The sequence below is a fragment of the Streptomyces sp. NPDC002125 genome (genome assembly GCF_053593715.1).
The window spans coordinates 177,412-259,583 of record NZ_JBSFDD010000005.1; the positions used below are offsets into that span (position 1 = coordinate 177,412).

Genomic DNA, 82,172 nt, shown 5'->3' on the forward strand with positions numbered 1-82,172 from the left:
CCTTCACGGCGACCTCCACGACACGCCCATCTTCCAGCGTGACCGTACGAACGATCTGCGTGACCACGACAGTGTCCGCAGTCAGCCCGAGGGTCTCCTTCTCGGACGCCGTGGCGAGCCGACTGGTGACCTCTTCCAGGACCTCGTTCTGGGCTACGCCCAACCGTTCCGCCGCAAGCTCCCGCGAGGCACCAGTCGAGACCGGCTCCTGAAGCTCCGGGGTCACCGCGATGACGTACGCCGGGTAGTAACTGCTGCTCAAGTGCACCGGGACGTTGCCCCGACTCACGACCCGCCGCCGTACCTGCACGGGAGTGCCTGGGGGCACGTCCAGCCGATGAGCGACGAGGGCGTCCGCGCCGACAGTCCCCACTTCGAGGATTCGCGAGGACTCGCCATCCCCCATGGCGCTGCCGGTGCTGGCGTGCAGAGCTACCCGGGCGCCGATGCCGGTACTGGCCGGCGACGCCACGACCATCTTGGCGCCCGGCCTGGGAAGGATCAGTCCTTCCATCTTGAGGGTCCGATACGCGCGAGCCACGGTGGCGTGGGCCACCTGGTACTGCTCCTTGAGCTGGTTGTAGCTCGGTACCTCGTCGCCGGGCCGCAGGGTCCCGTCCTTCATCTGACGGCGTAGCTCCGCAGCGATCTCTGCGGACCCAGGCTTCTTCGGCATGTCGCCTCCTTCCGTTCGTCGTCCACTACGCACTCCGTTGTGAGTAGTCATCTGCTTCGGAGTCTAGTCCAAGGGAACATTTTTCGATACTAGTCTTGCATCACGTTGAGACTAGTCTATATTGGAGGTGTCGGAAACGGCGGCGGTCCAGAAACGCCAAAGGGCCCGGGTGTGCAACCACCCAGGCCCAGAGGGGACCCCGAAGAGTCCGGCGGACCGTGCCCCACCTGCTCAATCAGGAGGAGATCCGCGTGAATCAGCGTAGCCGCATCACCGGACACACCGCACCCACCACCCCGACCATGCCGACCCGGCTCCCCAGCAGCGAGTTCCTCACCGACCTCGCCCGCCGGCTGAACCAGCCCAGCCAGACCACCCGGGTCTTCACCCCCGAGACCCTCCACTTCACGTTCCTCATGTCCGCCCGCCTCACCCACCAGTGCGCGCAGTACAACGCCACCGCGTCCCGCGTCTGGAACGAGAACCGGAACAGCAACTACCACACGAAGGACGCCAACGACCTCGCGATCCGCGAGGCCAGCGACATGGCCGACTACGCGTGGGACGAGGCCACCCGTGACGCCGACCGGGCTTACGCCCTCCTGGTGGACACCACGGTGGAGGGAATGACGGGCGCGGACCTCCTGAACCGCATCGTTCGCCTGCTGGCCCCCGGCCCTGGCCGCCGCCTCCTCGCCACGGGCATCAAGCGCGGCAACGGCCCCCTCGTCATCCAGGCGGTGGCGGCATGAGCGCCAACGACCTGACACCCGCCCAGCAGCTCCTCGCCGCCATCCACAACCTGAACATGGCCGACTACCAGACGGACCCCACCGGCCAACCCGTCGTCCGCCTCACCATCCGCACCATGGACGGCGAGTTCGTCGGCGAAGTCCAGCTCGGACAGCGCGCCACCACAGAGACCACGAACGCCGTGTCCGTCGTCGCCGAGTACGCCCTCGCGAAGCCCTCCACCCCAGACCTCCACCCGAAGGCCGTCGCCGACCTCATCGACATGTTCGACAACCTCGACCTCGTCGACCTCACCAAGAGCGTCCTCAACGCGGTGACCCCCACCGGCCGCCTCGCGGCCACGCAGGCCATCGACGACATGTTCGGCCACATCCCCCACCCCGGCGCCGAAAACGGGGACCTGTGATGGCCGAGATCCACGACGCCCTGGACGACTTCGAAGGCATCGACTGGATCCCCGGCCTCACCAAGGTCCTCGACGGCATCCAGGACATGGCTGACGCCGCCCAGAACGGCCACTTCACCCTCGACGCCACCCAGACCACCCTCAGCCTCCTCGCCAACCCCCACGGCCCCGACCTCCCCCAACTCCTCGCCCTCCTCGCCACCCACCTCACGAACGCCGACACCAACCCCACCCTCACCGCCCTCGACCACACCACCCGCAAAACCGTCCAACTCGCAGGCGAACACCACGCCCACGACACCGCGGAGTACACCCCCCGTGACCACCCCAACCACGCCGCCGGCCTGATCGACGAAACCGTGAGGGGAGGTGCCATGACCCTCCTCGACGACGACCAGCGAAAGGAGCTCTCCAACAAGGTCCGCAAGGTCAACAAGCAGTCCGAGTCCCGCCCCCGCTGAACACCCGTGAAAGGACCCGTCATGCCGAAGCACCTGAAGTTCGGACCGGACCTCTCCCAGGAGCTCTATACGGCCATCGAGCGCGACAACAAGCGCGAGGAAGGCGGTATGCACGCCGACGACCGCACCACTTGCTGGCGGCACCAGTCATGGGCCGACGGCTGCAAGGACCAGCACACCCGCTGAACCACCCCTCCCCGCGGGGGTCCGGCCGAGCCGACAGACCGGACCCCCGCACCAACCCCGAAAGGACCCGCCATGGGCGAGACCGAGACGTTCGAGACCATCCGCTACACCGCCGACGTCATCGTCACCACGACCGACGGCCACGTCCTGCTCATCCAGCGCGGCTGGGACCCCCACAAGGGCATGTGGGCCCTCCCCGGCGGCCACGTCGACCCCGGCGAGACCAGCCGCGCCGCCGCCGCCCGCGAGCTCGCCGAGGAAGCCGGCGTGTACGTGGCGCCGGAAGAGCTGGACCAGATCGGCACGTTCGACGCCCCCGGCCGGGACCCGCGCGGCCGGTACATCACCGTCGCCTACCACCTGACCGTCATCCCCGGAACGGCCATCGAGGCCGGTGACGACGCGACCCGCGCCGAGTGGTGGCCGATCGATGGCCTGCCGCCGCTGGCGTTCGACCACGCCGACATCCTCCGCGCTGCCATCAGCCAGACGACCGCCGCCTGATCGCCGAAAGGGCCCGACATGGATACGTGGAAGGGCAAGCCCCTCGTCGACCGCAGCCCGGTCAGCGACATCGACCTCCACTACCGCATCTACAACGCCACCACCGGCCAGCTCCTCTCCTTCGGAACCAACGGTGGCCCCGGCTCCCTCAACGGAATCGTCCAGGACGCCCTCCGCATCCAGGCCGAGCATCCCGGGGTCCGGCTCTACGCCGAGCAGTTTGACGGCCCCGTCTACTGACCCGCCAACCCACACCATCCAACCCGCACTGGAAGGCCCGACCACATGACCACGAAGACCATCACCGCCGAGAGCCTGATCGCCGACTACGCCGCCGACATTGCGTTCGTCGCCGAGGAGGAGCCCGCCACCACCCTGGCGGTGTTCAACACGCAACTCGCCACCGCAGCCGACCGCCTCGGCAAGGAGTGGGCCGACATCGACGGCGCGGAGGAACTCCCGACCGCCGTCACCTACCTCGCCGACGCCGTCGACAGCACCGACGACACCGAACGCACCGTTCTCGTGAACCGTGCCGCCACATACCTCACCGACATCCACGACCTCGTCGAGGAGTACCGGGAAATGGCCGGCTGACCCGGCCCGCCCTGTCGCCCCCAGCCCCCGCGGCTGGTGGCGGCAGAGAGGCCCGGACCACACGGACCCCAACCACCGCCGCTCAACGACGAGAAAGGCACCCCGATGACCGCCACCGAATTCCTCCAGACCCACGGCGACCCCACCACCTGGACGACCGCCGACCACGAGACGTACGAGGTCCTCCGCACCAACGACGCCCACCTCGGCACCCCGCAGGCCACCGCCCAGCAGTCCGCCGACCGGCTCCGCAACCTCCTCGCACCCGCCGCCTGACCACCGCCACACCGACCCGAAAGGACCGAGCACCGATGACCAGCACCCCGGCCCTGCAGCCGACCACCAGCCCCACCCCGGGCCAGGCCCTGCCCACCGCCGGGGACAGCCTCGTCCGCAAGCTCACCAGCGGCCAGAAGTGGGTACTCGCCCTCGCGACCCTCCCGATGATCGCCGTCGGAATCGGCGGCGCCATCGGCACCTACGCCAACGCCACCGCCGAACTTCACCGCGCCGAAACTGCCCTCGGCGTCGTCGCCGCCGGCGAAGGAGCAACCCTCGTCGCCGCCATCGTCATGATCGGCGTCACCATGCTCGGCCAGGCCGCCCCCCTCGTCGTCCGCGCCGCCCTCTGGGCCCTCCCCGCCGCCGCCTCCACCATGGGCATCGTCATCGCCCCCACGGTCAAGGAAGCCGTCGTCTACGGCCTCACCCCCCTCGCCATGACCGCCTCCGCTGAAGGCATCAGCTTCCTCGCCCGCCGGATCGTCGCCCACACCAGCGGAGTCGACGTCGAAGCGCAGCGCCGCAACGCCGAGATCCTCCGCAAGATCGCCTTCCATGCCGCCCAGGCCGAACGGCACCCCGACGAGAAGGTCCAGAAGAAGTCGGCTCTCGAAGCGTGGAAGCTCATGCGCCAGATCGGCGACGGCGACTCACAGCTCGGCTCAGGGCTCATCGGCGTCCAGCGCACCCGGCTCACCCAGGGAGCCGACGCCGCTCTCGTATCCATGCTCACCGGCACCCCTGAGCCCGCCCCGGCTCACACCCTGATCCCGGCCATCGAAGCGGGTGAGCCGACCACTGAGCCGACCACTGAGCCGACCCGTGAGCTCACCCCCGGGCCTCTGAGCCTGAGCCAGAACAGTGAGCCGCTCGCAGAGTCGACCCCCCGCAACCTCACCGACCCCGCAACGATCAACCACCCGGCTGACCAGCAGATCTCCCGTGAGCCCGTCTTGAGCCGGGCTGAGCCGGTCATCAACCCGCCCCTTCAGACCGCCAATGAGCCGACCGCCGATGAGCCCGCTGAGCCGGAGGCTGGCTCAGACGAGAAGGAGCAGCAGATCGCCACCCTGGCTCACCGGCTCAAGGTCGGCGACCGGCTCACCAAGACCACCGCGGCTCAGATCCTCGGCGTGAGCCCGGCCACCGCCGGCCGACGGCTCAAGGACGCCCGCGACCGCATCAGCGACGGAACCGGCCTCTACATGTGAGCCGAGTCCTCAGCCCCGCCCACCCCCCTGAAGGAGCCCCCGATGAACCACACTCTGGCCCCGTCGCAGTTCACCAGCCCCGACATCCGCCCCAGCGGGTTTGACGCCCTGCCCCCGGAACCCGTCCCTGAGACCGCGGCGGAACCACCGCCCTGGTCCCACCGGCTCCTCCCGCCGTTCCTCCGCCGGGTCTTCGCCGACCTGGGGCTTTGGCAGGACCCGACCCCCCAGCCCCCGTCCGTACACCTCGAGCAGACCCTGGCCGTCCTCCGCCAGTACGGGTGGTGCCAGTCCGTCGACACCACCCCCACCGGCCGGCTCTGTATCCGCGGCGCCCAGAACGTCCTCGAGAAGACCGGCCATACCACCCCGGCCGGGCGTGAACGAGCCGTCGCCTACATGCAGCAGGCCCTCGCCCAGGCCGGTGTCCACATGCAGTTCTTCGCCTGGAACGACCTCCCCGACCAGCAGTTTCCCGCCGTCCAGCAGCTCCTCACGAGGGCCGCCGGCCTCGCCCGACAGAACGGAGAGTGACCCGCATGACCGCCGCCGACGACCGACACCGGTTCGACGAGATGATCAACAAGGAATACAGCGTGCCCCCCACCGAAAGCGCCCAGGAATCGCCCTACGGCCGCTACGCACAATCCATCAAGCCGGGCCTCACCAAGCGCGGAAAGGTCGCCCTGGCTATCGGTGCAGCGGTTATCGCCGGGGGTGGAATGCTCACCTGGCAGCACTACAACACCCAGGCGCAGGCCACGGAATTCCGGGCGCAGGAACTCCAGTACAAGAACAACGTTCTTGCCCTGGAGATGCAGAAGGAACTCAACAAGGCCCACGCCGCTGACCAGAAGGCCCAGGAGACCTTCAGCGCCTCCCAGCAGAAGCAGATCAATGCCTGCGTGGACGCCGACAAGGGTCTCATTGGGAAGCAGCTCGGTGTCACCTATCAGTCCGTTACCAAGGACTGCCGTGCCCAGTACGGGGTCAGCAACGACAGCAGCCCGGCTATGGCGGAGGCCGCCTCTACGACCGACGCGACCAGCGAGGGAGGGATCTCCCCGGCCGTTCTCCTGAGCATCGGAACAGGGGGAGCGGTCCTCATCGCAGCCGCAGCCAACCGCGGCAAGAAGAACCGCGCAGCGTAACCGATCAGGTTCATTCCTCACTCACTTCACCCCCGAAAGCCCCCGACATGGCCGCCCATGATCCGCCTGGTCGGGGTTCCGGACGGGGAAGTGAGTGAGGAATGAAGCTACAGAGAGTGAGGATTGATGGCGACCGACACGGTTCCCGCTGCAGCCCCCGGGCCGCCCGAACCTGCCGCCGGCACCACCGCTAACAACGAGCCAGCGAAGGGCTTCCTGGCGGCGATGCTGGCCCCCGTGGAACCCGCCCGCCCCACCTTCGACCTTTCCCCGACAACCAACAGCAACACCACCGACGGCCCCGACGAGGCCCTGGACCGCTCCGCCCCCGGCCTGTCTTCCGCATCCTTCCGCGACGCCGAAAACTCCGCAGCGAAGGACGCCACCGGGGCAAAGCAGAAAGCCCAGGGATCCGTCTGGAAGGCGTGGTGGCTAGCTGGTGCAACCCGCTGGGCAAAGGGCGGCGGCACGGCGAACAAGCGCGTTGACATGCAGAAAGCGAAAGCGCAGGCCCACCAGGTCAAGGAAAGCCGGACCACTAGCATCACGAACTCCGGGGGCCTTGCCGGGCGGAACTCTATCGGTGCCGGCGGCGCGCCCAAGGGAAATTCCGGTAAAGCGGGTGGCGATTCCCGTGGAAAAAGCTCGTCAAATTCTTCCGGAAATGGATCAAGTGGGGCTGGTCGGGGCGGATCCGGCGGTGGCCGCGGTACCAGCGGCAGTTCGGGTGGCACTGGCAGCGGGTCTGGGCCCGGGAGGGACAAGGAGACCGGCAACCACGGCGCCGGTTCGGGCTCCTACGGATCCGCTTCCAACGGGAAGGGCTCGGCGGGCGCGTCAGGGGCCAGCAACACCGGCACGTCAGGCAAAGGCACTGGCGACAAGGCGAAGAGCGACGGGAAGGACACCAGCCCCAAGCGGTCGGGCTCCACCGGAGCCGGACCCAACGGAAAGTCCGGGTCAGCGGGCAAGGACGGCAAGCCCGGCAAGCCCGGGGCATCCGGTGGCGGCAACGGCTCCGGGAAGCAGCCAGACACCCGTACCCCGCTCGAGAAGTCCCGCGAGATCGGCCACAAAGACGGCGGCGCCGTCCGCAACGTCATCGACCACGTCAAGGCGTACAAGGACGGCACGGTCGACGGCTACCGCGACAAGGCAGGCGAGAACGCCAAGGAACACGACCGCCTCGACAAGGCGCACACCACCCACAAGAAGAAGACCGAGAAGGCCGACCCCGCCAAGGGCGGCAAGCCCGCCGAGCAGGAGGACGACGGAGTGAGCACAGACGTCAAGCCGCTGACCATCAAGACCATCGACGCCAACACCTTGACCCTGGGTACCGACGGCGCCAAGGCCACCGTCAGCCGGAAAGAGCTGCGGAACTTCAAGCAGTACGAACGCAAGCTCGAAGCCAAGGAGACCGTCCTCCAGAACATCGCCACCGCGTGCAAGCAGCTTGAGAAGCAGGCGGAGGACGAGGCCAAGGACTGCCAGGATCTTGCAGAGCAGGCCAAGAGCGTCAAGGGCGGCGAGAAGCTCCTCGCCACACTGAGCCGTCTTGCCGAGACCGCGAAGAGCCAGGCCGTGGAAGCCGCCGAGCTTGCCCAGCGCTCCAGGCGGGCCGCCGAAATGTGCAAGGTCGTCCTCACCAACATCCAGACCCGGTACGCCCCCCTGTACAAGGCCGTCGTCGACAGCGATGAGACGAAGCCCGCAGAGCTGCGCTTCTACAACGACAAGAGCTCCTACGCCCCCGCCGCCTGACCAGACAGGAGAACCAGCACATGGCAACCGACATGACGTTCAAGACCCTGGTCCGCGCCGTACAGAACAAGGAGAACAAGCTGGCCCGCCACGCGGAAAGCGTGAAACGTGCCGCAGACAACATCACCGAGCACGCCGACGACACCGCCAAGGATTCCGACGCCCTCGGCGCGAAGTCCGTCGACCGCGACTCCATCTCCGAATGCCAGGAGCTCGCCAAAGTCATCCGCGGCGTGTCTGACGGTGCCATCAGCTACGCCGCGAAGGGCACCGACACCGCGAAGGCTGCCAAGGCGGCCGGCGACCAGGCCCGCGCCACACACGGCGGATTCCAGGAAGCGTTCGACCGCTCCGACGTCACCGGCCTGGAGAACGTCTCCCGCGACTGGTTCGAGCAGGAATAACCCCCCCACCCACCGGCTGGCCCAGCACACCCCCTGGGCCAGCCGACCGCGGGACCACCCGCACCCTAAGGAGAGCAGCCCTGTGTCCACCACCGCCCAGACCGTGCCGAACACCGAACCTGCCGAGCGCTTCGCAGCCATCGCGCAGATCCTTGCCCCACTCGGGGCAGGCGTCATGGCGCCCATGCTCGACCCGGCAGCCGCCAGCGCAGCCGGCATCGCATTCATGGCGGGTGCCACGTTCACCGGCGCCAACTACATGAACCGCCTGGGCCCGTGGGCGAACCAGCTCCCCGGCATCGACATCGCCCGCAGCCACCGCGACACCATGGGCATCTCCACCATCACCACCGGCATGGCACTTGGCCTGGGCATTCTCGGCGGACCGGAAGCCACAGACCTCCTCATCGGCGGCATCCTAAACCCCGTCTCCGTGCCTGGGATCCTGTCCCTGGGCTGGTGGGCCGCCATGGGCCTGACCGGCTTCAAGCTGCGGCGCATCTTCGGCCGCCACGCCGTGGACACCCAGGCTTCCCCCGGGGCCGCAACGAACGACAGCACACCCGCACCGGTCACCCTCGCAGGAAAGATCCTGGCCGCATGGGAGGAGCACATCTCCAACCCCGACGGAGGCCGCCACCGCCACCAGGTCCTTACCGACGTCACCGTCTACACCAACCGGTGGACCGGACGCATCCTCGCCCCCGCCGGCTCCGGAGTAACCGTCAGCAAGGAAGCCGTCTCCTCCGTCTACCAGACCAACGCAGCCTGGATCGACATCGAGCACGGCGACCACGCCGGAGAAGCCCACCTCAGCGTCTCCTACACCGCCCCCGCCGAACTGAACCCCGACACCCTGCAAGGAGCCTGGAAGAAGCGCGTCGCCTGCTCCGGCGGCACCATGCCGAAAACCCACCTCGAGGACGTCACCGACGACCCGAACACCGGAGGACAGGCCGCCTGGGTTGCCGCGGACGACGACATGAAGGGCGCCCTGAAAGCACCCGACCTCACCGACCTTGCCGGTGACCTGCGTAAATCCCCCCTGCTGATCTCCTACGAACCGAACCCCAACAACGTCCGCAAGGCCATCATCCGAGTCATGGACTCCAACCCCCTTGAGGCCGGACACGACTTCCAGGGACTCGACACCCTCAAGGCATCCGCCGGCGGCTGGTTCCCCATTGGCAAAATCATCTCCGGGCACCCCGCCCGCTATCAGATGTTCGATCCCCGGCTCGGCGCACTCCACATCGTCATTGCCGGCACCACCGGAAGCGGCAAGGGTGGAGCCGTCCAGGTCATCTGCCTCGGCTACCACGCCAACGGCGCCTCGATCATCTACGCCGACCCCAAGGGCGCGTCCAACCCCGCCATTCCGAAGATGGCCGCCTACTCCGGCCTCCAGCGTCACGGCGCCCTCGGAGCCCTGCGCCTCTCCTACCACGTCCTTCAGCACCGGGTCGCAGAGGCCGCCAAGTATGACCTGAAGAACTTCCAGGCATCCAAGATGCGCCCCTGGTGCCCCACCGTCCTCGACGAAGCCCCCCAGATGCTCGGCCCCAAGGTCCCCAACCGCGCCGAAGCCGTCCACATCGTGAAGGCCGGCGCCTCCCTCGGTCGCTCCATGGGAATGCCCTGGGCCCTCGTCACCCAGACCGTCAACCTCGACCAGATGGGCGGCGAACAAGCCATCCGAGCCAACCTCCTCGCCGGCGGCGCCTGGCTGATCCTGCGCACCGACTCCGACCAGGTCAACCTCGGCGACCTCCCCACCGGCTTCGAAGGCATCGACCCCTCCCAAATCCCCGCCGTCTGGCCCACCGAAGACGAATCCCTCATCTACGACCCCGACATCCCCGAAGACGACCCTCGCCGGACCTTCGGCCTCGGCTACCTCGCCGCACCCGGCGGACGCGCAGGCATGATGCGCATCGACACCCTCGAGGACGCCACCCCCCACATCCGCCCCGAGCTCGTCGCAGCCCCCGAAGACGTCCCTTGGTGGGGCGACGAAGACATCATGGAAGAGCTGGCCAACACACCCCTGCCCGGCTTCGAAGAGAAGGGCGACGGCGGAGATGGGGAAGACGAGGACGGTGCTAGCTCGGTCATCGCGGCCGGATTCAACTTCCAGAAGAAGGAACCCACCGCCGAGGAGAAGATCCTGGCCGCCCTCCGCGACGAAGCCGACCCCCTGCACCTCGACTACCTGGGCGGCGCCAACGACATCGACCCAAACGACTTCGACATCAGCTACATCGACCGGAGTGCACTCCTCGCGGCAACCAGCCTGAAGGAAGGAACCTTCGCCAACGCCCTCGGCAAGCTCGAGACCGCAGGGAAAATCCACCGGATCGCCGAAGGCAAGACCGTGCGCGTGGGCCTGGGGCGCAGCAGCGAACCGGAGAGCGACTGACCGTGACCAGCACCAACGTGGTGACCGCCCACCTCCCCGGCGGGCGGTTCCTCATCGCCATCCTCGACCCCACCGTCCCCGACCACCACAGCCCCCTACGCCACCACCTCCGCACCGAAGCACCCGCAGGCCGGCGGGGACCGAAGGGACTGGAAATTCAAGCTGCAGAATCCGACCACAGAAGCAGGAGAACCTCCTCATGCTGACCGCCCTCATCGCCGTTCTCGGCACCCTTGCCGGCGCCACCATTGCCCACCTCAGCCAACGATCCCAACGCCGCGCCGCCGACCACCGGGCCCAACGCGCCGAAGCGCTCACCGCCGTAGCCGCCTTAGCGACCGCGCTCGCAGACCACCGGCGAGCCATGTGGGTCCGTGAAGACCTCCGCCTGCGCGGCCAGAATTGGGACGAGGCCCGCGCAGCGTCCCACGCCACCCGATCCGCGATCACCGCACCACTGCTTCATGTCCAGCTCCTCCTCCCCGCCGTCGCCCCAGCAGCCCAGGACGCCGCCCGCGCGGCCTACGAACTCCGAGGGGCTGATACGGACACCACTCTCCGTGCAGCCCGCGAACACGCCATCGCCGCCACCGACGACTTCGTCACCGCCGCAGGCGTCGCACTCACTGCCTGACCAACCCGAGGGAAGGGCAGCCCGGACAAACCCCCGATCGTGCGTCACGCTAGACATGCACGGCCCGGACGACATGGTGTCCTTGACGTCCCCGCGCCCGGGTTACTGGAAGACCGGGCCGTGCCACAGACTCCCGCCCGTACGCGGGACAGCGGAAGGCCCCCACCCGAATCCCCCCGGGTGGGGGCCTCTTCCCGAACTGGCCTCGTTTCCCGAGGCCGTGTGCCAGGATGAAGACCTGCCCGCGAAAGCGGGCGGGTTGGCGCCACCCTTCTCCGCGCGAGCGGAGGTGAGCCGATACAGGCAGACGGGAAGGCGCCCACGTACCGCCCTCTCCGCGCGAGCGGAGGTTGAAGCGTCTCATCGCCCCACGGCGGTGGGGCGCTTCGTCATGCCCGGTCCGTGCGGCGGCCAGGGCGTCGGTCGGCGGCGACGGCACGGACCTCGTCGGCACGGAATCGTGCGATGTCGCGCCCGCTGTCGGGATGCTGGATCGAGTCGACGCGTTTCACGCCCCGACGGGAAAGCAGCCCCCGCGCACTTCCCTTCTGGATGCCGAGGTACTCGGCTGCGACGTCGATGGTCCACAGCTCGGGGGTAGTGTCGGGCATGGTGCGGGCTCCTTCCGTGCCAGTACGGCCCGCTACCGGATGCACCCCGGTAGCGGGCCGTCACTATGCGATTGTCAGTGGCGCTTCGAGTGCGCGGTCCAGGGGCGCATGGCCTGATCGTGCAGCTGCTTGGGGATGCTGTCCCCGACCATGGTTGCCAGGAGCGCGTCCAAGAAGTGATCCGAGATCTCGTAGAAGATCTCGGCCTGCGAGTACTTGAACTCCAGGGCTTCCTGGGCCGCATCGCAGGCTCGCTCCCAGCGCTGCTCCCAGACCTCAGCGTCGGGGGCCGCAGCCATGACCGCCACGTAGAGTTCCCATTCCCCCTCGTCCGCGTACTCATCGTGCGCCCCGTCGAACGTGCAGTACTGGTAGCCGTTCTCGATCTTCTCCGCCTCGTCCTGGGTGAGGGACACCGCCTGGCGGACGAGGGCGTACACCGCCCTCCAGTTCTCCCCGTACGCGGCCTGACGCTCCTCGTCGGTGCCGTTGTCCGGGTTGCTGCAAGACCGGTAGTCCATGACCCCGTCGACCCAATCTTCCCGCGAGTAGTAGTCGCTGACGTCCGGAAAGCTCATTGGAGGCTCCTTCTCCGCACCGTTGGGCGGGTGCCCTTGACGATGAACCTAACCTTGCATCGCGTGATGCAAGGTTGTCAAGGGGTGCAACGCCACCCCTCACCCAACCGGCTTCCACAACCCGCACCCGCGCGCCGTGAACTGACCATCCGAAGCCAGGACCGTCACCGTGATGTCCTGCGCCGACGTCGCAAAGCCGTTATCCAGGATCTCCCCAGACCGGGACGTGCGCTCCCAGTAACAGTCCTCCAACGCCCCCGACACCCGGTACGCCCCCGGGGCGATCTCCTCCGCGTCCGGGTCCGGCTTCGCCCTCACCACATACGTGCCGTCCGAATAGAACCGCACCCCGCTACCCAGCACCTTGCGCACCGTCTTCGACCACTCCGCACACAGGATCGGCACCCCCGCCTTCAGCACCGACGCATGATCCGCGTCCTCCTGGCGCAGCGTCAGCCACTCCACCGGATCCTCACCCAGCTCCTCCTGAGCCGTCAGCGTCTCGCAAATGTCCACCACATACGCCGACGTCGACTCGCCCGGCATCCACCCCTCAGCCGCGGCCAGCTCATCCACCCGGTCCTCCCGCGTCAACGGTGCCGGCGGCGGCTCAGGCGGAACAGACAGTGTCGGCGCTGCGGACACCGACGGGCTCGACGACGACTTCCCCCCACCCTCACCACCATCCCCGCCACCACACCCCGACAGCGCCACCACCGCGACCAAACCAGCCGCCCCAGACACCACCCCGCGCATACACCTCATGGGGCGCAGGATGACACCCACACCGGGCAGGGGGAAGAAAAACCCGGACATCGGGGATCATCGGTAACAGGCGCGGGGCCTGACCGGAACAACCACACAGCGGGAGCCCCACCGCCATGAACTCCAAAGCGGAGCAGGCCATCATCGACGAACGGCGCGCCGCCCTCATCCAGCTGCGCCGGGAGAAGCCCAAGAAGCGCTTCGACTCCCCAGAAGTCCTCGCCCTCGGCTACACCTCCAGCCAGGCCGCCAGCAAGGACTTCTACCGGGCCCTCGAAGCCCGACGCAAAGACCTCAACATCCAGGTCACCGAGTACCGCGAAGAGCAGAACGAGATCCTCGACAGCCTCCTCGAGAAGCACCTGCCCACCGCCCTCGAAGGAGACATCAAGGCCAGCGAACTCTGCCTCAAGCTCCTCGAACGCCAGGCCAAGCTCAACGGCTGGGAGCAGGCACTCAAGGCCGAGCTCTCAGGTCCCGGGGGAGGCCCCGTACCCCTCAGCTCCGTCGGTGTCGCAAAGCTCCGCGACCTGATCCAGATCGCCGGAGACCCCGACCCCGACGAGGACGACGAAGACCAGGGGGACGACGAGGAAGACACGGATGACGGCGACAACGCCTGAGGCCCCTTACCTCGACGAGGACACGGGCATCGCAGACGAAGCAGCCGAACTCCTCGAGCTGGTCGCCGCCTACCGGAAGCTGAACCGCGCCCAGCGCCGCCGCATCTCCCTCGGCGCCACTCCGGAGATCCGTACCGTCCTCGCCGGCGTCGAACGCGACATGGCCCTCAAGCGCAGCCCAGGGTCCATGTCCGCGATCCTCACCGACGGCAAGGAGATGCAGGCCAAACACCTCGACCTGATCGACCGTGTCTTCCGGGACATCGCCCGCGGGATCCCCCGCAAGGTCCTCATCACGATGCCCCCGCGCCATGGGAAGAGTCGGCGTGCCGCACGGTGGGCGCCTCTCTGGTACCTGTCGAGGCACCCCGACCACCGGGTGATGATCGCCTCTTACTCCGCTGACCTCGCCGACGACCACGGCCGGTGGATTCGCGACGCCATCAACGGATACGGCGACCAGGTCGGCCTCTACCTCCACGCCGGGTCGAAAGCCGCCAACCGGTTCGACCTTGCCGACCGAGACGGCAACCGACTCGACGGGGGCCTCGTCACCGCCGGTGTCGGCGGCGGACTTACTGGCAAGGGCGCGCACCTGGCAGTCGTGGACGATCCGATCAAAGACGATGCGGACGCCCAGTCACCCACCATGCGAAAGCGCCTGTGGGACTGGTGGACGTCCGTCCTCCTGACCCGCATCGAGCCCGGCGGCTCAGTGATCGTCATCCAGACCAGGTGGCACGAGGACGACCTCGCCGGCCGCATCCTCGCCGGAGAAGACGCCTCCGACTGGACCATCCTCGACCTCCCCGCCATCGCTGACTCCCCAGAAGACCCCCTCCGCCGGGACATCGGGCGCCCCCTGTGGCCCGTCCGCTACGGCCTCAAAGCCCTCGCGAAGATTCGGCGCAGCGTCGGAGAGCGCGTCTGGTGGTCCCTGTTCCAGCAGAAACCGCGCCCCATGTCCGGTGGCGTGTGGAAGCAGGAGTGGATCGACGACCACCGCCTCACTGCGGCGATCCTGCGCAGCATCGACCTGGACCGCATCGTCATTGCCGTCGACCCTGCCGGCGGGGACTCCTCTGTGAACGACGAAGTCGGCATCACCGCGGCCGGTTCCGCCTACGTCGAAGCCCTGGGTGCCCACCACGCCCACCCGGAGATGCGCGACGAGCTCTACATCCTCGACGACAAATCGGCCTCGCTCGGTGCCGAGGAGTGGGGCATCGTCGCCTGCCAGCTCGCCATCGACTGGCAGGCCGACGCCATCGTCGTCGAGTCGAACTTCGGCGGCGACATGACCGGGCAGGTCATCAAGCAGGCTTGGCAGGAGCTGACCCGTAAGGGCCTGACCAGGCACATGCTCATGCCCCGCCTCATCCCCGTGAACGCGAAGAAGGGCAAGAGGCTGCGGGCCGAGCCGATCGCCCAGCTGTACGGACAGGGCCGTGTCCACCACGTCGGGCAGTTCACGAAACTGGAGGGCCAGATGGTCACGTGGATGCCTGGGATGGACTCCCCGGACCGCATGGACTCCGCCGTCCACGCCCTCACAGAGCTCGCCGAAATTGACGGCCTCGAGACCACGATGGACACCTACGAGCGAGGAGATCCGCCCGGCCGCCGCTGACCGGGGGCAACGATCCCGGCCCCGCGCCCTACCCTGATCACAAGGCGCGGGGCCTGATCACGTCCAGAAGGGGCGACTGGTGGGCCTTGCCCGATTCATCGTCGACCGGTGGAGTGCGCTGAACTACAAGAGCGCCTTCGCCGACCCGGCGTACAAGCAGCCCAGCCGCGAAGTCTTCCCTCACGCGCGGCGCTCCTGGGTCCCGAAGGAAGACTGGCGGCGCCTCGCCTCGTACACCATGTTCGCGGCGTACGCGCACAACCAGGCGTGGGAGATCGCGTCCATCCAGGACCACACCGACGCCTCCGCCCGCCGCGAGTTCGGCGACCCAGCCATGCTCGTCGCCTCCATCACCTCGCACATGCTCGGCCGGCAGCAGACCATCACCGTCCCCGGGGCCGAAGACGCCGAGCCCTCCGACGGGACGACCGCCACCCCCGAAGCTGTACACGCCGCGGACGTGCAGGAGAAGCTCCGAGCCTGGGCGAAGGCCGAGCAGTTCACGCTCCGCCTGCAGCAGGCCGAACGCAAGGCCGTCCGCGAGGGCGACACCGTCTACCTCCTCGGCCTCGACGCCGTAAAGGGCCGCCCCCGCCTGTCCGTCATCGACCCGGGGTTCTACTTCCCCGACCTCCCCGACAATGCCGGCGACAGCGCGGACTACCCAGACCGCATCCACTTCGCCTGGGAAGTCGACGCCGACCCCCTCACCGGCACCAAAGCGAAACTGCGCCGCCTCACCTACGAGCTCGGGCCCATCGGCACTCGAACCGTGTCCGACAGCGACGGCCCCCGCCCCGTCCGGGTCCCCGCCTACGACATGGACGGCATCACCCCGCTCATGACCGGCGGCGACGTGTACAACCCCGAAGCAGAGACGATCAGCCGCCTCTACCCGTGGAACGACGAACCCTCCACCATCACCTGCTACCTCACCGACGCCGAGTGGGACCTCGACGACATCAAGGCCGACCAGGACGTCCACACCCTCGACTACCGGTACGCCACGTTCCTCACCCGCGGCGACGGAGAAGTCCTCGACCACCTGGACTTGCAGATCGACTTCATCCCCGCCATCCACGTCCCGAACACCATCCCGGAGGACGGCCACTGGGGAGAGTCGTCCCTGTCCCCGCTCCTGCAGCTCTTCGACGAGCTGCAAGGCACCGACACCGACTCCTCGCAAGCCTCCGCAACGACCGGGGCCCCGATCCTCGGCATCGTGAACCCCGACGGGAAAAGCAGCCGCCGCGGCGAGCAGAAGAAGATCCGCGTACAGCCCGGCATGGTCGTCGAAATGGCCCAGGGCGGGAACATTTTCGCCGTCGACACATCCCCTCAGCTTGCTGAGCTCCGCAACAAGACCGCCGAGCTCCAGGACCGCCTGTCGCTGAACGCCCGCATGCCCGCCGTCGCCCTCGGCAGCATCGACCCGACCAAGGCGCCGTCCGGATTCGCGATCGACCTGTCCTACGGGCCCATGGAACCCCTCCTGGACTCCATGCATCTGCCGCGGGACAGCAAGTACAGCCTTCTGTTCAAGATGGTCCAGAGGATGTTCAAGGCGTTCCAGCACCCCGACTGGACTGGCCCCGTCGTCGATGTCGAGCTCGCCTGGGGAACCTACAAGCCCACCGACAAGGCCGCCGTCCTCGAGCAGGTCAGTGCTGGCGTCAAGGGCGGTGTCATGTCTCTCGAGACCGCAGTCCGCCTCCTCGTCGAAGCCGGCTACCCCATCGACGACATCGGCGAAGAGGTCGAACGCATCCAGTCCCGCCAGTTCGAAGCAGCCCGCGCCCTCGCCGACGCCACCGGCTCCACCGAAGCAGTCGGCGACTACCTTGGCATCGACATCAACCCCGACCCCGAACCGCCCACCCTCATCCTCCCGCCCACCGGACAGCCTGATGACCAGGAAGAACAGGACGACGAACAGAGCAGGGGGAACGAATGACGCAACCCATGCTTTCCTTGATCTCAGGCGCGGGGCCTGGAACAAGTTCGGGAGGACTTGCGCTCATGCGTCGCCCCACGCAGCACCACAGCATCCCCGCCATCCACTCGGCGTGGCTGCACCCGTACACCGGTATCGCCAGCCTCGGCGTGTTCTACAACGACGGCGGCGACCCGCCCACCGGTGGTGCCCCGAACCCGCAGGACCCCCCGAAGCCAGGCCCGCCCACCATGCCGCGCACCTTCACCCAGGATGAGCTCACCGCCCTGGCCGCGAAGGAGAAGGCGCAGGGTGAGAGGGCCGGAGCGAGGGCCGCGCTCGAGAAGGTTGCCGCGGATCTCGGTTTCACGAACCTCGACGACGCCAAGGCGTTCATTGAGGAAGGCCGCAAGGCCAAGGAAGCCCAGCTGAGCGAGCAGGAGAAGCGGGAACGCGAGCTCGCCGAGCGTGAGGCGAAGGCAGAGGCACGCGAGAAGGCCGCCGAAGCCCGGGAGCGGACCGCGAACCGGCGTGCCGTCCTTGTTGGTCTCGGTGCCACCGGTGACGACCTCGATGACGCGTCCGCCCTCCTGCGGGTCGCGGACGACGCCGACGACACGGACATCCGGGAAGCCGCCGATGCACTCAAGCAGCGACGCCCGGAACTCTTCGGAGCCACCCGCCAGCCCGACCCCGCCGCTGTCCCCCCGGCCCCCACCGGGCTTCCCGCCGCGGGCGTCCCCCGCCCCGGCGCCAACCAGCCCAAGCCCGGTGAGCGAGGCCTCGCCATGCTCAAGCGCCGCGGGAAGATCCCCGCCGACGCCAACTGACCGCACCACCCGCACAACCTCGGGACCACGCCCCTCTCCTCGTGGACGCGCCACCCAAAGCGGCGCCGCCTGAAACGCACACACCCTGAGGAGAGGGCACGTGAACGACTTCCAGCCCATGCGCACGAGCGAGGAAGCCACCGCCGACCGGCCGTGGCTCGCCTCCCTCGTCGGCGTCCACGACGCCAACACCATCGCCCTGGACCTGACGAAGTTCGTCGCCGGGGTCCACTACGAGGCGGGTACCGCCTTCCAGCCGCGGAACGTCATCAAGTCCGGCCTCCCGCTCGGCAAGGTCACCGCGACCGGCCTGTATGCCCCCTACGCGGGGCCGACGTCCGAGGTCCAGACCGTCACCGTCACTGGCACCCCCACCGGCGGCACCTACACCCTGACGTTCTCCGGGCAGACCACCGCTGCGATCCCGTACAACGCGACCGCAGCCCAGGTGAAGACCGCTCTGGAGAACCTGTCGAACATCGCGGCCGGCGAGGTCACCGTCACCGGCGGCCCCCACCCGGGCACCGCCATGGCCGTCACGTTCGGCGGCCAGTTCATGGGCGACGACGTCGCAGCCATGACCGCCACCGCGTCCCTGACCGGCGGATCCACGCCCGGCGTCACCATCGGCACGTCCACTGCCGGCGGAGCAGGCACCGCCACGGACGGCACCGAGGTCTTCGCAGGGCTTCTCGCCACCGAGTCCCTGTTCGCACCCGGCTCCACCAAGACGTCCGGTGCGCTCCTGTGGCACGGCGAGGTCTTCGCCAACAAGCTGCCCATCCCCTTCGACCCGACCGACGTCGCCAGCGTCGCCCCCGGCGTCAGCATCCACTACCGGTAAGCAAGGAGACCATCCATGAGCACCCTCGACCGTCTCCTGCGCAACGTCACGCCGGAAGACATCAACGCCTACGTCAACGGACTCCCCGTCCCGAACCGGTACCAGCTCACGCAGAGCGTGGTCCCGGAGCGCAAGATCTACGGGCCGAAGTTCCGCATCGAGTCGAACAAGCGGCGCATCAACGCCGCGAAGTTCCGGGCCTTCGACACCCCGCACGCCCTCGCGAAGCGCCAGGCCGAGCGGGTCGTCAACGAGGGCATGCTGCCCCCGGTCGGCCAGACCCTGGAAATGGGCGAACTCTCCCTGATCCTGTTCAACGCCCGCCGCGGCGCAGACGACCAGGAATTCCTCGACCAGCTCTACGACGACCTCGAGCGGCACTTCACCTCCATCAAGATCGCCATGGAGATCGCGGCCGGTCAGCTCCTCACCACCGGCGTCGTCAAGCTCCCCGGCATCGGTGACAGTGGCGACTGGCTCGACGTTGACTGGAACGTCCCCGACGAGAACAAGCCCGTCGCGGCAACCCCGTGGGACCAGGAAGGCGCCACCCCGATCACCGACGAGCAGGCGTGGATCCGCTACCTCAAGTCCGTCGGCGCACCCCGCCCCGCCCGGGTCATCACCTCCGAGCGTGCCGCGTCCGTGCTGGCCTCCAACCTGGAGTACCGCACCGCCTTCTGGAACAGCAGCAGCCCGGAGACGACCCCGTCGGCCACCCTGTCGCCGCCGGACGTCAACGCGGTTCGCGCCCGCTGGAGCCTGCCGCCGATCGAGATCTACGACGAGCAGGTCTGGTCCGACGACGAGTACGTCCGCACCACCCCCGAGTCGCTGTGGGCCATGGTCCCCCCGAACCCGGAGCAGTGGGCGCAGACCCAGTACGGCGTGACCGCCGAGCAGGACAACCTCGACACTGGAGAGAACCCCGGCCTCGAGGCGTCCCGCGAGCCGGGCATCTACGTCTCGTACAACAAGCAGGAGAACCCCGTCCAGTTCTCCACCACGGCCAACGCCATCGCGATGCCGGTCCTGTACGTCAACAACTTCCACATCAGCGCCACGGTGCTGGCGGAGGACTGACCCATGGCCAAACTCGCACGGGCTGTGTTCGTGAGGGACCCGGCCAAGCACCAGGACATCCTCCTGCGCGCGGGAGAGACACCGGCACCGCAGTACGCGGTTCTGGTGAAGAACCCCGCGTGCTGGGAGGGCGGCAAGCTCCCCGCCGCCGTGAAGAAGCACCTCGCTGGCAACAGTGAGGACGACGGCAAGGGAAACGACGACGGCGCAGCCGCCCAGGACGACGCCAGTGGCGACGCCCAGGCCGGTTCTGCTGACGACCAGTCCGAGGACGACTCCGAGGACACCAAGCCGGCCGCCCGTAAGACGGCGGCCAAGAGGCCGGCCCGGGGCCGGACGACCGCCGCTGAGGGCACCGGCGGTCAGTAAGCGGCGTGTGGGCCCGGCCCCTGGTGGGGCGCCAAGAGCCGGGCCCACACCTGCACCCCTTCCCTCGCCCCTGACAGGAGGACTCGGTGGACGCCGCCGTAACCGCGTGGCTGCTCTCCCAGCTCGGCCGTGACACCGACCTGGTAGACGTCACAGCCCGCTACACCCGCCTCGGCACCGCCAGGGCCGTCGCCATTGAGGTCGTCCGCGAACGCCTTGCCGCGCTCCTCGCGGCCCCCGGGTCCGTGTCCGTGCCCGGCGTCGTATCCGTGAACTTCTCCGCGAACATCTCCGCTTACGAACGGCAACTCGCCGAGCTCCTGTCCGGCGAACCCCCGGCACCCGATGACCCTGCCGCACCGGACGACGAGGACACCGGCGGCTTCGGCCTCATCCAGCTCGTGGAACGGCCCCGCCGATGACGACCCCCACCCGGCGCCGCACCCTCCGCGCCCGCCTCCTCGACTTCATCAGAGACGCCACCAGCCGCCTCACCGCAGCGTGGAGGATCCTGACCGGCGCCCAGAACACGCTCCTCGACGCCCTCGCCCGCATCCGACCCGGCCGCAGTGCATCCGCAGCGATCCGGGCGGCGCAGACCACGTTCCAGCAGCGGCTGGCGGACTTCGACCGGGCTGTCGGGGCGTTCACCGAGCGGTGGGCGGCCACCGACCTGCCCCTCGCCTACCGCGAGGGCGCCTACGGGATGCTCGACCGCGCCGACCGGCCTCGCCGCTCCTGGTCGTGGACCACGCGCCACCAGAACGCGGTCACGGCCCTGTCCGCCCAGTACTACGCCCACCTCACCGGCCGCCTCCAGGAAGCCCTCCGCCGCGCCCGCGCGTTCATGCGCGCCGCCGTCGACGCAGCCCGCACCCGCATCACCCAGTTCGACGTCGGCACCTTCGACCCGGCCGCCCTTCGTGACGCGCACCCCCTGGGTACCGTCATCTACGTCAATGACGCCCGGCACCCCGTAGAGACGTGGGCGGCAGCCGCACTGTCCTGGCAAGCCGTCACCACCGCCAACGCCGGAGCCGTCACCACCGCCTACGAGCAGCTGGCCTGCACCCGGGTCAAGGTTCGCGATGGGGCCGACTGCGGATGGACGTCGCACCAGGACTCCGACCTCGCCGACGGCACCTACCGCAGCATCAACGACGCTCTCGCCCACCCAGTGGCCCACAGCCACTGCATCAGAGAATTCCTCCCGCACTTCGACCGCCCCAACATCCTCGGAGCCCTGTCATGACCATTCCTGCCGAGACCCTCCAGATGGCCGCCCAAGCCATGTACGAGGCAACCATGCGCCCCTTCCTGCACATCCAGGCAGGCCACCCTGTGGGTGAGCCGTGGGACCAGCTGACGGAGGGGGACCACAACAGCTATGCATGGAAGACGCGCAAGGCGCTCGAGTCGGAGACCTTCGCCGACTACTACGCCTGGATGACCCTTCCCGAACGGCAACTCGGACCTGACTCCGGGTTCGTTGCCGAGCGCGGGTGGCCGCCCTCCTCCGACGAAGACACTGAGCGCACCCGAGGCCACCGTGCCGAGTACTACCTCGTTCAGCACCTTCTCCGAGTCGATGATGGCGTGCTGCTGGCAGGTGAAGCCACATGACCGACCAGAAGATCGGTGAGCAGCTTGACAACCTCGGCCTCGTTATCGACATGGAGGACGGCGGTCGTGTCGCTGAAGCGGTCGTGACCGTCGTCACGCACTGGGGTAAAGACGGCCTCATGCACCACCAGCCGGTGCGCGTCCCCCCTCAGCTCAAGCCCGTTCCCTACCCCGTGCAGCGCCGCGTCATCACTGTCGTGGAGGCAGGTCAGCTACTCAGTGAGGGCCAGAAGCAACGCGTGCGTGCCTGGCTGGAGGCCAACGGCATCGACCCGAATTTTGTCTCCACCGGAGGCTCGATCACCGTGCACTCGCGGGCAGTGAACGGCAACGAGGGGGGCGACCGGATCAGGTACACGGAGTTCTGCAGGGGCGAGGACGGCCAGAGGTTCACGGACCCGGGCGCCGACGGAGCCCTGACGGTCGAGCGCTGGGTCCTGCAAGCCGTGCCTCTCGGTGAGGACCCGGAGGTCACGTTGTGACTGCCCCCGACGAGCCGACCGTGCACGGCGTACAGATCGACGCCCAGCCCGGAGAAGTCGCCATCCGTCTCAACGGGGAACTCCTGCCCCCAGGCCAGCTCACCGGCTACGTCCTCCAGCACGACGTCCATGGCGCTCTGCCCACCCTGATCCTCCACACCCGGCAGCCCGACAGCGTCCACTGGGCTGGCCTCGCCCGAGTCGCGGTCGCGGAACCCGAGCAGGACGCCGGCGACAGCATCGCCACGTTCCTCGCCAACATTGACCCCGCGGCACTTCAGCAGGCCGCCCTCAACCGGGACGACCTCGACGGCAGCCGGCACGAGCTCACCAAGGCGACGCTGCAGGCGCTCGCCGACATCGCACAGGGGCGGGGGAGTAGCTGATGGCCGGACTGGATGCGGCACTTGCCGGCGTCACACGGTGGATTGGTGCCACCCTCCTCATCGACACGGTGCGCATCACGCTGCCCGGTGACGGGGAGCCCGTCCTCAACATGGAGACTGGCCAGCTCGAGTACCCGCAAGGCGACACCCTGTACGAGGGGCCAGGTGCCGTCGTGCCCTCCAGTGGCACCACGGAGCGCTCCGCCGTGCCGGACGCCGGCCAGCCATGGACGCAGCAGCAGAAACTCGCCTACTTCCTCCTGACCCCGCTGACCGCGCCCATTCCTCGGGAGAACGCTGTCGTGTCCGTCGTCGCAGTCCACGACCCGACCCGCACGTCGCTCCTGGGGCGGACGTGGCAGTGCTCCGGCCCCGGCATGGCCAGCACCGTCGAGGTGGTCCGCAAGACCCCACTCGACCAGAACACGGTGCCGCCCGGTGCGGGGGGTGGGCTGTGACCCCGGACGAACTGGCCGACCGGCTCGATGCCGCAGCGGACCGGATCACTCCTGCAGTGCAGCGCCGGGTGGTGCATACCGCAGAGCTGGGGCGCGGCATGATCCGCGCCAATGCGACGGGGCGACCCGGGCCGAACGTCATCACTGGGCGGTACCGGTCGTCGTGGGAGGTCGTCGGCCGGGCCATCCCGTACGGGGCGCAGTGCACCATCGGCACGAAAGCCCCCCAGGGGCGTCGCCTCGAGTTCGGCTTCTTCGACATGACGGACAGCCTCGGCCGCCACTACTTCCAGCCCCCGTTCCCCCATGTCGGGCCAGCCATCCCGCGCATGGAGGCCGTGCTGCTGCAGCAGATGCGGGACGCCGTCGAGGAGGTCCTCGGATGATCGACCGCCTGCCTGTGACGATGGCCCTGTCCGCGCTCCTGGCTTCCGCGACAAGCCTGCCCGTCGGTCGGGGCAACAAGCCGGCCGGGGTGAACCCTCCGTACTACCTGCTGTACGCCATGCCTGCCGAAGTGTCCGGGGCGCCGTTCGCTGACCTGCATGAGGACGCTTCGTACGTGTACCAGGTGACGTCGGTGTCCGGGCCCGACCCGACGAAGCAGGACTCTCGCGGCGTCGCCGACCAGGCTGAGTGGATGGCCGACAAGGCGCGCACCGCGATCCTCGGCCGTAACCCGGCGACCGGACTGTGGGTGCGCACCCTCACCATTCCCGGCATGAAGGTCACCGGCCGGTCCCTCGACGTTGAAGCGGGGGGAACGAATGATCCAGCCGATGCCATCATGAGCTATGTGCAGAGGTTCAGGTTCGACCTGACCTCGACCTGACATCTGATCAGGCGCTTTACCGCACCGCGGCGGGACCCCACGCGGACGCCACCACGCAGGTGGCCGCACCCACACCACATGTGAGGACAGGGGTCCACCACCATGGCCAGGTTCAACCGCAAGGGCGTCACAAAGATCCTCTTCGCTGAGACGATCGCCGCTGCCGACTACACGCCGACGCTCGCCGAGATCACAGGCGCCACCGACTACACCAAGCAGATCGCCGCCGTCGAAGGCTTCTCCATCTCCAACCAGGAGATCGAGACCCCCGACATGGACTCCACGTTCGTGTCGAAGATCCCCGGCGACGACTCGGCCGAAGACTCCTCGCTGACGTTCTACGAGGACGACACCACCGACACGATCGAGACCGACCTCGCCAAGGGCACCACCGGGTTCGTTCTGATCGCCCGCAAGGGCAAGGCATCCGGCACCAAGGGCCTGGATGTGTACCCGGTGCGTGTCGCGTCGAACTCGAGCACGGTCACCGCCGACAACGAGGCCGCGAAGCTCACCGTCCGCTTCTCCATCACGGACCGCCCGCTGACGAACGCCACCGTTCCGGCCGCCTGACCCACCCCCCTCGCAGCTCCCGGCCGGGCCCGACAGTGTTCGGGAAGGGGCGCCGTATGGTGCCCGGCCGGGTCCCCTTCCCCTGACGGAGGACCCACCTCATGACCGCACGAAAGACCGCCGCACCCGTCCCGCCGGCCGCCGCCGTGGCGCAGGACGCGCACTGGGCCGCGACCCGGGAACGCCTTCGGGCCCGCACCCGCCCGGTGCTCAAGCTGACGATCTGCGACGACGACGCCGCCAAGCAAGCTGTCAACGCCGCCCGCGTCAACGAACAGCTGACCAAGGATGCGGTCGAACGCACCCCTGAGGACGGCGCCGCAAAGGCCGCCTGCCGGAAGGCCGCCACAGCACTTGCCGACGCTCAGGCGACTCTCGAAGCCGCGTCGATCGAGCTTCGCTTCCAGGCTCTGGACCGAAAGACGTACAAGGCGCTCCTCGCCGCGCACCCCCCGACGGAGGAGCAGGCCGAGGAGGGCTATGAATTCAACGTCGACACCCTCGGGCCTGTCCTCATCGCCGCTTCTTCCCTGGACGGGATCACCGAGGAAGATGCCGCCGGGTATCTCGACGACTGGGGCCCGGCCGAAGGAGAGAGGCTCCTCAACACCGCGTTCGGGGTGCAGCGCACGGAGCGCATGGACCTGGGAAAAGGCTGATTGCCGATGAAGTCTTCCGCAACGAGCTCGCCCTGTGCGACCGGTGGGGCATCCCCCACAGCAAATTCCGGGGCGCCGGGGACGGCACCTGGACGGCACGCGACCGGGCAAAGGCCCTCGCCTACCAGGCGTACCTCGCCACCGTCTGCCCCCAGTGCCAGACCCGGCACGACGACTGGGACCAAGGCGGCGACGGCGAGGACGCCTACGCGGTCACCGTCCAGCTCTGCGTCGGCTGCCAGGTCCTCGCCGACAAGCAGCAGGAGCTGGCCCGCGACCGCGGCGACAACGTGCACGGCGTGAAGGTCGCGCTGATCCCCGCAGCACACGCAGCGGCCCTCGAGGTCGAACGAGAAGAGCAAGCGAACCGCCGCCGGCGCGGCTGAGAACGAGACGAGAGGGAGGGCAGGCTGGTGGCCAACTGGAACCTGGATGTGTCACTGCGCGGTCAGGGCGCCAACCTGGCCCGCACCCTGCGCACCAGCGCCGGACATGCCCGGGACCTTGCCGACGCCGCCCGCGACGCTCAGCGGAACATCACTGGCCTCGACGGGGCCGCCCGCACCGCCCAGAACTCCGTCCGCGGCCTCGGCACCGCTTCCGGGCGTGCCCGCACCCAACTCGCCCAGACGGCCCGACAGGTCCGTGACGCCGCCGGAGAGTTCCGCAGCCTGGCATCAGCCGCGGCCCTTGCCGAGAGGCGCCTCCAGGGCGCCATCCGGGACGTACGCATCACCGCCCGACTCGACGACGACACAGCCACCGGCCGGGCCGCCCTTCGCGCGGCCCTCGCCGAAATCCAGGCCCTGTCCCCTGTCCGGATCCGCGTCGACTTCGACGGTGACACCGCCCAGCTCGCCGCGACAGCAGCGGCAATGCGAGACCTGCGCGACAACGCCGACCGGGCCGACGGAGCGCTCAGTTCCCTCACGGGAACCGCAGCCGGGGCGGCATCTGCCCTGCGGGCCACAGTGGACGCCGCCCGCAGCCTGTCCCGCGTCCTGCTGACACTCCGGGCTCGCGCCCTTGCCGCCGCATCCGCCTTGGACGAGCTCGGCGACCAGGCCCGCACGGCTGCCACCAACCTCGTCCTCCTGGGCGACGGCGCCCACGCGGCGACTGGGCGTCTGGCCACCCTGTCCGGACACACGCGTACCCTGCGCGGCGACCTCGGCGACCTGGACGGCACCCTCACCCGCGTCAACAGAAACCTGAACGGGCTCCGCGGCACGCTGGGCACCACTGGGGCGTCCGCGAACAGCGCCTCCGCCGGCACGAAGAACCTCATCCTGGCCGCAGTCGGCTTGGGAACCGCCCTCATCCCGATCGCAGCCGCCGCCGTCCCCATTGCAGCCGGCCTCGGTGCGGCAGGTGCAGCCGTTGGCGCTTTCGGGATTGCGATCGGCGGGCAGATCATGGCCCTCACCGAAGCGGCGGAGGCCGAGGAGAAGTACGACAAGGCCGTCCGCCAGCACGGGGCCGCGTCCGCCGAAGCGGCGAAGGCCGAGGTGGAGTACCAGCAGCTCCTTGCCGAAATGACCCCCGCGTCCCGCGAGTCCGCCGCAGCCCTGGCCGCACTCAAGGACGAGTACAAGGAGTGGTCGGACGCCCTTTCCGACGACACCATGCCCGTCGTCACAAAGTCGCTGCAGCTGTTCGCCGCGGGCCTGCCCTCTCTGAGGCCACTGGTAAAGGGCGCTTCGGCGGAGCTCGACCACTTCATGGACGTTGCCGCGGGCGGGATGCGCACCGACGACTTCGAGCGGTTCATGACGTCGTTCGCCCAGTTCGCGACCGAGTCCCTGGCCCACGGCACGAACCTCCTGGTTCGGTTCACGCAGGCCCTGGACACGGGCGAGATCGGCGGGGACCTGCGCGAATTCCTCGACTACGCGGAGGAGAACGCTCCGCTCGTCGGCGACACCCTCGGCAACCTGGCCACCTCGGTTACGCACCTGCTTGTCGCCATGTCCGACGTCGGCGTCAGCGTCTTGACCGTCGTCAATGCCTTCGCGCAGCTCGTCAACGCGATCCCGACCAGCCTGCTGTCGACGATGATCCAGCTCTACGCTGGCCTCAAGCTCATCACCCTCGGCGCAGCAGCCCTCAGTGCCGTCACCGGTGGTGCAGCGGTTGCCCGCCTTGGCGCGTACTTCGCCATCATGCGCGCCGCTGGAGTACCCACCACCCTCCGGGCGACCGCAGCATCCATGTCCACGGTGGCCAAAGCCTCCGTCGGCCTAGGAGTACTCGCCGTCGCGGCCGTCGGCATCAGCAAGCTTGCCGAGGAAGCCCGCGGCGCGCCCCCGGACGTTGACCGGCTCACCACCTCGCTGAAGGAACTCGCCGAGTCCGGGAAGTTCACGGGCGAGCTGAAGACCACGTTCGGCGACATCGACGGCGTCGTGCAGAAGATGGGGGAGCTCGGCGACGCCGCGAAGGAGTCCGAGGAGTACGTCAAATCGTTCGGGAACAGCGGCATTGGCCCCCTCGATGACCTGCGCCGCGGCGCCCACGACCTGTGGTCGGACCTCACCGACGGCGAGAAGTCCCTCAGCGCCCTGGAGGACGACTTCAAGGGCCTCGACGAGGCCATGGCCGGCATGGTCAGCAACGGCTACGGCGACCAAGCCGCGAGCGACTTCGCGCTGATCGAGAAGGCGGCGAAGAAGGCTGGCCACTCCACGAAGGAGATCGCCGAACTCTTTCCCCAGTACAACGACGCATTGGCTGCGGCGGCAGCAGAACAGCAGCTCGCGGCTTCGGGCATGGGCCTCTTCGGGGAGCAGGCCATCGCAACGAAGGAGAAGCTGGATGCCCAGAAGTCCTCTGCTGATGGGCTGCGCCAGGCGATCGTCGCCCTGAATGAGGTGAACCGTGCCGCATTGGGCGGCATGATCGGCTTCGAGCAGGCCATCGACGACACCGCGAAGGTCATCGCGAAGAACGCGGGCGCTCTCAAGGGCAGCGGCAACGAACTCGACCTGAACAAGCAGGGCGCCCGGGACGCTGCCGCAGCTCTTCAGGAACTCGCGGCAAAGACCGAGGAAGCTGCGACCGCCGCCCGCGATTCCGGAGCCTCATGGGAAACGGTCAACGGGATCTACGCCCGGGGCCACGATGAGCTGATCAAGGGCGCCATGGCCGCTGGCCGCACCAAAGAGCAGGCCCAGGCTCTCGTCGCGACGTACCTCACCATGCCGTCTGAGGTCACCACCGACATCAGCATGCGCAGCGAGGACGCCATCGCGGGCCTCGACCAGGTCATCGCCAAGATCAAGGAAACCCCGAACGCCAAATCGGTCACGGTCAACGCCCTGACCACCGAAGCGAAGCAGATGCTGAATTCGCTCGGCTACCAGACGGAGACGCTCCCGAACGGGCAGGTCGTTGTTACCGCCCGTACCGGCAGCGCCCTGTCCGGTCTGCAGGCGGTCAAGAGCGCCCGGGACAGTCTCAGCGACAAGACCATCACGATCACGACCCACTACCGGATCACGGGTTCGGGGGCAGCTCAGGAGGCCCGCCGCTCCGGGTCGCACGGCACGCAGCTCGCCCAGGCCAACGGTGGGGTCGTCGACTACTACGCCCGCGGAGGCATCCGCGGCGCCCATCACTTCGCGCAGGGTGGCAGCACCAGCCCCGACACGAAGAACGGGCACGTCGCCCACATCGCGAAGGCCGGCACGTGGCGGGTTTTCGCGGAGGACGAGACCGGCGGGGAGTCGTACGTGCCCCTCCACCCGTCGAAGCGCACCCGGTCCCGTGCCATCACCGAGGAGACAGTGCGGCGTCTCGGCGGCGACCCGTCGATGATCCAGTGGAACGCCGACGGGGGTGTCACCGACTGGCGATACGACCCGCAGTCCGGGTCCCTGTACTCCCCGAACGACGCCGGGGCCGCAGGCAACAAGACCAAGAAAGTGAAGGTCAAGGGCGGTAAGACGAAGGAGGTCAAGTACTTCGACCTCAAGGCCGTCGAGACGCAGCTGAAGAAGAACAGCAAGGCGACCACGGCGTGGAACAAGGACCTCGAGAAGGTCGCCGACCGGGTCGGCGGTGATGTCGCCGAAGCGCTCGCCGCGATGGGCAAGGACGGTGTCGCCCTCACCAAGAAGATGGCGAACGGCTCCACGAAGTACATCAACGAGATGGCGAAGGCCTTGCGCGGTCTGGCCGCGGAGGCGAAGGCATCGCTGACGGACTACACCCGGCAGCTCACCAAGGCCACTGCTGCGGATAGCACCTTCGCGAAGAACCTCGCGCTCCTCGCGGGCAAGGGCTACGGCGACCTCGCGAAGCAGCTCGCCGCGCAGGGCGATCAGGCGGCGATGGAGCTTGCCGCGGCGGCTGTCGGCGACAACAAGAAGGCGGGCGCGGCGAACACGGCTGCGCAGAAGGCGAACAACGCGCTGACGAACGAGCAGGTCGAACAGCTCGTCGCCGTCATCGCCGCGATCAAGACGAACAAGACCGGCATCCACGATGTTGCTGGCACCACTGGGCTGGGCGAGGACGAGATCATCGCCACCGCCAACAAGGCTCTCAACCAGATCAAGGGCAGTCTCGGGTCCCGGGCCACGAAGTTCATCACTGACCTGGCCCGCGCGAACAAGGGCATGTCGTACGCGAACGGCGGGATCCGGGAGGGCATCTACTCCACCACTGCCGGCGCCGTCACCTTCGCTGAGCCGTCTACCGGCGGGGAGGCCTTCATCCCCCTCGGGGCGAACAAGCGCCGGCAGGCCACGAACGTCCTGCGCGACGTCGCCAGCAGGTTCGGGGTCGGGCTCACCGACATGGCCGCCACCCGGCCCGTCTACATCGTCCGCGAGGGCGGCGACACCCACGTGTCCGTCACCGCCGTACGCACCGGGGCGTCCGCCTCCGACATCGGCACACAGGTCGGACGCAGCGTGCGCCGCGCCCGCAGGGGAGGGGTGAATGCCCGTGCCGCCGCTTGAGCTCACGGACTGGCAGTACGAACTCGGGGGCGTCCTCATGGGCGCCGGTACGCCCGTCCAGGTGCTGGAGACGACCGGCCTGGGCCGACCCCCGGTCCGCGACAACGACACCGACCAGCCCGGCATGGATGGAGTGTTCGCCGGCCCCGACTACTACGCCTCCCGGCAGGTCCAGTTCGATGCCGCGGTCCGGATTCCTGGCGACCCGGCCGCCTGCCATGACGTAGTCGACGCCTTGCAGGCCGCCGCCGACGACTCGGCAGTCCGCCTTGCCGGTGGAGTCACGATGCCGCTGCGGATGAAGCGACCCGGGCGCCCGATCAAGGTCCTCAACGGCCGGCTACGCAAGGTCGACCCGGAGTACGCGCAGGTCATCCACGGCTACGTACCCCTCGACCTCGAGTTCACCGCCACCGACCCGACCTTCTACGCCGACGAGGACACCACCACCGAGATCCCGCTCGGCTGGCTGACCGGCGGGGGGTTCGCGGCACCCGTCATCGCGCCGATCTACGTGCAGTCCGGGACGGTGGCCGCCGACCGACCCGGCTGGGCCACCAACGCCGGCACTGGGGACGCGTGGCCGGTCATCCGCATCACGGGCCCGGTCGCCACCGTCACCATCACCCACGCCGAGTCCGGCCGACAGCTCTCCTTCCCGACGCTGAATCTCACGGCCGGCCAGTGGATCGAAATCGACACCCGGCCCGGCTACCGCACCGTCACTCGGGAGAACGGCGGCAACGCCTCCACCCTCCTCGCCCCAGCCTCCCGCATCGACCTGTTCTCCCTGCCCCCCGGCCAATCCGAGATGCGATGGACCGGATTCGACAACACCAACACCGCCCGCATGCGCCTGACCTGGCGCGACGCCTACACCGCCCTCTGAAGGAGACGCCGCAATGGCACTGTTCCCCCGGCCGATCCTCACCGACGGCGCCACGCACCCCGCCCAGCAGTTCCGCATGCTCGTCCGCGACCTGGCCCGCGGCGCCGAGGGCATCACGCAAGGCACCGACCTGAAGGTCACCCAGCTCAGCACCCCCGGCACGAGCGTCCAGGTCGGTGACGGGTCGGGAGTCGTACGCGGTCGCGTCAACGCATTCCAGGGCACATACAGCGCTTGCAACATTGGCGCGGTCAGCGTTCCCATTGCTGCCACCGGCGGCGCGGGACGCTCCGACATGGTGATCCTGCGCGTCGAGGACCCTGAGTATGAGGGCAGCATCAGCCCCGTCACCGGTGAAGTCGCGTACTTCCAGGTCATCTCGAACGTCTCCTCGTCCGCTACGACGATCCCTGACGGGCGCACCGGGATTCCGCTGGCCCGGATCGACATTCCGGCGTCCACGTCCACGATCACCAACGCCATGATCAAGGACATCCGGACGATCGCGAACCCCCGCCGCGACCGCCAGCTTCTCACCCAGTTCCCGGCTTCTCAGGCCACCAGCATCACGAACAGCAACGGCGTGTGGCAAACATTCTCGACCGCCGCAGGTTGGAACATTGCCATCCCCACCTGGGCTTCAACCGCCCGCATCCGCATCGATATCGCCCAGATCAAATACACCACCGCCCAGTTCATCGGCGCCCTGCGGGCAACGTTCGGCGCTTCCCTGACGCTGCAGCAGGTCATCCTCGACGACAACCAAACCGCGATTCGCCGGCAGGTCGCCGTCGTCGCCGACACCCTCACCATCCCGGACGCCTACCGCGGCACCACCCAACTCCTGCGCCCACAGGCCACCGGCACCACCGGCAACACCGGCGCCGTCACGGTCGACGCCAGCAGCACCCTGATCGCCGACATCGAGTTCTTCGAGGCGCCGCGGTGACCGCCCCCGTCCCGGACCGGGTCCTCACCCAGCACGCCCTGACGGGGGAGTGGCTGTCCACGGCCCTGCCGCTCACCGACGTCGAGTACGGAGACGAGCTGAACGGGCCAGGGTCCCTCACCGGGAAACTCGCACCGCGCCTCCTATCGCAGAACCCCTCACTCCTGGACCCGGGCACCACGTGCATCTACGTGGAGTCCGCCGGCCAGCTGCGATGGGGCGGTCTCGTCTGGGACATCCGCTCCCAGGACAACACCCTCACCATCGAGGCCGCCGGCTGGTCGTCGTACCTGCAGAAGCGCCACGACATCGACGGGAACTACGGCGGGCGGGGCCCGTACACGTACGAGGACCGGTGCAAGGTCCTCCGCGACATCTGGGCCTACGCCCAGTCCGTCACCGACGGGAACCTCGGTGTGACCGTGGACGCCACCACGTCCACGTCCACCGTCGGAACCCCCGCCGAACCCCACAAGTCCCTGTGGTGGGAGCTCCCCGTGCTGGGTGACGCCGTCGACGACCTGGTGTCCGGGGACGCAACCCCCGACTACACGTGTGCCACGTCATGGAACGCCGCGAAGACCACCCCCGTGAAGCGCATCCGGCTCGGCTGGCCGCGCCTCGGCGCCCGCCGCACAGACATCAGCTTCGCGTCCGGGGAGAACATCATCGAGCCCCCCGAGGTCGAGCTCGCCGCCGACGAGTACGCCCAGGTCGTCATTGCGAACGGGGCCGGCGACGGGTCCGCGAAGCGCCGCAGTATCAACGCCGTGCGCAACGGGCGGCTGCGCCTGGAGCACACCCTGGACCTGCCCGACATCACCGGCACGGACATCCTCGCCACCCGGGCCGCCGCCGAGCGTGCCTGGCGGCAGACCCTTGGCACCGTCTCCCAGATCACCATCAGGAACACCTCGGCGGCCCCGTTCGGTTCGTGGCAGGTTGGCGACGACGTTTACACCCGCGTCCACAACGCCTGGACCTCGTACACCGGCTGGTGCCGTATCACCGGCTGGAATGTCCGCCCCCATGCCACCGGCGGCCCCCAGGCGGTTATCAGCCTCAAGCCGTCCGCGTCGTACCAGTACGGAGGCGTCACATGACCGACGTCGGCAAAGCCATTGCCCAGCTCCAGAAGGACGTGGAGCGGCTCAAGCGGGCATCGCGCCTGTCCTCCGCGTCCCTCGACGACACAGCGCTCGAGGTCCGTGACGGTAGCGGGTCCCTGCGCGGCATCCTGGGGCAGCAGGGTGACGGCACCACCGCCGTGAACATCGTCAACGGGGGGCCGCCGCCCGCGCCCGCCACGCCCTCAGTAGCCCCAGCCGTCGGCGGCATCGCGGCCGGGTGGGACGGGACGTTCGCCAACGGGGTGGTCATTCCCATGGACTGGGCGCGGGTCGAAGTTCACGCCTCGCCCACCGCCGCGTTCACCGCCACCGCTGACACCCTCAAGGCCACTATCGAGACAGCGCAGGGCGGCATCGTCTACATTCCCTCCGCCGTACCCCTGTACGTACAGCTCCTGGCCCGCAACACCTCCGGGTCTGCTTCCCTGGCCACGGCGGAGGTCGGCCCGTACGCCCCGAAGCCGGTGGCGGGGGAGATCGGCATCGGGGAGATCACCGAGACGATGATCGGCGACGGCGCCGTCACCACCCCGAAGGTGTACGCCAACGCCGTGACGACGGCGAAGCTCGCCGCCGGATCCGTGGACGCCACCGCCCTCAAGGCTGACGCGATCACCGGCAAGACGATCACCGGTGGTGACATTGTCGGTGCGACCGTCACCGGTAGCGAGATCCGCACCGGGACGAGCGGTGAACGCGTCGTCCTCACCCCTGACCCGCCGTCCCCTCTGGCCCACCGATCCTCGATCCTGCTGTACTCCGGTGCCGCATCAGAGCTCGGACCCGGCCTCCTGAACACGGGCGTCACCGGGGGCGTCCCGTCAACGATCATGGCGTCGCAGTCCACAGCAGTGGACTCCCTGGGGCGACAGATCCGTTCCACGCTCGGCCTCATCCCCCCGAACCCGGGCGTGACCGCAGGCCGCTTCGTCCTCGACGCACTCAACCCGTCCGGCAGCACAAGCATCGGCGACGTCTACATCGACGGCGCCACCGCCATCGACGCAGCCGGACAGTCCAAACTCACGCTCTTCGCCCAGGACGGGGCCACCACTCCCAAAAGCGCAGAGCTCAGCCTGGGTACCGGGCGTGCCACGTGCTACATCGAAGCCCTCGAGGTGCGATCCCCAGCGACCGCACTGTCCCCGATGTACGTCAACGCCTCAACCGGACACAGCGGGCCCCTCTTCCGGCTCCAACTGAATGCCGTCGACCGCCTCGCCGTGTCAGCAGCAGGAGACGTGACTGCGGCAGGAACCGTCAGCGCCGACCAGCTGGCCGTTGCCAATACGACGTTCACCAGCTACACGCCCACCGTCAACAACGGCGGCAGCGCCACCTACGCCACCCGCACCGGCCACTACTACAAGATCGGCAAGCTCGTATACGTCCACATCTACATCGCATGCTCCGCCGCCGGATCAGGCAACACCGGCATCACCGTCACCCTGCCCTCCACCCCCTACCGAGGGTCCGCCGACATCCGCCAATACCTGCCCCTGTACGCCGGAGGGATCGCCGCAGGCGGCAACGCGGCAACCGGCGGAACAGGCATCGCCAACATCAACCCCACTGGCAGCGGCAACGAAATTGACCAACTGCGAAGCGCCAGTGACATTCAGTACCGAGGCTCCAACCTGTCCAATACCAGCACCCTGACCATTCAGGGCTGGTACCGCGAAGTCTGACGGAAGCAACCCGCATGCCCATCTCCGATCCACCCCCCATCCAGGTTTCCTACAACGCCCCAGCCGTTATGAGCTGGCGAGTCAACGGTGCCGACACCTACCTCGCGCTGCCCCTGTCCATCGACATGTGCAACACGCTGGAAGACGAGGACGTCGCCGCGATCGGCGAGGCAGTCGAGGCGCGCCTCAAGGCCCTGTACCCGGCAGACAAGATCGCCCGAGCGCTGGCCTGGGAACCCAGCGGCCCGCTCGCCGAGGTACTGACCGTCGTCCAGGAAGCACAACCACAGGAACCAGCTGGCGACGGACCTTCCCCGCAGGACGACCCACCCGAAACTCCAGGCTCGGATGAGGCCGAGCAGGGGCAGCAACCCGAGCCCGACCCCATACCCTGAGATCAACGGGCGACCCTCCGCCCCTGCACCACCCCCGAGGGACTGCCACCCGGCCCCGGCCGGCACAGCAGATCAGCCATCAGCTCTGGGCGCGGGGAGTGCAGGAGCACGGGCGAGTGCCCACCGATCTCACGATCCGCACGTACGAGGTCAAGCCGACCCTCGGCCGGCACCAGGTCCTCGACCCGCGCAGCCTCGCCTACCGCAGGCCGTACGACGGGCAGCCGCTGCGTGCCACCGCGTGGGAACCCCGCATCCCCGTCCTCGACCAGACCGGGCTCATCGCCCAGGGCATCAGCACCGCTCAGGCATACGGCCTCGACGAGGACGTTGACGCCCTGGGTTCCTGCACCGGTAACGCTGCCACCACCCTCCTGTCCATCCTCCTCACCCCTGAACAGGCACTCGCCGCCGCCCTCAACCTGGCTGACGCCTCCCAGGCGCAGCATTTCGCGATCGGCCTGTACGCGGACGCGACTTCCTGCGACCAGTGGGACGAAGCGTCCTGGCCCACCCAGGACGTCGGCTCGTCCGGCCTCGGCGTCGCCAAGGCGATGCGCAACCGGGGTCTCATCGACCAGTACGGGCACGCCACCACCGGCGCCCAACTCTGCACCCTCCTCCAGACTGGTCCGGTCCTCATGGGGATGCCCTGGCACTCCGCCATGTCCGAGCCGAATGCGGACGGCTTCATCGACGCCGACCCCGCCTGGGCGGACTCCCCGCTCGAAGGCGGCCACGAGGTCTGCGTCACCGCGCTCGACGACATCGCCATGAACGACGGTGCCATCGACTACGAGCACACCATCCTGCGCTTTCGACAGTCATGGGGAAGCGCTTGGGGAGACCACGGCGACGGCCGGCTCCGCCTTTCCACCTATCTCGCGCTCCGCAGCGAGATCGACATCATTCAGCCCCGAAAAGACGGAGTCGTCCTGTGACCTCCTTCCACGTCGCGGTCGACCACATCGACCCCGACACCTCCGAGCCCACGACCACCTACTACGGGACCTGCGACCAGGCCCACGCCGATGAGGTCCGCGCCATCGCAGCCCTTGACGACTCCGAGCGTCACGTTCTCGAGCACCCCCGCCTCGCCGGGGTGTTCATGGTCCTGCGCGACGACGGCGACCTCGACGTGTACGTCCCCAAGGACGCCGCCGAGTACAGGGTGTTCGAGCCCGACGCTGACGCGAAGGAAGGCGTCCTCGAGAACCTGCCGCGCGGCGCGGCCGGGCCCGCCTACATCTCTGGCGCCACGAAGATGGGCGGCCAGGCGATCGGTGGCGCCATGGATACCCCGGGCAACCCGCCGCGGGTCACCTGGCACACCACGGAGTCCCCGGCCGGTGGCTCGTACCTGACGTCGATCTCCGCCTACCTGATCCGGGTGGGCGCCGAACCGCAGGTCGTCTACGACCCGGTCACCGACGGGCTCGTCCAGCTCGGCCCGCTCACCAAGTCCGGGCGCGCCCTGCGCAACGACGGCTCCCGCCGTACGAACCGCGAGGGCAAGGTCAACATTCAGGTCGAGGTCCTCGGCCGCGCCAGGTCGCCGTGGACGAAGAACTTCGACCCGGCGAAGAAACCGAACTACCGCAAGCTCATCGCCGCCATGCGCGCGCACGGAGTCCCCGACACCTGGCCGGCCGGAAAGCCCGCAGCGACCGCCGCCGCGGCAACCAACCGAAACCGCACCACGTGGCAGTCGAAGGGCGGCCACTACGGGCACTCCCAGGTCCCCGGAAACGATCACTGGGATCCGGGCGCGATCGACATCAGCATCGTTCCTGGCAAGGCGTCCGGCGGTTCGGACAGCGGTGGCGGCTCGTCGACCCCCGAGACACCGGTGAAGCCCACGGGCAAGGACGCGTTCCCCGGCGCCTCGAAGTTCGGTTCTGGGGCGAACAACGAGTACGTGACCCGCCTGGGTCAGATGCTCGTCAAGCGGGGCGGAAAGCGGTTCTACTCGGTCGGTCCCGGCCCGAAGTGGGGCAACGCCGACAAGGCTGCGACGAAGGCATTCCAGAAGGCGCAGGGCTGGTCCGGGTCCGACGCCGACGGCATCCCCGGCGCAACGACGTGGGAGTACCTCGTCAAGGGCACCGGCAAGGACATCCCGGCCGCGGTCACGTCCCAGCCTCTGGAGCCGTTCCCCGGCGCCTCGTTCTTCCACGGCGGCCGCCACAGCTCGGTCATCACCGCCATGGGGCGCCGCCTCGTCGCCGAAGGGTGCGGGAAGTACAAGTCGGGTCCCGGTCCGAACTGGACGAACGCCGACCGCGCTTCGTACAAGGCGTGGCAGCAGAAGCTCGGCTACACGGGCTCCGACGCCAATGGCATCCCTGGTGCGACGTCCTGGGCGAAGCTGCGCGTCCCCAACTCCTGACCACCGATCCACCCACCCCTGCAAGGAGAACCCTGTGAAGATCCTCGGAAGAGAGCCGGCCGCACTGCTCGGCCTTGTCGCGGTCATCGTCAAGCTCGTCGCCGCGTTCGGTGTCGACGTGTCCAGCGAGCAGCAGGCCGTCATCAACGCCGTCGCCGCTGCCGCGGTCGGCCTGGCCCTCGCCGTCATGGCGTCCGACGGTGTCGGCGCCGCCCTCGTCGGTTTCATACAGGCTGCGGTCGCCCTGGCCGTCGGCTTCGGTTTTGACTGGTCTGCGGAGCAGCAGGCCGTCGTCCTGTCCGTGGCTGCCGCGGTCGTCGCGATGTGGGACCGCACCCAGATCGTGGCACCCGTCCCGGCGTCCGCTGTCAAGGCAACCCTGCCGCGCTGAGTACCTGAGCGTGCGATTACCGAGAGGAGATGACCCGTGCCCTCTGAACTGATGGGGATCAACATCACCCAGGGGGGCGCCGTCGCTCTCCTCACCCTCGTCGTCCTCATGGTCCTGACCGGGAAGCTGGTGCCGCGACGGACCTATGACGACCTGCTGAAAGAGCGCGATACCTGGAGGGAGGCCCACACCGTGTCCGAAGCTGCGCGAACATCGGAGCGGGCCCAGACCCAGGAACTACTGGAGCTGTCCCGTACGTCAGCGCACGCGCTGCAGGCGCTGCCGCGTATGGGGCTTGAAGAGGATACGGAGGTGGACGCCCGGTGACCCTGAAATGGCTGAGCCGATTGCGCTGGCCGTCCACCTCACCTGACGGACAAGAGGCTGCCGAGTCCGCGCTGCGACGGGCGAAGGCAGACCGCCAAGAGGCCGAGGACCGGCAGCCCGCCGTGTCCGAGGCCGCCGGTGCGCTGAGGCGTATCCGGCAGGAGAACCATTTCGCAGCGCGGTTCCGCGCATCCATTGAGGGGAGATCGGCGTGAGCATCGCGCAGATCTTGAACCTGGCGGCCAGTGGTCTGGTCGCCCTCTTCGCGGCCGTGTTCATCGCTACGTACCACGTGCTCGCCCCGTGGCGGAGGACCGCCATGGGCTGGCATCTGATGCTGTTTACCGGGGCGATCGGGCTGCTCGGCTTGTACACGATCGTCGTCACGATCACCGGTCTGGACGGCGCCCCGGCCACAGTCCTGCGCTACGCCCGCACGGCTTTGCTCATGTTCGTCGCGGGACTTATTGCGCAGCGGACGTGGATGGTGTGGGCCGCCCAGCACCCCCGCAAGACGCAAGACGGCACCGACACGACATCCGCCAGTTCCGGCAGCAGGGGAGAGACGCCATGACGACGGTCACGGGCAAGCAGATTGGCGGCGCCCCGCAGCGTACCGAGGTGACCATCACCTTGGTTGACGTCACTGGGGTCCGGGCTGTCGGCTATGTGGCTGGGGACCAGGCCGAGATTGTGCGCCCTGTCCCCATTACCCCGCAGAATGACGGCACATGGTCTGCGGAGCTGACCCCGAACGCGGAGATCACAGCCGCCGCGGGGGACACGGTGTGGGCGGTCCAGGAGGGGCGGGCTCTCGACGGCACCCCCGTCATGACGTACATCCTGGTCCCGGAGACGCCCGGCCCGCACTGGATGGGCGACCTGCGCGTCGACCTGGGGGACGCCCCCACCGGCGGCAGCACCATCGTGTACGTGCCGGGCCCTGAAGGTCCGGCCGGGCCGCCTGGCGCGGAGGGACCGCAAGGCGACCCTGGCGTGCAGGGCGTCCCGGGAGCCGATGGAAGTGACGGAGCGGCGGGGCTGCAAGGGCCACAGGGATTGCCCGGCCCCCAGGGGGATCCCGGGCCCATCGGGGCGAGCGGAGCAACTGGCCCGGCCGGAGCCAAGGGCGACACCGGAAACATGGGACCTCAAGGCCCTGCAGGGCCGAAGGGCGACACCGGACCGCAGGGGCCAACGGGACCAACCGGCCTTACTGGAGAAGTGGGCCCCCAGGGCGCCACCGGCAGCACCGGCCCGGCGGGAACCAACCAGCCCCCACCCGACGTGCAGGTTTTCACCACGTCCGGCACGTGGACGAAGCCAGCCGGCGCCGGGACCGTACTCGTCCATCTAGTCGCTGGTGGTGGCGGTGGCGGCTCTGGGCGTCGCGGTGCAGCAGGCACCGTGCGCTGCGGCGGGGGAGGGGCAGGCGGCGGTGCCGCGTACCACGCCACCCTCCAAGCCGTTCTTCTCACTTCCACCGTTCCAGTCACCGTCGGAGGAGGAGGCGCCGGCGGCACCGCGATCACCACCGACGACACCAACGGCAGCGCTGGCGGGCCTGGAGGCCCGACTACTTTCGGCTCGTATGCCCGCGTTGGTACGACCACCGGAGGCGGCGGCGGCACAGCGTCCAATGGCACCGCAGGGTCGTCGGGAGCCGGCACAACGCTCGGCGCCACCGGCGGCGCGGCCTCCACGACCGGGGCGGCCGGCACGAACGGCAACCCCGGGGTTCTCGGCGCGGCGTCCGGCGGGTCCGGTGGTGGCATCACGGCAGGGAACGCCCCTGGCAACGGAGGCGCTGGTGGAACCAATGCGGCCGTGGTCTCTGGGGCGGGCGGAACCGTCGACAGTACGCCGCCGACCTCGCCTGCTGATGCTGTCGCCAACTCCGGGTTTCCTGGTGGCGGAGGGGGAGCTGGGGCCGCGTCGGTCACGACTGCGGCCCAGTCCGGGGCGGCCGGTTCTCGGTACGGCGGGGGTGGAGGCGGCGGGGGTGCTGCGCTGAACGGCAACACGTCCGGTGCGGGCGGATCAGGCGGCGGCGGGATCGCCGTCATCATCAGCTACTTCTAGGAGGACTTGTGGCAGAGCCCAAGGCGTATGTCGCGGTGAACGCGTCCGACCCGGCCGACATGGTCATCAAGCTGGGGCCGTTGTTGTGGGACGGGGAGACGGAGTATGACCCGGGCCCGCAGTACCGGTTGGTGCTGGAGGTGGACGCGTTGGCGCAGGGGTACATGTATCCGCCGCCGGAGGGTGGCGGTGATCCGGGGGAGCCTCCTACGGAGGGCTGACCAGGGGGTTTGTCCTATAGTTTTGCGACGTTAATAACGTGATCTTGCTCAGCCCTCCGACCGCGCCACACCCCCTCTGCGCTGACATCCTCGGGTCACCTCACCGGACAGGCGGCAGCGCGTAGGCTGACACGGCGGTGACCCGACCAACTGAGCCTTGGTCGGGTCACCGCACTGTGCGGCTACTGCTCGATGGCTGCACACCTACGGCACCGCGGCGTGCCCTCCGGCGCGTAGTCGTGTTCCGCGAAGGTCTGCTCGCCGCTTGGGCGGCAGTGATCCGTCAGCTCGGGGAGATCCTGCTTCGCTCCGCCGACGGGCGGCATGTACTCCATGGTCGCGGTCCTCACTGCTCGGTCTGGCGGTTCGCTTCGGCGATCACGGCGTTGATGAGCTGCCGCGCGTAGGTCTCGGTGAGCGCTCGGTCGAGGCGGGCCGGGCGGCACAGGTGGTCCATCAGGAGGTGGCGGGGGCTCTCGCCGTGGGCCAGGACCGTGTCCAGGTGCGGGTGGCCTCCCGGTCGGGATTCGGGCCGGTCGTTCATGGTCAGGCCTCCTTGGTCGGTTCGTTGGCGAGCACGTTGACGGCAGGGGCTTCGTCGGGGCGGATGTCCCACTGCACGTTGACGACGTCCCAGAAGTTCTCGTTGCCGTCGGGGGTTTCCACGAGGATGGACTCACCGATGCGGGGGACACCGGGGAAGGTGTAGCTGATGGCTTCCTGGTCGCCGAGGTACAGCCAGACCTGGACGCCGGTGAGGGGCTTGATGGCAGCGACGGGTCCGATGGCGGCGACGGGTCGTCCGTGTCGGGTGAGGCTGATGACTTGGCCGGTGGAGCGTGCATGGTCGGCGATGTCGCCGAGTTGGGCTCGTGCGGCTTCGATGCCGTAGGACTTCTCCATGACACAACCTTAAGGTCTGTAAGGTTCTAGCGCAAGCCCTCTCCCGGACCCGGGGCAGCAACTCGCCCCACCGGGCGCACCCTTGAACCATGAGCACCGAACGCGACCCCCGCTGGGAATGGATCGAGGTCGGGACGTACGGCAGTCCCGATCAGTGGATCAAGGGGGAGTGCAACCACCTCACCCCCGAGCCCGTACACGCCGAGCCGACCGGCGAGCTCGTCGCGCACCTCTGCCTGGACTGCAACGCCCAGCTCCCCGCCGAGTGGCAGCCATGAGCACCGACCCGGCTCCCCGCGAGGTCGAGGCGCCCAGCCCCGACCCGGACACCGCACGCCCCGGCGAACCACCCGACCCCGCTCCGCCGGAGCGCCCGCACGAACCGGGCGCCCGGCCGGCCCCGCTGTCCCGGCTGCTGTACCCGTGACGCCACCAGGGGGATGGCCGCGCCGGTTCGTGGCTACGCTCGGGAGTACGCCCACCAGGAGGTCGCGATGAGCCACCGTCCGTACCCGAACGCTGACCGCGCTCTGCGCCAGGTGACCCTCCGGCACGGCAGTGACTGCCCGCGCTGCAGTCACCGGGACCACGCCCACCCTCGGAGCGGAGGCCAGTACGTCTGCTCCCGCGAGTTGAACGGGGTGCCGTCCTGCCGCGAGTGCGCCGACCGGCTGCTCCGGCTGAAGGCTGGCCCGCTGGGCGGCATGGCCGAGAGCCTGTCGCGCATCAACGTGCAGATGCCGTCGTTCAACTTCGTAGCGGCTCGGTCCGTCATGCTTCCTGGGTACGAGGGGCCGGTGCCGAACGTGGCGATGGTGGTCACGCCGGGGCGTGCCGTGATCGACGGGGTCAGTGCCCCCGTGCACGACGCGACCACGGACGCCACGGAAGCGCACCACCGCGGCGTGGTCCGGATCTTCCCGTGATCGGTCGACGCCCTCGCGTACAGATTCGCTGTCAGGTCGACGACTGCACCAAGTCAACGCCTCGGCGCCTGGCCCCCGGGTGGTCGATGGACTCGAAGGGGCGCCCCTTCTGCCCCGACCATCCTGTCGAGAGCGCCTGTCGAATCTGTGGACGCGACAAGGGGCTGAACCGCGTCCTCTGTAGCCCCTGCATCCGCGCCTGACCATCCGTCGCGAAATCGGCCCGATCCTTAGGATCGTTCCTGACGAAGTTCCGGAGGCTTCCTCCGCATGGTCGCGGCGGAGGGATCGCCAGCTCTGGTTCTCGATAAGCTCACATGCATCTGATCAGAGCCTATGCAGGGGGACTTGTGGCTGACTCCACTCCGAGCGATCCCGTCCGCTTCACCGTGCCGCTGAAGCCCACGATCCACGACAAGATGAGCCGAGAGGACGTCATGGGATCGCCGATGCGCTGGCAGCTCGGTGACGACACGATGATGGAGGGCATCGTGGTCGGCTGGAAGGATGAGCCGGACGGCGGCGTGACGCTCACCGTGGAAGCTTCCTCGCCGGCCTAGGTGCGGCGGCACCAAGGCTTAGGATCGCGCTCACAGCAGAATCGCACTGTTCGAGTGGTGCCCCTGCCTGATGGTTGAGGCAGGGGCACCATCGCGTCTCGCTCCAGATAATGTTCCTTCTATGGAGCCATAGCGTGTGACTCCTGTGGCGGGTCACATGAGGCCCGCATGACGGATGAGGAGACCCTCATGAGCGTGCCGCCGATCGCCAAGGCCGAATGCGTGTTCTGCGACGTCGTCGCCGGAAAGGCGCCCGCAGAAGTGTTCCACGAGTGGAACGACGCGCTCGCGTTCGTTCCGTTGAACCCTGTCACCGAGGGACACCTGCTCGTCATCCCCAAGGTGCATGTCGCCGACGTGGGCCACGACCCCGCCATCAGCGCCGCCACGATGCAGCGCGCGGCTCAACTTGCCGCCTCCCAATGGTGCAACGTCATCACCTCCCGAGGCAGCGTGGCAACGCAGACCGTCTTCCATCTCCACTTCCACATCGTCCCCCGACGGGAGAACGACGGCCTGGCTCTGCCGTGGACAGGCGCGCACGCGTGAGCGAGCAGGACGACGTGGTGGACGGGGAGTTGGTCGAGGATGACCTGCTCCCCGCGATCCCCGAGGACCGGGCCCCGGCGGTTCCGCTGGCCGAGGAGGACCCCGACGCGTGGCTGCCGCCCGAGGCCGAGGCGGACGTGCGGGCGGGCATCCCCAGGGACACCAGCCGGGCGTACGAGGGTGACATGAAGCAGTTCGCCGCCTGGTGCGACAAGGTCGGCCGCCGGGTCCTGCCTGCTGCACCGCAGACCGTCACCGCCTATCTGTCGCACCTGAAGCGCACCCCCCGGGAGCGGACCGGGCGGCCGTACGGTCCGGCGACGATGGACCGGGTCATCGCGTCCATCCGCTCCTCGCATCGGGCCGCCGGGTTCGAGCCGCCGGACACCATGGGGGCCCGCAAGGTCGTCGCCGGGTACCGGCAGGAACTGTCCGAAGCCCAGGACCCCGCAGCCACCCCGAAGAAGGCCACAGCCGCCGACCGAACCGTCCTCTCCGAAGCCCTGGCCCACCTCGACCGGACCACACTCGTAGGGAAGCGCGACGCCGCCCTCATGCTCTTGGGGCACGCCATCGCCTCCCGTGGCAGCGAACTCGCCCCGCTGAACTGGCCGGGCAGCTTCACCGACCTGCCCGGCGGCGGGTTCACCGTGCGGGTGTACCGGAAGAAGCGGAAGAAGTGGCAGAACGTAGAAGTGCTGCCCGAGCCGGACCGGGATCTGTGTACCGTCACCGCTGTACGCGACCTGGTGGAAGCACTCGCGCGCGAGGGGCACACCAGCGGGCCGCTGTTCGTGCGGATCGACCAGTGGGGATACATAGGCGCCGAGCTGACCCGTAAAGGTGAGCCGATCGGGGACCCGGACGGCCGGATCAGCATCAACGGGGCCTCCGACGTCGTCAGTCGGTCGATCCACCGCACCGGCCTGCCGGGGAAGTGGACGTCGCACTCGCTGCGCCGCGGGCTGGTCAAGAGCGCGCGGGCTGCCGGGGCTGACATCGTCGACATCGGCCGGCACGGCGGGTGGGACGACAGGTCGAAGGCACTGATCGGGTACATCGATGAGGAGGACAGCACCGGGGACCGCAACCCGCTGTCCCGGATCGCGAAGAAGGCCGCCACTCCAGTCCAGGAGCCCACGTGACCCCAAAGAAGTACAGCGCCCCATCGGTACGCCAGCTCGCCGCGGTGGTCGACGCCATGGCGGGCTCGGTGTCCGAGGGCCGCATGCGGCAGCTGCGGATGGTCGTCGACATGTTCGGGCGGGCGGTCGGCCGGGACGAGATGCCGAAGCGTTCCTCCCGTACGGCGGAGCAGCTGTTTACGTGGGCTGCTTTGCGCCCGTTCTGGGCGATGGCGGTGGCCGGTGAGCTGCGGCATTGGGAGAAGGATGTGGGGAAGCCGCTGCCGTTGGCGACTCAGCGGGTGGTGCGGAGCTGCCTGGAGGACCTTGCCGCGCGGGTCCTGCCGCCAGGGGGAAAGCGTCTGCGGTTGCCGGAGCTGGACGTGCCGGAGCTGAAGCCGACAGTCGACGGTCGGGCGCTGGACTCCCTGTATCGGGGGATGGTGGATCTGGCCGCCCGGGGCCCGTTGGTGCGGGATGGGACGGCGTTGTCGGTGGAGGACCGGGCCCGGGTGCTGGCGATGGTTGCGGTGCTGTTGGATGCGGCACCGCGGTCGGGGGAGATGGCCGCACAGTCGTTGGCGGATTTGGCACCAGGTGAGGTGGCGGTGGGGGTTCGCCGGCGGTCGCAGCGCCGGGATGAGTACCGGGCGGGGGAGGTTGCGGCGATGACGGGGCTGCACCCGCGGACGGTGTCGATGATTCTGGCCGGCCAGGGTCATGACCGGTCGGAGGTGACGGAGGCCCGGGTGTTGGAGGCTGCGAATGCGTTGCCGCCGGTGCCGGAGGTGGAGTGGTTCGAGTTGCGTCCGGGGTCTCGGGTGGCGGTGCGGCGTTGGCTGGAGGTCCGGCAGCAGCTGGTGGACCAGGTGCCGTTGACAGGGCAGAGGACGGCGTTGTGGGTGTCGCTGGTGCCGTCGAAGGCGGGCCCGGCCGGGTTGCCGTTGAGGGCGCAGGGCCTGCGGCAGGGGTATGCGCGGGGGATCACGGCGTTGAACTGGGTGATGGCCGGCTCGTATGGGTGGGAGCCGTTGCCGACGACGATGGAGCAGATCCGCCGTTCCGTGGACGTTGTGCCGCTGCTGGAGCCACCGGTCTGAGTTCAGGTGCCGGGGAGCGGGTCCTGGTCGATGTCGCGGGCGGGTGCGGCTGCGGGTTGTCGGGTGGGGTCGCAGTGGTCGCCGTATCCGCGCAAGCGCGACTCCTGGGCGGTGAGGGGCCGGCCGCAGCGTCGGCAGTACCGGTGCCGGTAACCGGTGGTGGTCTCGTCGAGGTCGAGTTGCTGCTGGTTCCGGTCGGTGGCCATGGGTCCAGTGTCCTGGTTGTGGTGGCGGAGGTGATCAGGATTTTGTACAATCACCGTCATCTGACGGGTACGCCCGTAGGAAGGCCACTACCCAATCCGGGTAGTGGCCTTCAGTGTTCGTGGGGTTAGGCGTCGTAGTCACGGATCAGGGCGTCCGGGACGGTTGCAGCGACCACGGTGACGGTCTCCGCGTGTCCGACCTTCGCGGCCTCCTCGGTCGCGTAGCGCTGGCTGTACTCCTCGTCGTCGTCACCGAAGACCATGGTCTCGAAGGTGAGCGGGTCGCCGTAGCCGTAGTTGTGGTTGGAGCCCAGCCATACGGTGGAGACCTCGTGGCGGATGGTCGGGTCGTCGGTGGAGGTGATCTTAGTGCGGGCTACGACGGTGCGCTGGGGTGCGCCCTGCAGTGCGAGCCAGAGGCTCTCGTCGATCTCGCGGCCAGCCCGGTCGAAGTAGTTGTCGTGGGTGCGCATCCAGTCGGTCATGGTGCCCCTTTCAGGCTGCGAGGGTGGTCAAGTCACGCGTGACGGCGGTGCGGGGGAGGTAGTCGCGGCCGAGTTCGCGGGCGATGACCTGTGCGGCGCTACGGACCACGATGACGGCCCCGGCGGGGGTTGTTGCTGCCGGCCGGTCGAGGACGAACGCCATCCGGTGCAGGGTGTACGCCGTGATGCGGTGGAGGAAGAAGGAGCGGGCCTCGCCGCGGAGCCGGCACATTGCGCGGACCTGGATGCGGCCGGACTTGGTGGTGCGGATGTCGTGCGCCTCGATCGTGCGGACCGACTCGGTGCCGTCCTCGTCGAGGTAGGTGATGGTGACGGCCTGGGTGCGGTCGATGGCCCTGTACAGGTCGGTGAGGGTCTTGGTCGTCGTCTGCTGCGCCGTGTTCTTCATCGTGTCCCCCGCGTCGTCTTGGCGTTGGGAACACCATGCCATGCAACCTCTTGCTTATGCAATACGTTTACAGGTATTGTTCTGGGTGTCGGGACAGCCCCGGTGCAGATACCCATTAAGCGTGCGGGTGCCTGCAATACGATAGGAGGAACCTGGCGTGGCCAACGCCCCCAAGACGCGCCCGCCCAGCAACCGCACAAGCGGGCGTCCCCCGAGAGGACCCCGCCCCGTGCCCACCCGCCGCAACCTCCGTGCCGGCCTCACCGCCGCAGCCACCCGCCTCCGCGAAGTCAACTCCCCGGACCTCGCCGAACACGTCGACACCGTCCTTGCCCTGTCCATGTACGAACTCGGCTCCGCCCTGACCGCCGACGAGAACCTCGCCATCCGCATGCCCGTCACCGCACGGGACCGCATCGTCGCCGGTGCCGAGCAGGCCGGCCGTACGGTCACCGCCGACGTGAACGAGGGCTTCGCCGCCTACCTGGCGGGGGAGTTCACCCCCACTCCGCCGGTCCGTGCCCGCCGCGGTGCGACGGAGGAGAAGGTCAACCTCAACGTCCGCCCCGACGGTGCCCTGCGTCAGCAGGTCGAGGACACGGGCACTAAGGCAATGCACGTGGCTGCGGACTGGCTGATGCGCAGGTACGAGACCGGCCCGTACACCCCGGGGGCGGCCAACACGGTGCGCCCGGCCGGGTCCGTTCGTATCCCGCAGGTGCCGCGCCCCGTCCGGGACCTGATCCGGGCCCGGGTGACGGAGGCCGGGAAGAACGTGAACACGGAGATCGAGGAGGCGTTCACCCGGTTCCTGGCCGGCGAGTTCACCCCGGTCGCCCCGGCATGGCCGAAGGGCGCGGACATGGTCCCGTTCAAGGTCAGCCCGAACAACGACCTCTTCGACGAGGTCAAGGCCAAGGGCAAGGGCTTGATGCCGATGCAGGTCGCGATGGCGTACCTGCTGTCCGAGTACAACATCGCCCCGGACACCGCCGCCGAGTAGGCGCCCCGGCGGGTGTGGGGCCTGCAATGCCGACACAGGGCCCACACCCGCAGCACACCGCAACAACCTCATAGGAGACCTCGTGGCTACCACCACCGAGGCCCCCGCCAGCAGCACGGCGGAGGGCCCCACCACGCACACCCAAAACCAGGCCGCCAAGACCGGTGGCGCCCTCGCCATCCGCCCCGACCAGACCGCCTGGACCCCCGAACAGGGAGCCGTCCTCCGCCAGTCCGGCATCAAGGACCAGGTGACCCCCGCCGAACTGTCCGGCTTCCTCCACCTGTGCCAGCGCACCGGCCTCGACCCCTTCTCCCGGCAGATCTACCTCATCGGCCGGTTCAGCAAGAAGGACGGCCGCGAGGTCTACACCCCGCAGACCGGCATCGATGGGTACCGCGTGATCGCCCAGCGTGTGACCGCGCAGACGGGCGGCACGTACGGCTACGAGGACACAGTGTGGTGCGACCCGTCCGGGCGGTGGCATGACGTGTGGCTGGCCGTCGAGCCACCAGCCGCAGCGAAGGTCACTGTGATCCGGAACGGGCAGCGTTTCTCCGCTGTCGCAACGTTCCGCGAGTACGTCCAGACCTTCCCGGACGGCAACCCGAAGGGCCTGTGGGCGAAGATGCCTGCCGGGCAGATCGCCAAGTGCGCTGAAGCACTGGCGCTCCGCAAGGCGTTCCCGCATGACCTTGCGGGCGTCTACACGGCCGAGGAGATGGACCAGGCAGACAACGCAGCCCCGATGGCGCCTTCGCAGGACTTCATCGCCAAGGCCGAGAACGCCGAAACTGCGGCCATTGCCCGGGGCGTCTGGACGAACGCCAAGCACGCCGGCGCCACGGTTGACGTGCTGGACCAGATCGCCGCAATCGGTCAGGAAAAGGCCGCTGCCGAGCAGCAGCCCACCCCCGACTCTGACGCCGGAGACGACGAGGTCGTGGATGTCGAAGTCGTCTCCGAGGACGTCCCTGGCCAGGATCCGCCGAAGGACACGGGCGCGGCAAAGGACGCGCAGAAGGTGGTGCTGGACACCCTGTACGCGCAGGCGATCGAGCACCGGCACAACCGGGACGTACTCACCCAGGTACGTGGCGCCGCCGACGAGGAAGGCGTCATCGACTGGGAGGTGCCGGGTCCGCCGCCGGAGCGTCAGCCGATGTCGTTCCGGGACCTGCTGGAGATGTTGGAGTCCGCGCACGCGCAGAGGAGCGCCGCCTGATGGCCGTTGTAGTCAAGGAGAAGGGTCGCACCGCTACCCACCGGCCGGCCGTCAGGCAGCGTCGGTTCCGTCACGACGAGTACATCGCCGTTGACCTGTTCTCCGGCTTCGGAGGGCTCACCGAGGGCATCAAGCGGGCCGGGTTCACCACGATCATGGCGGCGAACCACAACGCCTACAAGGTCGAGGTTCACGAGGCGAACCACCCCGAGGCCGAGCACTGGATTGCCGACCTGATCAACCCCGAAGCAGCCGACTACCACTCCGCCCGGGACCTTCCCGCTGCGGACCTGTTGGTGGCGGGGGTCAGCTGCGTCAACCACTCGATGGCGAACACGACCAAGGCCTACGAGCAGGGCGGGACGCTGTTCGAGCTGGAGGACCCCGACTACGAGGCGCGGGTCACCAGATCGGAGCGGGACCGGGCGACCGCGAACTGCGTCCTGCACTACGCCGAGCGCCACCGGCCGCGCATGATTCTGGTCGAGTGCACCACCCAGCTGACGTCGTGGGGGCCAGCGCTGCCGGGCCGGCCGAAGGTCGGGGACGGTTCGACCTACCGGTGGTGGCTCAACGAGTTCAACCTGCTCGGCTACCACCCTGCGAAGGTCTTGTACCTGAACAGTCAGTTCTTCGGGGTACCGCAATCCCGGGACCGCGGCTACTGGGTCTTCGTCCACAAGTCCCTGCCGATGCCCGACCTGGAGCACCGCCCGGAGTCGCACTGCGGACACTGCGACAAGGCAGTCGAAGCGGTCTGGACGTGGAAGACGGGTATCCCGGCGACTGGCACGGTGATGTACGGCAAGCAGTACGAGTACCGGTGCCCGTCCTGCCGTCGCCCCGTCGTCCCGCCGATGACGCCGTCGCTGGCCGCGCTCGACCTCACCGACCTGGGTACGCGCATCGGTGACCGGCCGGTCAAGGCATTCAGCGACGGCCACCGCGGGCCTTTCGCCGCATCGACGACGGCCCGCATCGAACGGTGCCGTCAGAAGTTCGCCGACTTCCCGGCGATCCTCATGCCCGCCAAGGGTGTGCACGGTTCGGAGCGACTGCTCCTTCAGCCGCTGGCCACGCAGACCAGCCAGCAGGAGGCCGCGATCCTGTCGACCGGGCTGGCCCCGCAGGGCCTCTGGGACGAGGCGGCAATCGCGCTCGCCGTCGACAACTACCAGGGCGCCGCACGCGGGGCCGGTGACCCGCTGCCCACCCAGGTCGGTTCAGAGACGCTCGCCGTGGTCTCCTCTGGCGTCATCCCGTACCGGAAGAACACCATTCCCGCGGTGCACTCGGAGCCGATGTCGACGTTCACCTCCGACCAGATTCCCGGGCTGCTGACCGCGGCCGGCTGGTTCAAGCAGAACGGTTCCACCGGAACCGGCCCGGTGACGGACCCGCTGGGAGCGACCACAGCCGAATGGGGACTTGCGCTGTCGGAGCTTCCGTTCGAGGAGTGCTTCTACCGCATGATGGCGGCCCACGAGATCGGCCGCGGCTGCGGCTTCGATGTCGACTTCGGCACCTACAAGGGCACCTTCACCGTCTGGGGATCCGCACGGAACCAGGTGGATGGATTCGGGAACGCTGTCAGCCGCCAGGTCGGCACGTGGATCGGGGAACGGCTGCGAGCCGTCCTTCACGGCGCCCAGGACAGTGACCTGGCAGCAGCTGCGTAGTCGCTACCCGCCCCACCCGTACACCCGGCCGGTCCCGCCATGGGGCCGGCCGTTCCATTCCCCGCACCCTCAAGGGAGGCCGCCATGGTCGCCGTTCTGTCCGCTGTCGCCATGTGCCTGCTGGTCGCCTCCCCGTTCGGGGTGGCCCTGTACAGGCACCTGACCGGGCGTATGCCTGCCCCACCCGAGCCGTACGTCCGCCACCGGCACGCCCAGCACCCCGCGGTCGTCCTCGCGGAGCTGGAAGTCCGGCAGGCCTACCCGGACCTGGCCGCCCTGTACGAGGTCCCCACCCAGTCCGAGCCCGCCCGCCGATGACCCCCCATCCCACCCCACCGGCGCCCCGACATGGAGGAGGCGACACCGATGTACCTGATCCTGCTGGGCACCCTGGCTGCCCTGACTCTGACGGGCGCCGCTGTGTGGCAGCTGCGCCGTCTACAGCGCGTCATCCGCATGGAACGCGCCGCGGTCCGCCTGACGCGGGCTGCGGACCACCGCGACATGGCCGCGTTCAAGGCCCGCATCGGGCGCCTGGTCGCCGAGCAGCAGGCGGCCGAGGCAGCCGAGCACGTCCTGGCCGAGGCCGACCGGATCGTCACCGCGGAGCTGGCCCGCACACCGCACTACCCGCACCACCCGCACGAGGGGGACCCGACATGAGCACCGACAGCATTGCCGCCCGGCAGCGCCTGGTCGACGACCGGCACTACAAATACCGCGGGTGCGCCCCCGATTCGGAGTACCCGTGGATGTCGGCGGGGGACCCGGACGTGCCCGTGAACGCGTGGGGCCCGTACACGGACGACGGGGCCGAGCCGCAGCGGGACCGCCTGGCCCGGGAGAAGGCCGCCCTGACCATCTGTGGCCGCTGCCCGGTCATCGCCCTGTGCCGGGTGTACGCGAACACCACGACGGTCGACGAGGCGGGCGTGGAGACCCTCGTCGAACCGGAGGGAATCCTTGGCGGGGAACTGGCGCTGGCCCGGCACCGGGCGCTGATTGCCCGCCGGCACGCCGCCACGGTCGGCGACACCACGGCCACCGCCCCCGCGGCGCCGCCGGTACGAAACATCGACGACGCCCGAACCCCACAGAAGCTCGCCGTCCTGAACGCCCTGGCTGTCGAGCTGTACGACGAACGCGTCGCCCGCCGTGCCGGCATGGACGTGCGGACCTGCAACTGGCACCGGTCCGCCCTGTGCTCCCTGTTCGGCCTGGACCGGGAGACCGCGACCCGCGACGAGCTCCTCCTCGAAGCGCTCCGCCACGGACTCATCCCCGCATCGACCCGGGTTGTGTGGGACGGGCTGTGGCCGGTCGCTGCTGCACCCACGACGGACGGGGCCCGCCAGCGCCGGATAGCGCCCGGCATCCCCGTGGCGCTCCTCGCCCCGCAACCCCGCCCCCGGGCCCGGTCCCGACGGGCCAGCGTCCTGACCCGCCTGCTCTACCCCCGCGCCCTGTTCCCGGCCGCCGCCCTGGCCACCCCGACGCCTGTTCTGGAGCCCGCAGCATGACCACACAGCCCGCCGCCCCCGCGGCCGCCCCGGACATCAGCACCGTCGACCAGGCGCTCGCCAACCGGTGCCAGACCTCCGGGGACTACCTCGCCGGGATCCTCGCCGCCGGACACCTCGAAGCCGCCGGCACCGTCCGCAAGCTGCCCGCCGACCTGTTCCCCGACTGGGACCCGGTCATGGTGCAGGCGGTGTGGGATGCCGCGCTGCCCGTGGGGTTCCAGGCCGGGAAGCTGTCCGTGCGCCCTACGTGGACACCTGAGGCCCTGCACCGGCTCCGTACGGAGCTCGCCGCCGCCGGGTACGTGGCCATGGGCAAGCTGGCCGGCCGGTCCGCGAGCATCCACCCGCCCCGGCATCCCGCCGACACAGAAGCCCCCGCCGTCGGCAGCCAGGTCCGGGACGGGGGCCACCCGTGACCCAGCCCCCTTCCCGCCGGTCGTCGCGTGGCCGTGGACAGCCGCCCATCTTCGACGAACCGATGCGGGCCGCATACCTCGACCTGATCCGGCACGGCATGCACCTCGGCGACGCCGCCACCCAGTTGGGCATCAACCGTGTCACCCCGACCCGGCAGACCCGCATCGACCGGGAGTTCGCCGCCGCGCTCCGGGAGGCGCGGGTGGTGGGGCAGAAGGTCCGCCGGGAGGGGGTCCCGCACGACGAGTACCGGTACAACATGCTCGGCTGCCGCTGCCCGAAGTGCACCCGGGCTGCCACCGAAGGCCGGGCGAACCGGCGCGCCACGGAGGACCCGCCACCGGGTGAGGACGGGGGCCAAGTCCACCCCATCCGGCCCGTGGTGGCCGAGTCCGTACCTTCCTTTTTGCTGGCCAGGGCGTCTTGAGGGGTGCCAGGCCAGCCTTGCAAGATCACGTTATTACTGTCGCAAAACTATAGGACAAGCCCCGGAGCCCGCACGGGCGTGCGATGACCTGACGATCCGACAAGAAGACCCCCGCACAACACGATCAGCGAGGAGGCAGACAAGTGGAGAGCCGAAAGAGTAGGCTGTGCCTTGCACCAGACGACTACTCAGTTATCGGGTGCCGACAAGCAAATAGAACGGCTCCGCTCCCCTGGCTGGTAACCGGGATCGACGCGGAGCCGGTGCCGGCGACAGTCCCCAAAGACTTCACCGGCTGGCCAACACACAAGAGACAAGGTGTCGACATGCAGAAGAGTACCCGGGGCCGTGCCCCCGCAGACAGTAGGCCCAGCGTTTCCGGCGTGAACATCACACCGCCGATGCACGCGGCCCCTGTCACCACTACCCACACAGTCGCGTGACCGCCCAGGGCGAGGACATCCTCGCCTTCCTGGACTCCGCCATCACCGCCCGCGAAGAAGCAGCCCGCGCAGTCGGCTTCGACACGATTGAGACCGGCGACTACCTCTGGGGAACGAAGTACCTCATCCTCCGACAGGGCGACGAGAGCAAGGCCGCCCCGGAGATGGACGCAGGCCTCGCCAACCACATCGCCCTGAACGACCCCGCCTCGGTCCTGCGCCGCTGCGCCGCCGACCGGAAGCTCATCGTGGAGCACCAGCCGGACGGCATGGGCGGATGCGTCACCTGCGCACGCCCCGAGGAAGCGGAGGAGGACAGCGAGGGAAACTCGGTCTCCTTCCGCACCGTCATCCCGCACCCCTGCCCGACGCTGCGCCACGTTGCGGAGGGCTACGGCTGGACGGAGGGCGAGCGATGAGCGCCGGATACCTCACCAAGGCAGACCCGGACTTCGGCTGGGAATTCAAGGCAGAGGACTTCGTCTTCGTAGGTGGCGTGCAGGACGGACCCGACGGACCCACCTGGTGGTCCCGGGACATGCTGCGGATCGCTGAACACGGCGGCTTCCGCAACGACTTCCTGGCCAAGCAGGCGCAGGAGCAGACCTCACCCAGCAAGGGGGATCAGGTGACGTAGCGACTTCCTGAGCGGGAGGTCCTGGGCCCCTTGGCGGGGGCACTTCCTCTACCGCTGGCCGCTGATGTTGGCGCATCGTGCGCGGCCACTTCCTACGGCTCGGTTTGGCGACCGAGCTAAGGCCCGACTCTCAGATCCGGTTTGGCGACCGGGGCCGAGCAGGTCGAGCGACTTCAGGTTCTCTCCGAACCACCTCCGCAGTGAGAGCCCCTTTCGGCGTTCTCGCACAAACGAAAGCAGGTACATAGTGCCGTACGCGCACACCGCTTGTCAGCTTCCGCACGCCCAGAAGAGCGTTTCGCGGCAAAAGTCCCCCGCCGAACAGGGCACCCAGTGCCCCCCGGCCGCCCCGTGGACGCCCGTCCACGCCGACGACATGAACGTCGACACCACCGCCTCTCGGCACACCGGACCCCGCAACTGGCTCCGCAGTGTCGAGTGGCTCATCAACGCCGGCCTCCACCCGAAGGCCAACCAGACGACGCTCGCCGTCGCCCAGGACCTCGCCCGCCGCATGGACTACTCCACCGGGCACGTCCGCTACGACCTCGAAGGAACCGCCGACCGCCTCGGCATCCACCGCTCCAACGTCGCCCGCCACGTGAAGTACCTCCGACAGCTCGGCTCCCTCGCCTGGGCCCAGTACGGCACCCGCCGCAACGTCCGCCGCCTCCTCGGCCTCCCCGGATACGCCGCCACCGCCACCGTGTACGCCGCGACCATCCCCGCCACCTACGACCACGCCCTCGGCCACCAGATCATCGGCAACGGGTACGAGGCACGGGTCATCCGCGACTACCGGACGATGCCCGACACCAGGCCCTCAAGCACCCCCGTGGGGCCTGTGGACAACGCCTCTTCGGGCCCTGTGGACAACCCGGCTAAACGATCTCTTGCGACCCCTTCCCTTACCTCAGCTGATGTAGAGAAGAAGGTTCAGATGGTGGGGGGTGTAACTACTACCGCGGAGCGGCCGAACAAGACCGCCCCCACCCCCTCCCCGAAGATCCCGGCACAAGCAGGCAGCAACAACAAGCGGAGCACGATCCTCGGTGCGCACATCACCGCCGCCGGCATGCAGCTCGGCGAGAAGCTCGCCACCGCCATCCGCCGCGCCGTCCCGTGGACCCGCAACGCCACCCACGACCAGCTGCGATGGGTGTGCGCCGACATGGGCGAGCAGCAGTGGACCGTGGACCAGGCCGTGCGGTTCGCCGTCGAGACCGGTCACAAGCACGCCGCCGGGTTCGCCTGGCAGCCGGACCGCCCCCACCGCCTGATCGCTGCCGCGCTCCGTACTGCGGACCAGGACCAGCTCGAGAACACGGCGCCCGTCGAGGTCGACAGGGTGCACTCGGTGGCATGGGAGAACAGCACCGCCGGCCGGGAAGCTGCCCGTCTCGCAGGCCTTGCCGCACTCTTCGCCCCCGCGGCCCCCGCGGCCGCCGAGGCCGCACCGGAGCGCACCGACGAAGACCGGCTCCGCGCCCGCGCCGACTGGAACACCTGGCCCGAGGTCGCCCAGCACTACGCCGACGACCCCGACGACGCCCTCGACCTCTACGGCGTCCGCCTCTGCACCTACGCCATCCGCCAGGACAGCAAGACCCGTGACCGCCAGGAGGCGTGGGCATGACCGACAAGACCGCAGCCGGTGCCGACCTCGCCCGCCAAGCCCTCGCCGCCTACAAGGCCGGGGCGCAGAACGCACCGACCACCAAGCCCAGGCTCCGCCAGATCAAGCACGACCGCGGCCCCGGCCGTGACCCCGTCGGCCTCGGTGGTGTCCTCGGCAAGATCAGCACCGAACAGGGCTGGGACCTCGCCCGCGAAGGCGGCGGCATCCGCGACCAGTGGGCAACCCTGTGCCCCGAACTTGTCGGACTGGCAGAACCCGTCGCCTACGATGCTGAGAAGCGCCGCCTCGACGTACGGCCCGGCTCACCCGCATACGCCACGCATCTGCGGCTGTGTAACGGCGGACTCTGTGACCGCATCAACCAGAAGCTCGGCAAGGCCGTCGTCCGCACCATCCGAGTCCTGCCGGTCGGCCCTATGACGGGCGAGCCTTCGACCGCCCCCGCACCGGCGGTCACAGCCACCCCACGACCGGTGAAGACCCACGAGACCGCATGCGCCGGCTTCCAGGCCGCCCGAGCCGCCATCCGCAAGCCCGAGCCCCGCACCGTGGACCCGCGAGTCCTCAAGGCAATCACCCGCCAGAACCAGGACGCCGCCCGGGAACCCGAGACCGCGTTCGCCGCGACCGTCGCCGCCATGGAAGAGACCGTCCCCGCGGCCATACGGGACTCCGAGCGGGCACGACTGGCCGCCGTCGACCGGAAGTACGGGGCCGGCGACCAGACGGTGCGGACCGTGTTCGGGGCGGCGTGATTATCACGCCGTGATAATTGGCCCCCGGTTCTCGAGACGGCGATGACGCCCACCCGTGATTATCACGGCGTGATATTTCGGTGAGCCCGTACAGGTGAAACCGCATCAGAACTGACCAACCGGGTGACACCATCAACACCAAGGTCAGTAAGGTGACGTCATGGCCTCTCCCTACCCCGACGGCGACCGGGAAAAGGTGGCGTCCAAGCTGCCATCAGTCCTTCGCCAAGAGCTCAAGATCCGCGCAGCCGAACTCGGCCTCGACATCCAGGACGCCGTCACCACCGCAGTACAGGACTGGCGGCAACTTCCCCAACCCGGACCCGCGGTCGACACGGCAGGCGCCGAGTCGTACAGCACCTGGCTCCCCGCTGGTCTCTACGACGACTTCAAATCCACCTGCACCGACCGCGGAGTCTCCTACACCCAAGGCCTCGCCCAGTCCGTACGCCGCTGGCTCGACGCGAACCCCTCACCCGCTGGAACTCCCGCACCCACCGCCCCCGCACGCAAGATCGTGTGCAACCAGAAGGGCGGCGTCGGCAAGACCGCTGTATCAGCCGGCATCGCACAGGCCTGGGCCGAGGAAGGCAAACGCGTCCTCCTCGTCGACTACGACCCCCAAGGCCACCTCAGCGACCAACTCGGCATCGACAAGATCCCACCCGGCGACGACAGCCTCGTCTCCCACATGTGCGACGAAATCAACGGAGACCTCCGTGACCTCATCGTCGTCATAGACGACCCCAGGTTCGAGAAGCGCCTCCACCTCCTTCCCGCATGCTTCGACGGCTTCCTCCTCGACGCAAAGATCGCCATCCAGTCCATGGACCGCAGCAAGCGCGCCGTGCAGAAGGAAAGCGCCCTCGAGCGGTCACTACGCCAGCTCGAGAACGACTTCGACGTCATCGTCGTCGACTGCCCGCCCAGCCTCGGCATCGCCATGGACGCCGCCCTCTACTACGGGCGCCGCCGCCCAGGCGAACCCCAGGGCCAGTCCGGCGTCATCATCCCCGTCCTTGCCGAAGACTCCTCCGCCATCGCCTACAGCATGCTTGCCGGGCAGATCGAAGACATCCGCGAAGACTTCCAGCTCGACATCGACTACCTCGGCCTCGTCGTGAACCTGTACGACTCCCGCCGCGGTGTCGTCGCCACGTCCTCTCTCAAGCAGTGGCGCGACATCGGTGACCCCCGCGTCCTTGCCGTCATCGGCGACCTCAAGGAACAACGCGAAGCCGTCCGCATGCGCAAGCCGCTCCTGTCCTACGCCCCTCACAGCGACCAGGCCGAAGCCATGCGACAGATCGCCCGGGGTGCAGCGTGGTGACGAAGTCCGAACAGTTCGCTCAGTCCTCCGCCTTCAACCGAGCCGGCGGAGCCCGCAGCGCCCGCCGGGAACTCTTCGACGCCGCCACTGGGAAGAAACCCGCCCCCACCGAGCTGTCCATCCGGTCCATCTCGCAGAACCCCGACAACCCTCGGGACCATCTGCGAGACCTCACGGACATGACGCAGTCCGTCGAGCAAGTCGGTGTCGTCAATGCGATCACCGTCGCCACGATCTCCGCGTACCTGGAAGAACGCCCCGACAGGGCTGAAGCCCTGGACCCCGACACGACGTACATCGTCGTCGATGGGCACCGGCGCCTTGAGGCCGCGCGCCGCGCTGGCCTGGACACCATCAAGGTCACCGTCGACGACGCACTCGTGTCCACCGACGAGACGCTCCTCGAGGCCGCGTTCGTCGCGAACTACCACCGCGACAACATGACCGAGCTTGAGGAGGCACTGGCCCTCGAGAAGCTCGTCCAGTTCTACGGTACCCAGGCCAAGGCATCAAAGCGCCTCGGCATGGCCCAGGCCACGATCTCGTCAAAGCTGTCGTTCCTGAAACTGGCACCGGACCTGCAAGCCGACCTCGCGGAGGGTCGAAGGCCTGCCGAGCACGTCCGCAACCTTGGCAAGCTGTCTCCCGAGGAACAGCGCGCACGAGCCGACGAACGCGCAAGAGAAGCCCAGCAGCGCACCAAGCAGGCCGCGCCCCCTGCCTCTGCCAAGCGGACGCCAGCCGCGGAGAAGGACCCGGCGACCGATTATCACGCCGTGATAATCGAGACCCCCAAAGCGACGGACGACTCCGCTCAACAGGATGCCCCACTGCCAGAGCCTCGGCGCACGAAGCCAGCGGAGCCTCAAGCCACCGAAGTACCGAAAGCGAAGCCGCCGGGTGACGCCTGGGAGCTTCCGCCCGGAGGCTGGGAGCCCGTGCGCGACATACTCCTCGCCCAGATGGGAGAGTTCGACCGTCACATGCTGACGAGGAGCCTCGTCAAGGTGATGGACAGGGAGCTCGGCCGAACCCCGGCCGATACCACTGGGGCGTCTTAGCTGTCCTGACCCAGCATGCCTGCGGCCCCGCCCTTCCCGCCTGGGAGGTGCGGGGCCGCCTTTGTCGTAGGGGTCGGGATTCAGCCGGAAACGGCGACTTGCCGGGGTTTTTCGTTCACGCCTTCGAGTGATCCCCCACCCCGCCCCTTTCCCACCCACCACCTGCGGACTTGAGTAACAGTGCCGCCGCCTTGCACGGGACGGCGGCCCCGGGGGCAGAGGACACCCCTCCCAGGGATCGCAGCGCCTCTGCCCCCACCCCACACCCGCCACCACCGCATATCCGCGAACGCTGGCAGCCAGCCCACTTCCCGGCCTACAATCACCGTCATCTGACGGGTACGCCCGCGAGGTCTCGGGCCCCCGGATGGTCCGGTGGGCGGTTGTCGGCAAACTCCAGCCCCCGAACCCCGGGGGCTTCCTCATGCCCCCGGGAATGGCCGGGACGATACTCCCACCACGGTCACAGCGGTCTCAAAACTGTGGTCCGCCTTACCCACCCAGGGAAATCGGTGCCACAGTAGATCTCCCCCGGCAACGGAACTGGCAGCCGCCCCGGGGCCTGAAACCCGGGGAGGGAGCACCGGGGGACAGGAACCCTTCCCTACTGCCAGGGAGCGGACAGCGCCCTCATGCCCTCAGCAGCAGAGCCCGCACACCCCGAACCCACCATGGCCGGGCCCCCAGGTAAGGTCCTGCACTTCGCGCAGCGCACCCTCCGCGGCGGCCACGGCCGGCGCACCCCACAACCCCAGCCCTCCGAAGAACCCGCAGCGGTGCCCGACACCCCGCAGCAGCGCCTCGCCGAAACCGCCGAAGCATGGTTCCTCGCCCACCAGTCCACGCTCACCGACCCGGACGTCGCCGACACGTACCGGGCCACCCTCGACCTGGTGCGCCTCATGCTCGAAGGTTCACAAGCGGAATCCCTCATCGGCGACGAAGAGTTCCGTCACCTCGCCGGCATGGTCGAAGGGCTACGGAACGCACCTGACACTCTGTGAGGTAACGAATATGACCGGCGTAATTGCATGCCGACCTGCGACAAGGCACTTACCAGCACGCACGCTCTGTTGATCATCTAAAACTTTCCGTTCAACAACCGACGAGATCGTGGCACACTGGGGCGTCCGGAATAACCCGGAGTGACAACCTCCGGCCACCGGCGCACGCCACGGCTCACACACCGTCACCCGCTGCGCCCCTGGCCGGAATACGGGACGGGGACACCATGCTGGGAGACGACGACACCACCGCACGCAGGCTCCGCCTCCTCCAGGCGGAGTTCACCCAGCACCAGCAGCGCGGACCCGACCCCACCGGGCGCACCGCCACCCGGGCCGAAGCGCCCGCCCCCATCAACCTCGGCGTCGTCGACTACATGACGGCCGCCGTCACCGAGGTCGTCAAGCACACCCAGGCCCACGTACCCGACATTGCCCCGTACGCCGGCCCTCTCCCGGGCCTGTACGACTGGGCCCGCGAGCACACCGCGGACCTCGACGAGGAACGCCAGCAGGCCCGCGAAGCCATGATCTACAAACAGGGCCTCGAGCACGCCATCGCGATGGGCGACACCGCGGAAGTCTGCAAGCACCCCTGCCCCGCGTGCGGGTGTTGGGGCCTCCAGTGGGGGGAAGACGAGCAGAAAGCCGTGTGCACCAACCACTACTGCCAGGACAACAGCGGCCTCACGTACCGGTGGGAGCTGAAGCGTCTCGCCTACGAGCACGTCGCCGCCAAAAGTGCCATCCGATCCCGTGCAACCTGATCGCCCCCACAGCGGTCTACGTATCGTCAGCACCAACTCATCACATCACCAGCACAACCGGACCACCTGAGTCCGAGTCCCTGTTTCGGCCGCCGGAGCTGCGAACGACGGCCAAGCCGACACCGGGAGCACGCCCGTGGCTATCGAACCGCTCGTCCCGTACAGCCCGCCCAGCGACCTGATGCCCCTGAGGGAGATCCACGACCTCCTGCAGCGGACCGGGCACGCCGCCTCGCTGCGCGACATCAAGAACTGGATCCGTAAGGACGAGCTGGACACGGTTCGGTACCGAGGTGTGCCGCACGTCTCCTGGAGCGACATCCTCCTCGCGCACCGGGAAGCGGTACTCGCCGGCGACATCTGACCCCGGCCGACCCTTGACTGCCCCTCATCTTGGGCCCCCAGCCCGCAGGTGGGGGGCTTTCTCATGCCCGAATACCTCGCAACGTCTTGCCTATGCCATACGGTAAGGGTTACTGTGGTTGAGCCGACAACGGGACACCACAACCAGGTCCCGGAGTAACCACCCCAGGAGACCGCCATGGTTCCCGCCGTGATGACGCACGCCCCGACACAGCCCCGCGAGATCCACCCGCACCGCCTGTCGGCCCCCATCGCCAACCAGGTCAACGAACTCCTCGACCAGGCCGACCAGTACGCCGACAACCGCGAACTCGCCGCCAGCGCCCTCCTCCACCGCGAGGTCATCCGCCTCACTGGCATCCGCCCGCCCGCCTCCGGAGAACTCGCCCGCTGCACCTGCCAGGCCTGCTACTGCGCCGCCATCTTCGACGCCGCGAAGGCCCGCACCTACATGGACGGCACCGTCGAGTTCGTCCAGTGCGAGACCTGCGCCGACGAACACCGCCTCACCGGCGACGAGTAGCCCCCAGCTCCCGGTCCTGCCACTTGCGACGTGACAGGAACGGGCCCCGGCCCCGGGTGAGCACCACATCCACAGGATGCGCAGTAGCTCCCCAGGGCCGGGTGAAGACCCCTTCCGCACCACCACCACGGGAGACCGCCATGCCGCAGACCACCGCCGAAGCCCTCCGGAGGGCCGCCAACCTCATCCACACCGACGGCCTCCACACCGGCGAGTACTTCATGGACCGGACCACCGGTGCCATCGACGTCACCGCCGCGATCTACATCACGGCCGAGGGCGGCATCCCGGACGCCTTCTACACCGACGAGGCGCTCTCGCTCGCCATCATCAGCGCCAGCGCCCCGGCCATGGCCGCCATCCGCGCCCTGTCCGGCTCCCTCCCCACCGAGCCGTCGTACACGGAGATCGTCGACGGCCACCAGGTCCCGGAGTACATCGAGCACGTCTCCAACTGGGCCGCCACCACCCCCGTCTTCGGTCAGCACCCGCCGACCACCTCGGAGGTCATCGGCGCGCTCCTCCGGGCCGCACAGGTCGCCGAACTCGCGACCGTCCCCACCCAGCGCACCGCCGCCTGACCCGCCCCACGACACCGGAACAGGACCCCGCCATGAGCATCCTCACCATCGCCCTCGACACCCTCGACAACCCCAGCAACCCCGACCACGCCCACGGACGAGCCGTCGCCTACGACGCCCTCCACGACGGCGACACCCTCGACATCCTCGAAACCCGCCTGGAGTGGATGACCGACCCCACCGTCTCCGGCACCACGTACACCGCAGCGTTCCTCGCCGGGTACCGCGCCCAGATCGCCGACTGGCGCGCCTACGACTGGGCCCACCGCGTCGCCGTCACCAGCAACGCCTGGGAGACGGCCCGATGAGCCTGCCCACCCTCGTCGTCCTCCTCCTGCTCCTCATCCTCGGCGTCCGCATGGTCACCGCAGCCCTCGCCCCCAGCACCACCGACACAGACAGGAACGACCGATGACCGCTCAGATGACTCCGGACCGGCTGGCTGAGATCCGCGAACGGCTCGCCTCGACCCTGAAGCCGCAGAAGACCGAGATCAGCGAACTTCTGGACGAGATCGACGCGTTGCACGACGACGTGAACGGCACCTGCCTCGCCCGATGGGAGGAGGAACAGGAGAACGAGCAACTGCGCCTCAGCATTGCCGGGCTGCACGCCCGCATCACGGAGCTGGAGGCTGCGCAGGCCACGACCATCGCCGAGCGGGACGCTCAGATCATCGCGTGGCTGGAGAAGAAGGCCCGCGAGGAAGGCAGCAGTAACAAGGACCGCCGCAACAGGGCCGACGTCCTCTTCCGCATGGCCGACAAGCTCAGCCGAGGAGCCGTTCGCCCGCCGCTGTCCAGGGGGCCCGACCCACTGGTCGTGAACCGGTTCGACGTCGCCATGGAGCCCGCCCCCGAAGAGGAGCAAGTCCTCACCGTCGGCTGCATCGACGAGAACGGGAACCCTGTCGCCCTCCTCCTCGACATGGAAGCCCGGTCGAAGGTCGCCCGGTGGCTGGCCCCGGAACTCAACGACACCGGCAGGGCCACCACCACGTGACCTGGCCCACCGCACCCGAGCTCATCGCCGCCGTGCTGGGAGTCATCGCACTCGCCATGATCTGCGCCTCCCAGCACGGCCACGGCACCACCAGCACCGACCCGCACGACCCACCGGACGGAGACACCCCGTGAGCCGCACCAAAACCCGCACCCGCCGCACCACCCCCAAGCCCCCGCGCCACGCCGCCCTCCCCGCCCGTACCGCACCCGCCCCCGACTTCATCACCGACGGCCAGATACGCGCCCACTACGAAGCCCGCCTCGCAGGCCTCCCCCACACCCCCATAACCGCCTGGACCCCCCTCCCCGACGGAACCCACCAGATCCGCTTCCCGTCCGGCGCCCGCATCACCCACACCGCCGGCACCCCCGTGTTCACCGCCCACACCCCCTGCCCCCAAGGCGCCCACCACACCACCGACATCACCACCGGCCACCAGCTCCAGCAAGCCGAGCAGGCCGCAGCCCTCTGCACCGACCCCCACGGCCAGACCCGCATCCTCACCCTCCACCAGGCCGCCGCCACCACCGAAGACACCCAACAGTTGTCCCGCGACGACATCGACGCCGGCCTCACCAACCGCCACACCGCCACCACCGAGAAGCCCAAGGAGCACCCGGAGTCATGAGCACCGCCACCCGGCCCGACCAGACCTACCTCGTCATCCTCGGCGCCGCCGCGGCACAGGCCAGCGCAAATGCCCGCGTCCTCGCCCAGCACGGCGACAACCAGCTCGGCAGCCACTGGCCCGCACACCCCGGCCTCCGCGTCTGGAACGGCAACATCATGCGGATCGGCCACCACGACAAGGACACCTTCGTCACCGAGGTCAACACCGTCCTCCCCAGCCACATGTACGTCGACATGGCCCACTACGAGCACGCCCACCTCACCCCGCTCTACCCCCCGCCCGGCTACCCCCGCGGCAACGAGGACTGGAACCAGTGGGTGTACTGCGCGGCCGACGCCGACGGAGCCGTACCCCTCACCATCGCCATCACCCAGACCCGTGGCGACTGAGTACGAAGTGTCCTGCCTCGGCAAACGGGCCTTCCCCAGCCGGCGCACAGCTCGACGCCGAGCCCGACAGATACGCGGCGAAGGCGGACCCCGCTTCCACGCCTACCGGTGCCACTTCTGCCTCCGCACCCACCTAGGCCACGCCCCAGGACACGCCACCTACCTCCGCATGACACGCAACGGCCCCATATCAATCAAGGAGTACGCAGCATGAAGGCCCTCACCATTCGACAGCCCTGGGCAGGGGCGATCGTCCACCAGACGAAGCGCGTCGAGAACCGAACCTGGAAGCTCCCCTCCCGACACCACGGCGCCCGCATCCTCATCCACGCCGGAGCCGAACTCGACAAGAACGCCAAGATCTACGGTCCCAACCTCGGCGTATACGGCGCGATCATCGGCAGCGCCACCATCACCGGCTACCACTGGTCCGACGACGGCACCTGCTGCGGCCCCTGGGGCTTCGCCAGCGCCTACCACTGGGAACTGTCCGACGTCACCGCCCTCCCCGAGCCCGTTCCCGCCAAGGGAACCCTCGGCTTCTGGACCCCCACCACAGACGCCCTCGACGCCGTCCTCGCCCAGCAGGCGGAGACGACCCGATGACCACCACTCCCGTACGCCAGCACGTCTGGCGCATCGAGCTCCCCCTCAACACCCAGCTCATCAGCGCCAACGACACCCTCCACTTCCGCAAGAAGGCCGAGCTCGTCAAAGCCCTTCGCAACACCGCCTGGGCCACAGCGAGAAAGGCGAAGCTCCCCGCCCTCCAGCGCGCCCACATCTTCTACGTCCTCCACCCCGACACCAAGAAACGCCGACGAGACCCCGGCAACTGGTCACCCAGTGCCAAAGCCGCAGTCGACGGCCTCGTAGACGCCGGCGTCCTCCCCGACGACAACGAAGCCCACCTCCTCGGCCCCGACCCCCGAATCGGGACCCCCGTCAAGGGCGGCCAACTCGTCCTGATCATCACCGACCTCGACCAGATGCCCCCCGCGCACCTTGCCCTCCTCAACCCTCCTGGAGACCCGACATGACCGTTCAGACCCTTCCCGTCCGCCGTAGTACGACATCTGCCGTACAAAGCCGCGAGACCGTCGACTGGAAGACGCAGGCCGTATGCCGGAACCCGGAAGTCGACGCTGACCCGGAGGACTTCTTCACCACGACGAAGGCGGGTCAGGACCGGGCGCGTTCCCTGTGCGCGACCTGCCCGGTGATCGTCGAGTGCCTGCGGGACCAGCAGGCGAAGGATGAGGACATCTACCGCTGGGGGATTGGGGGCGGCCTGAGTGCCGCTCAGCGGCGTGCGCTCGGTGTCGAGGCCCGCCTGGGCCAGTACCCGGATCTGGAGTCGGCACGGCTGCTGATCTCGCCGCGGTGGTCGTACCGGCTGCGTCGCCTGATGTCGACGTGCTACTCGCTGGAGGGCATGGTGCGGTCCCTGGCCAAGGACGGCCTGAACGTCGACACGGTGACGGTGCGCGTCGCCGTGTGGTGGATGGGCGGTACGGGGTCGCGTATGACCCGGTTGGCGCCGTCCGACCCGCGGGGGTGGTCAGTGCAGTTGCGCGAGGACTACGCCGACATGGTGGTCCGGTTGGCGGAGATGAAGGTTCGGCACGCTGACATTGCCGCGTACCTGGGGATCTCGGGGTCGTGGGGTGCGAAGGCTGTGGGTGAGGTTGTCCGGGCGGAGAGGGCCGCTGCGGCGCAGCAGGTGGCGGCATGAGCAGGTCATTCCAGGAACGGGCAGCGCACGCCCGATGGGCGGGCCGGCGTCGGGAGCAGAAGCGGGCCGGTACGTGGCAGCCGTTCGTTCCGGCGGGCCCGGTCAGGGACCACGTGAGCAAGGTGCGCGCGGCTGGAATGCCGGTCCGCGCCACGGCCGTTCGGCTCGGCCTTTCGTACACGGCGTTCGAGTACCTGATGTGGGGCGACCAGAACAACCCGCCTGGCAAGCTGGTGCGCCGTGAGACCGCAGACCTGGTTCTCGCCTACTGGCCGACGCTGGCGGACTTCCCGGACAGTGCCCGTATTGACCCCATGGGGACCAGGCGCCGAGTCCAGGCCCTGGAGGTTCTGGGGTTCAGTCAGAAGTTTATGGCCGACCGAGTCAACACCCAGAACACAAACTTCGCCCGTGTGGTGACTGCGGAACGTGTGACTGCCCGGATGGCTCGGGCCGTGGCCCACGAGTACGACCAGCTGTGGAACCGACGGCCGGAAGAGTTCGGGGTGAAGCAGTGGGTGGCCGACCGGACGCGGCGCGCCGCATCCAGGAAGTGCTGGGTCGGACCGCTGGCGTGGGACGACGACACGATCGACGACCCGGCCGCGGTCCCTCAGCTCGACGCCCCGGAGGCCGGTTACACAGACGGCGACGACGTTGTTGCTCGGTGGCTGATGGGTGAGTCCGTGGTCCTTGACCGGGATGGGCGCCGCGAAGCGATTGCCCACCTCATGGAGTGGACGTCCAGCTCTGTGTCGGAGATAGCGGGGCGGATGGAGATGTCCGAGGACGCGGTGAAGCGGTCCTGGGAGCGGACGAAGAGGCAGGCCCTGGATGAGGGCCGCAAGGTGTGGCGGCGGGTGTACGTGCCGCTGCGCGACATGAATCTGACACGAGACGACATGAAGAGTGCAGCATGATCGGGCTGTCCGAATCACCTGAAAAACAGGCTCTGACCTGCGAAAATATAGGTACGGGGCCGCCGGTGTATCAGCACCAGCGCGGCCCCTGACCCTGCCGTCCGCATCACCGGAAGGAGGGCTGATCGTGGACTCTACCCAGCCACGCCCGCTCAAGATTGAGCGGGGGCCCAACAGACCATGCCAGATAGCTGGCTGCGATCGCACAGTCGGACTCAGGGGCGCTCGAGGGTGGTGCACTAAGCACTATCAGCGATGGCAAAACACCGGGTCGCCCACCGGATCCAGTCGGCCTCCCGCCGAACAGCGGTTCTTCTCCAAGATCCGCCAACAGGGTGACTGCTGGATATGGACCGCCTGCAGGGACGGGTCCGGCTACGGGATGTTCAGCAACTCGGCTGGCCGCGGTAAGAAGCGGACGGAGCGGGCTCACCGCTGGAGCTACGCCTACCTCCGATGCGAGATACCAGCAGGCCTGGAGATCGACCACCTGTGCCGGAACCGTGGCTGCGTCAATCCATGGCACCTGGAGCCCGTAACGCCCTTGGTGAACTGGGAGAGAGGAATCTCCCCCTGGCGCCTCAATGACCTCAAGGATCGGTGCCATCAGGGGCACCCCTTCACTCCGGACAACACGTACTACCACCCTGCGGGCAGCCGAGTCTGTCGACGGTGCAGGGCCATGCACCAACAAAGGTACGACGAGCGTCAGACCCAGAAGAGGAGAGCAGCCTGATGGCTGGAGAGTGCGTGATAACGATCGTCGGAAACTTGGTCGACGAGCCCGAACTGAGGTGGACCCCGTCCTCTGTGGCGGTCTGCAAGTTCCGTGTGGCATCTACCCCGCGGAAGCTGAACAGGGAGACGAACACGTGGGAGGACGACAAGGACGGGTCGTTGTTCCTCACCTGCTCCGTCTGGCGCCAGGCCGCAGAGAATGCGGCTTCGACGCTACAGAAGGGTATGCGGGTCATCGTGCAGGGCCGGCTGAAGCAGCGTTCCTACGAGGACCGTGAGGGCGTGAAGCGGACGGTGTTCGAGGTTGACGTTGAGGAGGTCGCTGTGAGCCTCCTGCGGGCCACGGCGAAGGTGACGAAGGTGAAGGGCGGCCAGGGGCAGCAGGCGTATCAGGCGGCGCGTCAGCAGCAGGGTGCGGTGTCGGTGGAGGATCCGTGGGCGTCTGGCACTCCGGGTGCGCGGCGGCCGGCGGGCGGGGGCTGGGGTCAGCAGGGTGGCCAGGGCGGGTACTCCGACGAGGCTCCCTTCTGAGCGATAGGCGTGGCGTGTAGGGCTCGACTCCTCTGGGGTCGGGCCCTTTGCGTTGCCCGGGGTTGCCCAATACCGCGTAACGTCTTGCCTATGCCATACCTTAACGGGTACTGTGGTGGGGCCGGCAACAGACTGCACACCGCAGAAGAGTTGCCATAAGGAACGAGGGAGACCGGCATGAACGCTCAGCAGCTCAAGGCCAAGCAGTCGGAAGCCATTGCCCGCGAGTCGCTGAGTCGCCAAACGAACGAGCGCCTCGCCGCGACGTGGATGCTCACCAACGAGCAGGCTCCGACGCGGGAGGTCACCATCCTCCGCGGTTGGCTGCTGGACGAGTTGGAGCGGCGCATGGAGAACGCCACCAACGTGTGGGAGGACCTGTTCCCCGCCGAGACGCCGCGCGACCGCTTCGACGAGTGGCTGACCGCTGACTCCGCCCCCGGCGGCAACTTCGTGAGCCCTCTGTCCTACCTCAGCTAAGGGAACACCTCCATGCTCTGCGACTGCGGCACCTGCTGCGACCAGTGCGGCCACGACGACAACTGCACGTCCCGCACCGCACCCCTGGTCGACCCGTCCGACGACTACACCGCCTGAGGAGCCCGCCATGAACCTGCCGGACATCACCGCACCGAACACGGTTGGCCCGGTCGTCTGGATCCTCTCCGAGGGCGAGATGCACGAGGGCGGCTCGATCGTCGGCGTCTACCTCGACAGGGAGCTGGCCCGGGGTGCGTTGACCGCACGGGCGCAGCATCTGCACGACCGGTTCACGATCAGCGACGCCCGCCAGGACGACGACGGATCTATCCACGTCGAAGGCGGCTGCGACTGGATCGCCCTCGAACCCCACCCGGTCGTTACGTCGCTCGAACTGGACGCCTGACCCTCGACTGCCACACCCGCCCCCGGGGTTGCGGCGAACCCGGCCGGTACCCCCCCACCGGCCGATGAGCCACCGGCCCGACGCCCACACCACGGTGAGCGCGGGCCGGTGGCCCCCACCCAGACCAGAGACCTCTGGAGCCCACCATGAGCCCCTTGCAGCGCCTCATCAACGAAGGCATCCCCGACGGCACGTACGGCCAGGCCGACCACGCCCCGTGGACGCCTGCCACGCAGTTCGCCCACCGGCTCGTCCTGGAGGAAGCCATCAGCGGCTGGACGTGGGTTGACGACCCGAAGAGTCACAGCCGGCGTGATGCCGCGTGACTGCCCTGACCCATCGACCGGAAGGACGCCCCGTGATTACCTCCGACGCCCGTGCCCGCCTCCACGCCATGTTCAACCTGTCCGAGGACAACGAGGCCGAGCTGAACGCCCGCATCGACGCCGTCATCGCCGAGGCTCAGCCCGATCCCACCCCCGAACTGGTTCTGCTGCGCGCCGAAAGCTCCGACCTTGACCACCTGCGCCGGTACGAGCTCCCCCGGATGCACCGCGAGATCGAGCACCACAAGGACGGCAAGGCCCGCTGGCGTGGGCGTGCCGAAGAAGCTGAAGCTCGGGTCGCCGAGTTGCAGACGGCAGCGACCGCCGCGCTCGCACCACACAGGAAGTCCCCGGACTCGCCCCACTGCTCCAGCGACGGAGACCAGTGGCCCTGCCACACCGTGTACGTGCTGGAGCCCACCATCGCATCCCGCGGCCTGCGTCCGGGCGCTGAGGCGGCCCGCCAGGTGAGTCGCTCCCGACAGGACGTCGAGGAGACCCCGTGACCCCAGAGCAGCGGGCCGCGGTCCGTGCGTTGCTCGTCGAGCGTCGCGCCCGCTTGTACGCCCAGGCCCGGTTCACCGCCTCCGGGCGCCGGGCCGCCTGGACCCTCATCCGCACCACCCGGAAGGACACCCGGTGAGCACCGGTACCCGCATCCGCCACCGCACCGCCCCGAGCCCGTACGGCTGCCGGTGGTGCGGTGAAGCCCGCCCCCACCACGGACGGTCCTGGGTGCGCTCCCGTGGCATCCACGTCTGGGAGCAGCCGACTACCGCGCAGATCCTCGCGAGGATGCGGGCCCGTCGCACCCGGCGCCTGACCGTGAGGCCCGTCTATCACGCCGCCACCCGGTGGGTGGCCTCCGGCAACCCGGAGGAAGGCGTCCCGCTCTGTGCCGACTGTTTCACCGAGGGGTGCGCGCCGTGGCGTCGGGTGCAGCGCCGACTGGACCGCATCAGGTGGGGCCTGGACCGTTCCGCACCGTCGAAGCCCGGCACGTGGGGCGCTGAGCCGTGGTGACCACCTGCCCTTCCCCTCGGCACCCGCCTCACCACCATCCGCCGCACCCTCACCAACAAGGAGAACTGACCATGCCCGACACCGTCACCCACCAGGGCCCCCATCCCGAATACGGCGGACTCGAAACCCACGTCGGCACCCGTGAGACTTGCTCCGGCCCCGACTGCGGCCCGCTTGACCCCGAGGACGAGATCCGCGACGCCGTCCTCGACCTCGAAGCCCTCTCCGAAGCCGCGCACGGCGACACCTGGCGCGTCGCCCGCGAAGAGGAGGACGTCTACGACGCCTCGTGCCCCGCCATCGGCATCGAGCCCACCGACCACGACGACCTCGTCTTCCAGGCCGAGAGCATCACCGAGGAAGACGCGGCCTACATCGCCGCCATGGGCCCTGAGACCGGGCGTCTCCTGGCCGACCTCCTCCACGAGATTGCTGAGGGCTGGGGCCCCGAGCTCGACAACCGCCAGGCGATCCAGGAGGCCGCCCGCAAGCTCGCCCACCAGATCAACAACCGTCCCTGACTGCTCCCGAAGGAGAACTGACTGTGGCCAACCTCGACCACGCCACCATCCGCGCCCTGCTCTCCGAGCACCGCCAGAACCAGGACAACGAGGTCGTGGCCCGCCCCGGAGGGGGCTGGCTCATCATCACCGCCAACCACGTCCTGCCCGACGGGCGGATGGACGAGGAGGCGGACACCCGGGACTGCCTCGCCATGTACACCAACGACCGCAAGGAGAACTGACCATGGCCCGCTACGCCATCGAGTTCGGTGCACTCGGCGACACCCGCCCCGTGCCCGACCTCACCGTCCAGGCCACCGACCTCGACACCCTCAACCGTGCCGTCGCCGAGCACGCCCGCCCGCACATCACCCCCGTCCTCACCGAGCTGGGCCGGCCCGAGCTCGCCGACTGCCTGTTCCGCATGAACCAGGACCGGACCATGGGCCAGTTCCTGCACCTCAACCTGGCAACCGGAATGGCCGCAGAGTTCCTGCCCGCCCGAATCACGACGACCCCGGAGCGGATCCAGCGGAAGCGAACCAAGGGCTGGTCCAAGGGGTCTGCGGTCATCGTGTCCCGCCCGTCCCGGTTCGGGAATCCGTTCCTGATCAAGGACGCCATCGAGGCTGAGATGGGGGAGCCGCGGAGCGCCTGCGCCGCCAACTACGGCGAGTGGCTGCGGGTCGGTACCGAGGGCGGCTGGTACGAGGAGACGTACCGGGTTGGCACCCAGGTCTTCGACCGTCGGCGCGTCCTCGCCGACCTCCACACGCTGCGCGGCAAGGACCTCGCGTGCACCTGCCCGCTCCCCGCACCTGGCCAGCCCGACCACTGCCACGCCGCCGTCCTGCTCACCCTCGCCAACGCTCCGAAGGAGAAGTGACCATGTCCGACATGATCACCCCCGACCAGTGGGACACCATCAACCAGCTCGTCGACTGGATCGACCGCAGCAACGGGCGCACCCCGCACGAGGTCGCCATGCGCATCCTCAAGGTCACTGAGGAAGCCGGCGAAGCCGCGTCCGCGTACATCGGGATGACGGGGCAGAACCCGCGGAAGGGTGTCACGCACACCCGGGAGGACGTGTCCGATGAGCTGTGTGACGTGATCCTCGCGGCGGCTGTCGCGCTCGTCTCCGTGGCGGACGGCAAGGCGGAGGGGATCTTGTCCGAGAAGCTCGCCAAGGTCGCTGCGCGGGCCGCGAAGGTGGAGGCCGCTCCGTGACCGCCCCCGTCCGTGTGGGCCCGTCGCCTTCGGGTGGCGGGCCCACGGTCTTCCCGGACCTCGAAGAACTCGTCGCCGACATCGGGGACCGGATTCGTGCCGAACGGCAGCACCGCGGCTGGACTCAAGCCGAGCTCAGCACCCGGGCCGGCGTCCCCGAGAAATGCGTCGGCCTCACCGAACGCGGCATCGGCACCCTCCCCATCGTCCGGCTTGCGCAGCTGTGCGCCGGACTCGGGGTGTCCCTAGGCCACCTGCTGTCTGACGACTGGCAGATGCCTGACCGGAAGGTGAAGCGGTCGCTGCTGACACCACGGCAAGCGCAGGTGTTGGTGGAGTCCCGGTCGGGGCTGCCGTTGTCCGGGATCGGGAAGCGGGTGGGAATCCCGACGCAGGCAGTCGGCGCCCGGTTGTCGGAGGCGTACCGGTTGCTGGGGGTGTCGCATCTGCCGCACGGCCGGCGCAGGGAGGCTGCGATCCGGGCTGCGGTGGAGCAGGGCTTGTTGCCGCCCACGCTCATGGACGACGCAGCGTGACCGTTTTGGGGTGTGGGTCTCCGGATTCCCGGGCCGAGACCCGCACCATCCCCATCTTCGTAACCCACCGTCACATCACGCCTTGGAGGCGCCCCATGCTCCGCCGGCACCTGAACGACATCGTCTACCTGACCCTCCTCCTCGCCTTCGCCATCCCGTACGGGGTGTTCGTCGGGGCGATCCAGGCCCCGCTATGGCTGCACTTGGTCATGACCGGGGTGGCCTGCCTCGTCATAGCCGTCGCGGTTGACCCGCTGTCCCGGGTGAACCTGCGCCAGCTTGAGGACCGTGCCCGGGTGCGCCACGGGCAGGGAGGGGCGTCGTGAAGCGCCGAAAGGGCCGGTGCCGGTACTGCAAGCGCCGCGTAGCCCTGACCCGCCGCCAGTTCCTCTGGGCCCACGGCCCGCAACCCGACGGCTGCCCCGGTACCGGGTCCCGTCCACTCGACGAGCCGGCCCGGTACTGGCCGTCCATGCACTACGGGCACCGGGTGGTCACCATCCCCGGACCCGACACCTGGAACCCCAAGGAGAACGCAGCATGAACATTCAGCCCGGACAGATCTACCGCAGCCTCACGAACCGTCACGCTCACGGGGGCGGTGCAATCAGGATCAAGGTCGTGGGTGAGCCGAACACCATCCCGGGTGGATGGAACTTCGGCAAGGTCGACGTGGTCACCCTCACCGAAACCGGCAGGGAAATTCGCCGCCGCAGCATCGAGGTGACCCAGCTCCACGACAGTGCCATTACCAAGGACGGGAAGCCGCGCCGCACGGGCTACGTCCTGGAACAGTCCGCAGGGGGCGCAGCATGACCGAGCAGGAGACGCACGAGGGACCTGGTGTCTACGGAGGGTGGGAAACCCATCGCGGCAACCGGCACGCGTGCCCGGCCCCGGACTGCGGGCCGCAGGGCATCAGCATCACCCCGAACCCTGACGGCGGGGACAGCGTTCTCATTCACTTCCCGGAGGTGGACTACGTCGACACCCAGGTCTGGTCGGTCGACGTGGGGATTGACACGGACACGCTCCGGGAACTTCGGGACGCCATCGATAAGCACCTCACCAAGGAGACGACAGCATGACCACAGCAGCAGTACGAGCAACGGCCGTGTACGCGGCGCTGACGGCCGCGCACGAGGTAGGCGATTACTGGGTGCAGGTCGACCGGGACGCAGTCGCGAAGGGCGGTCACGGGCACGAGGGCAGGGCGGCGTGCGCACGGCATGTTGCCTCGTACACGGCCACGCAGGCGGTCGCCCTGCTGGCCGCGGACCGGGCGCTGCGCCTCGGCCTGGACTGGCGGCGCGCTGCTGCCGGCCTGGCTGTGTCCGCGGTGACGCACTATGTCGCCGACCGGTCTGGTGGCCGGTGGCGTGAGGAAGGCCCGTCGACCCGGCTGGTGCGGTTCGCCCGGAAGACTGGGCACACAGGCTGGTTGGAGCGGGACCCGGGGGCTGGCCCGCTGCTGGACCAGGCGTGGCACAAGGGGTGGATCGCCGTGGCGGCCGTCGTCGCGGGTGGTGGGCGGTGACAGAGGAGACCGTCGAGGACCGGGAGCGCCGGTACCTGGTGCCTGTGGCCCGCCTGAACCTGGCCGGCCAGCCCGATCTGATCCACCTGTCCGTGTACCAGTGGCTGCCCGCGTTCCAGGCCAGGGCGACGGGGATGGCGATCTGCGGGTACTCCACCCAGCAGGGTGCGCTGCCGAAAGCGAAGGTGACGTGTCCGGAGTGTCTGGCGTACCGGCCGCGGTATGAGCGGATGCTGGCCCCCGGGTATCGGCCGGAGGACGACGACCCGGACGTGCTGCGGAAGCGAGCGGAGAGGGCGGAGCGGCAGGTGGAGCAGGCCAAGGCTCTGGCCGCGAAGTGGCATGAGGCTGCGCGCCGAAAGGACAGTGCCGTGATCCTGGCCGGGGTTGCTGGCGATGTTCTGATGGCTGCCCTGAACGGGGTGGAGTAGCGGTACGGTGCCTGTGAGGGTGCCGCCCCTGCTTGTGGCCCACTGTCCCCCAGGGGATGGTGGGCCACTTTTCGTGTGCCCTGGGGGGTTGTCGTAGGTTGCCGCTGTACCGGTCGTACGCTGGGCGTATGAGTACCCAGACCGGGCCGTGTGCCTCCTGCCGTCAGCCGACCCAGCGGTATGGGCTGGGTGGGAACCCGCTGTGCGCCCCGTGCCGGGCGAAGCTGCCGCCGAGGCCTGTCCGTGTCTGAGCAGGACCGTGAGCCGACTCCGCTGGAGAAGAACCGGGCCCTGGCGGAGTGGCTGGAGTTCCAGTTGCGGCAGGTGCGGGGTCGCATCCGGGAGCTCGAGGTCCAGGAGCAGCAGGAGCGGCAGCGCCGTGAGGCTGCGCATGCCGCGTTGCGGTGGAAGATCCAGCCGCAGCGGTCGAACGCGCAGGCTCTGCTGCACCGCGGGGACTGCTCGCTGTATGCAATGGATGGCGGGTTCATCAACCGCGAGGACGCGATGATCGCCCTGGCGGAGCCGGACATTCATCCGTGCGAGATCTGCCGGCCGGAGACTGGGCTCACATCGTAAGGGCCGTTTGAGCTGGGATTTCTGATTTGGTGTCACTCTTCTGGGTGACCCCTCTTGCCTGGAGTCGTATCGTTCGATACATTACTCATGTACCGATCGAAACGAGGGGGACTTGATGGCCGCCATCACCACCACCGAAGCCGCCACCCAGGCCGACGTCACCGTCGCCACCATCCGCACCTGGGCCCGCCGCGGTGTCGTCACCGCCGCGAAGCAGGCCGGCCGGTGGGCCATCGACAGCATCTCCCTCGCCCGTCGCATCGCCATCGGCGCCCGCCGCGCCAGGAAGCAGGCCCCCGTGACGCTCGACCTGACCGCCAGCATCACCCTGCCGCCCGCGTACAAGGGCGACACCTCAGAGACGTACACCCCCATCGTCAAGCGGCGCATCGACAAGCGGACCGGCGCGAACATGATCACGGTCCGGAACTGGTTCCCGCTGGTCGCCGACAAGCTGGCCGGCATCCCCGACGAGGGCACCCGCATCCACTGCATGAACATCCTCAAGACAACGGTCATCGTCATCACCGACACCCCGGACCCCGAGTGGGCCGGCGACCCGCAGGCCCGCGAGGACGGCCAGCTCCGCACCTCCTACCGCGGCGGCGTTCCCCAGGTCACCATCGCTGACGTCCTCGACCTTGCCGCGCAGCTCCGCACCCAGCTCGCCAGCTGACACCCGACCACCCAGAGCAGGAGCAGCACATGGACATCACGACCAGCCCGCGCGACACCGGGATCTACGCCATCCGTCAGGTAGGCATGCAGCGCTGGCCCGCCGGCGATTCGACGTGGCAGGCGCCGGGCGTCCGGGTCACGCTGATGGACGGACGCAAGCAGCTCGCCGACATCAAGCTGGAGGTGGCGGCGAGCAAGGCCGAGGACGTCGCGCAGGATGTAGCGGACGGCATCGAGCCGTGGGTCAAGACGCTCCGCTCTCTGGTCATCGTCGCCGGTCTGCGCGCCGAGCTGGAATCGGTGAACGCCTTGACTCTGGTCATCGAGGACCAGCACTGGGGGCCCGATGACGAAACGCAGAGCGAGCTTGCCTACATGGCCCAGCGCCTCAATCTGGATGGCCCTCTCGGGGCCAGCACCTGCCAGCAGGCTGCCGAGTACCTCGGCCAGCAGATCGCGCGCGGCCAGCGCCTCGCTTTGGCCTACGCCCCCGATACGGCCACGGCCACGATCCACCCAGCGTGGGAGCTTCCGCCGGTGCTGCTGGAGCGGCCGGGTGACAGCTTGGCCTCCGCGGTGGCTGGGGAGCTTCTTGCCGGATGGGCGTCGGTGCGCGACCAGCGGGACCCGCTGATCACGTGGGCGGTGCGGGACGCAGAAACCAGCCGCAGCGACGTGCAGCGCATCACCGGCGTGTCCCGCAGCACCATCAACCGGCTCCTCCCCGAAGCCTGACCCCCTGCCCAGCTGCGCCCCCGCTTGGCCTAACGGTCGGGCGGGGGCGCTGTCGTGCGTGGGGTCAGGCATCCTCGGTGACGGGATGCAGCACGAGGCTTTCTCCATCTCCGGGTTCCCACCGGTACAACTTGCCGAAAAGTCGCACGATGACGCACGGTGCGGTCACCTTCTCGGTCCAGACCTCGTTCGGTCGGTCCGGGTCGATCTGGCGGCGGCCCTCCGGCGTCAGTACGAAGCGGTGGTAGTGGATGGTGCGCTGCCCGTCAGGCTCGGTGACGACGGTCAGGTCGGTACTGGTGGGTACGTTGCGGGGGTCGATGTCGTTGGCGAGCAGCCAGGCCCGGACAGCGATGATCTGGGTGGCTTCGATGTCCGGGGTCGAGTCGCCGGGGCGGTAGACAACTGTGGTGATGCTGGTCCCGGGCTGCTCAGGCATTGGCCCCCTCCTCCGGCTCTGCGGCCCGGGGCAGCACCTTGGACCGGTGGAGCGGGGTGGTGGCAATGTCGCCGGCTGCTTGCTGCTCGGACAGCAGGTAGTACGTCTTCCCGCCGTCGGTGGAGAACGCCTCCGAGTGCCGGCGGGACTGCCACAGCGGGGACTGGGTCAGACCTTCGGCGTGCCGGTCGATCCACTCGGCAGGGTCGTCGGTCAGTTCAGAGAGCGGCTCCCACTTGAGCAGCTTCTCCAGGTAGGCGATGGCGTACGGGGCGCTCCCGCCGCTGTGTCCCATGCGGGCGAAAGCGTGGACGACGTTGCAGAGGCCGCGGATGGTGTCGGGGTCCTCGCCGAGGAGGCGGAGTTCGCGGCGGGCGTGGGTGACGAGGTTCGACTCTTCGGTTCGGGCCTTGGGGAGGGTGCCGCTCGAGGTTGTGGCTGCTGACTCGAGGGCGCCGGGGATAGCGGGGGCTTCGCTGCTGCTCCGGGAAGGGCTCATGTCTCCATGCTGTGCCCGCTGGCCGGGTTTGTTGCCCCCGCCCGGGTGCGGCCGGTGCGGAGGCGGTGAGGGGTCAGGCGTGCCAGGTGCCGCGGATGACTGCGGTGTTGAACCCTGGCCCGTAGGCGACCAGGAGGCCGTGGGCGCCGTCGTGCGGGGGGTCGTCGTGGGTGCGTTCGAGGACGCGGAGGACGGACGGCCCGCCAAGGTTGCCTTCGTCGATCAACGTGTCGGTGCTGTGGCGGGTGTCGTGGTCGTCGAGGCCGAGGGCGCGGGCGGTGTCGGTGATGATGCGCGGGCTGCCGGGGTGGATGGCTGCCCAGTCGACGAGGGTGTGGGGGCCGAGCCAGTCGAGGAGGGCGGGCAGGACGTCGTCCGCGGCGGTCAACGCTTCCTTCGTGGAGTCGAAGTGGAACCCGGTGTGGTCGGCGCGGCCGGCGTAGCGGGGGAGGCTGTTCGGGAGGACGTGTTCGTACGTGTCCTGGGGGCCGCCGATGCGGATGCTGGGGCCTAGGGGTTGGTCGGTGACGATCGTGGCGGCTGCGGAGTCTCCGAACAGGGCTTTGTAGATCATGTGCTCGACCTGGTTGTCGGCGTGGTTGTAGACGGCGGAGATGACTTCGGCGGCGACGACGAGGGTGCGGGTGCCGGGTCGTGCCGCGGTCATGTCGACGGCGCGGATGAGGGCTTGGACGCCGCCGGCGCAGGCCATGGTCGTCAATGCGATACGCCGGGTGTGGGGGCGCAGGCCGAGGCGTTCCATGAGGTGGATGTCGAGGTTGGGGACGGAGAACCCGGTGGAGTGGGTGGTGATGATGGTGTCGATGTCGCCGGGCTCGAGCTGGTGGGTGGCGAGGAGTTGGCGGCAGGCCTGCTCGGCAAGGTCGAGGGCGTCCCCGAACGCTGCGGTGGACCGGTCTCCGATGCCCGCGGTGCCGGCCACGGTCGGCGACTCGAGCGGTCGGGTGAAGTACCGGGTTTGCACGCCCATGTTGGCGAGGATGCGGGGCAGGGACCGGAGCCTGGGGTGGTCTGGGTGGTGGTGACGGATGTCGTCGATGATCTCGGCGGTGGTGACTTTGTGGGCCGGGAACACCGTCACGGGGCGGGCTATGTAGGCGGGCACGGCATCCTCCGGCAGGTCCATGTGCGACGGCAGGGTGGGGCGTGTCCACACGCTACGGGACAGGGGGCGGATCATTCCCCCTGTCCCGGTAACAGCATGCGTGGTCGGTTTGTGCTGGCCAGGGGTTTACCGGGAGCGGAGGACCGGTGTCCGTTCGTGAGCGCGCTGCTCACCGGGGTGGAAAATCAGCGTGATGTGGCGTGCCCCTGGGGCGGTCAGCGGCTGTGCTGCGCACATGGTGACCCAGCCGGGCCCATCAGCTGAGTGCAGGATGGGCCGTTCGTCGCCGTCGGGGTGGATGTAGGCGCCGCCAGCCTTGTAGATGGGGGCGCAGTCCGGGTCGGCGAGGATGTCCCGCTCCAGGCGCTGGAGGGTGTTGTCGTCGGGCCGTGCGGCAAGGGCGGCTTGGAGCTGGGGGAGGACGAGGGGTGCCCAGGCGGTGTGCCAGTCGGTGAGCATGCGGCGCCCGTCACGGTCGAGCATCATCCACCGCATGACGTTCCACGGGATGCGCCCTTCGGGGAAGAGGCGGGCGAAGGGTTTGTTGTAGGCGATGAGGTCCCAGGATGCGTCGGTGACGTAGGCGGGGTGGCCTTGGTCGTCGACGACTTCCTGCCATACGCCGGGGACTTCTTTCCCGGAGGCGGGGGTGAGGGGGCCGGGGGGGTCGCCGATCCCGGCGTACCGGCAGGCGGCGATCCATTCCTGCTCGTTGAGGCAGAGAAGGGTGGCGACGCGGCGCAGAAGGTGGACGTCCGCGGCAGTGGTCCCGGATTCGAGGTTGCGGTAGGCGCCAAGGGACACGTTGCACAGGTCGGCGACCTGTTGCTGGGTGAGGCCGGGGCGGCGGCCCGGTCCGGGGACGTACCGGGGGAGGTTGTGCGCGGTGGGGTCGATCAGTGCGCGGCGTTCCTCGAGGAGCTTCTTCAGTGCTGCTTTGCGGGTGCTGTGCATGTTCGGTGAATTCCCCCCGTGTGGTTGTCATGGTGTGTGCCACGGATCGGCGGCTGCCTTTATGTGCATGGTTGATGACGATAAATCGCAGGACTGACTTTACGTGGTGTCAGGGCGGCATGATGGGGGGCGTGGGGCAACCCCTGCTGGTCTACCGGCTGGTAGGGGCGTTGTGCCACGCGACGGGGTTCCTGGCCAAACCTTTACCGTGTGTTCGGGTGTGGTCTCTCGCAGCGGAATCCCGTTACAGATTCGGAACAGTGGTGGGGATACCGGAACGCGTACGGCCCGAATTCTGCCATTCAGGGGCGGAGTGTTTCGCAGCACGGGTCTAGGCCTCTGGTATTCCCGCCACCATTCCGGCATTTCTGTCCCGAATACTGCCCCGTGCCGGCTCACCCCCAGCCTGGCACGGGGCTTTCGCATGCCCGCCCGGGGTGTGGGGTCCCCGGGCGGCCGGGGGTCAGGTGGTCTTGCTGTCGCGGTAGAGCTCGGCGCGCTCCGGGTGGACGCCCTTCATCCGGCGGCCGGTCGTGCCGTAGCAGGCCGCCCCGGGGGCGCTGCCGCACTCGGGGCAGGTGACCATCAGCTCGGGCCTGTGAATGGTGGGTTCGCGTCGGGGCATTCGGGTCTCCGTGGGTCAGGCGGTGGTGGTGCGGGCGGTCACGCACTTCGGGTAGGGGCAGTCCGTCACCGGTGCCGTGTGGTGGAGGTCGCACATGCGGCGGGTGTGGGTGCACTGCCCGGCGGTGAGACGGGTGACCTCGGCCTCCAGCTCGGTGACGCGCGGCTTGTGACGGCAGTGGGCGAGACCGTCCCGGAGCGCGACGTTCTCAGCGCGGAGCTGGTCGCGCTCCTGAACGGCTTCGCAGGTGCGGTTGTTGTGCTCGCGCGCTTCGGCGAGTTCCCCGGCGGCGTCGTCCAGGTGCTGCTCCAGCTCGGCGACGAGCCCCGCCAGGGCTTCGGCTTCGGCGGGGAGGAGTACGCCGCGTCGCAGCCGGTCGAGGAGGTGGTGGAGGCGGGGCTGCTCGCTCATCGGGTCGGCTCCTCGGCGGCGGCAGGCGCGTAGTCGATGTGCGGGATGCCTGCCATGACCATGGCGCCGCAGTAGTCGCAGTGGTACTGACCGAGCGGTGCGCCAACCAGTTGCTGCGGCTCCCACGGCCACGGGCAGCGTTCGCCGTTCTCGTTCAGCGGTGCGGTGATGGTTAGGTCCGTTGCCAGGTCAATCTCGGTAGCGTCTGCGGGCTCGATGTCCGTCCAGGCGCGCAGCTGCTGCTTGGTCATGTCGGTTCTCCTTCGGTGGTGTGGCGTCCTGTGTTCCCGTCTCCGGGCCCGTGCCGCCTGCGGTGTCCGTGGTGGAGCAGGAGGGCGGCGGCGGCGCCCAGGGAGGCGCACAGGGCGGCGTGCAGGGCGGCTTGGGGCAGAGTCACGGGGCGGGGTGGTAGCGGCGGCAGGTGCACCCGTCGTGCAGGCAGGCCCCGTAGCGGAGGTGGCTGTCCAGCACGTGCTGGCAGTCGTCGCAGCGGGCGGCAAGCAGCGCGGCCGTGGGCGAGACGGGCACCTCGGCCACGTCAGGGGTGGGCTGCTGCGCCTCGGCGGCCATGCGGCGGAGCACGGCGGTGGCCCAGCGGGCGCCGTTGTCGAACATGTCGATGTAGTCGTCGGGCAGGTCGGTGGCGTCCACCCGGTCGGCGGCCTCGTTCAGGACCGTGGCCCGGTCGGCTCGGAGCTCTGCCAGTTCGTTGTCCGCGACAGCCATGACGGCGTCGAGCATGTGCTGTCCGTCGTCGAGGACCCAGCCGTCGGTGTCGCGGATCGCTGCCGCGTACCGGGCGCGGCGGTCGACGGTGGTCGCGGTCTCCGGTTGCCCGGTGGTGGTGCCGAGCACCTGCCGGGCCACCGCGAGAGCAGTGGCCGTCTCGCACGGCCACACGGCGGCCTGGCCGT

The 82,172-nt window shown here is 68.7% G+C and carries 121 protein-coding genes (1 of these 121 running past the window's edge); 103 read left to right on the forward strand and 18 right to left on the reverse strand.

Annotated elements, in window-relative coordinates:
• Window positions 1-676: the 5' portion of a GntR family transcriptional regulator gene (locus ACWCQM_RS11205; RefSeq protein ID WP_450915022.1), read on the reverse strand. The gene continues 71 nt to the left of window position 1, outside the view; 676 of the gene's 747 nt are visible here — the first part of the coding sequence; its start codon is at window positions 674-676; its stop codon lies off the left edge, out of view.
• A 251-nt stretch (window positions 677-927) separates the two neighbouring features.
• Here ACWCQM_RS11205 and ACWCQM_RS11210 point away from each other — a divergent pair, with 251 nt between their 5' ends.
• From ACWCQM_RS11210 to ACWCQM_RS11280, 15 genes are all read left to right on the forward strand, one after another.
• On the forward strand, window positions 928-1,428 hold the full coding sequence (locus ACWCQM_RS11210; RefSeq protein ID WP_450915023.1) for a hypothetical protein: 501 nt from the start codon (window positions 928-930) through the stop codon (window positions 1,426-1,428).
• Window positions 1,425-1,835 (forward strand): hypothetical protein, encoded by a 411-nt coding sequence (locus tag ACWCQM_RS11215; protein WP_450915024.1) that lies wholly within the window; start codon window positions 1,425-1,427, stop codon window positions 1,833-1,835. Before ACWCQM_RS11210 ends, ACWCQM_RS11215 begins: the two co-directional genes overlap by 4 nt.
• A complete protein-coding gene (locus ACWCQM_RS11220) occupies window positions 1,835-2,296 on the forward strand; it encodes a hypothetical protein (protein WP_450915025.1) in 462 nt (153 codons plus the stop codon). The genes ACWCQM_RS11215 and ACWCQM_RS11220 overlap by 1 nt, the downstream gene beginning before the upstream one ends.
• 21 nt (window positions 2,297-2,317) lie before the next feature.
• Window positions 2,318-2,482 (forward strand): hypothetical protein, encoded by a 165-nt coding sequence (locus tag ACWCQM_RS11225; RefSeq protein WP_450915026.1) that lies wholly within the window; start codon window positions 2,318-2,320, stop codon window positions 2,480-2,482.
• A gap of 72 nt (window positions 2,483-2,554) precedes the next feature.
• Entirely contained in the window at window positions 2,555-2,986 is a 432-nt protein-coding gene (locus tag ACWCQM_RS11230) for an NUDIX domain-containing protein (protein WP_450915027.1), read from the forward strand.
• A gap of 18 nt (window positions 2,987-3,004) precedes the next feature.
• Window positions 3,005-3,226 (forward strand): hypothetical protein, encoded by a 222-nt coding sequence (locus ACWCQM_RS11235; RefSeq protein ID WP_450915028.1) that lies wholly within the window; start codon window positions 3,005-3,007, stop codon window positions 3,224-3,226.
• 45 nt (window positions 3,227-3,271) lie between these two features.
• Complete coding sequence (locus ACWCQM_RS11240; protein WP_450915029.1) at window positions 3,272-3,583, forward strand: hypothetical protein; 312 nt, start codon at window positions 3,272-3,274, stop codon at window positions 3,581-3,583.
• A 105-nt stretch (window positions 3,584-3,688) separates the two neighbouring features.
• Window positions 3,689-3,859: a hypothetical protein gene (locus ACWCQM_RS11245; protein ID WP_450915030.1), complete on the forward strand. Its 171-nt coding sequence runs from the start codon at window positions 3,689-3,691 to the stop codon at window positions 3,857-3,859.
• Between the two features lie 35 nt (window positions 3,860-3,894).
• Window positions 3,895-5,076 (forward strand): hypothetical protein, encoded by a 1,182-nt coding sequence (locus ACWCQM_RS11250; protein WP_450915031.1) that lies wholly within the window; start codon window positions 3,895-3,897, stop codon window positions 5,074-5,076.
• A gap of 42 nt (window positions 5,077-5,118) precedes the next feature.
• Entirely contained in the window at window positions 5,119-5,610 is a 492-nt protein-coding gene (locus ACWCQM_RS11255) for a DUF6197 family protein (protein WP_450915032.1), read from the forward strand.
• Window positions 5,611-5,615: 5 nt separating this feature from the next.
• Complete coding sequence (locus ACWCQM_RS11260) at window positions 5,616-6,227, forward strand: hypothetical protein (RefSeq protein ID WP_450915033.1); 612 nt, start codon at window positions 5,616-5,618, stop codon at window positions 6,225-6,227.
• A 126-nt stretch (window positions 6,228-6,353) separates the two neighbouring features.
• Window positions 6,354-7,991 carry a hypothetical protein gene (locus ACWCQM_RS11265; RefSeq protein ID WP_450915034.1) on the forward strand — a complete coding sequence of 546 codons (1,638 nt, stop codon included), beginning with the start codon at window positions 6,354-6,356 and terminating at the stop codon, window positions 7,989-7,991.
• Between the two features lie 20 nt (window positions 7,992-8,011).
• Window positions 8,012-8,395, forward strand: coding sequence for a hypothetical protein (locus ACWCQM_RS11270; RefSeq protein ID WP_450915035.1), 384 nt, complete (start codon window positions 8,012-8,014; stop codon window positions 8,393-8,395).
• Between the two features lie 82 nt (window positions 8,396-8,477).
• On the forward strand, window positions 8,478-10,814 hold the full coding sequence (locus tag ACWCQM_RS11275; protein WP_450915036.1) for a type IV secretory system conjugative DNA transfer family protein: 2,337 nt from the start codon (window positions 8,478-8,480) through the stop codon (window positions 10,812-10,814).
• Between the two features lie 199 nt (window positions 10,815-11,013).
• Window positions 11,014-11,448, forward strand: a complete 435-nt coding sequence (locus tag ACWCQM_RS11280) for a protein kilB (RefSeq protein WP_450915037.1) — start codon at window positions 11,014-11,016, stop codon at window positions 11,446-11,448.
• A gap of 389 nt (window positions 11,449-11,837) precedes the next feature.
• Here the strand turns inward: ACWCQM_RS11280 and ACWCQM_RS11285 are convergent, their stop codons facing one another.
• The 3 genes from ACWCQM_RS11285 to ACWCQM_RS11295 all read right to left on the reverse strand — a co-directional run bounded on the left by ACWCQM_RS11285 (window position 11,838) and on the right by ACWCQM_RS11295 (window position 13,213).
• A complete protein-coding gene (locus ACWCQM_RS11285; protein WP_450915038.1) occupies window positions 11,838-12,059 on the reverse strand; it encodes a hypothetical protein in 222 nt (73 codons plus the stop codon).
• Between the two features lie 74 nt (window positions 12,060-12,133).
• Window positions 12,134-12,637 (reverse strand): hypothetical protein, encoded by a 504-nt coding sequence (locus tag ACWCQM_RS11290; protein ID WP_450915039.1) that lies wholly within the window; start codon window positions 12,635-12,637, stop codon window positions 12,134-12,136.
• Between the two features lie 99 nt (window positions 12,638-12,736).
• Window positions 12,737-13,213 carry a hypothetical protein gene (locus ACWCQM_RS11295; protein WP_450915040.1) on the reverse strand — a complete coding sequence of 159 codons (477 nt, stop codon included), beginning with the start codon at window positions 13,211-13,213 and terminating at the stop codon, window positions 12,737-12,739.
• Window positions 13,214-13,518: 305 nt separating this feature from the next.
• On the opposite strand from ACWCQM_RS11295, the gene ACWCQM_RS11300 reads away from it, so the two are divergent.
• From ACWCQM_RS11300 to ACWCQM_RS11450, 31 genes are all read left to right on the forward strand, one after another.
• Window positions 13,519-14,025: a hypothetical protein gene (locus ACWCQM_RS11300; protein ID WP_450915041.1), complete on the forward strand. Its 507-nt coding sequence runs from the start codon at window positions 13,519-13,521 to the stop codon at window positions 14,023-14,025.
• Window positions 14,006-15,655 carry a terminase large subunit domain-containing protein gene (locus tag ACWCQM_RS11305; protein WP_450915042.1) on the forward strand — a complete coding sequence of 550 codons (1,650 nt, stop codon included), beginning with the start codon at window positions 14,006-14,008 and terminating at the stop codon, window positions 15,653-15,655. The genes ACWCQM_RS11300 and ACWCQM_RS11305 overlap by 20 nt, the downstream gene beginning before the upstream one ends.
• A gap of 79 nt (window positions 15,656-15,734) precedes the next feature.
• A complete protein-coding gene (locus ACWCQM_RS11310; protein WP_450915043.1) occupies window positions 15,735-17,609 on the forward strand; it encodes a hypothetical protein in 1,875 nt (624 codons plus the stop codon).
• Window positions 17,610-17,674: 65 nt separating this feature from the next.
• The gene (locus ACWCQM_RS11315) at window positions 17,675-18,418 is read left to right on the forward strand and encodes a hypothetical protein (protein ID WP_450915044.1); all 744 of its coding nucleotides are present in this window, start codon (window positions 17,675-17,677) and stop codon (window positions 18,416-18,418) included.
• A gap of 100 nt (window positions 18,419-18,518) precedes the next feature.
• Window positions 18,519-19,262: a hypothetical protein gene (locus tag ACWCQM_RS11320; protein WP_450915045.1), complete on the forward strand. Its 744-nt coding sequence runs from the start codon at window positions 18,519-18,521 to the stop codon at window positions 19,260-19,262.
• A 15-nt stretch (window positions 19,263-19,277) separates the two neighbouring features.
• Window positions 19,278-20,345, forward strand: coding sequence for a major capsid protein (locus ACWCQM_RS11325; protein WP_450915046.1), 1,068 nt, complete (start codon window positions 19,278-19,280; stop codon window positions 20,343-20,345).
• Between the two features lie 3 nt (window positions 20,346-20,348).
• Window positions 20,349-20,714 (forward strand): hypothetical protein, encoded by a 366-nt coding sequence (locus tag ACWCQM_RS11330; protein ID WP_450915047.1) that lies wholly within the window; start codon window positions 20,349-20,351, stop codon window positions 20,712-20,714.
• Window positions 20,715-20,800: 86 nt separating this feature from the next.
• Window positions 20,801-21,136 carry a hypothetical protein gene (locus ACWCQM_RS11335; protein WP_450915048.1) on the forward strand — a complete coding sequence of 112 codons (336 nt, stop codon included), beginning with the start codon at window positions 20,801-20,803 and terminating at the stop codon, window positions 21,134-21,136.
• Complete coding sequence (locus ACWCQM_RS11340; protein ID WP_450915049.1) at window positions 21,133-21,966, forward strand: hypothetical protein; 834 nt, start codon at window positions 21,133-21,135, stop codon at window positions 21,964-21,966. Before ACWCQM_RS11335 ends, ACWCQM_RS11340 begins: the two co-directional genes overlap by 4 nt.
• A complete protein-coding gene (locus ACWCQM_RS11345) occupies window positions 21,963-22,337 on the forward strand; it encodes a hypothetical protein (RefSeq protein WP_450915050.1) in 375 nt (124 codons plus the stop codon). The genes ACWCQM_RS11340 and ACWCQM_RS11345 overlap by 4 nt, the downstream gene beginning before the upstream one ends.
• Entirely contained in the window at window positions 22,334-22,819 is a 486-nt protein-coding gene (locus ACWCQM_RS11350) for a hypothetical protein (RefSeq protein WP_450915051.1), read from the forward strand. Before ACWCQM_RS11345 ends, ACWCQM_RS11350 begins: the two co-directional genes overlap by 4 nt.
• Entirely contained in the window at window positions 22,816-23,205 is a 390-nt protein-coding gene (locus tag ACWCQM_RS11355) for a hypothetical protein (RefSeq protein ID WP_450915052.1), read from the forward strand. The genes ACWCQM_RS11350 and ACWCQM_RS11355 overlap by 4 nt, the downstream gene beginning before the upstream one ends.
• Entirely contained in the window at window positions 23,205-23,663 is a 459-nt protein-coding gene (locus ACWCQM_RS11360; protein WP_450915053.1) for a DUF6093 family protein, read from the forward strand. Before ACWCQM_RS11355 ends, ACWCQM_RS11360 begins: the two co-directional genes overlap by 1 nt.
• The gene (locus ACWCQM_RS11365; RefSeq protein WP_450915054.1) at window positions 23,660-24,049 is read left to right on the forward strand and encodes an HK97 gp10 family phage protein; all 390 of its coding nucleotides are present in this window, start codon (window positions 23,660-23,662) and stop codon (window positions 24,047-24,049) included. The genes ACWCQM_RS11360 and ACWCQM_RS11365 overlap by 4 nt, the downstream gene beginning before the upstream one ends.
• Window positions 24,046-24,495, forward strand: coding sequence for a hypothetical protein (locus tag ACWCQM_RS11370; protein WP_450915055.1), 450 nt, complete (start codon window positions 24,046-24,048; stop codon window positions 24,493-24,495). The genes ACWCQM_RS11365 and ACWCQM_RS11370 overlap by 4 nt, the downstream gene beginning before the upstream one ends.
• Window positions 24,496-24,597: 102 nt before the next feature.
• Entirely contained in the window at window positions 24,598-25,068 is a 471-nt protein-coding gene (locus tag ACWCQM_RS11375) for a phage tail tube protein (RefSeq protein ID WP_450915056.1), read from the forward strand.
• A gap of 101 nt (window positions 25,069-25,169) precedes the next feature.
• Window positions 25,170-25,727, forward strand: a complete 558-nt coding sequence (locus tag ACWCQM_RS11380; protein WP_450915057.1) for a hypothetical protein — start codon at window positions 25,170-25,172, stop codon at window positions 25,725-25,727.
• A 413-nt stretch (window positions 25,728-26,140) separates the two neighbouring features.
• Complete coding sequence (locus ACWCQM_RS11385; protein ID WP_450915058.1) at window positions 26,141-30,691, forward strand: hypothetical protein; 4,551 nt, start codon at window positions 26,141-26,143, stop codon at window positions 30,689-30,691.
• Window positions 30,672-31,580, forward strand: coding sequence for a hypothetical protein (locus tag ACWCQM_RS11390; protein WP_450915059.1), 909 nt, complete (start codon window positions 30,672-30,674; stop codon window positions 31,578-31,580). Before ACWCQM_RS11385 ends, ACWCQM_RS11390 begins: the two co-directional genes overlap by 20 nt.
• Before the next feature lie 13 nt (window positions 31,581-31,593).
• Window positions 31,594-32,529: a hypothetical protein gene (locus ACWCQM_RS11395; protein WP_450915060.1), complete on the forward strand. Its 936-nt coding sequence runs from the start codon at window positions 31,594-31,596 to the stop codon at window positions 32,527-32,529.
• On the forward strand, window positions 32,526-33,632 hold the full coding sequence (locus ACWCQM_RS11400) for a hypothetical protein (RefSeq protein WP_450915061.1): 1,107 nt from the start codon (window positions 32,526-32,528) through the stop codon (window positions 33,630-33,632). Before ACWCQM_RS11395 ends, ACWCQM_RS11400 begins: the two co-directional genes overlap by 4 nt.
• A complete protein-coding gene (locus ACWCQM_RS11405; RefSeq protein ID WP_450915062.1) occupies window positions 33,629-35,347 on the forward strand; it encodes a hypothetical protein in 1,719 nt (572 codons plus the stop codon). Before ACWCQM_RS11400 ends, ACWCQM_RS11405 begins: the two co-directional genes overlap by 4 nt.
• A 68-nt stretch (window positions 35,348-35,415) precedes the next feature.
• A complete protein-coding gene (locus ACWCQM_RS11410) occupies window positions 35,416-35,742 on the forward strand; it encodes a hypothetical protein (RefSeq protein WP_450915063.1) in 327 nt (108 codons plus the stop codon).
• A 116-nt stretch (window positions 35,743-35,858) separates the two neighbouring features.
• On the forward strand, window positions 35,859-36,683 hold the full coding sequence (locus tag ACWCQM_RS11415) for a hypothetical protein (protein WP_450915064.1): 825 nt from the start codon (window positions 35,859-35,861) through the stop codon (window positions 36,681-36,683).
• Entirely contained in the window at window positions 36,680-38,131 is a 1,452-nt protein-coding gene (locus tag ACWCQM_RS11420) for a peptidoglycan-binding protein (RefSeq protein WP_450915065.1), read from the forward strand. The genes ACWCQM_RS11415 and ACWCQM_RS11420 overlap by 4 nt, the downstream gene beginning before the upstream one ends.
• Before the next feature lie 34 nt (window positions 38,132-38,165).
• Window positions 38,166-38,522 (forward strand): hypothetical protein, encoded by a 357-nt coding sequence (locus tag ACWCQM_RS11425; protein ID WP_450915066.1) that lies wholly within the window; start codon window positions 38,166-38,168, stop codon window positions 38,520-38,522.
• Between the two features lie 36 nt (window positions 38,523-38,558).
• Complete coding sequence (locus ACWCQM_RS11430; RefSeq protein ID WP_450915067.1) at window positions 38,559-38,849, forward strand: hypothetical protein; 291 nt, start codon at window positions 38,559-38,561, stop codon at window positions 38,847-38,849.
• Window positions 38,846-39,064, forward strand: coding sequence for a DUF7620 family protein (locus ACWCQM_RS11435; RefSeq protein ID WP_450915068.1), 219 nt, complete (start codon window positions 38,846-38,848; stop codon window positions 39,062-39,064). Before ACWCQM_RS11430 ends, ACWCQM_RS11435 begins: the two co-directional genes overlap by 4 nt.
• Window positions 39,061-39,423 carry a putative phage holin gene (locus ACWCQM_RS11440; protein WP_450915069.1) on the forward strand — a complete coding sequence of 121 codons (363 nt, stop codon included), beginning with the start codon at window positions 39,061-39,063 and terminating at the stop codon, window positions 39,421-39,423. The genes ACWCQM_RS11435 and ACWCQM_RS11440 overlap by 4 nt, the downstream gene beginning before the upstream one ends.
• Before the next feature lie 569 nt (window positions 39,424-39,992).
• Window positions 39,993-40,931 carry a glycine-rich domain-containing protein gene (locus ACWCQM_RS11445; protein WP_450915267.1) on the forward strand — a complete coding sequence of 313 codons (939 nt, stop codon included), beginning with the start codon at window positions 39,993-39,995 and terminating at the stop codon, window positions 40,929-40,931.
• An 8-nt stretch (window positions 40,932-40,939) separates the two neighbouring features.
• The gene (locus ACWCQM_RS11450) at window positions 40,940-41,152 is read left to right on the forward strand and encodes a hypothetical protein (protein ID WP_450915070.1); all 213 of its coding nucleotides are present in this window, start codon (window positions 40,940-40,942) and stop codon (window positions 41,150-41,152) included.
• A 346-nt stretch (window positions 41,153-41,498) separates the two neighbouring features.
• Here the strand turns inward: ACWCQM_RS11450 and ACWCQM_RS11455 are convergent, their stop codons facing one another.
• Entirely contained in the window at window positions 41,499-41,696 is a 198-nt protein-coding gene (locus ACWCQM_RS11455; protein ID WP_450915071.1) for a hypothetical protein, read from the reverse strand.
• A gap of 2 nt (window positions 41,697-41,698) precedes the next feature.
• Window positions 41,699-42,055, reverse strand: a complete 357-nt coding sequence (locus ACWCQM_RS11460) for a type II toxin-antitoxin system Phd/YefM family antitoxin (RefSeq protein WP_450915072.1) — start codon at window positions 42,053-42,055, stop codon at window positions 41,699-41,701.
• A gap of 89 nt (window positions 42,056-42,144) precedes the next feature.
• On the opposite strand from ACWCQM_RS11460, the gene ACWCQM_RS11465 reads away from it, so the two are divergent.
• The 7 genes from ACWCQM_RS11465 (at window position 42,145) to ACWCQM_RS11495 (ending at window position 46,314) form a co-directional block, all read left to right on the forward strand.
• Window positions 42,145-42,333, forward strand: a complete 189-nt coding sequence (locus ACWCQM_RS11465) for a hypothetical protein (RefSeq protein ID WP_450915073.1) — start codon at window positions 42,145-42,147, stop codon at window positions 42,331-42,333.
• Window positions 42,330-42,482 carry a hypothetical protein gene (locus ACWCQM_RS11470; RefSeq protein WP_450915074.1) on the forward strand — a complete coding sequence of 51 codons (153 nt, stop codon included), beginning with the start codon at window positions 42,330-42,332 and terminating at the stop codon, window positions 42,480-42,482. The genes ACWCQM_RS11465 and ACWCQM_RS11470 overlap by 4 nt, the downstream gene beginning before the upstream one ends.
• A 67-nt stretch (window positions 42,483-42,549) precedes the next feature.
• Window positions 42,550-42,981 carry a hypothetical protein gene (locus tag ACWCQM_RS11475; RefSeq protein ID WP_450915075.1) on the forward strand — a complete coding sequence of 144 codons (432 nt, stop codon included), beginning with the start codon at window positions 42,550-42,552 and terminating at the stop codon, window positions 42,979-42,981.
• A gap of 350 nt (window positions 42,982-43,331) precedes the next feature.
• Entirely contained in the window at window positions 43,332-43,541 is a 210-nt protein-coding gene (locus ACWCQM_RS11480; protein WP_450915076.1) for a hypothetical protein, read from the forward strand.
• Between the two features lie 168 nt (window positions 43,542-43,709).
• Window positions 43,710-44,090 carry an HIT family protein gene (locus tag ACWCQM_RS11485; protein ID WP_450915077.1) on the forward strand — a complete coding sequence of 127 codons (381 nt, stop codon included), beginning with the start codon at window positions 43,710-43,712 and terminating at the stop codon, window positions 44,088-44,090.
• Window positions 44,087-45,235 (forward strand): integrase, encoded by a 1,149-nt coding sequence (locus ACWCQM_RS11490; RefSeq protein WP_450915078.1) that lies wholly within the window; start codon window positions 44,087-44,089, stop codon window positions 45,233-45,235. Before ACWCQM_RS11485 ends, ACWCQM_RS11490 begins: the two co-directional genes overlap by 4 nt.
• The gene (locus ACWCQM_RS11495; protein WP_450915079.1) at window positions 45,232-46,314 is read left to right on the forward strand and encodes a hypothetical protein; all 1,083 of its coding nucleotides are present in this window, start codon (window positions 45,232-45,234) and stop codon (window positions 46,312-46,314) included. The genes ACWCQM_RS11490 and ACWCQM_RS11495 overlap by 4 nt, the downstream gene beginning before the upstream one ends.
• Before the next feature lie 2 nt (window positions 46,315-46,316).
• Here the strand turns inward: ACWCQM_RS11495 and ACWCQM_RS11500 are convergent, their stop codons facing one another.
• The 3 genes from ACWCQM_RS11500 to ACWCQM_RS11510 all read right to left on the reverse strand — a co-directional run bounded on the left by ACWCQM_RS11500 (window position 46,317) and on the right by ACWCQM_RS11510 (window position 47,456).
• The gene (locus tag ACWCQM_RS11500; RefSeq protein ID WP_450915080.1) at window positions 46,317-46,520 is read right to left on the reverse strand and encodes a DUF6011 domain-containing protein; all 204 of its coding nucleotides are present in this window, start codon (window positions 46,518-46,520) and stop codon (window positions 46,317-46,319) included.
• Window positions 46,521-46,645: 125 nt separating this feature from the next.
• Entirely contained in the window at window positions 46,646-47,005 is a 360-nt protein-coding gene (locus ACWCQM_RS11505; RefSeq protein WP_450915081.1) for a hypothetical protein, read from the reverse strand.
• Between the two features lie 10 nt (window positions 47,006-47,015).
• Window positions 47,016-47,456 (reverse strand): WYL domain-containing protein, encoded by a 441-nt coding sequence (locus tag ACWCQM_RS11510; RefSeq protein ID WP_450915082.1) that lies wholly within the window; start codon window positions 47,454-47,456, stop codon window positions 47,016-47,018.
• A gap of 187 nt (window positions 47,457-47,643) precedes the next feature.
• Between ACWCQM_RS11510 and ACWCQM_RS11515 the strand changes: the two genes are divergently transcribed.
• The 50 genes from ACWCQM_RS11515 (at window position 47,644) to ACWCQM_RS11760 (ending at window position 77,204) form a co-directional block, all read left to right on the forward strand.
• Window positions 47,644-48,417, forward strand: coding sequence for a hypothetical protein (locus ACWCQM_RS11515; protein ID WP_450915083.1), 774 nt, complete (start codon window positions 47,644-47,646; stop codon window positions 48,415-48,417).
• Between the two features lie 82 nt (window positions 48,418-48,499).
• Window positions 48,500-49,642, forward strand: coding sequence for a phage recombination protein Bet (gene bet, locus ACWCQM_RS11520; protein WP_450915084.1), 1,143 nt, complete (start codon window positions 48,500-48,502; stop codon window positions 49,640-49,642).
• Window positions 49,642-51,321, forward strand: coding sequence for a DNA cytosine methyltransferase (locus tag ACWCQM_RS11525; protein ID WP_450915085.1), 1,680 nt, complete (start codon window positions 49,642-49,644; stop codon window positions 51,319-51,321). Before bet ends, ACWCQM_RS11525 begins: the two co-directional genes overlap by 1 nt.
• 84 nt (window positions 51,322-51,405) lie before the next feature.
• Window positions 51,406-51,639: a hypothetical protein gene (locus tag ACWCQM_RS11530; protein WP_450915086.1), complete on the forward strand. Its 234-nt coding sequence runs from the start codon at window positions 51,406-51,408 to the stop codon at window positions 51,637-51,639.
• 48 nt (window positions 51,640-51,687) lie between these two features.
• Window positions 51,688-51,984: a hypothetical protein gene (locus tag ACWCQM_RS11535; RefSeq protein WP_450915087.1), complete on the forward strand. Its 297-nt coding sequence runs from the start codon at window positions 51,688-51,690 to the stop codon at window positions 51,982-51,984.
• The gene (locus tag ACWCQM_RS11540; protein ID WP_450915088.1) at window positions 51,981-52,841 is read left to right on the forward strand and encodes a hypothetical protein; all 861 of its coding nucleotides are present in this window, start codon (window positions 51,981-51,983) and stop codon (window positions 52,839-52,841) included. Before ACWCQM_RS11535 ends, ACWCQM_RS11540 begins: the two co-directional genes overlap by 4 nt.
• A complete protein-coding gene (locus tag ACWCQM_RS11545; protein WP_450915089.1) occupies window positions 52,838-53,260 on the forward strand; it encodes a hypothetical protein in 423 nt (140 codons plus the stop codon). The genes ACWCQM_RS11540 and ACWCQM_RS11545 overlap by 4 nt, the downstream gene beginning before the upstream one ends.
• Window positions 53,257-53,688: a hypothetical protein gene (locus ACWCQM_RS11550; protein WP_450915090.1), complete on the forward strand. Its 432-nt coding sequence runs from the start codon at window positions 53,257-53,259 to the stop codon at window positions 53,686-53,688. The genes ACWCQM_RS11545 and ACWCQM_RS11550 overlap by 4 nt, the downstream gene beginning before the upstream one ends.
• A 439-nt stretch (window positions 53,689-54,127) precedes the next feature.
• Window positions 54,128-54,550 carry a DUF6221 family protein gene (locus ACWCQM_RS11555; protein WP_450915091.1) on the forward strand — a complete coding sequence of 141 codons (423 nt, stop codon included), beginning with the start codon at window positions 54,128-54,130 and terminating at the stop codon, window positions 54,548-54,550.
• Window positions 54,547-54,768: a hypothetical protein gene (locus tag ACWCQM_RS11560; RefSeq protein WP_450915092.1), complete on the forward strand. Its 222-nt coding sequence runs from the start codon at window positions 54,547-54,549 to the stop codon at window positions 54,766-54,768. The genes ACWCQM_RS11555 and ACWCQM_RS11560 overlap by 4 nt, the downstream gene beginning before the upstream one ends.
• A 376-nt stretch (window positions 54,769-55,144) precedes the next feature.
• Window positions 55,145-56,404 carry a hypothetical protein gene (locus ACWCQM_RS11565; protein WP_450915093.1) on the forward strand — a complete coding sequence of 420 codons (1,260 nt, stop codon included), beginning with the start codon at window positions 55,145-55,147 and terminating at the stop codon, window positions 56,402-56,404.
• Window positions 56,401-57,162 carry a DciA family protein gene (locus tag ACWCQM_RS11570; RefSeq protein ID WP_450915094.1) on the forward strand — a complete coding sequence of 254 codons (762 nt, stop codon included), beginning with the start codon at window positions 56,401-56,403 and terminating at the stop codon, window positions 57,160-57,162. Before ACWCQM_RS11565 ends, ACWCQM_RS11570 begins: the two co-directional genes overlap by 4 nt.
• Window positions 57,163-57,322: 160 nt before the next feature.
• A complete protein-coding gene (locus ACWCQM_RS11575; protein WP_450915095.1) occupies window positions 57,323-58,492 on the forward strand; it encodes a ParA family protein in 1,170 nt (389 codons plus the stop codon).
• Window positions 58,489-59,553, forward strand: coding sequence for a ParB/RepB/Spo0J family partition protein (locus tag ACWCQM_RS11580; protein WP_450915096.1), 1,065 nt, complete (start codon window positions 58,489-58,491; stop codon window positions 59,551-59,553). Before ACWCQM_RS11575 ends, ACWCQM_RS11580 begins: the two co-directional genes overlap by 4 nt.
• Before the next feature lie 632 nt (window positions 59,554-60,185).
• Window positions 60,186-60,557, forward strand: a complete 372-nt coding sequence (locus ACWCQM_RS11585) for a hypothetical protein (protein ID WP_450915097.1) — start codon at window positions 60,186-60,188, stop codon at window positions 60,555-60,557.
• A 227-nt stretch (window positions 60,558-60,784) separates the two neighbouring features.
• Window positions 60,785-61,324: a hypothetical protein gene (locus ACWCQM_RS11590; RefSeq protein WP_450915098.1), complete on the forward strand. Its 540-nt coding sequence runs from the start codon at window positions 60,785-60,787 to the stop codon at window positions 61,322-61,324.
• A gap of 136 nt (window positions 61,325-61,460) precedes the next feature.
• Entirely contained in the window at window positions 61,461-61,688 is a 228-nt protein-coding gene (locus tag ACWCQM_RS11595; RefSeq protein WP_450915099.1) for a hypothetical protein, read from the forward strand.
• 177 nt (window positions 61,689-61,865) lie between these two features.
• Window positions 61,866-62,210: a hypothetical protein gene (locus ACWCQM_RS11600; protein WP_450915100.1), complete on the forward strand. Its 345-nt coding sequence runs from the start codon at window positions 61,866-61,868 to the stop codon at window positions 62,208-62,210.
• A gap of 140 nt (window positions 62,211-62,350) precedes the next feature.
• Window positions 62,351-62,791 carry a DUF6197 family protein gene (locus ACWCQM_RS11605; protein ID WP_450915101.1) on the forward strand — a complete coding sequence of 147 codons (441 nt, stop codon included), beginning with the start codon at window positions 62,351-62,353 and terminating at the stop codon, window positions 62,789-62,791.
• A 32-nt stretch (window positions 62,792-62,823) separates the two neighbouring features.
• The gene (locus ACWCQM_RS11610; RefSeq protein WP_450915102.1) at window positions 62,824-63,099 is read left to right on the forward strand and encodes a hypothetical protein; all 276 of its coding nucleotides are present in this window, start codon (window positions 62,824-62,826) and stop codon (window positions 63,097-63,099) included.
• 103 nt (window positions 63,100-63,202) lie between these two features.
• Window positions 63,203-63,793: a hypothetical protein gene (locus ACWCQM_RS11615; protein WP_450915103.1), complete on the forward strand. Its 591-nt coding sequence runs from the start codon at window positions 63,203-63,205 to the stop codon at window positions 63,791-63,793.
• The gene (locus ACWCQM_RS11620) at window positions 63,790-63,927 is read left to right on the forward strand and encodes a hypothetical protein (RefSeq protein WP_450915104.1); all 138 of its coding nucleotides are present in this window, start codon (window positions 63,790-63,792) and stop codon (window positions 63,925-63,927) included. The genes ACWCQM_RS11615 and ACWCQM_RS11620 overlap by 4 nt, the downstream gene beginning before the upstream one ends.
• Entirely contained in the window at window positions 63,924-64,424 is a 501-nt protein-coding gene (locus tag ACWCQM_RS11625; protein WP_450915105.1) for a hypothetical protein, read from the forward strand. The genes ACWCQM_RS11620 and ACWCQM_RS11625 overlap by 4 nt, the downstream gene beginning before the upstream one ends.
• Window positions 64,421-64,816: a hypothetical protein gene (locus ACWCQM_RS11630; RefSeq protein ID WP_359657191.1), complete on the forward strand. Its 396-nt coding sequence runs from the start codon at window positions 64,421-64,423 to the stop codon at window positions 64,814-64,816. The genes ACWCQM_RS11625 and ACWCQM_RS11630 overlap by 4 nt, the downstream gene beginning before the upstream one ends.
• Window positions 64,817-65,026: 210 nt before the next feature.
• A complete protein-coding gene (locus ACWCQM_RS11635) occupies window positions 65,027-65,422 on the forward strand; it encodes an ASCH domain-containing protein (protein ID WP_359657189.1) in 396 nt (131 codons plus the stop codon).
• Complete coding sequence (locus tag ACWCQM_RS11640) at window positions 65,419-65,856, forward strand: hypothetical protein (protein WP_450915106.1); 438 nt, start codon at window positions 65,419-65,421, stop codon at window positions 65,854-65,856. Before ACWCQM_RS11635 ends, ACWCQM_RS11640 begins: the two co-directional genes overlap by 4 nt.
• Window positions 65,853-66,551, forward strand: coding sequence for a WhiB family transcriptional regulator (locus ACWCQM_RS11645; RefSeq protein ID WP_450915107.1), 699 nt, complete (start codon window positions 65,853-65,855; stop codon window positions 66,549-66,551). The genes ACWCQM_RS11640 and ACWCQM_RS11645 overlap by 4 nt, the downstream gene beginning before the upstream one ends.
• A 113-nt stretch (window positions 66,552-66,664) precedes the next feature.
• Window positions 66,665-67,471, forward strand: a complete 807-nt coding sequence (locus ACWCQM_RS11650) for a hypothetical protein (protein WP_450915108.1) — start codon at window positions 66,665-66,667, stop codon at window positions 67,469-67,471.
• 382 nt (window positions 67,472-67,853) lie between these two features.
• Window positions 67,854-68,207 carry an HNH endonuclease gene (locus ACWCQM_RS11655; RefSeq protein ID WP_450915109.1) on the forward strand — a complete coding sequence of 118 codons (354 nt, stop codon included), beginning with the start codon at window positions 67,854-67,856 and terminating at the stop codon, window positions 68,205-68,207.
• Entirely contained in the window at window positions 68,207-68,740 is a 534-nt protein-coding gene (locus tag ACWCQM_RS11660; protein ID WP_450915110.1) for a single-stranded DNA-binding protein, read from the forward strand. The genes ACWCQM_RS11655 and ACWCQM_RS11660 overlap by 1 nt, the downstream gene beginning before the upstream one ends.
• A gap of 177 nt (window positions 68,741-68,917) precedes the next feature.
• Window positions 68,918-69,220, forward strand: a complete 303-nt coding sequence (locus tag ACWCQM_RS11665) for a hypothetical protein (protein WP_450915111.1) — start codon at window positions 68,918-68,920, stop codon at window positions 69,218-69,220.
• 127 nt (window positions 69,221-69,347) lie between these two features.
• Window positions 69,348-69,626 carry a hypothetical protein gene (locus ACWCQM_RS11670; RefSeq protein WP_450915112.1) on the forward strand — a complete coding sequence of 93 codons (279 nt, stop codon included), beginning with the start codon at window positions 69,348-69,350 and terminating at the stop codon, window positions 69,624-69,626.
• Between the two features lie 146 nt (window positions 69,627-69,772).
• Entirely contained in the window at window positions 69,773-69,952 is a 180-nt protein-coding gene (locus ACWCQM_RS11675; RefSeq protein ID WP_450915113.1) for a hypothetical protein, read from the forward strand.
• A gap of 32 nt (window positions 69,953-69,984) precedes the next feature.
• The gene (locus ACWCQM_RS11680; protein WP_450915114.1) at window positions 69,985-70,458 is read left to right on the forward strand and encodes a hypothetical protein; all 474 of its coding nucleotides are present in this window, start codon (window positions 69,985-69,987) and stop codon (window positions 70,456-70,458) included.
• Complete coding sequence (locus ACWCQM_RS11685) at window positions 70,455-70,595, forward strand: hypothetical protein (RefSeq protein WP_450915115.1); 141 nt, start codon at window positions 70,455-70,457, stop codon at window positions 70,593-70,595. Before ACWCQM_RS11680 ends, ACWCQM_RS11685 begins: the two co-directional genes overlap by 4 nt.
• On the forward strand, window positions 70,592-70,975 hold the full coding sequence (locus ACWCQM_RS11690; RefSeq protein WP_450915116.1) for a hypothetical protein: 384 nt from the start codon (window positions 70,592-70,594) through the stop codon (window positions 70,973-70,975). The genes ACWCQM_RS11685 and ACWCQM_RS11690 overlap by 4 nt, the downstream gene beginning before the upstream one ends.
• A 71-nt stretch (window positions 70,976-71,046) precedes the next feature.
• Window positions 71,047-71,496 (forward strand): hypothetical protein, encoded by a 450-nt coding sequence (locus tag ACWCQM_RS11695; RefSeq protein ID WP_450915117.1) that lies wholly within the window; start codon window positions 71,047-71,049, stop codon window positions 71,494-71,496.
• 23 nt (window positions 71,497-71,519) lie between these two features.
• Window positions 71,520-71,720, forward strand: a complete 201-nt coding sequence (locus ACWCQM_RS11700) for a hypothetical protein (protein ID WP_450915118.1) — start codon at window positions 71,520-71,522, stop codon at window positions 71,718-71,720.
• A gap of 2 nt (window positions 71,721-71,722) precedes the next feature.
• Window positions 71,723-72,364: a DUF4326 domain-containing protein gene (locus ACWCQM_RS11705; protein ID WP_450915119.1), complete on the forward strand. Its 642-nt coding sequence runs from the start codon at window positions 71,723-71,725 to the stop codon at window positions 72,362-72,364.
• A gap of 2 nt (window positions 72,365-72,366) precedes the next feature.
• A complete protein-coding gene (locus tag ACWCQM_RS11710; RefSeq protein ID WP_450915120.1) occupies window positions 72,367-72,708 on the forward strand; it encodes a MazG-like family protein in 342 nt (113 codons plus the stop codon).
• Complete coding sequence (locus ACWCQM_RS11715; RefSeq protein ID WP_450915121.1) at window positions 72,705-73,244, forward strand: helix-turn-helix domain-containing protein; 540 nt, start codon at window positions 72,705-72,707, stop codon at window positions 73,242-73,244. The genes ACWCQM_RS11710 and ACWCQM_RS11715 overlap by 4 nt, the downstream gene beginning before the upstream one ends.
• Window positions 73,245-73,339: 95 nt before the next feature.
• Window positions 73,340-73,570, forward strand: coding sequence for a hypothetical protein (locus ACWCQM_RS11720; RefSeq protein ID WP_450915122.1), 231 nt, complete (start codon window positions 73,340-73,342; stop codon window positions 73,568-73,570).
• Entirely contained in the window at window positions 73,567-73,788 is a 222-nt protein-coding gene (locus ACWCQM_RS11725; RefSeq protein ID WP_450915123.1) for a hypothetical protein, read from the forward strand. The genes ACWCQM_RS11720 and ACWCQM_RS11725 overlap by 4 nt, the downstream gene beginning before the upstream one ends.
• Window positions 73,785-74,060 carry a hypothetical protein gene (locus ACWCQM_RS11730; RefSeq protein ID WP_450915124.1) on the forward strand — a complete coding sequence of 92 codons (276 nt, stop codon included), beginning with the start codon at window positions 73,785-73,787 and terminating at the stop codon, window positions 74,058-74,060. Before ACWCQM_RS11725 ends, ACWCQM_RS11730 begins: the two co-directional genes overlap by 4 nt.
• Entirely contained in the window at window positions 74,057-74,332 is a 276-nt protein-coding gene (locus tag ACWCQM_RS11735; protein ID WP_450915125.1) for a hypothetical protein, read from the forward strand. The genes ACWCQM_RS11730 and ACWCQM_RS11735 overlap by 4 nt, the downstream gene beginning before the upstream one ends.
• On the forward strand, window positions 74,329-74,781 hold the full coding sequence (locus ACWCQM_RS11740) for a hypothetical protein (protein WP_450915126.1): 453 nt from the start codon (window positions 74,329-74,331) through the stop codon (window positions 74,779-74,781). The genes ACWCQM_RS11735 and ACWCQM_RS11740 overlap by 4 nt, the downstream gene beginning before the upstream one ends.
• The gene (locus ACWCQM_RS11745; protein ID WP_450915127.1) at window positions 74,778-75,212 is read left to right on the forward strand and encodes a hypothetical protein; all 435 of its coding nucleotides are present in this window, start codon (window positions 74,778-74,780) and stop codon (window positions 75,210-75,212) included. Before ACWCQM_RS11740 ends, ACWCQM_RS11745 begins: the two co-directional genes overlap by 4 nt.
• Window positions 75,213-75,455: 243 nt before the next feature.
• Window positions 75,456-75,791 carry a DUF6233 domain-containing protein gene (locus tag ACWCQM_RS11750; protein ID WP_450915128.1) on the forward strand — a complete coding sequence of 112 codons (336 nt, stop codon included), beginning with the start codon at window positions 75,456-75,458 and terminating at the stop codon, window positions 75,789-75,791.
• Window positions 75,792-75,906: 115 nt separating this feature from the next.
• Entirely contained in the window at window positions 75,907-76,467 is a 561-nt protein-coding gene (locus ACWCQM_RS11755) for a hypothetical protein (protein WP_450915129.1), read from the forward strand.
• Between the two features lie 29 nt (window positions 76,468-76,496).
• Entirely contained in the window at window positions 76,497-77,204 is a 708-nt protein-coding gene (locus ACWCQM_RS11760) for a hypothetical protein (protein WP_450915130.1), read from the forward strand.
• 64 nt (window positions 77,205-77,268) lie between these two features.
• On the opposite strand, the gene ACWCQM_RS11765 is transcribed toward ACWCQM_RS11760, so the two are convergent.
• From ACWCQM_RS11765 to ACWCQM_RS11805, 9 genes are all read right to left on the reverse strand, one after another.
• Window positions 77,269-77,643, reverse strand: coding sequence for a hypothetical protein (locus ACWCQM_RS11765; RefSeq protein ID WP_450915131.1), 375 nt, complete (start codon window positions 77,641-77,643; stop codon window positions 77,269-77,271).
• Entirely contained in the window at window positions 77,636-78,142 is a 507-nt protein-coding gene (locus tag ACWCQM_RS11770; protein WP_450915132.1) for a hypothetical protein, read from the reverse strand. The genes ACWCQM_RS11765 and ACWCQM_RS11770 overlap by 8 nt, the downstream gene beginning before the upstream one ends.
• Window positions 78,143-78,215: 73 nt before the next feature.
• On the reverse strand, window positions 78,216-79,268 hold the full coding sequence (locus ACWCQM_RS11775; protein WP_450915268.1) for a PhlD: 1,053 nt from the start codon (window positions 79,266-79,268) through the stop codon (window positions 78,216-78,218).
• A 126-nt stretch (window positions 79,269-79,394) separates the two neighbouring features.
• The gene (locus ACWCQM_RS11780) at window positions 79,395-80,222 is read right to left on the reverse strand and encodes an MmyB family transcriptional regulator (protein WP_450915133.1); all 828 of its coding nucleotides are present in this window, start codon (window positions 80,220-80,222) and stop codon (window positions 79,395-79,397) included.
• 463 nt (window positions 80,223-80,685) lie between these two features.
• The gene (locus ACWCQM_RS11785; RefSeq protein WP_450915134.1) at window positions 80,686-80,847 is read right to left on the reverse strand and encodes a zinc finger domain-containing protein; all 162 of its coding nucleotides are present in this window, start codon (window positions 80,845-80,847) and stop codon (window positions 80,686-80,688) included.
• A 15-nt stretch (window positions 80,848-80,862) separates the two neighbouring features.
• Entirely contained in the window at window positions 80,863-81,258 is a 396-nt protein-coding gene (locus ACWCQM_RS11790) for a hypothetical protein (RefSeq protein ID WP_450915135.1), read from the reverse strand.
• Complete coding sequence (locus tag ACWCQM_RS11795; RefSeq protein WP_450915136.1) at window positions 81,255-81,509, reverse strand: hypothetical protein; 255 nt, start codon at window positions 81,507-81,509, stop codon at window positions 81,255-81,257. The genes ACWCQM_RS11790 and ACWCQM_RS11795 overlap by 4 nt, the downstream gene beginning before the upstream one ends.
• Window positions 81,506-81,655: a hypothetical protein gene (locus tag ACWCQM_RS11800; protein ID WP_450915137.1), complete on the reverse strand. Its 150-nt coding sequence runs from the start codon at window positions 81,653-81,655 to the stop codon at window positions 81,506-81,508. Before ACWCQM_RS11800 ends, ACWCQM_RS11795 begins: the two co-directional genes overlap by 4 nt.
• On the reverse strand, window positions 81,652-82,172 hold a 521-nt coding region (locus ACWCQM_RS11805), incomplete at its 5' end, for a hypothetical protein (RefSeq protein ID WP_450915138.1). The genes ACWCQM_RS11800 and ACWCQM_RS11805, both read right to left, overlap by 4 nt.

What these genes read in the sequence shown, in the direction of transcription:
- ACWCQM_RS11215 (WP_450915024.1), top strand. Translation starts at nt 1,425, where the DNA reads ATGAGCGCCAACGACCTGACACCCGCCCAGCAGCTCCTCGCCGCCATC.
- ACWCQM_RS11220 (WP_450915025.1), top strand. Translation starts at nt 1,835, where the DNA reads ATGGCCGAGATCCACGACGCCCTGGACGACTTCGAAGGCATCGACTGG.
- ACWCQM_RS11225 (WP_450915026.1), top strand. Translation starts at nt 2,318, where the DNA reads ATGCCGAAGCACCTGAAGTTCGGACCGGACCTCTCCCAGGAGCTCTAT.
- ACWCQM_RS11230 (WP_450915027.1), top strand. Translation starts at nt 2,555, where the DNA reads ATGGGCGAGACCGAGACGTTCGAGACCATCCGCTACACCGCCGACGTC.
- ACWCQM_RS11235 (WP_450915028.1), top strand. Translation starts at nt 3,005, where the DNA reads ATGGATACGTGGAAGGGCAAGCCCCTCGTCGACCGCAGCCCGGTCAGC.
- ACWCQM_RS11240 (WP_450915029.1), top strand. Translation starts at nt 3,272, where the DNA reads ATGACCACGAAGACCATCACCGCCGAGAGCCTGATCGCCGACTACGCC.
- ACWCQM_RS11245 (WP_450915030.1), top strand. Translation starts at nt 3,689, where the DNA reads ATGACCGCCACCGAATTCCTCCAGACCCACGGCGACCCCACCACCTGG.
- ACWCQM_RS11250 (WP_450915031.1), top strand. Translation starts at nt 3,895, where the DNA reads ATGACCAGCACCCCGGCCCTGCAGCCGACCACCAGCCCCACCCCGGGC.
- ACWCQM_RS11255 (WP_450915032.1), top strand. Translation starts at nt 5,119, where the DNA reads ATGAACCACACTCTGGCCCCGTCGCAGTTCACCAGCCCCGACATCCGC.
- ACWCQM_RS11260 (WP_450915033.1), top strand. Translation starts at nt 5,616, where the DNA reads ATGACCGCCGCCGACGACCGACACCGGTTCGACGAGATGATCAACAAG.
- ACWCQM_RS11265 (WP_450915034.1), top strand. Translation starts at nt 6,354, where the DNA reads ATGGCGACCGACACGGTTCCCGCTGCAGCCCCCGGGCCGCCCGAACCT.
- ACWCQM_RS11270 (WP_450915035.1), top strand. Translation starts at nt 8,012, where the DNA reads ATGGCAACCGACATGACGTTCAAGACCCTGGTCCGCGCCGTACAGAAC.
- ACWCQM_RS11280 (WP_450915037.1), top strand. Translation starts at nt 11,014, where the DNA reads ATGCTGACCGCCCTCATCGCCGTTCTCGGCACCCTTGCCGGCGCCACC.
- ACWCQM_RS11285 (WP_450915038.1), bottom strand. Translation starts at nt 12,059, where the DNA reads ATGCCCGACACTACCCCCGAGCTGTGGACCATCGACGTCGCAGCCGAG.
- ACWCQM_RS11290 (WP_450915039.1), bottom strand. Translation starts at nt 12,637, where the DNA reads ATGAGCTTTCCGGACGTCAGCGACTACTACTCGCGGGAAGATTGGGTC.
- ACWCQM_RS11300 (WP_450915041.1), top strand. Translation starts at nt 13,519, where the DNA reads ATGAACTCCAAAGCGGAGCAGGCCATCATCGACGAACGGCGCGCCGCC.
- ACWCQM_RS11305 (WP_450915042.1), top strand. Translation starts at nt 14,006, where the DNA reads ATGACGGCGACAACGCCTGAGGCCCCTTACCTCGACGAGGACACGGGC.
- ACWCQM_RS11315 (WP_450915044.1), top strand. Translation starts at nt 17,675, where the DNA reads ATGCGTCGCCCCACGCAGCACCACAGCATCCCCGCCATCCACTCGGCG.
- ACWCQM_RS11325 (WP_450915046.1), top strand. Translation starts at nt 19,278, where the DNA reads ATGAGCACCCTCGACCGTCTCCTGCGCAACGTCACGCCGGAAGACATC.
- ACWCQM_RS11330 (WP_450915047.1), top strand. Translation starts at nt 20,349, where the DNA reads ATGGCCAAACTCGCACGGGCTGTGTTCGTGAGGGACCCGGCCAAGCAC.
- ACWCQM_RS11340 (WP_450915049.1), top strand. Translation starts at nt 21,133, where the DNA reads ATGACGACCCCCACCCGGCGCCGCACCCTCCGCGCCCGCCTCCTCGAC.
- ACWCQM_RS11345 (WP_450915050.1), top strand. Translation starts at nt 21,963, where the DNA reads ATGACCATTCCTGCCGAGACCCTCCAGATGGCCGCCCAAGCCATGTAC.
- ACWCQM_RS11350 (WP_450915051.1), top strand. Translation starts at nt 22,334, where the DNA reads ATGACCGACCAGAAGATCGGTGAGCAGCTTGACAACCTCGGCCTCGTT.
- ACWCQM_RS11360 (WP_450915053.1), top strand. Translation starts at nt 23,205, where the DNA reads ATGGCCGGACTGGATGCGGCACTTGCCGGCGTCACACGGTGGATTGGT.
- ACWCQM_RS11370 (WP_450915055.1), top strand. Translation starts at nt 24,046, where the DNA reads ATGATCGACCGCCTGCCTGTGACGATGGCCCTGTCCGCGCTCCTGGCT.
- ACWCQM_RS11375 (WP_450915056.1), top strand. Translation starts at nt 24,598, where the DNA reads ATGGCCAGGTTCAACCGCAAGGGCGTCACAAAGATCCTCTTCGCTGAG.
- ACWCQM_RS11380 (WP_450915057.1), top strand. Translation starts at nt 25,170, where the DNA reads ATGACCGCACGAAAGACCGCCGCACCCGTCCCGCCGGCCGCCGCCGTG.
- ACWCQM_RS11390 (WP_450915059.1), top strand. Translation starts at nt 30,672, where the DNA reads ATGCCCGTGCCGCCGCTTGAGCTCACGGACTGGCAGTACGAACTCGGG.
- ACWCQM_RS11395 (WP_450915060.1), top strand. Translation starts at nt 31,594, where the DNA reads ATGGCACTGTTCCCCCGGCCGATCCTCACCGACGGCGCCACGCACCCC.
- ACWCQM_RS11405 (WP_450915062.1), top strand. Translation starts at nt 33,629, where the DNA reads ATGACCGACGTCGGCAAAGCCATTGCCCAGCTCCAGAAGGACGTGGAG.
- ACWCQM_RS11410 (WP_450915063.1), top strand. Translation starts at nt 35,416, where the DNA reads ATGAGCTGGCGAGTCAACGGTGCCGACACCTACCTCGCGCTGCCCCTG.
- ACWCQM_RS11445 (WP_450915267.1), top strand. Translation starts at nt 39,993, where the DNA reads ATGGGACCTCAAGGCCCTGCAGGGCCGAAGGGCGACACCGGACCGCAG.
- ACWCQM_RS11455 (WP_450915071.1), bottom strand. Translation starts at nt 41,696, where the DNA reads ATGAACGACCGGCCCGAATCCCGACCGGGAGGCCACCCGCACCTGGAC.
- ACWCQM_RS11460 (WP_450915072.1), bottom strand. Translation starts at nt 42,055, where the DNA reads ATGGAGAAGTCCTACGGCATCGAAGCCGCACGAGCCCAACTCGGCGAC.
- ACWCQM_RS11465 (WP_450915073.1), top strand. Translation starts at nt 42,145, where the DNA reads ATGAGCACCGAACGCGACCCCCGCTGGGAATGGATCGAGGTCGGGACG.
- ACWCQM_RS11470 (WP_450915074.1), top strand. Translation starts at nt 42,330, where the DNA reads ATGAGCACCGACCCGGCTCCCCGCGAGGTCGAGGCGCCCAGCCCCGAC.
- ACWCQM_RS11475 (WP_450915075.1), top strand. Translation starts at nt 42,550, where the DNA reads ATGAGCCACCGTCCGTACCCGAACGCTGACCGCGCTCTGCGCCAGGTG.
- ACWCQM_RS11485 (WP_450915077.1), top strand. Translation starts at nt 43,710, where the DNA reads ATGACGGATGAGGAGACCCTCATGAGCGTGCCGCCGATCGCCAAGGCC.
- ACWCQM_RS11500 (WP_450915080.1), bottom strand. Translation starts at nt 46,520, where the DNA reads ATGGCCACCGACCGGAACCAGCAGCAACTCGACCTCGACGAGACCACC.
- ACWCQM_RS11505 (WP_450915081.1), bottom strand. Translation starts at nt 47,005, where the DNA reads ATGACCGACTGGATGCGCACCCACGACAACTACTTCGACCGGGCTGGC.
- ACWCQM_RS11510 (WP_450915082.1), bottom strand. Translation starts at nt 47,456, where the DNA reads ATGGCATGGTGTTCCCAACGCCAAGACGACGCGGGGGACACGATGAAG.
- ACWCQM_RS11525 (WP_450915085.1), top strand. Translation starts at nt 49,642, where the DNA reads ATGGCCGTTGTAGTCAAGGAGAAGGGTCGCACCGCTACCCACCGGCCG.
- ACWCQM_RS11530 (WP_450915086.1), top strand. Translation starts at nt 51,406, where the DNA reads ATGGTCGCCGTTCTGTCCGCTGTCGCCATGTGCCTGCTGGTCGCCTCC.
- ACWCQM_RS11535 (WP_450915087.1), top strand. Translation starts at nt 51,688, where the DNA reads ATGTACCTGATCCTGCTGGGCACCCTGGCTGCCCTGACTCTGACGGGC.
- ACWCQM_RS11540 (WP_450915088.1), top strand. Translation starts at nt 51,981, where the DNA reads ATGAGCACCGACAGCATTGCCGCCCGGCAGCGCCTGGTCGACGACCGG.
- ACWCQM_RS11545 (WP_450915089.1), top strand. Translation starts at nt 52,838, where the DNA reads ATGACCACACAGCCCGCCGCCCCCGCGGCCGCCCCGGACATCAGCACC.
- ACWCQM_RS11560 (WP_450915092.1), top strand. Translation starts at nt 54,547, where the DNA reads ATGAGCGCCGGATACCTCACCAAGGCAGACCCGGACTTCGGCTGGGAA.
- ACWCQM_RS11565 (WP_450915093.1), top strand. Translation starts at nt 55,145, where the DNA reads ATGAACGTCGACACCACCGCCTCTCGGCACACCGGACCCCGCAACTGG.
- ACWCQM_RS11570 (WP_450915094.1), top strand. Translation starts at nt 56,401, where the DNA reads ATGACCGACAAGACCGCAGCCGGTGCCGACCTCGCCCGCCAAGCCCTC.
- ACWCQM_RS11575 (WP_450915095.1), top strand. Translation starts at nt 57,323, where the DNA reads ATGGCCTCTCCCTACCCCGACGGCGACCGGGAAAAGGTGGCGTCCAAG.
- ACWCQM_RS11585 (WP_450915097.1), top strand. Translation starts at nt 60,186, where the DNA reads ATGCCCTCAGCAGCAGAGCCCGCACACCCCGAACCCACCATGGCCGGG.
- ACWCQM_RS11590 (WP_450915098.1), top strand. Translation starts at nt 60,785, where the DNA reads ATGCTGGGAGACGACGACACCACCGCACGCAGGCTCCGCCTCCTCCAG.
- ACWCQM_RS11600 (WP_450915100.1), top strand. Translation starts at nt 61,866, where the DNA reads ATGGTTCCCGCCGTGATGACGCACGCCCCGACACAGCCCCGCGAGATC.
- ACWCQM_RS11605 (WP_450915101.1), top strand. Translation starts at nt 62,351, where the DNA reads ATGCCGCAGACCACCGCCGAAGCCCTCCGGAGGGCCGCCAACCTCATC.
- ACWCQM_RS11610 (WP_450915102.1), top strand. Translation starts at nt 62,824, where the DNA reads ATGAGCATCCTCACCATCGCCCTCGACACCCTCGACAACCCCAGCAAC.
- ACWCQM_RS11615 (WP_450915103.1), top strand. Translation starts at nt 63,203, where the DNA reads ATGACCGCTCAGATGACTCCGGACCGGCTGGCTGAGATCCGCGAACGG.
- ACWCQM_RS11630 (WP_359657191.1), top strand. Translation starts at nt 64,421, where the DNA reads ATGAGCACCGCCACCCGGCCCGACCAGACCTACCTCGTCATCCTCGGC.
- ACWCQM_RS11635 (WP_359657189.1), top strand. Translation starts at nt 65,027, where the DNA reads ATGAAGGCCCTCACCATTCGACAGCCCTGGGCAGGGGCGATCGTCCAC.
- ACWCQM_RS11640 (WP_450915106.1), top strand. Translation starts at nt 65,419, where the DNA reads ATGACCACCACTCCCGTACGCCAGCACGTCTGGCGCATCGAGCTCCCC.
- ACWCQM_RS11645 (WP_450915107.1), top strand. Translation starts at nt 65,853, where the DNA reads ATGACCGTTCAGACCCTTCCCGTCCGCCGTAGTACGACATCTGCCGTA.
- ACWCQM_RS11655 (WP_450915109.1), top strand. Translation starts at nt 67,854, where the DNA reads ATGTTCAGCAACTCGGCTGGCCGCGGTAAGAAGCGGACGGAGCGGGCT.
- ACWCQM_RS11660 (WP_450915110.1), top strand. Translation starts at nt 68,207, where the DNA reads ATGGCTGGAGAGTGCGTGATAACGATCGTCGGAAACTTGGTCGACGAG.
- ACWCQM_RS11665 (WP_450915111.1), top strand. Translation starts at nt 68,918, where the DNA reads ATGAACGCTCAGCAGCTCAAGGCCAAGCAGTCGGAAGCCATTGCCCGC.
- ACWCQM_RS11670 (WP_450915112.1), top strand. Translation starts at nt 69,348, where the DNA reads ATGAACCTGCCGGACATCACCGCACCGAACACGGTTGGCCCGGTCGTC.
- ACWCQM_RS11675 (WP_450915113.1), top strand. Translation starts at nt 69,773, where the DNA reads ATGAGCCCCTTGCAGCGCCTCATCAACGAAGGCATCCCCGACGGCACG.
- ACWCQM_RS11695 (WP_450915117.1), top strand. Translation starts at nt 71,047, where the DNA reads ATGCCCGACACCGTCACCCACCAGGGCCCCCATCCCGAATACGGCGGA.
- ACWCQM_RS11705 (WP_450915119.1), top strand. Translation starts at nt 71,723, where the DNA reads ATGGCCCGCTACGCCATCGAGTTCGGTGCACTCGGCGACACCCGCCCC.
- ACWCQM_RS11710 (WP_450915120.1), top strand. Translation starts at nt 72,367, where the DNA reads ATGTCCGACATGATCACCCCCGACCAGTGGGACACCATCAACCAGCTC.
- ACWCQM_RS11720 (WP_450915122.1), top strand. Translation starts at nt 73,340, where the DNA reads ATGCTCCGCCGGCACCTGAACGACATCGTCTACCTGACCCTCCTCCTC.
- ACWCQM_RS11730 (WP_450915124.1), top strand. Translation starts at nt 73,785, where the DNA reads ATGAACATTCAGCCCGGACAGATCTACCGCAGCCTCACGAACCGTCAC.
- ACWCQM_RS11735 (WP_450915125.1), top strand. Translation starts at nt 74,057, where the DNA reads ATGACCGAGCAGGAGACGCACGAGGGACCTGGTGTCTACGGAGGGTGG.
- ACWCQM_RS11740 (WP_450915126.1), top strand. Translation starts at nt 74,329, where the DNA reads ATGACCACAGCAGCAGTACGAGCAACGGCCGTGTACGCGGCGCTGACG.
- ACWCQM_RS11755 (WP_450915129.1), top strand. Translation starts at nt 75,907, where the DNA reads ATGGCCGCCATCACCACCACCGAAGCCGCCACCCAGGCCGACGTCACC.
- ACWCQM_RS11760 (WP_450915130.1), top strand. Translation starts at nt 76,497, where the DNA reads ATGGACATCACGACCAGCCCGCGCGACACCGGGATCTACGCCATCCGT.
- ACWCQM_RS11765 (WP_450915131.1), bottom strand. Translation starts at nt 77,643, where the DNA reads ATGCCTGAGCAGCCCGGGACCAGCATCACCACAGTTGTCTACCGCCCC.
- ACWCQM_RS11770 (WP_450915132.1), bottom strand. Translation starts at nt 78,142, where the DNA reads ATGAGCCCTTCCCGGAGCAGCAGCGAAGCCCCCGCTATCCCCGGCGCC.
- ACWCQM_RS11780 (WP_450915133.1), bottom strand. Translation starts at nt 80,222, where the DNA reads ATGCACAGCACCCGCAAAGCAGCACTGAAGAAGCTCCTCGAGGAACGC.
- ACWCQM_RS11785 (WP_450915134.1), bottom strand. Translation starts at nt 80,847, where the DNA reads ATGCCCCGACGCGAACCCACCATTCACAGGCCCGAGCTGATGGTCACC.
- ACWCQM_RS11790 (WP_450915135.1), bottom strand. Translation starts at nt 81,258, where the DNA reads ATGAGCGAGCAGCCCCGCCTCCACCACCTCCTCGACCGGCTGCGACGC.
- ACWCQM_RS11795 (WP_450915136.1), bottom strand. Translation starts at nt 81,509, where the DNA reads ATGACCAAGCAGCAGCTGCGCGCCTGGACGGACATCGAGCCCGCAGAC.